This is a genomic window from Pseudonocardia sp. DxW (genome assembly GCF_058448985.1).
Window position 1 is genome coordinate 1 of sequence record NZ_JBZFLK010000007.1, and the last position, 113,381, is coordinate 113,381.

Consider the following 113,381-nt stretch of genomic DNA (forward strand, 5'->3'; position numbering starts at 1 on the left):
AAGATCAAGACTGCACCAGCGAGATGATCACAGTACCGAGCACGCCACCCGAACGTGACGCGCCGTGACACCACCGCATCTGTGCCAGAGCCGGAAAGTTGACAGTCCCAGCGTTCCCGACTCCAGGTCGACGTTCGACCAGCGGAGCGCGCACAGCTCGCCCCGGCGGGCGCCGGTGGTCATGAACAGCCAGACCAGCGCACCCCAGTCCAGGTCCCGCCACGCCTCGTTCAGCAGCCGCGCGGCCTCCGCCGCGGACGGCGGCTGCGGGTCCGGCGGCGGCTTCGCGGGCGGCGAGACGAACTCGACCGGGTTGACCGACACCCAGCGCCACCGCACCCCGCGCGAGTACGCGCCGTTCAGCACGAAGTGGATGTGCCGGATCGTCGCCGGCGCGAGCGGGCGACAGCGGTGCGGACGGCACCGGACGTCGCACTCGTGCTCGCGCGGCGTCCGGTGGTCGACGCGCTTCGCCGATCCGGAACAGTGGTCGCGACAGCGGCGCAGCTCGGCGTAGAGCGAGTCCAGGGCCTCCGCCCCGACGGCGCCGGCCTTCGTCCGCCCCAGGAACGGACGGACGAGCAGCTCCAGGTACCGGGTGTAGGCCCGGTGCGTTGTCGCGCCGACGTCCAGGGTCTCCAGGTACCGGTCGAGCAGCTGATCCGGCGTCGCGCTCGTGCGGGGGCTGCGCTGCTCGTCGACGGCGTTGAGGAGCCGTGTCCGCGCAGCCTCGGCGCGGGCCTCCTGGCGCGGACCGGGCTCGATCACCTCGACGAGGGTGTTCCGCTTCCCCGACACCGGGTCCTGCCCGCCGTACACGCGGACGCGCAGCGCACCGCTCGGCAGTCTGTCGATCGTCCCGCGCTGCCTCCGGCGACCGGCCTTCGCCCGTGTCATGGGCCGAGGATACGAGCCCTTCGTGTCACGAAACGTGTCACGTGAGCTGGTGAGTGATCTTGCCAGGGATGAAACCCCTGGTCAGATGCGTGGGCGCGGCAGGGTTCGAACCTGCGACCGCTCGGGTGTAAACCGAGTGCTCTCCCGCTGAGCTACGCGCCCGGGACGGACACAGTTTCACATGGCCCCGAGCACCCGACGCCACCCGTCCGGGTCCCGCGGCTCCCCCGGCTGGTTCACCTCCGCGAACGACACCCGCCCGTCCGGACGCACCAGGAACGTCCCGCGCAGGGCCATCCCCTTGTCCGCGTTGAACACCCCGTACGAGTCCGCGACGGACCCGTGCGGCCAGAAGTCGGACAGCAGCGGGAAGGTGAATCCCGCCGAGACCGCCCAGGCAGCGAGCGCGAAGGTCGGGTCGCAGGAGACGGCAAGGATCTGCACCCGCTCGTTCTGGAACTCATCCACCGAGTCCTGCACGGCCTGCAGCTCCCCGCCGCAGATCCAGGAGAACGCGAACGGGTAGAACACAACCAGCGCGCTGCGGCCGCCGGCGAGCACCGAGCCGAGCGACACGGGCTGCCGCTGCGCGTCGGGCAGGGTGAACGCGGGCGCCGTCCCGCCGATCTCCGGGGCCATCCCGGCACCGTATCTCCGACGTCCGATCACTGGTCTCCCGGGACGTCCGGTGACGACGCTCCCGGCCATGACGATGACCGGTCTGCCCCACCCGACCGTCGACCGCCCCGGCTGCTCCGCACCGCGGGCGTCGGCGCGCTGCTCGACGGGTTGTCCTACGCCCTGATGCCGCTGCTGGTGTTCACCCTGCTCGCCGAGGAGAACCCGGACGTCGCCGCCGGTAAGCTCGCCGTGCAGTGGATCGGCGCCGTCGAGCCGGCCGCGTTCGCCGGGCCGGCCGCCGGCACCGCGATCCTGGTGCCGGGGGACGCGCGCGGTCGCCGAGCTGCTCGGCCGGGGCCTCATGAACGCGGCGATCACGCCCGGCTCGGCCTCTCCGGCAAGACCGTCGCCCGCTATGTGAGCACGGTGCTCACCCGCCTCGGCGCGGCGGACCGGGCCGAGGCGGTGCGGATCGTGCGGGAGCGCCGCTGAGCCCTAGCGTTTCCCCTTGCCCTGCTTCGGCGGGACCAGCTTCGACCCCACCCAGTCCTCGCCGAGTGTGGCGTTGCTCGTCTGCGACAGCCCCGCCGTGGGGGCCGCCTCCGCGATCTCGGACGGTTGGAGGTGGCCGTCGCGACCGGTCTTGGGCGTCAGCACCCAGACCACCCCGTCGTCGGCCAGCGGGGTGCGGGCGTCGACCAGTGTGTCGACCAGATCGCCGTCCCCGTCGCGGAACCACAGGAGGACGACGTCGATGACCTCCTGGGCGTCCTCGTCCAGCAGTTCCTCACCGATGACTGCCTCGACGGCCTCTCTGACCTGCTCGTCGACGTCGGTGTCGTATCCCAGCTCCTGGACGATCTGGCCCGGCTCGATGCCGAGCCTCCCCGCGATGTCGGACGCACCGGCATCTGCCGCGGTCACCACTCGGTCCCCTTTCACGCTGCTCACGCAGTCCATCGTTCTCGGTTCCGCGCGCAGGCGCCACCGTTGACACGAAATCGGATGCGGCATCCGAACACGCGGGCGGGACCCTGCGCAACCGGCCGTCACCGGTTGGGAACCGAGAGCACGGTGCCGCGCACGTCACCTCACCGTCCGTTCAGTTACGTCGGAGTAGTACCTATCCTCGCCCGGACGTCCCGCAACGCGTCCCCGTCACCGGGGAGCTGAGTTTCGGGCCCGCGCCGGAACAGGCACGATGGACGGTGGACACGCCCGTCGCGCCGGCCGGCAGCACCGCACCTAGCCGCCCCGTCGACCCGGGAACCGGTGCGGTGGGCGGACGTGAGGAATACAGGGCCGGGCGGACCCCGGCCACCGACTGATCAGGCAGGGAGAACCCTTGACCGCGCAGAGCAGCAGGGCGGGCAGCACCGACGGCGAGGAGCCACGCCGCGTCAACGTGATCCGGGGCGGGCTGGCGGCCCACCTGCCGGACATCGACCCGGAGGAGACGGCCGAGTGGCTGGAGTCCTTCGACGCGGTCCTGGACAACGCCGGGCAGCAGCGCGCCCGTTACCTGATGCTGACGATGCTGCAGCGTGCGCGCGAGAAGCACGTCGGTGTCCCGTCGCTGACCACCACCGACTACGTCAACACGATCCCGACCGACCAGGAGCCCTGGTTCCCGGGTGACGAGGACGTCGAGCGGACCTACCGGCGCTGGCTGCGCTGGAACGCCGCGATGACCGTGCACCGCGCGCAGCGGCCCGGCATCGGAGTCGGCGGGCACATCTCGTCCTACGCCTCGTCGGCGACGCTCTACGAGGTCGGGTTCAACCACTTCTTCCGCGGCAAGGACCACCCCGGCGGGGGTGACCAGATCTACATCCAGGGGCACGCCTCCCCCGGCATCTACGCCCGCGCGTTCCTCGAGGGCAGGCTGTCCGAGGACCGGCTCGACGGGTTCCGCCAGGAGCTCAGCCACGCCGGCCCGGGCGGCGGGCTGCCGTCCTATCCGCACCCGCGGCTGATGCCGGACTTCTGGGAGTTCCCCACCGTCTCGATGGGTATCGGCCCGATGAACGCGATCATGCAGGCCCGGTTCAACCGGTACCTGGGCGACCGCGGCTTCTCCGACACCCGCGACCAGCACGTCTGGGCCTTCCTCGGCGACGGCGAGATGGACGAGCCGGAGTCCCGCGGCATGATCCACGTCGCGGCGAACGAGGGCCTCGACAACCTGACGTTCGTGGTGAACTGCAACCTGCAGCGCCTCGACGGCCCGGTCCGCGGCAACGGCAAGATCATCCAGGAGCTGGAGGCGTTCTTCCGGGGCGCCGGCTGGAACGTCATCAAGGTCATCTGGGGCCGCGAGTGGGACTCGCTGCTGCACGCCGACCGCGACGGCGCGCTGATCAACCTGATGAACACCACGCCGGACGGCGACTACCAGACCTACAAGGCCAACGACGGCGCATACGTCCGCGACCACTTCTTCGGCCGCGACCCGCGCACCAAGTCGCTGGTCGAGCCGATGTCGGACGCCGAGATCTGGAAGCTCAAGCGGGGCGGCCACGACTACCGCAAGGTGCACGCCGCCTACGCCGCGGCGACCGCGCACCACGGCCAGCCGACCGTCATCCTGGCGAAGACGATCAAGGGGTACGGCCTGGGCACGCACTTCGCCGGCCGCAACGCCACCCACCAGATGAAGAAGCTGACGCTCGACGACCTCAAGCAGTTCCGCGACGAGCAGCGCATCCCGATCAGCGACGCCCAGCTCGAGGCCGACCCGTACCTGCCGCCGTACTACCACCCCGGCGACGACGACCCGGCCATCCAGTACCTCAAGGAGCGGCGCCGCCAGCTGGGCGGGCCGCTGCCCTCCCGGCGCACCACGTCGAAGCCGCTGGTGCTGCCCGGCGACAAGGTCTACGACTTCATCAAGAAGGGCTCCGGCAAGCAGGAGGTCGCCACCACGATGGCGTTCGTCCGGCTGCTCCGCGAGCTGATCAAGGACAAGGAGATCGGCGACCGCTTCGTCCCGATCATCCCGGACGAGGCCCGTACCTTCGGTATGGACTCGATGTTCCCGACCCAGAAGATCTACAACCCGCACGGGCAGAACTACACCTCGGTCGACGCCGAGCTGATGCTGGCCTACAAGGAGTCCGAGCAGGGCCAGATCCTGCACGAGGGCATCAACGAGGCGGGCTCGGTCGGGTCCTTCACCGCGGCGGGCACCTCGTACGCCACGCACGGCGAGCCGATGATCCCGGTCTACATCTTCTACTCGATGTTCGGCTTCCAGCGGACCGGCGACTCGATCTGGGCCGCCGCCGACCAGATGGCCCGCGGCTTCCTGGTCGGTGCCACCGCCGGGCGCACCACGCTGACCGGGGAGGGCCTGCAGCACAACGACGGCCACTCGCTGCTGCTGGCCGCCACCAACCCGGCCGTGGTCGCCTACGATCCGGCGTTCTCGTTCGAGGTCGCGCACATCGTGCAGGACGGCCTGCGCCGGATGGTCGGCGAGGACCCGGAGAACGTCATCTACTACCTGACGGTATACAACGAGCCCTACGTCCAGCCGGCCCAGCCCGCCGACCTGGACACCGAGGGCGTGCTGCGCGGCATGTACCGCTACGCCGCCGCCCCCGAGGGCAGCGGGCCCGTGGTGCGGCTGCTCGCCTCCGGCGTCTCGGTGCCGTGGGCGGTCACCGCGCAGCAGATGCTGGCCGACGAGTGGGACGTCCGCGCCGAGGTCTGGTCGGTCACCTCCTGGGGTGAGCTGCGCCGCGACGGCGTCGACGCCGAGCGCCGCAACCTGCTCGCCCCCGGGGACGACCCGGTGGTGCCCTACGTGACAACGAAGCTGGGCGAGGGCGACCACGCCGACGCGCCCGTCGTCGCGGTGTCGGACTGGATGCGGTCCGTGCCCGACCAGATCCGGCAGTGGTCCCCGGCGCCGTTCCTGTCGCTGGGCACCGACGGGTTCGGCCTGTCCGACACCCGGCCCGCGGTGCGCAGGCACTTCGCCGTCGACGCCGAGTCCATCGTGGTCGGCGCCCTCTCGGCGCTGGCCGGTCAGGGCCAGATCAAGCGGGAGACCGCGGCCGAGGCCGCGGCCGGCTACAAGATCGACGACCCGCGGGCGGCCGGCCCGCAGACCAGCGACTCCGGCGCCGCCTGAACCACGGCGCCGCAGCGGCGGCCCGTCGCACCCCGGCCCGGGGTGCGGCGGGCCGCCGTCGGCTTTTCGCCCCTCCCCGGGCGGCGCAGATCACGATAAGCTCCGCCCGACGGTGCGTGTGGTGATCACTCGTCGCCCGGCAGCACCGTCCTGACCAGGGCGTGGACCGTGTGCGTCGCTGGCCGGCGGCAACGGGACGAGGTGTCCCGGGCCGATGAACGAGGGAGCAGGAATGGCAGAGGGCACCGTCAAGTGGTTCAACAGCGAGAAGGGCTACGGCTTCCTCGCTCCCGACGGTGGTGGCGCGGACGTGTTCGTGCACTACTCGGCGATCCAGACGAACGGCTACAAGACGCTCGACGAGGGCCAGCGCGTCGCGTTCGACATCGAGCAGGGCCAGAAGGGACCGCAGGCCAGCGCGGTCACGCCGCTCTGAGCGGCGCCCCCGGAGCGGACCGCCGGTAACCGGCGGCCGACCTCCGCACATCCGGTCCGGAGCACGCCAGCCGGACCGCGACATTCGCTGCCCCGCACCCGGCAGGGTGCCGGGGCGGAGCCGGTGCGCGGCGCCCGGATCCGCCCGATGTCGCAGATGCCCCGGGCGTCGCGGTCTGCTCAGCCGTCCAGGCTGGGCCCCGGCCCGAGCGCTCCGTGCATCTCCCACACCAGGATCTCGGCCCCGTCCGGCCCGGCGGTGATCCGCCGGCCGCCGCCGTCGTCGACGATCCTGGCCGCATCGCCGGTCTCCAGCGGGCCGGCGCCGGTCGCGGACGTCGCCGCCTCCAGGTCGGCACTGCCGCGCGCGACGAAGGCGTGCAGGTAGGGCGCCGCGGGCAGCGGCGTGCCGGCCCCCGGCCGCAGCCGCACCACGGTGAGCGCCGCCCGCCGCTGCCGCAGCGCCAGCAGCGAGCTGCCGCGGTGCCGTTCCAGCCCGGACGCCAGCACCACCGGCTCCCCGGTCGCAGGCGCGTCCCGCACCTCGTACTCCGGCGCCCCGCCCGGCCCGTCCGGCACCACCCACATCTGCACGAACCGGACACCGGCCTGCGGGGTCGCGTGCTCGGAGTGCCGCACCCCGGCGCCGGCGCCGAGCCGCTGCACCTGCCCGGGCGCGACCCGCTCGGTGCGGCCGCTGCCGGTGTCCCGGTGCTCCAGCTCCCCCTCCAGCACCCAGGTGAGGATCTCGGTGTCCCGGTGCGGGTGCTCGTCGTAGCCCCGCTCGGGCAGCACCCGGTCCTCGTTGTGCAGCAGGAGCAGCCCGAAGTGGGTGTTCGACGGGTCGTAGTGCGCACCGGCGGAGAAGCTGTGCCGGGAGTCCAGCCAGCCGGTCCGGGTGCGGAATCGTCCGCCCGCGCGGTGCAGGGTGACGCGCGGGCCGTGCTCTGCGGTGCTCATCGTCGTGTCATGCTGCCCGACGTGCGCCACCCTCCGATCGCGAGCGCGACGTTGCGCCGCCTGGAACTGGCCTCGGCGCCGCTCGCGGCGGCCTGTCTGGCCGAGATGGAGCGCACCCGTCCCTGGTTCGCCGAGCTGCCCGCCGACCAGCGGGCCGGGGTCGCGCTGGTCACCCAGACCGGCGTCGCGAACTTCGTGTCCTGGCTGCGCGAGCCGGACCGCACCACCCCGCTCACCGCCGAGGCGTTCCGGATCGCGCCGCGCGACCTGGCCCGGCGGATCAGCCTGCGGCAGACCGTGGAGCTGGTGCGGATCGCCGCCGACGTGTTCGAGGAGCACCTGCCCCCGCTCGCCGGGGACGCCACCGAGCAGCACGAGCTGACCGAGGCGGTGCTGCGCTTCGGCCGGGAGATCGCGTTCGCCGCGGCGACCGTCTACGCCGGCGCCGCCGAGTCCCGCGGCGCCTGGGACGCCCGGCTGGAGGCGCTGGTCGTCGACGCGGTGCTGCGCGGCGACGACGACGGCGCGCTCGTCTCCCGGGCCGCCGCCCTCGGCTGGAACCCGGCGGCGCCGGTGCACTGCCTGGTCGGCCGGGTGCCCGGCAGCGGATCGGAGTCCCCGCAGCTGATCGTGGAGCTGCGCAAGCTCGCCGCGCGGCTGCACCACGACGTCCTCGTCGGCGTCCAGGGCCGCAGGCTGGTCGTGCTGCTGCATCCCACCGGCCGGGTCGCGGCCGGCACGACCGCGCCGGTGCTCGGCGAGATCGCCGCCCGCTTCGGACCGGGGCCGGTCGTCGCGGGCGAGCCGAGCGCCGATCTCGCCGGGGCCGGCGCGTCGGTCGCCGAGGCGATCGCCGGGCTGGCCGCCGCGCCCGGCTACCCGGACGCGCCGCGGCCGGTCGCGACCCGCGACCTGCTCCCCGAGCGCGCGCTGTGCGGCGACCCGACGGCCCGGCGGCGGCTCGCCGAGGAGGTCCTCGCCCCGCTGCACGACGCGGGCGGCGAGCTGCTGCGCACGCTCGCCGCGTACCTGGAGGGCGGCGCGAGCCTGGAGGGCTGCGCGCGGGCGCTCTACGTGCACCCGAACACCGTGCGCTACCGGCTGCGCCGGATCGCCGAGCTGGTCGGCCTGTCCCCGACCGATCCGCGCCAGGCGTTCGTGCTGCGCACCGCGCTCGTGGCGGACCGCACCGGCGGAGTCCGGGAGAGCGGGTCCGGCGCCGAACCGCTGACCCCGCTCGACGACGCCCGGCCGACCGGGATCGGCTCGGGCGCAACAGCCGAGGTGATGTCGTGAACCCTACAAACAGATACCCGTGCGGGAGGGTAACGAGGGCTCGGTCACACTCCCGTATTGGAGGATTCCTCCAACTACGGTGGGCCGAAGTTCGTCGTAACCGATATCCCGCCGCCGACCCCGTGAGGTGTGTGATGTCCCGGTGATCGCCCTGCTCGCGCCCGGCCAGGGGGCCCAGACCCCCGGCATGCTCGCTCCGTGGCTGGCGGACCCCGCCGCCGAGAAGCTCGTCGCCGGCTGGTCCGACGCGGTCGGTCTCGATCTCGTCCGGCTGGGCACCACCGCGGACGCGGCGGAGATCACCGACACCGCGGTCACCCAGCCGCTGATCGTCAGCCTCGGCCTGCTGGCGGCCCGCCGGCTGCGCGAGACGGTGGAGCTGCCCGCGGACACGGTCGTCGCGGGCCACTCGATCGGCGAGCTCACCGCCGCGGCGATCGCCGGGGTGCTCGACGACGACGCCGCGGTCGCACTGGCCGGGGTGCGTGGCCGGGAGATGGCGGCCGCCTGCGCGGTCGCCCCGACCTCGATGGCCGCCGTGCTCGGCGGCGACCCGGACGTGGTGCTGGCCCGGCTCGCCGAGCTCGGCCTGGACCCGGCCAACCGCAACGGCGCGGGCCAGATCGTCGCGGCCGGTGCGAAGGAGGCGGTCACCGAGCTGGTCGCCGGGCCGCCGGAGGGCGCCCGGGTCAAGGAGCTCCCGGTCGCCGGGGCCTTCCACACCGCGCACATGGAGCCCGCCCGGGCCGCGCTGGCCGAGCACGCGTCGTCGGTGACGGTCGCCGATCCCGGACTGACCCTGCTGTCCAACGCCGACGGCGGTGTCGTCGGCTCCGGCACCGAGGCCCTCGAACGGCTGGTCGCCCAGGTGACCCGCCCGGTCCGCTGGGACTCCTGCATGCAGACCCTGGCCGAGCGGTCGGTCGGCGCGACCCTCGAGCTGCCCCCGGGCGCGACGCTGACCGGGTTGGTCAAGCGGGCGGTCAAGGGCACCCCGACGCTCGCCCTGAAGACGCCCGAGCAGCTCGACGCCGCCGCACAACTCATCGAGGAGCACCGGAAGTGACCCGGATCCGCCTGGCCGAGCCGACCGTCGGGGCGCGCGTACTGGGCCTGGGCAGCGCCCAGCCCGAACACGTCGTCACCAACGACGACCTGGCCCGCCGGGTCGAGACCGACGACGCCTGGATCCGCTCGCGGGTCGGCATCGCCGAACGCCGGATCGCCGACGACGCGACCTCGCTGCCGGACCTGGCCGTCGACGCCGGGCTGGCCGCGCTCAAGGACGCCGGGCTCGACGCGGCCGGGCCGGGCGCGGTGATCGTCGCCACCTGCACGATGCCCAACCCGATCCCGAACGCCGCCGCCCAGGTCGCCACCCGGCTCGGCGCGAACGGGGTCCCCGCGTTCGACCTGAACGCGGCCTGCGCCGGCTTCTCCTACGCGCTCGGTGTCGCCGCGGACATGGTCCGCGGCGGCAGCGTGCCGAACGTGCTGGTGATCGGCGCAGAGAAGCTCTCCGACTGGATGGACTGGGACGACCGCTCGACCAGCATCATCTTCGCCGACGGCGCGGGTGCCGCGCTGGTCGGACCGGCGACCGCGCAGGACGGCGTCGGGATCGGGCCGGTCGCCTGGGGCAGCTCCGGGGAGCAGGCGTCGGCGATCCGGATCCTCGGCGAGTCGACGAACAAGCTGCACCAGGAGGGCCAGGCGGTGTTCCGCTGGGCCACCACCGCGGTGGCGCCGGTCGCGCTGGACGCGATCGAGCGGGCCGGGCTGGCCCCCGCCGACATCGACGTGCTGATCCCGCACCAGGCCAACCTGCGGATCGTCGAGGCGATCGCCCGCAAGCTGCGCTCCAAGGGCGCCCGGGACGATCTCGTCGTCGCCGACGACATCGTGCACTCCGGCAACACCTCGTCCGCGTCCATCCCGCTGGCGCTGGACCACATGCGCAGTGCCGGCCGGGTACGGTCCGGCGACGTACTGCTGCTCGTAGGCTTCGGCGCAGGACTGTCCTACGCCGGACAGGTCGTCGTCTGTCCGTGAGACGGTCGGCCCTGGCACACCGCACCACCCCGTACGACCGACCCCCACCCATCGGAGGAGAACCGAACGTGGCTGACAACGCTGAGATCCTGTCCGGGCTTGCCGAGATCGTCGAGGAGGTCGCCGGCATCGACACCGCCGAGGTGACCCCCGAGAAGTCGTTCGTCGACGACCTGGACATCGACTCGCTGTCCATGGTGGAGATCGCCGTGCAGGCCGAGGACAAGTTCGGCGCGAAGATCCCGGACGACCAGCTGGCCGAGCTGAAGACCGTCGGCGACGCCGTCGACTTCATCGCCAAGCACCAGTGAGCCGAACCGGCGAGCGCTGTCGTCTCGTCGGGGAAAAGGAGACGTCATGACCGACGGAGTGGTCGTCACCGGTTTCGGGGCCACCACCCCGCTCGGCGGGGACGCCGCCTCCACCTGGGAGGCACTGCTCGCCGGGAAGTCCGGCGTGAGCACCGTCGAGGCGGAGTGGACCGAACGCTTCGACCTCCCGGTGCAGATCGCGGCTCAGCTCGCGGTCGAGCCCACCGAGGTCATCCCGCGGGTGCAGGCCCGCCGGATGGACCGGTGCGAGCAGGTCGCGATGGTCGCCGCCAAGGAGGCCTGGGCGCACTCCGGTCTCGGCGCGGTCCCCGGCGAGGACGGCGCGTCCGTCGAGGCCGAGCGGCTCGCCGTCGTGATCGGGGCCGGCATCGGCGGGGCGCCGACCCTGCTCGCGCAGGACGACCTGCTCGAGGAGCACGGCCTGCGCAAGGTCTCGCCGCTGACGGTGCCGATGCTGATGCCCAACGGGCCGGCCGCGATGGTCAGCCTGGAGTACAAGGCCAAGGGCGGGGTGCACTCCCCCGCGTCGGCGTGCGCGACCGGCGCCGAGGCGCTCGCCTGGGCCTACCGGCTGCTGCAGGCCGGCGAGGTCGACGTGGTGCTGGCCGGCGGCGCCGAGTCCTGCATCGTGCCGATCACCGTGGCCGGGTTCGTGCAGGCCAGGACCCTGTCCACCCGCAACGACGACCCGGAGCGTGCCTCCCGGCCGTTCGACACCGGGCGCGACGGGTTCGTCCTCGGCGAGGGCGCCGGCGTGCTGGTGCTCGAGCGGGAGGAGTTCGCGCGGGCCCGCGGGGCGACCGTGCACGGCAGGCTCGCCGGGATCGGGATGACCTCGGACGCCTACCACATCACCGGTCCCGACCCGGAGGGCGAGGGCCAGGTCCGCGCCATGCGGAAGGCCGTCGCGAGCGCCGGGCTGGAGGTCTCCGACGTCACCCACGTCAACTGCCACGCCACCTCCACGGTGGTCGGCGACGTCGGCGAGTCGGTGGCCGTGCGCAAGGCGCTCGGCGACCACCCGGTGCTCACCGCGCCCAAGTCGGCGCTCGGGCACCTGGTCGGCGGGGCCGGTGCGGTGGAGGGGATCGTCGCGCTGCTGTCGGTGCGCGACGACGTCATCCCGGCCACCCTGAACCTCGAGGACAAGGACCCGAAGGTCGAGCTCGACGTGGTCGCCGGGGAGCCCCGGAAGGTCACCGTCGACGCGGCCCTGAACAACTCGTTCGGGTTCGGCGGGCACAACGCCTCGCTGCTGTTCACGAAGGTCTGACCCGCGGTCACGTCCACGGCGGCGGTCCCGGACCCCGGGACCGCCGCCGTCGTCGTTGCGGGCGCGCTCAGCAGGGGGCGCCGAGCACGCCGCCCGCGTCACCGACCAGCATCCGCGGCGGCGACCCGGCCATCGGGTACGCGGCCTGCCAGCAGATCCGGCCGACCTGCAGCCCCGGCGGCCCGTCGGACGGGTCCTGGACGCTGACGAAGCGCACCAGCGCGACCACCCCGCCGCCCGGCGCCGGATCGATCCGGTCCACCCGGATGGTGCCGTCGATCGTTGAGCCGACGCCGTCCAGCCACACCTCGCGCGGCTGCTGCTCGGCGCGTTCCGGGCTGACCACCCGCGCCCACGTCTCGTGATCGCGGCCGTTGACCGCGTCGAAGTAGAGCTGGACCCGTTCGAGCACCAGCCGGGCCGCCGGATGGCCCGCCGCGCCGGCGCTGATCGTCACGGTCCCGTCGCCGGCGCCGTCCTGCGGGAGGCGTGGCGGAGCCGCCCCGGGGGCGACGCCGCGCGGCGCGGCACCGGCCGCGGTCCACGCCGTCCCACCGATCGCGACCAGCGCGACCACCATCCCGGCGGCGACCGCCGCCGCCCGGGCGCTCATCCCTGCCTCCTGCACACATCGGACAGTGTGCCGGGGCCGGGTGCGGTCAGCCGACCCGGTGGTTCAGCCAGGTGACCGCGGCGCCGTCGCCGGCGAAGCGGAAGGACTCGAGCTCGTCGTCCCAGGCCGTGCCGAGCAGCTGGTCCAGCCGCCGGGACAGGCCCGGGCCCCCGTTCTCCGCCATCACCGCCCGGAGCTGGTCCTCGGGCAGCACGACGTCGCCGTTCGCGCTGGTGCGCCCGTGCCACATGCCCAGGCCCGGCACGTGCATGAACCGCTCGCCGTCCATGCCCGGGCTCGGTTCCTCGGTCACCTCGAACCGCAGCATCGACCAGGCCCGCAACGCGCTCGCGAGCGCGGACCCGCTCCCGGCGGGACCGCTCCACGAGCACTCGGCCCGCATCTGCCCGGACGCGACCGGCTGCGCGGACCACTCGAGGGAGACCCGCGTTCCGAGAACGCCCGAGAGCGCCCACTCGACGTGCGGACAGACCGCAGTCGGCGACGAGTGGACGAACACCACTCCGCGTGTGCTCACTGCCAACCTCCGCTGTCGTCGACGAGGATCGTCTTCCCCTACGTCCTCGGGACTCTGCGGTGTGTGGCGCGGCGACCGTGCGCTGGTGTCGTGTGCTGGTTCGTGTGCTGCGTGGGGCTCGGGGAGACCTCCGTTGCGGGTGGGGAATCCGGTGGTGTCACTGTGCCGTATTCCGGCTCCGGCGGCCACCCCGACACGTCCACCGAGTGAACGACCACCGGCGTGTCGCGGCCCGCCGCGCGGATCAGGCGGTGTAGGTGGCGAGCGGCGTGCCGGTCCCCGGGTCGTCGGTCTCGGTCCGGGTGAGCTCGCCCAGATCGGCGAGCACGTCGAGGTGCGCCACCGTCTCCAGCACGGCCAGCATCCGGTTGAACAGGTTCATCTCGTCGAACCGGTGCTCGCGGCGGGTCCAGCGCAGCACCCGGGCCACCTCCCAGGCGGTCGGGTTGCCGGCGGCGACCGCGTCCCGGCACTGCGCGAGCCGGACGTCGTGGTGCGCCAGCAGCTCCTCGACGCGGGCGTGCACCCGGCCGCCGACCGGCCCGTGCGCGGGCAGCAGATCAGCGTCCGGCCGGGCCCGGACAAGCCGCAGCGAGTCCAGGAACTGGCCGAGCGGGCTCGCCACCGGCGCCGGCTGCAGCCCGATCGACGGGGTGATCCGGGGCAGCACGTGGTCACCGGCGAACAGCAGCTCGTGCGCGTCGTCGGCGAACACCAGGTGGCCGCGGGTGTGCCCGGGGGTCTCGACGGCGGTGAGCGACCGGACGTCCGCCTGCTCCCCGAGCGTGATCACCGCCCGGTCGGCGATCCACTCGTCCGGCGCCTGCCACTCCTCCGGCTCCGGCCGCGGCCACGGGCCGCTGCGGCCGATCTCCTCGACCAGCGCCGCCGCGCCGCAGCGCAGCAGCCGGGTCCGGTCGGGTTCCCGGGCCGGGCGGGCCGGATCGGCGACGACGTCCAGGTTCGGCTTCTCCCCGGCACCGAGCAGCACCCGGGTGCCGTACTCGCGGCGCAGCACCGACGCCAGCGTGTAGTGGTCGCGATGGGCGTGGGTGATGAGGAACCGGCGGACGTCGCCCAGTCCGGAGCCGAGCGCGGCGAGCGACTTCTCCAGCAGGTCCCGGGCCTCGTCGATGGCCCATCCGGAGTCGACCATGGTCCAGCCGCCGGCGTCGGCGACCGCGTAGACGTTCACCGCCCGCAGGCCGTCGTTGGGCAGCGGCAGCGGGATCCGGTAGACGCCCGGGGCGCTGCGGAACACCCCCGCCGCCGTCCAGTCGCCGCTCGGATCGTCGTCGGTCACGGTCGGGAGGCTCACCCACAGCACGATAGATCGTGTGCAGTGCTATCGGGCTCGCCGGGCTCGCCGGGCTCGCCGGGCCGCCGGGCCGCCGGGTCCGGCGGGCTACCGGGTGAAGGCGTCCCGGCCGGTCGACGGCGTCGCGAACATCGACCCGCCGTAGAGCTCCCGGAAGGTGGCGAGCACGTCGTCCAGCGGGAGATCGTGGAAGGTGCCGCGGTCGTGCTCGTAGCTCATGTAGCGCGCACCGGAGCCGTCGAACTCGTGCATCAGCGCGTCCGCCGTCCCGTCGAACGCGATCGGCTCGACGCCGAACCGGGCGCACAGCTCGGCGTTGAACGCGGGCGTCGCCTTGACCCACCGGCCGTCCAGCCACAGCGCGCTGTAGCCGTGCCAGGCGAACAGGTCGGCGCCGCCCATCCGGGCCCGCAGTCGCGGGGTGTTGAGATGGTTGCGGACATCGGCGAACCCGAGCCGGGCCGGGATCCCGGCCGCGCGGGCGGCGGCGGTGAGCAGTACCGCCTTCGGCACGCACCAGGCCGCCGTCCGCTCGGCGACCCGGCTCGCCCGGTAGTCGGCGGGATCGGTGACCACCCCGAACGGGTCGTACCAGATGCCGTCGCGGACGGCGTCGAACAGCTCCACCGCCCGCTCGACGGGATCGCCGCGGCCCACCGTGACCCGCTCGGCGAACGCGCGCACGGCGGGCGCGTCGGAGTCGGTGAACCAGCCTGGCTCCAGGTCGGACCCGGTCGGTACGGACATGTCGCCCTCCTTCGACGTGACCCCGTCTCGCACGCCCGAGGATCACCATACGTGCACCTTTGGTGACACAGCGCCGATATCGCTCGCCGAGTACACCCGAGGGTGGGACATGCTCGCACCCGGAGGAAGCCGGAATCCGCGCTACCGTCCCTGCGTTCGGTGATCACGATGGTCGGGGCCCTGTGCGGTGCCCGATCCGGGGAGGGGCGCAACGATGGGGGCAGGGATCCCGGAGCAACGGTCCGGGCAGGATGCGCCGTTCCTCACCGTGGCCGAGGTGGCCGAGCGGATGCGGGTGTCGCGGATGACGGTGTACCGGCTGGTGCACTCGGGGGAGCTGCCGGCGGTCCGGTTCGGCCGCTCGTTCCGGGTGCCACCGGAGTCGGTCGAGTCGTTGATCGAGTCCGCCCGCTACACGGGGAGCTGAGGCGGGCCCGATGGTGCCGACCGACGCCGCGAGCGCACGGCGGGTGGCCGGTACCTACGACACGGCGGAGGCGGGCGCCGAGCGCGCCCGGACGCTCGCGCTGCTGGCCGCGCGGCCCGGCGAGCGGGTGCTGGTGATCGGGAGCGGCCCCGGGCAGCTCCTCGCCGAGCTGGCCGACGCGGTCGGGCCCGGTGTGCACGGGATCGACCCGGATCCGGTGATGGTCACCCTGGCCCGGCGCCGCTGCCGCACCCGTGCGGTCGTCGAGCAGCGGGCGCTCGGCGGGCCCGGCTCGCTGCCGGACGGACCGTTCGACGCCGTCGCCTGCCTGCAGGTGCTGGAGTTCCTGCCCGATCCCGGTCCGGCCCCGGCCGAGCTGCACCGGGTGCTGCGCCCGGGCGGGCGGCTGCTCGTGCTCGACACCGACTGGACGTCGCTGCACTGGCCCGGCCCCGGGCAGGACCGGCACCGCCGGATCCGGGACGCGTGGTGCACCACGGTGCCGCGGCCGCGGTTGCCGCACGAGCTGGGGCCGATGCTGCGCGCCGCCGGGTTCACCGGCGAGTGGTCCGAGCGGGCGCCGATGCGCGGACCCGCGTCACACGGCTACGGGCTCGCGCTGCGCGAGATGGTGGCCGCCGCGGCGCCCGGCCGGTGCGGGCTGAACCGGGCCGAGGTGGACGCCTGGGTGTCCGGCGTCGCGGCCTGCGGGGACGAGCCGTTCTCGGTGGACCGGTGGTTCCTCGGCGCGACCAGGCGGTGAACCGGGCACCGGGCCGGGGTGCGTCAGCCGAAGCCGTGGCTGCGGATCGCGGCCGGGCCGCCGTCGCGCAGCGCCTCCAGGACGGCCCGCTCGTGCGGCACCGTCGCCGCCGGGAGCGCGGTCAGCAGGAACCAGTCCAGCCCGGCCGTCTTGCCGGCCTCGGCCCCCCGCGGTTCGCCCGTCCAGCGGCGGCAGGTGAAGAAGAAGTCGACCCGCTCGTCGATCGGCCTGCCGTTGCCGTGGGTGCGGTGGACCGCGGTCAGCGGGACCAGATCGTCCCGGGCGATCGTCAGGCCGAGCTCCTCGCGGGCCTCGCGGACAGCGGCGGCCGGCGGGTCCTCCCCCTGCTCGACGTGCCCGGCCGCGGCGGCCGCCCAGTGGCCGTCCATGTAGCCGGTGTTCGCGCGCAGCTGCAGCAGCACCTCGGTGCGCTCGCCGGTGCCGCGCAGCAGCAGCACGTAGGACGCGGGGACCACCTGGTAACGATCGGTCACCACCCGACCCTAGGCCGTGCCGGGGCGCGGACGGTCGCCCGGTGCGGTGTTCCCGGTGCACACCCGGTGCGCGATCCGTCGGTGCAACACCGGGGTAACGCGGCGGCACTACCGTCGCCGGATGGCGGTCCACACCTCCCGGCGGGTCCGGGTCGACGACCGGCTGGGCGTCGTGCCGCCGCGGGGCTCGGAACTGCGGTTCCGGACCGTGCACGGCTACCGGCGGGCGTTCCGGGTCGCCGGGTCCGGCCCGGCGGTGGTGCTGGTGCACGGCATCGGTGACAGCTCCGCGACCTGGGAGGCCGTGCTGCCCGCGCTCGCGCGCAAGCACCTGGTGATCGCGCCCGACCTGCTCGGGCACGGCAACTCGGAGAAGCCGCGGGCCGACTACTCGGTGGCCGCCTACGCCAACGGCATCCGCGACCTGCTCGGCGTGCTGGGCGTGCAGCGGGCCACCCTGGTCGGGCACTCGCTGGGTGGCGGCGTCGCCATGCAGTTCGCCTACCAGTTCCCGGAGCGGACCGAACGGCTCGTGCTCGTCGGCACCGGCGGGGCCGGTCCGGACGTGACGCCGCTGCTGCGCGCGGTGAGCATGCCCGGCGCGCAGGCCCTGCTCGCCGCGCTGCAGCTGCCGCCGCTGCGCTGGCAGGCCGGCCTGGTGATCGACGCGCTGCGGCTGCTCGGCACCGATCTCGGCCGCGACGCCGACGACCTGATCCGGGTGATCGACGCGCTGCCCGACGCCACCGCCCGGGCGGCGTTCATCCGGACCCTGCGCGCCGTCGTCGACTGGCGCGGCCAGGTCGTGACGATGCTCGACCGCTGCTACCTCACCCGCGGGATGCCGACGCTGCTCGTGTGGGGCGAGCGGGACGCGGTGGTACCCGTCGAGCACGCCTACACCGCGCACCGGGCGATGCCGGGGAGCCGGTTGGAGATCTTCGGCGACACCGGGCACTTCCCGTTCCACTCCGATCCGGCCCGCTTCGTCGGCCTGCTGGAGGAGTTCCTCTCCTCGACCGAACCGGCCCGCTGGAGTGCCGAGCAGTGGCGCCAGCTGCTGCGCTGCCCGCCCGCCGCGACCGGGACCCGGCCGGGGCCGGTCTCGGCGACCTGACCGGCGCGCTCACCCGAGCACGCCGAGCCACTGCGCGGCACAGTCCGGGCAGACGCCGGTCGTCGGGTCGGTGCGGTGCACCTGGCGCAGGCAGACCACGCAGTGCGCGAGCCGGCGGCGGGCCCGGCGGACCAGCCCGTCCCGGATCTCGCGGACCAGCAGCATCGCCTCGCTCTCCGGGTCGGCGCAGTCCTCGATCGCCGCGATCTCCTGCACGTCGGCCGGCTCGAGCGCACCGGTGGGCGGTCCCGGTTCGGGACGGGCGAGCAGCGGCGGTCCGTGCGGCGCGATGCCGAGCATCAGCTGCGCGGGCTCCCCCGCCAGGAACCACTCGACGGGCTCCGGCCCGGCCCCGGGCGGGGTCAGGCCCGCGGTGCGCAGGTCGGTGTCGGTCCAGCCGCCGGCGCGCAGCTCGGCGGGGCTGAGCCCGAAGTGCCGCAGGCCCTCCGCCGGGAGGCCCAGCTCCCCCAGCTCGGACGGGGACGGGACGCCGACGTACATCCGGCCGCGGCCGTCCGTTCCCGGACCGGCCCCGGGACCCGGACCGGTGCCCTGTGCCGGACCGGCGGCCGGACGGGAGTCGCCGCCGGCGTCGGTTCCGGGGGCGGCGGGGCCACGGCCCGGATCGGGGACGGGTACTCCGGTCCCACCATCGGCCGGGCCGCCGCCAGCCCCACCATCGGCCGGGCCGCCGCCGGTCGCGCGGCGCCAGGGGGCGCCGAGGACCAGGGCGAGGATCCTCGGGTCGGTCCGCAGTCGCTCGGCGATCTCCACCGTCCGGTCGGTCAGGTCGGGCACGGCCACCCCCTCCTCACTCGCTCACGTCCGTTCCGGCGACCGGGCTTGCCGGCACCGGGTTCACCGGCGACCGGGCTCACCGGCACCGGGCTCACGGCACCGGGCTCACGGCACCGGGCTCACCGGCACCGCGGGGCCCCCGGGAACGGCAGCCGGGGCCGAGACCGGCGGCCGGGGCCGATGAACGGCCGGGCGCCGGCGGACGTCACCGATGGCGCCGCCCGGACCGGGACGCACCGCGGGGCGGCACCGGAGTCCGGTACCGCCCCGCGGGTGGAACGTCAGCTGCAACCGCTGGTGGAGCCGCAGCCCTCGCAGAGGTAGCAGGATCCGGCGGGCCGCATCTTCGTCCCGCAGGTCATGCACAGCGGGGCGTCGGCGGCCTTGCCCAGCCGCAGCTCGAGCAGCTCGGTCGAGCTGCCGACCTCGACCGGGGCCGGTTCGACGGCCGGGTCCTTCTTCTCGGTGGTGGTGGGCACCGACGAGCGGAACTCGTCGAGGTCCAGGTTCTCCCCCGAGCCGTACTCGTTCTCGACCTGGGCCGACCGCTCGTCCGAGGAGAAGATGCCCAGCTGGGCCCGCTTCTCGTAGGGCAGGTGGTCCAGCGCGAGCCGGCGGAACAGGTAGTCCAGCACCGAGGTGGCGATCCGGACGTCCGGGTCGTCGGTCATGCCGGCCGGCTCGAAGCGCAGGTTGGAGAACTTCGAGACGTAGAACTCCAGCGGGATGCCGTACTGCAGGCCGACCGAGATCGACATGGAGAACGCGTCCATCACGCCGGCCAGGGTGGAGCCCTGCTTGCCGAGCTTGACGAAGATCTCGCCGAGCCCGTCGTCGGGGTAGCTGCCCGCGGTGAGGTAGCCCTCGGCGCCGCCGACGGTGAACGACACCGTCTCGCTCGGGCGCTTCTTGGGGAGCCGCTTGCGGATCGGCCGCTGCTCGACGACGACCGTCGGCGCCGACTCGGCCTCCGCGGACTTCTCGCCCGAGCTGCCCTTGCCCGCCGACAGCGGCTGCCCGACCTTGCAGTTGTCCCGGTAGATGGCGAGGGCCTTGAGGCCGAGCCGCCAGCCCTCGAGGTAGATCCGCTCGACGTCCTCCACGGTGGCCCGCTCGGGCATGTTCACCGTCTTGGAGATCGCGCCGGACAGGAACGGCTGCGCGGCCGCCATCATCCGGACGTGCCCCATCGGGGCGATCGACCGCTCCCCCATGGCGCAGTCGAACACCTCGTAGTGCTCGGGCTTCATGCCCGGGGCGTCGATGACGTGGCCGTGCTCGGCGACGTACTCGACGATGGCCTCGGCTTGCTCGGCCTGGTAGCCGAGGTTGTCCAGGGCCCGGCGCACGGTCTGGTTGACGATCTGCATGGAGCCGCCGCCGACCAGCTTCTTGAACTTGACCAGCGCCAGGTCCGGCTCGATGCCGGTCGTGTCGCAGTCCATCATCAGGCCGATCGTGCCGGTCGGGGCCAGCACGGACGCCTGCGCGTTGCGCCAGCCGTTCGCCTCGCCGATCTCCTGGCACTTCTTCCAGGTCTGCGACGCGAGCTGCTGGACCGGGGTGGACGCCGGGAAGCTGCGGATCCCGTCGTTCGCCGCGGCGTGCTTGCGGATCACCCGCTGGTGGGCCTCGGCGTTGCGGGCGTAGCCCTCGTAGGGACCGACGACCCCGGCGAGCTCGGCGGAGCGCTTGTAGGCGGCGCCGGTCATCAGCGAGGTGATCGCCCCGGCGAGTGCCCGGCCGCCCTCGGAGTCGTAGGCGTGCCCGGTCGCCATGAGCAGCGCGCCCAGGTTCGCGTAGCCGATGCCGAGCTGCCGGAAGCGCCGCGTGGTGTCGGCGATCGGGTCGGTCGGGAAGTCCGCGAAGCAGATGGAGATGTCCATCGCGGTGATGATCAGCTCGACGGCCTTGGCGAAGGTCTCGGCGTCGAACCGGTCGTCGGCGTCGAGGAACTTGAGCAGGTTCAGCGACGCGAGGTTGCAGCTGGAGTTGTCCAGGTGCATGTACTCCGAGCACGGGTTCGACGCGGTGATCCGCCCCGACTCCGGCGTGGTGTGCCAGTCGTTGATCGTGCCGTCGTACTGGATGCCGGGGTCGGCGCAGTTCCAGGCGGCCTCGGCGATGCCGCGGAAGAGCTTCCGCGCGTCGGTGCGGTCGATGATCTCGCCGGTCATCCGGGCGCGGAGGCCGAAGTCGGTGCCCTCCTCGACCGCGCGCATGAACTCGTCGGTCACCCGGACCGAGTTGTTCGCGTTCTGGTACTGCACCGACGTGATGTCGGAGCCGCCCAGGTCCATGTCGAACCCGGCGTCGCGCAGCACCCGGACCTTGGCCTCCTCCTTGGCCTTGGTCTCGACGAACTCCTCGATGTCGGGGTGGTCGACGTCGAGCACGACCATCTTCGCCGCCCGGCGGGTCGCGCCGCCCGACTTGATGGTGCCGGCGGAGGCGTCCGCGCCGCGCATGAAGGAGACCGGGCCGGACGCGGTGCCGCCGGAGGACAGCAGCTCACGCGAGGAGCGGATCCGGGACAGGTTGAGGCCGGCGCCGGAGCCGCCCTTGAAGATCAGGCCCTCCTCCCGGTACCAGTTCAGGATCGACTCCATGGTGTCGTCGACCGAGAGGATGAAGCAGGCGCTGACCTGCTGCGGGCTGGCGGTGCCCACGTTGAACCAGACCGGCGAGTTGAAGCTGAACACCTGGTGCAGCAGCATCCAGGTCAGCTCGTGGTCGAAGATCTCGGCGTCGGCCTCGGTGGCGAAGTAGCCGTGCTCGACGCCGGCCCGCCGGTAGGTGCCGACCACCCGGTCGATGAGCTGGCGCAGGCTCGACTCGCGGGTCTCGCTGCCGACGGCGCCACGGAAGTACTTGCTGGTGACGATGTTGGTGGCGTTCACCGACCAGGCCCGCGGGAACTCGACGCCGCGCTGCTCGAAGTTCACCGTGCCGTCCCGCCAGTTCGTCATGACGACGTCCCGGCGCTCCCACTCGACCTGCTCGTACGGGTGCACACCCTCGGTCGTGAAGACCCGCTGCACGGGCAGCCCGGCGCGCTGCCTGGCGCCCGCCTTCCCGCGGCCGCGCGCCTTCGCGGGCGCGTCGCCGTTCTGGGCCGTGTTCTGGGTCGTGCTCCCGGTCCCTGTCGCCGGGCCCCCGACGGTCTCGGTCATGAACTGCCTCCGCATCCGACGTTCCTCTCCCGCGCGCTGGGGTGCGCGGGCACCCGAGGCGGTGCTGGGACACCGCCCCCGTTCCCGGTCCGGCCGATCAGTGCCGGTCCGCCGCCGGTGGCTGCGCCCCCTGCGCGCCCGCACCGGTACCGCCGGATCGGCGTCAGCCGTCCCGGTTGCCGGCCCCGTCGTCGGCTGCTTCCCCGGCAGCCGCCGAACGGAGGTCGGCGATCTCCTTCTCGAAGTCCTCGATGGAGGAGAAGGATCGGTAGACGCTCGCGAACCGCAGGTACGCGACCTCGTCGAGCTCGCGCAGCGGTCCGAGGATCGCCAGCCCCACCTCGTGGCTGGGAATCTCGGCCGCACCGCGGGCCCGCACCGTCTCCTCGACCCGGTGGGCGAGCTGCTGCAGGTCGTCCTCGTCGACCGGCCGGCCCTGACACGCCCGTCGAACCCCGCCGACAACTTTCTGCCGGCTGAAGGGCTCGCTCACCCCGCTGCGCTTGACGACGGCGAGCACGGTCTCCTCGACCGTGGTGAACCGGCGACCGCAGGCGGTGCAGGACCGGCGGCGGCGGGTGCAGGTCCCGTCGTCGGCGGTCCGGGAGTCGATCACCCGCGAATCCGGGTGGCGGCAGAACGGGCAACGCACGTCGGCACTCCCCTTCTCCCGTGACCCGGCGGGAATTCTCCGCCCCGCACCGCGATGTACCGCGGTGACGGCTCCCCCAACCAGTGGGAGAACGACACCAATGTAACCCCTACATATTGGGGTGCGCCATCCCCGGGTCCGATATGGCGCCGAGCTTCGCCCGATCGAGAACGAGGGTCGCACACGGCCCCCGCGCGGCCGCCGGAGCACACGGATCATGAACCTGCACATCCGCCCTGATCAGTGCGCGTGACGCGATCCCGGGGTCCGTCCGGCGCCCCGGGCGGACCGCGACGGACGGTGTCGCGGGTCGGGGACACGCCATCCCGACGCGCCGGGCGGCAAGGCTCCTGTCACGCGCGGCGACCGTGCCCGATGTGGTCTCCCGGTCGGGCGGGCGACGCCCGGCACGGCTGCCGGTCGGTCGGATCGCATGCGGCGCGGATCCCGCTCGGCCCCGCAGCGCACGGCACGGCCGCCGACCGGTCGCATCGCATACGCCGCGGACCCCGCTCGGCCCGGCGGGTTCCCGGCGCGCCCGGCGTCACGGAGCGGCCGGAGCCGTCGCCGCCGGCCCGGGTGCCGGGGCGACCTCGGCGTTCCATCCGGCCGCCGCATCCCCGAGCAGCCCCAGGACCACGACCACCGTGGCCGAGCAGACCACCGTGGCGACCCCGGCCAGCAGTCGCTCACCCCGTGAGCGACGTCGCACCACCGGACGGTGCCGCCGGGCAGGGGCCACGCAGTGGCGCCCCGGTGGGCGCACCGCGCGGACCCGCGCAGTCGCGTGCCCGGCCGGAGCCGCCCCGGGATTCCGGGTGAAGGCCACGCCAGATCCGGCGACCCGGGACGCCGTGGACGCAGCAGGGAACGCCACGCTCGACGCCACGGCCGGGGCCGCGGCGGACGCCGCTCCCGGGCCGGCGGGCGATGTACGTGGACCGGAGGCCCGCTCGGGGGCACCGGAGGCCCGCTCGGGCACCTCGGATCCGGGGACGGGCATGTCCCACCGGGCGGCGGCCCGGGCCGCCGCGGATCCGCGGGCCGGACGCCGCGCCCCGGCACAGCGCACCGCGTGGGCGGCCCCGGCACGCACCCGCTCGCGCACCCCGGCAGCGCCGGACCACTGCGGCGCATTCGCGGCCGCCGCCCGGCCCGGCCGACCGGTCCGTGGCCGCGGTGCCACCTCACGCACGTCGAGCTCTCGCATGGCTCCTCCTGCTCCTCGAGGACCACCCGCCTGCTGCGGCGGAACGGTCACCGTCGACGCCGGCCACACCCGGCCACGCGTCCCGCCCATCCCGCCCGGCCCTTCCCCGGGGCCGGTCGAACGGGCGTGCGAGCTGTGTAGCACCGGGCACCGACAGGAATCGGATCGCCGCTGCTCAGCCCGCTCCGGCCGGGCTCAGTGGCCGGCCGGCAGCACGCTCTGGACGACCACCGACGGCGGTGTCGACACCGCCGCCACCACCGCTGCCGAGACCTCCGCGAGCAGACCCAGCCCGATCACCGTCGCCGCCGAGGCGAGCCCGATCCCCAGTCCCTGGACGGCCCGCCGCAGCACGCCACCGGGTGCCGCCACACCCCGCGCCCGGGCGACCGACCACCCCGCTCGCGCCGGCCACGCCAACCGCACCGGCCGCACCGACCACGCCGGCCGCACCGGCCGCGCCGACCGCGCCGACCGCGCCGACCGCGCCGGCTGCACCGGCCGCGCCCGTTGCGCCCGTTGCGCTGACCGCGTCGGCTGCATCGGCCGCCTCGACTGCTCAGTTCGCCCCGGGCTCGCCGGCGGCACGGATCGCGCCTGCCGCCCGACCTCCCACGGCCGGACCTCGGTCACCACACCCATGCCGCTCGCCTCCCTGCCCGCACGGGACGCCCGCCCCGGACACCCCGACGCTCGAATCGATGTTCGATCGAACGCCTGTGCGATGTTCTACCACCGGTGCCCGACGGAATCCACGACACGCGGGTGACGAACTTCGAACGCATGTTTGGCGGACCGGCCGAAGGCGGCTAGTGTCCGTGCCGGTACATCCTCGAGGAGGCGAATGCGATGGCAGCGGACGAGTCCGGAGGCGGTGCGTCCCCCGGGCGGGGTTCCGCCGACGTCCGGGAGTTCCCCGAGCCCCCGGCCGACACGCGCGGTCTGACCCCGCGGCAGCGGAAGGTCCTGGCGGTGATCCGGGACTGGGTCGACCGCTACGGCTACCCGCCGAGCGTGCGGGAGATCGGCGACGCGGTGGGGCTGACCTCCACGTCGTCGGTGCACCACCAGCTGCGGACCCTGGAGCGCAAGGGATTCCTGCGCCGGGACCCGAACCGGACCCGTGCGGTCGACGTGCGCAGCCCCGACCAGACCGCCGCGGGCGACGGGACCGACGCCGACACCGAGGCAGGGCGCTCGGAGCGGCCGGCACCCGCGTTCGTGCCGCTGCTCGGCGACATCGCCGCCGGTGGGCCGATCCTGGCCGAGCAGGCCGTGCAGGACGTGTTCCCGCTCCCCCGCGAGATCGTCGGCGAGGGCACCCTGTTCCTGCTGAACGTCAAGGGTGACTCCATGGTGGACGCGGCGATCACCGACGGGGACTGGGTCGTCGTCCGGCAGCAGCCGGTCGCGGAACAGGGCGAGGTGGTCGCGGCGATGATCGACGGCGAGGCGACCGTCAAGACGTTCCGGCGCCGGGACGGTCACATCTGGCTGATGCCGGCCAACGACGCCTACGAGCCGATCCCGGGTGACGAGGCGTCGATCCTGGGCCGGGTCGTCGCGGTGCTGCGCCGGCTCTGAGCCGACCCCCGGGCCGGGGCACGGTGCCGATCCCGAGCCGGGGCACGGTCACCGCCTGCGGCGGCCGTGCAGCGCCATCGCCCCGACCCCGGCGAGCAGCACCGCGACGACGACCGCCATCCCGGCCGCGGCGGGCAGCCACGGCGGGAAGGACCGGACGTCGGGTGCCTCCGCCGGCTGGGCCGCGACCGGTGCGGCCGGTGCCGTCGCGGCGGCAACCGCACCGGCGACCGACCGGATCGCGGCCGGTGACAGGCCCCGCGCCTCGGTGGCGGAGTGCAGCGTCCCGCGGCCGTCCAGAGCCACCGCCTCGCCCTGCGGCTCACCGGGCAGCGGCACCTGCAGCGGGGCCCCGCCCAGCGCCCCGACCAGGACGTCCCCGGTCACCGGGCCGTCGGGCAGCGGGAACAGCCAGGCGTCGGTGTAGGTGCGCAGGGCCGCGGCCCGCCCGCCGTCCGCCGCGACCGGTCCGACGGCGCCGCCGGTGATCGTCCGCGTGCCGACCGCGCCCAGCGGGCCGCCGATGGTCGCCGAGTACGGCAGGACGGCGTCGGCCACCCGTTCCAGCGCCACCGCCGAGTCCTCGGTGAGCGGCTCCGCGGGCCGGTACAGCCCGGCCGCCCCGGTGGTCTTGTCCACGATCAGCGGGGTCCCGTCGTCGGCGAGGAGCACCGCCTCGGCGTCCCGCGGACCGTCCGGGTAGACGAGGTCGTAGCTGCGGGGCGGTCCGTCGACCGGCAGCACGACCAGGCGCACCGACTCGCGGCGCGCCGTGTTGTCGCCGATGTCGGCGAGCCAGAGCCCGCCGTCCGGTGTGCGGCCGAGATCCTCGACGTCGGTGACCCGCACCGGGGCGTCCCGTTGCGCCGTCACCGTGCAACCCACCGGATCGAGGGTGAACACCTCGGCGGTGCCGCCGCCGTCGACGATCGCCTGATAGTGCTGCGGCGGCTCCCCCGGTGCGCCGTCGGTGACGAGCCCGGAGATCTCGGCCAGTCGCGGATCCTCGATCGTGCAGACCGGGCGCGGCTCGTCCACGGACGACGGGTCAGCGTCAGGCGGCGGGACGACCGGGCGCGCGGCCGGCGGCGGCGCCCCAGGCATTCCGGGCGCGCCGGCCGTCCCGACGGCAGGCGGCCCGGCGGCCGCCACTGCGCAGGCCGGCCCGAGTGTCACGAGGAGCAGACCCACGGCGGCCCACCGCAGCGTTCCCGGGGCGGCCCGCCGCAGCGTTCCCGGGGCGGCCCGCCGCAGCGTTCCCGGGGCGGCCCGCCGCAGCGTCCCCAGGGCGGCCCGCCGCCGTGTCACCCGGACGCGGCCGCCCGGCCCGCCCCTCGATCCGGCCCGGACCGCCCGGGTCAGCGCCCCGCCGCCGTCGCCGGCAGGTCGGGATCGGACCCGCTGTCGGTACCGGCCGGGCCGCCCGCCACCGCGAACGGCAGGACCGCGGTGCCCAGCTCCGGCCCGACCCTGGCCCGGACCCGGGTGCCCTCGGGGGTGTGCTCCTCGGCGAGGACCTCGCCCTCGTCGTGCAGGCGGGCGACCAGCGCGCCCTCGGTGTAGGGCAGTAGCAGGTCGACGTCGTACTCCGGGCGGGGCAGCAGGCCGGCGATCCGGTCCCGGAGCAGGTCGATGCCGTCGCCGCGATGCGCGGAGACGAACACCGCGTCGGGCTGGGCGTGCCGGAGCCGGGCGAGCGCCAGGTCGCCGGCGGCGTCGGTCTTGTTGACCACGAGCAGCTCGGTCGGCATGCTGCCGCCCTGCTCCTCGCCGATCTCGACCAGCACCTTCCGGACGGCGGCGATCTGGTCGCCGGGCAGCGGATCGGAGCCGTCGACCACGTGCACCAGCAGGTCCGCGTGGGCGGCCTCCTCCAGCGTCGACCGGAACGCCTCGATCAGCTGGTGCGGTAGGTGCCGGACGAAGCCGACGGTGTCGGTGAGGGTGTAGACCCGCCCGTCCGGCGTCTCGGTCCGGCGGGTGGTCGGGTCGAGGGTGGCGAACAGCGCGTCCTCGACCAGCACGCCGGCGTCGGTGAGCTGGTTGAGCAGGCTGGACTTGCCGGCGTTGGTGTAGCCGACGATCGCGACGGACGGGACCTCGTTGCGCCTGCGGTTGCCGCGCTGGGTCTCCCGGACCTGACGCATCGCGCCGATCTCGCGGCGCAGCTTCGACATGCGCGCACGGATCCGGCGGCGGTCGAGCTCGATCTTCGTCTCACCCGGGCCGCGGCCGCCGATCCCGACGCCGCCCGCGGCACGACCGCCGACCTGGCGGGACAGCGCCTCACCCCAGCCGCGCAGCCGGGGCAGCAGGTAGGACAGCTGGGCCAGCTCGACCTGCGCCTTGCCGTCCCGCGAGCGGGCGTGCTGGGCGAAGATGTCGAGGATCAGCGCGGTCCGGTCGATCACCTTGACCTTGAGCCGCTCCTCGAGCTGACGGAGCTGACCGGGCGACAGCTCGCCGTCGCAGATCACCGTGTCGGCCTCCGCGGCGCGCACGGCGACGCCGAGCTCGTCGACCTTGCCGGAGCCGATGAAGGTCGCCGGATCGGGTGTCGACCGGCGCTGGACCAGGCCGTCGAGCACCTCGGAGCCCGCCGTCTCGGCCAGCCGGGCCAGCTCGGCGAGCGAGGCCTCCGCCTGCTCGGCGGATCCCTCGGTCCAGACGCCGACCAGCACCACCCGCTCCAGGCGCAGGCGGCGGTACTCGACCTCGGTGACGTCGGTGAGCTCGGTCGACAGGCCGCCGATGCGGCGGAGCGACGAGCGCTCCTCGAGTTCGAGTTCCCCGGTGGACGGGCTGGCGGGCGTGTGGGCTTCAGTCATCTTGCCCCCGAGTGTCCCACGTTCCCCGAGCCGCTGTCCGGTCCGTTTCGCCGGGCGGGTCACCCGGGTAGAGCGCCAGGTACACGGCGCGCGGCTCGGCGGCCGGCGCAGCACGCGGCGGGGTCTGCTCCAGCACGGCCGGGCTGCTGCTCTCCCCGCTGCGCCGGCTGCGGGACCTGCCCGGGCAGTGAATCCCGCCGTGATCAACGTATGGCGCGACCCAGGTCTTGCGGCAAGCCCCCGGTCCCGGCGGAGGATCTGCGCCGACCACAGCACGCGGACACGGAACGGGGTCGACCATGACGGGCACAGACGACGGCGCGAACGGGCCGACGCCGTTCGAGGTCTTCCGCCCGGGGACGCTGCTGCACGGCACCCGGGCCGATCTCGCGGTCGGCGACCTGCTGCTGCCCGGCCGGTTCTCCAACTTCGAGCCGGGACGCGTGATGAACCACGTCTACCTGACCGAGACGCTCGACACCGCGGCCTGGGGCGCCGAGCTCGCGGCCGGCGACGGGCCCGGTCGCATCTACCTGGTCGAGCCCACCGGCGACGTCGAGGACGACGACCCGAACGTCACCGACACGAAGTTCCCCGGCAACCCGACCCGGTCCTACCGGACCCGCGAACCCGTCCGCGTCGTCGGCGAGCTCGAGGACTGGACCGGCCACACCGCCGAACAGGTGCAGGCGATGCGGGACGGCCTCGCCGACCTCCGGCGGCGCGGCGTCGCCGTCATCCACGACTGACGCCGGCGACCGGTCAGGCCGGGGACTCCCACCAGCCGCGGTCCAGCTCGCCGGTGGCGAGCAGCACGGCGGGGCCGTGCAGCACGGTGGCGCCGGTGCGATCCGCCGATCCGGCCTCGACGGTGACCCACAGCTCGCCGCCGGGCGTGTCGACCCGCACGTCGCCCGCGGCGTGCCCGGCGGCGCGCAGCGCGGCGACGACGGCGGCGACCGTGCCGGTGCCGCAGGCCCTGGTCTCCCCCACGCCGCGCTCGTGCACCCGCATCCGGATCCGGCCGCCGACGGCGGGACCGTCGAGCGGGGTCAGGAACTCGACGTTGACGCCGTGCGGGAACACGTCCGGATCGTGCGCCGGGGCGCGGGTCAGGTCCAGCGCGTCCGGGTCGGCGGAGACGACGCAGGCCAGGTGCGGATTGCCGACGTCGAGCACCAGCCCGTCGAACCGGGCGGTCCCGCTGGTCGCGACCGACGCCGGACCGATCGTGACCGGCCCCATCTCCACCGACACGCCCTCGCCGGTGACGGTCGCGGTGCGCACCCCGGCCCGGGTGCCGATCGCACCCCCGCCCGGCGACCAGCCGCGCTCGTGCAGGTAGCGGGCGAAGACCCGCACGCCGTTGCCGCACATCTCGGCGATCGAGCCGTCGCCGTTGCGGTAGTCCATGAACCACTCGACGCCGGGGACCGGCTCCGGGACCGTCTCGTCGCCGGCCAGCTTCGCCCAGCGCACCACCCGCAGCACGCCGTCGGCGCCGAGACCGCGATGCCGGTCGCAGAGCGCCGCGACCCGCTCCGGGGTCAGGTCGAGCGCGGCATCCGGGTCGGGCAGCACGACGAAGTCGTTCTGCGTGCCGTGCCCCTTGGTGAACGCGATCCCGCCGGTCATGACACCAGCCTACGAGCCAGCACCGACAGTGCGTCCGCGGCCGGATCGTCGGCGGCCCCGTCGATCCAGTGGATGCGCCGGTCCCGGCGGAACCAGGCCCGCTGGCGGCGGACGAACCGCCGGGTGGCCTGCACCGTCTCCGTGCGGATCCGCTCCCGCTCGTCCGGGCCGGGCTCGGTACCCGCCCGGTCGAACGCGTCGAGCACCTGGCGGTAGCCCAGCGCCCGGGACGCGGTGCGGCCGCGGGCGAGCCCGGCCGGGAGCAGCCGCCGGGTCTCCTCGATCAGGCCGTCGTCGAGCATCCGGTCCACCCGCCGGGCGACCCGCTCGTCGAGCTCGTCGACACCGCGGTCGACGCCGAGCAGGACGGCGCCGTAGCGCGGCGGGCCGGTGGTCGGCAACGTCGCCCGGAACGGGCGCCCGGTCAGCGCGATCACCTCGAGCGCGCGGACGATCCGGCGCCCGTTCGACGGCAGCACCTCGGCCGCGGCCGCCGGGTCCACCTCGGCCAGCCTGCGGTGCAGGGCGGCGGGGCCGAGCCGGTCCAGCTCCTCCTGCAGCCCGGCGCGCAGGTCCGGATCGGTGCCCGGGAACTCCAGCTCGTCGATCACCGCCTGCACGTACAGCCCGGACCCGCCGACCAGCACCGGGGTGCGGCCCGCGGCGCGCAGCCGCTCGATCACCGCGCGGGCCTCCCGCTGGTAGGCGGCGACCGACGCGGACTCGTCGACGTCGAGCACGTCGAGCTGGTGGTGCGGGACGCCGCGGCGCTCGGCCGGGGACAGCTTCGCGGTGCCGATGTCGAGCCCCCGGTAGAGCTGCATCGCGTCGGCGTTGACCACCTCGCCGTCGAGCGCGAGCGCGATCTCCAGCCCCAGGTCGGACTTGCCGGTCGCGGTGGGCCCGACCACGGCCACCAGGTCCGGCGTCACGACGGCGCCCAGAACGCGACGTGGTAGGCGACGCCGTAGGGCGCGCCGGTGTGCCGGTGGGTCGCCGACCAGCTGCGGCCCGCCGCGGCACCGGCCAGCACCTGCCACGGCGCGCGGCCGGCCGCCCACAGCTGCGCGGCCGCCGCCGGGTCGAGCCCGGCCAGCGCGTCCGGGTCGGCCCGGTCCAGCGCGTCGGCGACGACGGCGTCGAACGCCTCGGCCCGCTCGTCGAACCCGCCGGGGGCGGTCGCCGTGTGCTTGGCGGCGCCGTCGCCGACGACCAGCAGCCCGGCGTCGCCCGCGGCGAGCTCCGCGCCCAGGGTGAGGCAGTCGGCGACCGCCGCGTCCGGCGCGACGAGCTCGCCGCGCACCGAGCGCACCCCCGAACCGGCGGCCGCCCATCCGGCGACCAGCAGCGGCAGCGGCAGCTCCGCGCCCTCGTGCGGCCCGTCGTCGCCGGGCAGCGCGACCGGCACGTCCCGGCCGTACCCGGCGAACGTCCCCCGGGCACCGGCGGGCACCGACCGCCGCCCGCCCGGGTCGGCCCCGACCGCGATCCACTCCGGGGCGACGGCGGCCAGCGCGGCGACGACCTCCCGGACCGCGGCCCGGACCGCCTCGGTCCCGGCGGCGGTGTCCCCGCTCAGCTCCGGGACGAGCAGCGGCGGCTGGGGGATGACGGCGATCGCGGCGGGCACGACGTCCGAGCCTAACGACCCGCACGCGGCCACCGGCCCGCGGGCGGTGTCGCCGCCGGTCGTCACCGGGCAGGGGCTCTGCGGTTCCCCCGGAGGCGGTTCACCTGCTTGAATCGCGTTTCCGACTCCCGCCGCGGCGCGGAGTTCGGCGCGCGCACGGCCCCGGCCGGACACGGACGGGGCGCCCGCCGGTGATCCGGTGGGCCGAACGAGGAGGACACACCGGTGCCCGAGACCAACGCCGCCACACCCGGACGACCGGGCCCGCCACCGGCCGGGCCCGCACCGAAGCCGGGCCCCCGGCCCGGACCGCCACCGGGCGCCCGCCCGGGGCCGCCGCCCGCCGCACCCGCCGCGGCCCCCGCCCCGCCCGCCGCGCAGCCCTCCCCCGTCCCGTCCGCCGCGGCGGACCCGGGCCGGTGGGGCCGCGCCGACGACGACGGCACCATCCACCTGATCACCCCGGACGGTGACCGGGTGGTCGGCTCCTACCAGGCCGGTCCGCCGGCCGAGGGCCTGGAGCACTACGCGAAGCGGTTCGACGCCCAGGTCACCGAGACCGAGGTGCTGGCCGCCCGGATCGCCGGCGGCGGGGACCCGAAGGCGTCGCTGACCGCGCTGCAGGCGCTGCGCGACGGGCTGGACGACGCCCCGGTGATCGGCGACGTCGCCGCCCTGCGGTCCCGGCTCGACGAGCTCGTCGCGCGCGCCGAGCAGGGCGTCGCCGCGGCCCGCGAGGAGCGCGACCGGGCCCGCGCGGACGCGGTGGCCCGCAAGGAGGCGCTGGCCGTCGAGGCGGAGAAGCTCGCCGAGGACTCCACCCAGTGGAAGCAGGCCGGCGACCGGTTCAAGACGATCCTCGACGAGTGGCGCACCATCAAGGGCGTCGACCGCCGGACCGACGAGCAGCTGTGGCGCCGCTACTCCAAGGCCCGCGAGGTGTTCAACCGGCGCCGCGGGTCGCACTTCGCCGACCTGGACCGGCAGCGGGTGACCGCCAAGGGCCGCAAGGAGGAGCTGGCGGTCCGGGCCGAGGAGCTCGCCGACTCCGACGAGTGGTCCTCGACCGCCGCCGCCTACCGGGACCTGATGACCGAGTGGAAGGCCGCCGGGCGGGCGCACCGGGAGGCCGACGACGCGCTGTGGGCCCGGTTCCGCGGCGCGCAGGACCGGTTCTTCGCCCGCCGCAACGAGCACTTCGCCGCCCGCGACTCCGAGTTCGCCGCGAACGCCGAGGCGAAGAAGGCGCTGCTCGCCGAGGCCGAGAAGATCGACCTGTCGGACCCGGACACCGCCCGGGCCGCGCTGCGCGGCGTGCAGGAGCGGTGGGAGGAGATCGGCAAGGTCCCGCGCGAGGACATCCGCACCCTGGAGGGCAGGCTGCGCGGGATCGAGGAGAAGGTCGCCGAGGCCGCCGAGGCGAAGTGGCGCCGGACCGACCCGGAGGCCCAGGCCAGGGTCGAGCAGTTCCGGTCCCGGGTCGAGCAGTTCGAGGCGCAGGCGGAGAAGGCCGAGGCGGCGGGCGACCGCAGGCGCGCCGAGCAGGCCCGCGCCCAGGCCACCCAGTGGCGGGAGTGGCTGGACGCGGCCGAGCAGTCGGTCAACGAGCGCTGACCGGCCGGGGCGGGGCCCCGCTCACGTCCGCGAGAGCGCGGCCCCGGCCCACACGAAGGTCAGCACGACGACCGCGAGCACACCCAGCACCAGCCCGATGCCGGGCCCGGGTGCGGCGCCGGTCTGCAGCGACCAGATCGCCCACAGCCCGGTCACCGAGGTGATGCCGCAGCCGAACGCGGCCAGCCAGGCCAGCACCCACAGCCGGGTCAGCAGAGCCGCGACCGAGACGACGATCGCGAACGTCGTCATCGTGTAGGAGAAGAACGTCGGGAACGGCCCGCCCGCGTCGGCGGCCAGGATCTGCCAGCCCGGCGCCCCGGCCACCCACGGCAGCAGCAGCGAGGCGACGGCCGCCACCACGCCGACGGCGACCACCATCGCCCGGGTACCGGGGTCGATCCGGCGCATCGCGGCACGGCCGACCCCGTCGATCTCGGCGCGGGTCTGCGGGGACACGTCGCTCATCGGGAACCTCCGGAGATGGTGGCGGGGACCCCGCAGCCGGTGGCCGGCTCGGGCTCGTCGGCCGGCCTGCCGAACACGGGCAGCCCCAGTGTCGTGGGTGCGGTGGTGGGTGCGCCGGCCGGACGGGTGCCGGCCTCGGCCGCGGCGCCCGCCCGGGTGCGGCGGTGGGTCAGCACTCCGCCGTCGGCGACGAGATGGTGCGGCGCCCCGCGGTCGATCACGACGGTGACCACGTCGCCCGGCCGGATCCCGGTCGTCGTACCGGGGGCGAAGTGCACCAGCCGCCCGTCCCGGGCGCGGCCGGTGAGCCGCCGGGTCGCGCCGTCCTTGCGGCCCTCGCCGCTGGACACCAGCAGCTCCACCTCGCGCCCCTCCTGGGCGCGGTTCTCCTGCCAGGAGATCTCCTCCTGCAGCGCGACCAGCCGCTCGTAGCGCTCCTGGACGACCTCCTTGGGCAGCTGGCCGTCCATCTCGGCGGCGGGCGTGCCGGGCCGGGTCGAGTACTGGAAGGTGAACGCCTGGGCGAACCGGGCCTCACGCACCACGTCGAGGGTGTCGGCGAAGTCCCGCTCGGTCTCGCCGGGGAAGCCGACGATGATGTCGGTGGAGATCGCGGCGTGCGGGATCGACTCGCGCACCTCGGCCAGGATCCGCAGGAACCGCGACGACCGGTAGGAGCGGCGCATCCGGCGCAGCACGTCGTCCGAGCCGGACTGCAGCGGCATGTGCAGCTGCGGGCAGACGTTCGGCGTCTGGGCCATCGCGGCGATCACGTCGGAGGTGAAGTCGCGCGGGTGCGGGCTGGTGAACCGCACCCGTTCCAGGCCCTCGACGTCGCCGCAGGACCGCAGCAGCTTCGCGAACGCGCCGCGCCCCGCCTCGCCGCCGAACTCCGAGCCGTAGGCGTTGACGTTCTGCCCGAGCAGGGTCACCTCCAGCACGCCGTCGGCGGCGAGCGCGGAGACCTCGGCGAGCACGTCGCCGGGGCGCCGGTCGCGCTCCTTGCCGCGCAGCGACGGCACGATGCAGAAGGTGCAGGTGTTGTTGCAGCCGACCGAGATCGAGACCCAGCCGGCGTAGGCGGACTCGCGCCGGGCGGGCAGCGTCGACGGGAACACCTCGAGCGACTCGGCGATCTCGACCTGCGCGGCCTCGTTGTGCCGGGCCCGGTCCAGCAGGGTGGGCAGGGCGTGAACGTTGTGCGTGCCGAACACGACGTCCACCCACGGGGCGCGGCGGGTGATCGTCTCCCGGTCCTTCTGCGCGAGGCAGCCGCCGACCGCGATCTGCATGTCCGGGTTGGCGACCTTGCGCGGCCGCAGGTGCCCGAGGTTGCCGTAGAGCTTGTTGTCGGCGTTCTCCCGGACCGCGCAGGTGTTGAACACGACGACGTCGGCGGTGTCGGGATCCTCGGCCCTGGCGTACCCGGCGCCCTCCAGGAGCCCGGCCATCCGCTCGGAGTCGTGCACGTTCATCTGACACCCGTAGGTGCGCACGGTGTAGCTGCGGCTCACCCCTGCGAGGGTAGGCGCCACCCCGACCCACCTGCTGCGCGGGGTTTCGCCGAAGATGGACGGGTGACTCCCGGTCCCGGCGCGCTCTCCCGGCGTGCGCTGCTGCGCACCGGGCTTGCCGCCGGCATCGTGCTGGGCGCCGGGGGTGCCTGCACCGGCGGGTCGCCGGAGCCGGAGCTGGTCGTCGCCGGCGGGGTACAGCCCGGCGTCTACATCAACCTGGCCCGCGCGCTGGCCGCGATCTGGCAGGAGCGGCTGGGCCTGGACCGGCCGCCACGGGTGCTCAACACCGCGGGCAGCGGGCAGAACATGCGGCTGCTGACCGGCGGCGACGCGACGGTGGCGATCAGCCAGGTCGACGTGGCCGCCGACATCGCGGGCGGCCCCGCCGCGACCGGCCCGGACGAGCCGATGGCGCTGGCCCGGCTCTACGACGACGTCACCCACGTCGTCGCCCGCCGGGACTCCGGCCTGGCCCGGCTGTCCGACCTGCGCGGGCGGCGGGTGTCGATCGGCCCGGACGGCAGCGGCTACCAGGCGATCGCGATCCGGCTGCTGCGGTCCGCCGGGATCGGCCTCGACGAGCTCGGGGAGTCCGCGGAGCTCGGCCTGCCGGACGCGGTCACGGCGCTGCGCGAGGACCGGCTCGACGCGTTCTTCTGGTCCGGCGGGGTGCCCACCGACGGCATCCGGGAGCTCGCCGCCAGCACCCCGATCCGGCTGCTGGAGCTGGGCGACGCGCTCGACCGCACCCGCGAGGAATTCCCGGTGTACTCGGTGGCGACGGTCCCGGCGAACACCTACGGCCTGCCCGGGCCGGTGTCCTGCCTGTCGGTCCGCAACGCGCTGCTGGTCACCGCCGCGATGCCGGACGACCTGGTCGAGGCGCTGATCCGGGCGGCGTTCGACGCGCAGCCGCGGGTCGCCGAGGCCAGCCCGGCCGCGGTGACGATCGACTCCCGGTCGGCGATCGGCACCCAGCCGATCCCGCTGCATCCCGGTGCGGTCCGGTTCTACCGCTCCACCAAGGGCTACTGAGGAACGGCTACTGAGCGGACGGCGCGGGCGGGTCCAGCCAGATCGTCACCCGCAGCCCGCCGCCGCGCGCCGGGTCCAGCACCAGCACCCCGCCGGCGGCCGCCGCGGTGCGCGCGGCGATCGCCAGGCCCAGCCCGCTGCCCTCCAGGTTCACCTGGCCGGGGGCCCGCCAGAACCGATCGGTGGCCCGGGCCCGGTCCTCGGCGGGCATCCCGGGCCCGCCGTCGACGACGCTCACCCCGACCCGACCGGCCGCGCGCAGCGTCGCGACCCGCACCCGTTCCCCGGACGGGGTGTACTTGAGCGCGTTGTCGAGCACCGCGTCGAGCACGGTCTCCAAGCCGGCCGGGTCGATCCGGGCGGTCAGCCCGTGCGGCCCGCTGCGGCGCAGCTCGACGCCGGTGTGCTCGGCCAGCGGCCGCCAGTTCTCCACCCGGTCGTCGACGACGGTGTCGAGCTCGGTGACCGCGTCCGGGTCGCCGGTCTCGGCGGCCCGCTCGGCCCGGGCCAGCGCGAGCAGCCCGTCCAGCACCCGGGACAGCCGCTCGGCCTCCTCCATCGCCGCGACGTGGTCGTCGGTGGCCCCCGGCGCGACCCGGCCGTCCAGGTTGGACAGCCGCAGGCGCAGCGCGGTCAGCGGGTTGCGGAGCTGGTGCGAGGCGTCGGCGACGAACGCGCGCTGCCCGGCGATCGCCTCCCGCACGGTCGTCGACATCCGGTCGAACGACCCGGCCAGCGACCGCAGCTCGGGCGGCCCGGTCCGCCGGGTCGGTTGCTCGGGCGGGCCGCCGGCGAGCACCGCGGTGCCGATCCGGTCCATCGCCTCGTCCAGTCTGCGCACCGGGCGGAGCACCCAGGCGGTGAGCGGCAGGGCCACCAGCGTCCCGGCCAGCAGGGCGAGCACGGCGGCCCCGGCGACCACCGACCAGGTGCGGACCTGACCGGCGCGCAGCGCGTCGGTCGGCGACACCGTCATCACGGCGCCGACCACCTCGCCGTCGACGAGCACCGGCTCGGCGAGCACCAGCGGCGCGTCGTCCCACGGCATGAGCAGCGGATAGGGCGCCGAGCGGCGGCCGGCCAGCGCGACGGTCAGCCGGTCGGCGGGCTCCCCGGCGAGCTCGGGCAGCCGCTCCGACGGCCGGGAGGCGGCGAGCAGCTCGCCGGACCGGTCGAACGCCAGCACGGCGACGCCGTACACCTCGTCGTAGCGGGTGATCTCGGCGGCGAACGCGGTCGTGGCCGACCGGCCCTCCGGCGACTCGATCAGCGGGCGCTGGGCGGCGGAGGCGAACGAGATGGTGTCGGTGAGCCGGTCGGTGAAGACCTCCTCCTGGCTGCGCTGTGAGTCGGTGAGCGCCAGCGGCACCCCGAGCCCGACCGCGAGCAGGCCGACGAGCACCAGGACGACCAGCAGCAACCGGCTCCGCACGGGACGGTCCCCTCAGTCCTCGGTGGCCGCGAACCGGTAGCCGACGCCGCGGACGGTCCGGATCAGCTCCGGGCGGCCGAGCTTGGTGCGCAGGGTCGCGACGTGCACGTCGAGGGTCCGGTTCGCGCCGGCCCAGCCGCGGCCCCACACCTCGGAGACGATCTGGGCGCGGGTGCAGACCGCGCCGTCGGCGCGGGCGAGCAGGGCGAGCACCTGGAACTCCTTGCGGGTGAGCACGACCTCCCGCCCGGCCACGGTGACCTCGTGCCGCTCCGGGTCGAGGTGCACGTCGCCGACCGTCACCGGGGCCGCACCGGCCGGTGTCACGGTGCCGTCGGCGCCGACCTTGCGGCGGCGCTGCACGGCGTGCACCCGGGCCACGAGCTCGCCGATGTCGTACGGCTTGACCAGGTAGTCGTCGGCGCCGGTGTGCAGGCCGGCGATCCGGTCTGACACCTCGCCGCGGGCCGTCACCATCAGCACCGGGACCTCGCTGACCGCGCGGATCGCCCGGCAGACGTCGAGCCCGTCGGAGTCGGGCAGGCCGAGATCGAGCAGCACGACGTCCACCCCGTCGAGGTGGTCGACGACGCCGCGGCCGTGGTCGAGGCGGGTCGTGGTCATGCCGTGCCGGTGCAGCGCCGGGCGCAGCGCGGCGGCGACCCGGTCGTCGTCCTCGATCAGCAGGATGTGCACCCGCGCCGCCCCTTCCGTTACGTGGCCGAGACCCTAAAGCTTCCTCAAGGTGGTGGACTCACCTGTCCGTTCCGTCCAGGCTCTCGCCATGTCCGGAGGCAGCATGAGCAGCACGCCCGCGTCCAGCACCCCCATGGTCCGGATGACCACCGTGCAGAAGCACTTCGGCGACCTCCACGTGCTCCGCGACATCGAGCTGGAGGTCGCGCGGGGCGAGGTCGTGGTCGTGCTCGGTCCCTCCGGTTCCGGCAAGTCGACACTCTGCCGCACGATCAACCGGCTGGAGCCGATCGACACCGGGACGATCGAGATCGACGGCACCGCGCTGCCCGCCGAGGGCAAGGCGCTGGCCGGCCTGCGGGCCGACGTCGGCATGGTGTTCCAGTCGTTCAACCTGTTCGCGCACAAGACGATCCTCGAGAACGTCACGCTCGGCCCGCTGAAGGTCCGGAAGGTGTCGAAGGCGGAGGCGGAGAAGACCGCGCTCGCCCTGCTGGAGCGGGTCGGGATCGCCAACCAGCGCGACAAGTACCCGGCCCAGCTCTCCGGCGGCCAGCAGCAGCGGGCCGCGATCGCCCGCGCGCTGGCGATGAAGCCGAAGGTGATGCTGTTCGACGAGCCGACCTCCGCGCTCGACCCGGAGATGGTCAACGAGGTGCTCGACACGATGACCTCGCTGGCGTCGGAGGGCATGACGATGGTCGTGGTCACCCACGAGATGGGCTTCGCCCGCCGGGCCGCGCACCGGGTCGTGTTCATGAGCGACGGCGAGATCGTCGAGGACTCCACGCCCGACGACTTCTTCTCCAACCCGCGCAGCGACCGCGCGAAGGACTTCCTGGGCAAGATCCTCAGCCACTGAGGTCCGCCCCGCCGCGCCTCGCGCGGCACCCCGATCCGTTCCCGAACGAGTGGAGATCCACCATGAAGAGAACCCGCATGCTGGTGGCGGCCGCACTGGCCACCACCCTGGCGCTGGCCGGCTGCGGCCAGGAGGGCGCCCCCGGCGGGGGCACGGACTCCGGCTTCGAGCCGACGGTCGCGGAGAACGTGACCGTCGAGGGATCCCCGACCTTCGACGCGATCTCCCAGCGTGGCCGGGTCGTCATCGGGGTCCGGGACGACCAGCCCGGCCTCGGCTTCCAGGACGCCACCACCGGTGAGTTCTCCGGATTCGACGTCGACATCGCCCGGATGGTCGCCGGCGGCCTCGGCTTCGGCCCGGACCAGATCGACTACCGGGTCGTGCCGTCCGCGGCGCGCGAGGACGTCATCGAGCGCGGCGAGATCGACTACATGGTCGGCACGTACACGATCAACGACAACCGCAAGCAGCGCGTCGGCTTCGCCGGCCCGTACTACGTCGCCGGCCAGAGCCTGCTGGTGCGCGCCGACGACACCGAGATCACCGGCCCGGAGACGCTGCAGGGCAAGATCGTCTGCTCGGTCACCGGCTCCACCCCGATCCAGCGGGTCCGCGACGAGGGCCTCACCGAGCCGGGCAACATCGTCGAGTTCCAGACCTACTCGCAGTGCGTGGACCAGCTCAACAACAGCCAGGTCGACGCCGTCACCACCGACGACGCGATCCTGCTCGGCTTCGCCTCGCAGAACCCGGAGCAGCTGAAGGTCGTCGGCGAGACGTTCTCCGACGAGCCCTACGGCATCGGCGTCCCGCGGGACGACGACGCGTTCCGCACCAAGGTCAACGACCTGCTGCAGGCCTCGTTCGACGACGGCACCTGGCAGACCATCTACGACGGCACCCTGGGCGCCTCGGGCACCCCGGGCACCCCGCCGGCGATCGACCGGTACTGAGCCGATGAAGCACGGCCCGGTCCCGGCGCAGGACGTGCCGGGGCCGGGCCGGCTCGACTGGAGTAGGGGGTAGCTCGGTGAACGTCCTGCTGGACAACCTGGACGTGTACGTCCGCGGGTTCGGGGGCACGCTCGGGCTGTTCGTGGTGGCCGCGATCGGATCGCTGATCGTCGGCACGCTGATCGCCGCCATGCGGGTCAGCCCGGTACCGGTGCTGCGCGGCTTCGGCGCCGCGTACGTGACGATCCTGCGGAACACACCGCTCACCCTGGTGCTGTTCTTCTTCGCCTTCGCCTACCCGCGGCTCGGTCTCATCGACCTGTCCTTCTTCGCACTCGCCTGCATCGGGTTGACGCTCTATACCGCGGCTTTCGTCTGCGAGGTCGTCCGCTCCGGGATCAACACGGTCCCGGTCGGGCAGTCCGAGGCGTCTCGGGCCCTGGGTTTCACCTTCACCCAGACCCTGGGGCAGGTGGTGCTCCCGCAGGCCTTGCGTGCGACCGTGCCGCCGATGACGAACGTGCAGATCGCGTTGCTGAAGAACACCACGATCGCCGCCGGCTTCGCGGTGTTCAATGCGGGTGGCATCTACCAGACGGTGTCCGAGCGCGGCTACAACGTCCTCGTCGGCCTCCTCTGGGTCGCCCTGTTCTTCGTCATCCTCGTCGCACCCCTCACCTGGTTGCAGCGCAGTCTCGACGCACGTTGGGGGGTTTCCCGATGAGTTCGGTCCTCTACGACGTACCGGGTCCGATTGCGCGGACAAGAAACCGGACGGTCGGTGTGGTCGGCGTCGCAGCGATCGTGGCCGCGCTCGGCCTGCTCCTCTACCGCTTCTACTCGACCGGGCAGTTCGCTCCGCGGATGTGGGAGTGGATCACCTACATCGAGATCCAGTACCGGATACTCGAAGCGCTGTGGAACACCGTCCGGGCGTTCGCGGTCGCGGCTGTCCTGTCCCTCGTTTTCGGCGCCCTGTTCGCCGCCGGGCGGCTGTCCGACCACTCTTGGCTACGAGTGCCGTCGACGGCGGTCGTGGAGTTCTTCCGAGCGGTACCGCTGCTCATCCTGATCTTCATTCTCTACTTCGGCCTCGACCAGGGCCTCGGCATCCAGATCTCCGCGTTCTGGGCCGTCGTACTCGGCCTGATGCTCTACAACGGCTCAGTGCTGGCCGAGGTGTTCCGAGCGGGGGTCAACGCCGTGCCACGCGGTCAGGGTGAGGCCGCCTATGCGCTCGGGATGCGCAAAACCCAGGTCATGACGTCGGTTCTGCTCCCGCAAGGGGTGCGATCGATGCTGCCGACGATCCTGTCCCAGCTCGTCGTCGTGCTGAAGGACACCGCGCTGGGCTTCCTGATCCTCTACGAGGAGCTGCTCCTCGTAGCCCGCCAGCTGGGTAGCCAGGGACAGCTGGGATCACCCATCCTGCAGGTCGCGCTCGTGATCGCGGTGATCTACATCAGCCTCTGCCTCGTCCTCGCCGGCATCTCCCGGCTCGTGGAACGACGGCTGACGCAGGGATCACGCAAGCAGAAGCCTGCGAACCCGGGGCAGGCTGCTCCAGCGGTCTCGCAGGCCTGATTCCGCAAGCCCGTGGCGGGGCGGCGTCCCGCCCCGCCACGGCTCACCCCCCGCCCTCGGCACCCCAGTCGACGAGCGTCTCGTTGATCCCGCACGATGCCGCCGAGGTCATCGGGCCGGGCCCCTTGCACGGCGACGTTGTTCAGCTCGCAGACCGCGAGCACCCGGTGCCTCCCGTGACCGTCGCTGCAGGTGTGGTGGACCTCGGGTGGCACCATCTCCTCGAAGACGTCGAACCGGCAGGCCTGCACGGTCCCCGAGGTCGGTTCGACGACCGGCGCGTCCATCGGGCGCGGATCGGACGAGAGCGTCACCGCCCCGATCGCCAGGTTTCCTACGACGACCGCGATGCTTCGCGCGCTCACCACGACAGCCCGATCGTGGCGCTCTCCAGCGGAGGTCGAGCAGTGTCGAGGCTGAGTGTCCCGGGTGGCAACGAGTCACAGGTCGCAGTCAGCGGACCATCACTCGGGCGGTAGCTCCCCTCGCAGATCGGACCACCGCCCTGGAGATTCACGACCCGCCACTGGATCGGCGTCGGGTGGGAGCCGGTCGCATCGATGTTGACCACCACACGGCCACCAGGGAACCCGGGAGCTTCGAGAAAGCAGTTCCCACCCAGCTCCCCCGAATCCAGACCACAGGGAGCTCCTCGGTCAGGTCATCGGAACGCTACCGGCCATACTTTCGTTGGCGGACAACACAATCGCTCGACCAGGGGCCACGGAGCGGTTCCTGCCCGCAGCAGATGGTGCGACCTGCGATCAGCCGGACGCTCAGCCCAGGTGCCGCAGGAACGCCTGCGGATCGTCCAGGAACGCCCGGGTGAGGCTGACCGGGCCGGCGTCGTCGTAGGAGACCCTCCGGACGCCGTCCCCGGTGAGCTCCAGGATGGTGGCGCCGGGCAGCGCGAGCAGCACCGGCGAGTGGGTGGCGACGACGAACTGGCTGCCCTGCGCGGTCAGCTCCACCATCCGCTGCAGCACCGCGAGCGCGCCGGTCAGCGAGAGCGCCGCCTCCGGCTCGTCGAGCAGGTAGAGCCCGCGCGGGCCGAACCGGTGGGTGAGCAGCGCGAGGAACGACTCGCCGTGCGAGCGCTCGTGCCCGGACCCGCCGTAGGCCGGCAGCAGCGGCTGGATCTTGTCGAGCCGCTCCACCTCGGTGGCGACGTTGTAGTACGACTCGGCGCGCAGGAAGAAGCTGGTCCGCTCGCGGCCCGGCCGGCGCGCCACCCGCAGGTGCGCGCCGAGCTCGGACTCGCTGGCCCGGGTGGCGAACGCGAAGGACTTCGAGCCGCCCTCGGGGTTCAGCCCGATCGCCACCGCGAGCGCCTCGACCAGCGTCGACTTGCCGGAGCCGTTCTCGCCGACCAGGAACGTGACCCCCGGCCGGAACAGGATCGGGTTCCGGCGCAGCCACCGGGTCACCGGCAGGTCGAAGGGGTAGCCCTGCTCCGGTGCCGCCGGATCGAGCCCGACCCGGGCGACGAAGTGTCCCGCCCCCACCGCTCACACGCTAGCGACCGGACCGTCCGCCCGGCCCGCGGACCCGATCAGGCCGATCAGGTCGTTCCGCAGCACCGGCGCGTCCGTCGTATCCGCCCAGTGCCGGGCGGGCCTGCCCTCGGGATCAAGGAGATAGGTGATCGCGGTGTGCGCGACGTCGTACCCCTGCGGAGTGGCGCGTCGCCGGGTGAAGATCCGGAACGAGCTCTTCGCCGCCGCGACCTGCGCGGTGGTCCCGGTGAGCCCGGTGAACCGCGGATGGGATGCCGTCAGGAAGGCCTTCAGCACCTGCGGCGAGTCCCGCTCCGGGTCGACCGTGATGTAGAGCGGGACCAGTGCGTCAGTGCCGGCGACGGCGTCGACCTCGTCGAGCACCCCGCTGAGCTTCGCCAGTGCCCGGGGACAGACCACCCGGCACGCGGTGAACCCGAACTGGACGAGTTGCCACCGGCCGCGGTAGCTGGCCTCGGTGACGGCGCGGTCATCGTGGTCGACCAGTGTGTAGGTGGCCCGGATCGGTGGGGCGTTCACGAGACCACCAGATCGACCGGAGGCCCGTCCGGCACCTCGAGCACGAGGCCCTCGCCGGTCCACCGGCCGGTCGCCTCGGTACCGCCGAGACTCACCCGGGCGCCGGGCGCCACCCTGCCCAGGGTGACCGTCCCGTCCCCGGGGAGCGCACGGTCACGGCGCAATCTGCCGTGCAACACCCCGTCGACCACCTCCGCCCGGCTGACCTCGACGTCGCGCTCCACCTCGACGATCGCGGGCAGCGCGTGCTGCTCGGGGCCCCACGGCTCGTTGTAGAGGCCCCACAGACCGTCCGGCACGTTGAGCCGGGCGTACCCGAGCAGCACGTTGCCGGTCAGCGGCTCCATCCCGGTCCGGTTGCCCTCGGCGTCGGTCGGCTCGTCGTGACGGGGGTAGTACAGTCCGCCGTCACGCCAGGTGGGGTTCATGTGCCGGTCGGTGTAGGTCAGCAGCGCCCGGAGGGTCTCCCGGTCCCCCATCTCGGACGCCCAGACGGTGACCCAGCCGGTGTCACAGGTGTCGGCGACCACCTGCTGTCCCATAACGACCGACGGCGGCGCCGACCGGACCGTGAGCGTGTCGTCGGCCGTCGGGACGACCAGCTCGGCGATCTGGCGTGGATAGTGCTCCCGCACGAAGTCGCGGTTCCAGGTGTTCATCAGCGCCCCGCACCAGGCGTCCACCCAGGGGGCGACGCCCGCGTTCGGTGCGACGACCCGGCTGTCCTCGAAGACCATCGTGTTGTAGTGCCCCGCCTCGTCGAGGCGTCCGAAGTCGGCCCAGGCCCGCTCATAGCCGGCGACCACCTCCTCGGCACGGTCCCCACCGTTGATCAGGTCCTGCATCCGGAACCCGAGGATCGCGGGCTGGTTGCAGATCTGGAAGACACAGTTCGGCTCGCAGGCGACGCCGAGATAGCCGTTCTCCACCATCTGCCAGTAGATGTGGTCGCTCAGCGAGTCCCGGTCGTAGGAGAAGTGCTTCTCCGGGCCGCCCCAGAAGTACGACCAGTGCCGGAACGCGAGCGAGCCGGGTGCGGCGAACCGGTCGTCGGCGAAGAGGTGGTCGTGCAGCAACGCGCTGGACTGCACGTAGGCCGAGTACATGATGTTGTCCCGGACCACCGGATCCCACTGCTCGGCGAGCTGGTCGCCGAGGTGGGCGTTGAACACGGCGCCGCCCCGGGAGACGTCGCGCCAGTACATCCACACCTCGGGCAGCAGGAGCTTGTCGATCAGCCGCTGGATCGTCGGCCGGAACACCCCGGGAGCGGCCGGCAGCCGGTGCCGGTGCGCCAGCGCCAGGCCGTAGATCATGTATGTGAGCTGGAAGCGGAAGCCTCCGAAGTCGTCCTGCCCGACCGCCCGGCCCTGCATCAGCGACCAGTCGTTGGGCAGTTGCCGGGACAGGTTGTCCCAGTGCCGCAGGTGGCCGAGCTGCTCGCGGTCCAGGATCGACACCGTTGTCATCATGGCCGACGACGCTACGCAGACGACGGCGCGCCGCCACACCCGTTCGGGGGTGCCGGGGCACGCCGTCATGAGGTGTGCTCACCGACCACATCGACAGAGAGGTCAGGTGACCGTGAACGGTCCAGGCGACATCCTGCCCGCTGCGGCGGCGCGCTTCGGGGACAAGGCTGCGCTGATCACGGCGACCCGCACGCTCGGCTACGCGGAGCTCGACCACCTCAGCGACCGGGTCGCGGCGTGGCTGGTCGGGCGCGGGGTGCGGCCCGGGCAGCCGGTCTCGCTCTACGCACAGAACCGCTGGGAGTGGGTGGTGACCTACCACGGCGCGCTCAAGGCGGGCGCGGTCGTGAACCCGGTCAACGTGATGCTCACCCCGTCCGAGCTTGCGTTCGTGCTCCGGGACTGCGCCGCCGCGGTGGTGTTCACCGGTGCCGAGCACGCCGCGACGCTCGTCGAGCTGACTCGTGATCTCCCGGACCTGACGAACGTGGTGGCGTTCGGCCCCGCTGCGGGCACCGACGACCCCACGACCGACGGCGTCACCGGCTTCGACGAGGTGATCGGGCACCCGGGTGTCCTACCGGCGGTGACGCCCGATCCCGACTTCCCCTCCACCATCGGCTACACCTCAGGGACCACCGGCCGCCCGAAGGGTGCCGTGCAGAGCCACCGGGCGGTCCTGACGAACTGCGCCGCGACCGCGACCATGCACGGCAGGCGGGACGACGACGTCGTCGTCACCGCGCTCCCCGCACCGCACGTGTACGGCAACGTCGTGATCAACGGGACGTTCCTCGCCGGGGGCACCGTGGTGCTGATGGAGCGGTTCACCCCGCAGGACACCCTGCGGTTGATCACCGAGCACCGAGCGACGCTGTTCGAGGGGGTTCCAGCGATGTACGCGATGCTGCTCGCCGATCCGGCCACCTCCGACGCCGACCTGAGCTCGCTGACCCGCTGCACGGTGGGCGGCCAGACCATCCCGGTCAGCACGATCGAACGCTGGGAGCAGCGCTCCGGGGCCCCGCTGATCGAGCTCTGGGGGATGACCGAGGTCGCCGGGCTCGGCACCACTCACGCCGTGCACGCTCCCCGGGTCCCGGGCTCCATCGGCGTCTCGCTGCCCGGGGTGCAGGTCCGGATCGCCGATCTCGAGGACTCCGGCCGGGACGCCCCGTTCGACGTCCCCGGCGAGCTGATGGTGCGCGGTCCGATCGTGATGCTCGGCTACCACGGCAATCCGGAGGCCACTGCCGAGGCGATCGAACCAGACGGCTGGCTGCACACCGGTGACGTGGCGTCGATGAGCCCGAGCGGTCACGTGTTCATCGTCGACCGCCGCAAGGACATGATCATCACCGGCGGTTACAACGTGTACCCGGCGGAGCTGGAGCGGGTGCTCGCCGGCCACCCGGCGGTGGCCATGGTCGCGGTCGGCCCGGTGCCCGATCCCGTCCGGGGTGAGCTGGCCTGCGCCTATGTGGTCCGGGCGAACGGAGCGGAGCCGACCGAGGACGAGCTGATCACCTGGGCCGGTGAGCGGCTGGCCGCCTACAAGCGGCCGCGGCTCGTCCGGTTCGTCGACGACCTCCCGAAGACCTCGACCGGGAAGATCATGCGCCGGGAGCTGATCACCCGGTTCGACGGTGACTGAGGACGAGGGACAGCGTTCAATGGGCGGCATGGGCATCGTGTCCGCTCTCGGCCCCGTCGCCGATGCGCACGGCGGTCTGGTCGAGCTGCTGGACCGCCGGGCGGCGATGCGTGCGGCGCTGGCGGAGGTCGCCGCGGACGGGGACGTCTCGTGGATCGCCGAGCCGCTGGCCGGGGCTGGGCCCGACGAGGCGTACCTGATCCTCGGGCAGATCCGGGGTGGCCGGACCGATCTGCTACGGGGCCTGCGGGTCCCGCTCGGGCACGGGCTGACCGGCAAGGTCTATGGAACCGGCAATCCGGCGTCGGTCGACGACTACCTACGGGCCAAGGGCATCACGCACACCTTCGACGCGCACATCGAGGCCGAGGCGGTCCGGCGGCTGCTCGCCGTGCCGGTCAGCAGGCACGGGCGCACTCACGGCGTGATCGCCATCGGGGCCCGCTCGGACGGGGCCTTCGGCGACCGCGTCGTCACCAGGGCCCGCGCGGTCGCCGACGAGGCGGCGCTCGCCGTCGCCGTCGCCGAACGCAGCAGGCTCGCCCGTGAGGTCGCGGTGCACGAGGAGCGCAGCAGGCTCGCCGCGGAGCTGCACGACAGCGTCGGGGCGCTGCTGTTCGCGATCGGCTCCGGGGTCGCCGGTCTGGCCGAGAGCGCGGGCGACGATCCCGAGCTGGCGGCCCGGCTGGAACGGCTCCGCCGCCAAGCAGACGAGGCGTCGACGGCGCTGCGCGACTCGCTGCGCACGCTGCGGGCCTCCCCGGCCGCGCTCGCCCTGTCGGTGGCGCTGCGGGCCGACTGCGCCGCCTTCTCCGACCGGACCGGGATCCCGGCGGAGCTCGTCGTTCTCGACGACCCACCGGTGCTGACACCCGACCGGACCGAGGTCGTGGTCACCGCCGTGCGAGAGTCGCTGCTCAACATCGAGAAGCACGCGAGGGCCTCCGCGGTCGTCGTCACCGCCGGGCTGCGGCCGGGCGGCGGGATCGTCGTCGCGGTGACCGACGACGGCGTCGGGCTGCCCCCCGACCACCGTCCGGGACTGGGACTGTCCAGCAGCGCCGACGCCGCGGGGCGGCTGGGCGGCAGCGTCCGGATCACCACCGAGCCCGACGGGGGCGCCACCTGGCGGATCGAGCTGCCGTGCTGAGCAGCACGCCCGGGATCCGGGTACTGATCGTCGACGACCATCCCGTGGTCCGGGACGGGGTAGTCACCCAGCTCGCGCGGCACCCGGACATCCGGGTGGTCGGGCATGCCGGCGACGGTGCCGATGCGGTGCGGTCGGCGGCACGGCTGCGCCCGGACGTGGTGCTGCTGGACCTGAGACTGCCCGACGCCCTGGCGGTCGACGTCGTCCCGCGACTGCGGGGGGCCGCGCCGGCGGCCCGGATCCTGCTGTTCACCGCCTTCCCCGAGCATGCGGCTGTCGGGCCGTCACTGGCGGCGGGTGCCTGCGGGCTGGTCGTGAAGGACGCCTCCGGCACGACGCTGCGGGACGCGCTGCGGGAGGTCGCGCGCACCGGCAGCTACCGCGGCCCCCGGCCCGCGGCCGCCGCACCGGTGACCGCCCGGGAGTACGACGTGCTGCGGCTGGTCGCATCCGGTCACACGAACGCCGAGATCGGCACGGCGCTGCGGCTCTCGCCGAACACGGTCAAGACCTACCTGCAGAACGTGATGCAGAAGCTCGGGGCCCGCAACCGGGCCCAGGTGATCACCAACGCCCGGGCGCACGGCCTGCTCTGAGCGGGCCGCCGGTGCGGCGGCCCGCCCGAAGACCTCAGGAGAAGGTCAGCACGGCCTTGACCGCGGCGCCGTGGTGGGCGGCGTCGATCGCCTCGTTGATCTTCTCGAACGGATAGCTGGTCACGAGCCGCTCGAACGGGAAGGCCCCGGAACGGTTCAGCTCGATCATGCGGGGGATGAACTCGTGCGGATCCGCGTCGCCCTCGATGACACCGACCAAGGAGCGCCCGAAGAGCAGATGTCCCTGGTCGATGTGTACCTCGTTGGACATCCCCTGGAACCCGACGGTGGCACAGACCCCGGGTGACTGCAGGCACTCGATCCCCTGCCGGACGACCCCGGGCAGCGCGATCGCATCGACGGAGTACTGCGCACCACCGCCGGTGATCTCCCGGATCGCCTCGACCGGATCGGTCGCGAACGGATCCAGCCCGTGGGTGGCGCCCAGCCGGCGGGCCAGCTCGACCCGGTCCGGCTGAGGATCGACCGCGACGATCGTGGAGCAGCCCACCGCGCTCGCCGCCATCACCGCACTGAGCCCGACCGATCCCGCACCGAACACCGCGATGCTCGATCCGGCCTCCGGCGCCAGCGAGTTCAGGACCGCGCCCGCCCCGGTCTGGACACCGCAGCCGAGCGGTCCGAGATTCTCCAGCGGCACGGCGGGATCGATCCGAACCGTGTTGCGCCGAGTGGTGATGACGTGCCGGGAGAACGACGACTGGCCGAAGAAGTGCCCGAGCACCGGCCCGTCGGATCCGCTCATCGGCGAGCTGCCGTCGAGCCGTGCGCCGGTCAGGTTCAGTGGGACGAAGGACCGGCAGTGCGCCAGCAGACCGGAGCGGCAGTGGTCGCAGGCGCCGCAGTGGTTGAACGACAGGACGACGTGGTCGCCGGGGTCGAGATCGTGGACGTCCGCACCGACCGCCTCGACGACGCCCGCCCCCTCGTGCCCGAGGACGACGGGCAGCTGCTCCGGGGCGGCCGTGGCGATCACGCCGAGATCGGTGTGGCACACCCCGGAGCTCACGAGCCGGACCACCACCTCCCCGGCCCGGGGCGCCTCGAGCTCGACCTGTTCCAGGGAGAGCGGCGCGCCCGCCTCGCGCAGGACGGCAGCGGTGGTGTGCATCAGGGGACTCCTCGACCTCGACGTCGTGTGGCGACGGCATGATCGGTCGTCCCGGGCGGCACCGGCACACCCGATCGGGGGTGCGGCGGCGCCGCCGGTCAGAGGTTCACGATCTCGACCGGATCGATGCCCTCGGCCTCCGGCAGGTCGAAGCCGAAGATCCGGGCGTAGAACGCCAGCTCCGCGTCGAGCGCCCGGCGGATGTTCTCCGCCTTCCGGAACCCGTGCTGCTCGCCGGGGAACAGCAGGTAGGCCACCGGGACCCCGCGCTCGCGCAGTGCCCGGACGATCATCTCGGACTGATTCGGCGGGACGATCGCGTCCTCGTCGCCCTGCAGCACGATCAGCGGGGTGGAGAACGTCCCGACGTGGGTGAGCGGCGACCGCTCGGTGTAGACGTCGCGGGCCTGCGGGTACGGCCCGACCAGGCCGTCGAGATAGCGGGACTCGAACTTGTGCGTGTCCCGGGCGAGCGCCGCCAGGTCGGCGACGCCGAAGTGGTCGGCCCCCGCGGAGAACGGGGTGTCGTCGCGGGCCAGCGCGGCGAGCGTGGTGAACCCGCCCGCGGACCCGCCGCGGATCGCGAGCCGGGCCGGATCGACCCGGCCGGTGCCGGCGAGGGTGCGGGCCGCGGCCAGGCAGTCGGCGACGTCGACGATCCCCCAGGCGCCCTTCAGCTCCTCCCGGTAGGCGCGGCCGTAGCCGGTGGAGCCGCCGTAGTCGACGTCGACGACGCCGAACCCGCGGCTGGTCCAGTACTGGACGCCGACGTTCAGCACCGGCACCGCCGCGCCGGTGGGGCCGCCGTGGATGACCACCAGCAGCGGGGGCAGCTCCCCCTCGGGGGCGTCGTGCGCGCCGAGCGGCGGGTAGTAGAGCCCGTACCCGGTGCGCGGCGCGCCGTCCCGGTCGGTCGAGGCGAACCGGATCGACTCGGGCACCGAGATCGTCTCCGGGTGCAGGCCCAGATCGCGCGGCGCGCGCAGCACCTGCATCCCGACGGCGCCGGGCTCGCCGGCCGCCGCGGGCGCCGGGACGACCCGGTGCACCCCGGGCTCCGTGGTCGGGCTGCCGGCGACGCAGACGACGGCGTGCGGGCCGTCGGCGCGCACCGAGGCGACCGCCGAGAACGGGGCCTCCAGCTCGGTGATCGTCCCGCTGGTCTCGCGGACGACGAGCGCGTCGAACCCGTTCGACGACCGGGCGAACACGATCCGGCCGTCGTCGAGGAATGTGTAGCGGGAGCCGCCGAGCGTCCAGCCGGGGACGCCGATCTCGGCGTCGATCCGGACCAGCGACTCGATGTCGTTCCCGGGCAGCCAGCGGTAGAGGTTCCACCAGCCGGTGCGGTCGGACAGGAAGGTCAGCGACCCGTCGGGCTGCCACTGCGGCTCGGTGACCGACTCCCCCGGCCCGCCCGCGACGACCGTGTCGGTGCCGGTGGCGAGATCGCGCACGGTCAGCTCGACGTCGTCCCACGGCATCGACGGGTGGTTCCAGGACAGCCAGGCCAGGGTGGTCGCGTCCGGTGAGATCCGTGGCGCCGCGACGAAGTCCGGGCCGGTGACCAGCACCTCGGGCTCCGACGGCGCCCGCGCGTCGAGCCGGACGATCTCGTTGACGACGTCGGTCGCCGGGCAGCCCGGCGACGGGTGGTGCTCGCGGACCGCGACCAGCCAGGTGCCGTCCGCGGCGACGTCACCGTCGGCGTAGCGGTCGCCGCGCGGCACCGCCGGTTCCGGGGTCAGCGGCACCGGGGCGCCGCCGCGGTCGAGCCGGTACAGCCTCTGGTCGGTCCACTCGACGTAGAACACGGTGCCGGGGCTGCCCGGGTCCAGCCACCACGCCCCGCCGCCGTACTCGTGCACGGCGGTGCGAGCGTTGGCGCCGGCCGGCAGCAGGTCGGTGCGGGTGCCGTCGTCGCAGCGGCGCACCAGCTGGATCCGGCCACCCTCGGCGGCCCGGCCCTCGGCCCAGATCACCCCGGTGCCCTCGGTTCCCGGCGCGCCGTCCGGACGGACGTCGCCGAGCCGCACCGCGGCCGTCACCACCAGTTCGGACGTGACCGGTGTCGGCCACGACCCGTACCCCGAGATCGTCACGCCGACCACGCTAGTCGCCGCCCCGGTCAGCGGCGGGCGGTGGCCGCCTCGCGCAGCAGCCGCACCGCCACCGGCAGCGCGCCCGGGCGCAGCACCGGGGCGAGCCCGAGCACCCCGCGCAGCCCGACCCACCAGCGGACCCGCCCGTCGGTGCGGAGCACGCCGACCGCCGGTGCCCGGCAGGCGGCGACCGCGGCGGGCAGGTTCGGGTAGATCTCGGCGAGCCGCGGCTCCCGGCAGGACCGGGCCCGCACCCGCACGGTCACGCAGCCGGGCAGCTCGCGGGCGATCCGCGAGCAGGGCGCGCACGTCGCGTCGTGCACCACCACCAGCTCCCGGATCCGCGTGCGCGCCACCCGGCCATCATCCCGCCGTGAGCACCCCGGCCAGTGCGACGGGGTGCGACAGCATCGGATGGTGCGATCCGGCGATCATCTCCGGGACGACGCCGCGCAGCCGGCGGGCCAGCAAGGTCCGGACGAACGCCGGCGGGAACAGCTTGTCCTCGCGGCACAGCAGGAACCGGGTGCGGACCGGCGGCCAGCCGTCCCGCGGCCAGGGCTGCTCGAACGCGGTCGACGACTGCCCGCGCTCGTGCCGCAGCGCCTCGTTCGCGGTCTCCTCGGCGACGTCGTGGTAGTAGAGCGCCACGACGTCGTCGGGATCGCGGCCGTCGCGGGCCAGCTGCTCGGTGAACGGCGCGCGGTGCCCGGTCGCCGCCCACCAGTCCGAGCCGGACTCCCCCGGCGCCGGCACCATCGCGGTGAGGAGCACCAGCTCGCGGACGGTGATCCGGTCGCAGACCAGGGGCGCGGTGAACCCGCCGAACGAGTGCCCGACGACGACCAGGTCGTCCGGGTCGGGCCCGGCGGCGCGCACCGCCGCGACGACGGCGTCGGCGTAGTCCTCCAGGTACGCGCCGTCGTCGTCGCACGGGAGATCGACCGGCACCGCACGGTGCCCGCGCGCGGTCAGCGCGCGGGCCAGCGGGCCCCAGTACCAGCTGTCGGTCCCGGCACCGGGGACCAGCGCGAACGTCGTCATGCTCCTCCGACCGCCCGGTGCACCGCTTCTCATCGGTGCCGTTCTCATCGGTGCCGCTTCCCGACGGTGCTGCTCGCCATGGGCGCAACTCATCTTGCTGCCGCCCGGAAGTGTCCCCGGTACCGTCGGGACCCCGCCACCGAGGAGGCCGCATGAACGACCCCACACCACCGCCGCCGGTGCCGGAGCCGGGTGGGCAGCAGCCCGCCACCGACTACACCGACGACGGCGTGCCGACGTTCGAGTACGTCCGCGACCGGATCGAGGGCCGGGCGGCGACGGCGGCCGCCGCGGAGGAGCTCGCCGGCGACGACGGGAAGGCGCAGGAGGCGCAGGACGCATTCGCCGACCGGGAGCGGAAGGCCGCGGACCGGCTGGCCGAGATCCGCCGCTCGATGGGCGGCTGAGCCCGGCTCAGCGGTCGTCGCCGACCGGCCGCCAGCGCCGGTCCGCCGGGGCGGGCGCGGCCCGCAGCTCGGCGAGCAGGGTCTCCGGGTCCGGCCCGGAGCGGACCAGCGCGCGGTCCGCGGCCCGCAGGAACCCCTCGGCGACGGCGTGGTCGAAGAACGCCAGCAGGTCCCGGTAGTACCCGGCGGTGTTCAGCAGCCCGACCGGTTTGGCGTGCAGCCCCAGCTGCGACCAGGTCAGCGCCTCGGCGAACTCCTCCAGCGTGCCGATGCCGCCGGGCAGGGTCACGAAGCCGTCGGACAGCTCGGCCATCCTCGCCTTGCGCTCGTGCATCGACCCGACGACGTGCAGCTCGGTCAGGCCGTCGTGGGCGATCTCGTCGGCCACCTGGTGCTCCGGGATCACCCCGACCACCCGGCCGCCGCGCTCCAGCGCGGCGTCGGCGAGCTCGCCCATCGTGCCGACGCTCGCGCCGCCGTAGACCAGCCCGATGCCCGTGTCGGCGAGCAGCGCGCCGAGCCGGCGGGCGGCGGCGACGTAGGCCGGCACCCGGCCGGGATTGGAACCGCAGAAGACGCAGAGCGTGCTGATCGGGCCCATCGGTCCGCCTCCCGGCGTGCGCTCAGAACGGGTGGTTGTTGCCGCCGAAGACCTCGCTGACCGAGTCGTCGGTGAAGATCCGGCGGATCGAGTCGGCGAGCAGCGGCGCGCAGGACACCACGTCGACGTTCGGCGGGGCGCCGGGCCGCAGCGGGATCGTGTCGGTGACCACGATCCGCTCGAACGGCGCACCGGCGAGCCGCTGGTAGGCGGGCCCGGAGAACGGCGCGTGGGTGGCCGCGGCGAACACCCGCCGGGCACCGGCCCGCATCACCGCCTCGCCGGCCGCGCACAGCGTGCCGGCGGTGTCGATGATGTCGTCGACGACGATCGCGGTCCGCCCGGTCACGTCGCCGATCACGTGCCCGATCTCGGCGACCTGCTGCTGCGGGCGTTCCTTGTCCAGGATCGCCAGCTCCGCCCCGATCCGGGTGGCGAACTGCTTGTTCAGCTTCACCCGGCCGGCGTCGGGGGCGACGACGACCAGATCGTCGTCGAGCCCGGCGAAGTGGTCGGCGAGCATCATCAGCGCCGTCATGTGGTCGACCGGCACCCCGAAGAAGCCCTGCAGCTGCCCGGCGTGCAGGTCCATCGTCAGCACCCGGTCCACCCCGACCGCCTCCAGGGTGCGGGCCACCACCCGGGCCGAGATCGGCTCGCGCGGCGCGGACTTCTTGTCCTGCCGGGCGTAGCCGTACCAGGGGGTCACCGCGATCACCCGGTGCGCGCTCGCCCCGACCGCGGCGTCGATCATCACCAGCAGCTCGAGCAGCGCGTCGTTGGCGTTCACCCCCTGCACCGGGTTCGCGCACATCGGCTGCACGAGGAACACGTCGGCGCCGCGGATGGACTCGGTGAACCGGCAGTAGACCTCGCCGTTGGCGAAGGTCCGCAGGGTCACCGGGCCGGGGTCCACGCCGAGCTCGCCGGCGATCCGGGCGCCCAGCACCGGGTTCGCCCGGCCGGTGAACACCATCAGCCGCTTGTCGTAGCCGAGCGGGAGGCTGGTGCCGGTCACAGCCCGCGCCCGATCACTGCCCGCACCCGGTCACTGCCCGCACCCGGTCGCTGCCCGCTCCAGCAGCTGCCTGCCCAGCGCGTAGGCGCCGCGCAGGTCGTCGCCGGTGAAGCAGACCGATGCCCTGGCCCGCACCGCGTCGCTGCAGTTCACGCCGACCGTGTTCGGCAGCCGGTCGAACAGCAGCAGATCGGAGGTGGAGTCGCCGTAGGCGACGCAGTCCCGCTCGCCGAGCCCCAGCTCGTCGAGCAGCGCGGTGGTGATGTCGACCTTCTGCTGCAGGGTGAGCAGGCCGTCCTCGGCGACCGGGACCCCGGGTTCGACGGCGGAGCCGTAGGTCCGGTGCGCACCCCAGCCGGTCAGCCGCTGGACGAAGAAGTGCGGGGACTGCGAGATGACCGCGATCATCTCGCCGCGCTCGCGGATGTCGGCGAACACCTCCGGCACCCCGGCCAGCCAGTCCGAGGAGCGGAACGCCGCGTCGATCCGGTCCTCGGAGACGTCGCGCCAGAGCGGCAGCATCCGCTCCCAGAAGGTCACCGAGCCGATCTCGCCGCGGACCCACTCCTGCTCGATCCGGTCGGCCTCGGCGAACCGGCCGAGATGGCGGGACAGCTCCACCGAGGCCGCGCCGCGCAGCAGGGTGCCGTCCATGTCGAACACGTGCAGCCGCTTCATCGGTGTGGTCGCTCCAGGGTCGGTTCGTCCGTCATGTCCGTCCGTCGTGCTGCTGCGCCCCCGGAGCGCGGCGGGACACCGGCCCGCCGCGCTCCGGCCGGGCCGGTTCAGGCGATGGCGGCGGTCACGGCCGTCTCGTCCGACACCGTCCGCATCGGACCGACGTGCCCGATGTAGTACTCCTCCGGGACCTCCCGCTCGGCGTTCGCGATCACCTCGGTGAAGTCCCACTTCTTGAGCAGCTTGCCGTCCCGGAACACCGGCACCAGCACGTTCTCCGACTCCGGGATCGAACCCTTCGGGACCGTGGTGTAGGTGCCGTCCTCGTACTTCAGGGCCAGCCGGCCGGCCTTCGACGCCTTGAACCCGGCACCGGTCGGCGACTTGGCGATGTCGCGCCACTCGCCGTTCACCCGGACCGCGGAGGCCTTCTGGCCGAAGTTCATCGTGTCCCGGTTCCAGTGCTGCAGCAGGCCGCCGCCCATCCCGAAGACCGCGTTGTCCGCGGCCAGGCCGCGCCGCTCGAGCTCCATGTAGACCTGGGGCAGGCTGTCGAAGTTCACCCCGTCACCCTGCACCACCCGGACGAACGGCGGCAGGATCTTGAAGCCCTTGCTGTTCGTCTCGTAGCCGAAGGACTCCATCAGCCACTCGGTGGTGTCCGCGGTGACCTGCACGATGTCGCCGGAGTCGGGCCGCACGCCGACCAGGCCGGGGAAGTTGCGGATCTCCTCCTTCAGCTCCACGCCGATGATCTTCTTGACGCAGTGCTCGTGGTCGTAGGTGTCCGACAGCAGCAGCGCGCAGCCCTCGGGGGCGAACACCTGGAGCATGTTGCGCAGCGCGTCGGCCTCGTGCTCGCGGCCCCACGCGCAGAACCCGGCGTGCTCGGAGTTCGGGCCGGAGTTGGAGACCTTGCCCGCGTTGTAGAACCGCTTCGCCGCGAGGATCCCGGGGACGGTGTCGCTCTGGTCGAAGTTCACCAGGTGCGCCAGCCCGCCCAGCGCGGCGGACTGCTGCGAGCTGACCCCGCGGGCGCCGTAGTCGTGCAGGGTGTTGCGGAGCAGCTGCGGGTTGTCCGAGGTGCGCGTCAGCGCCTCCTTGATCACCATCTTGGACAGCCAGCTGACGGTGCCGATGGTGGTCGGGTACCAGACCGCGCGCAGCAGCGCCGTCTCGAAGAAGCTGGTCGCCCAGAAGTACTTCGGATCGGTGTTGATCACCTGGACCAGCACGTTGCGGGCCGGCAGCACGGTGCCCTCGGGCACCGCCTCGATCTCCACCGGCAGGTACCCGCCGTGGTCGTTGAGGATCCCCAGCCAGTTGTCCCGGTTGAAGTGCATGCCCTGCTCGCGCACCACGAACTCGGCCTCGTCGATGTCCTCGAGGGTGATCGGTCGCATCAGGTACTCCCGCAGGAACGCCTGCAGGCCGACGAACTGGGTCACCGGCCACGCCCCGCCCCGGGACTCGATGTAGCTCGACACGTACTCGGTGCCCGGCGGGTAGAGCGGGTAGTGGCAGTGCTTGTAGTTGTCGGTGTTGATGATCAGGTTGTCGAGGTAGCCCATCGGGTCCGTCTCACCTTCTACGAGAGTCGTTTCTACCGACTAGCCGCGCCGATGACTCGAATGCGACCGCCTGTCGTACTGAGATCCCTGCTGAGTGCGGTACCGCGCGCGGAGGAACTGCTGTCCTGCGCGGGACTGAAGCCTTGCCCATGCACCTGAGCGACCACCAGATGTTGGGGCCAGAGCACAGACGATTGTAACGATTCTACTGTGACCGTCAACGCATCCTGCACACCCGGACCGGCAGGAAGGTCCCACCGAACGGCCCCCGACCAGCGGCTCCCGGACCCCGATCACCCTGTAAGCACTGGTGGCCGGGCCGCGGCCGCACCTACCCGGGGCCGGCCGGACACCCCTGCGACCGATCCCGCACCGTGCGCGACCCGATCCGCAGGCAAGGAAGGCAGAAACGTTTCTACCCTGGGCTCACGCCGTCCGGTCCGGCGGGCGCTCAGACCTCCGCGCGGAGCCGGTCGGCGGTGGGCATCCCGCCGCGGGCGCCCACCTCGCGCACCGACAGCGACGCCGCGACGTTGGCCTCGGCGACGGCGTCGCGCAGCGGTGTGCCGGCCGCCAGCCGGGCGGCCAGCACGCCGTTGAAGGTGTCGCCGGCGCCGGTGGTGTCGCGGACCTCGGTGGGCCGGGGCGGGACGGCCAGCACCTCGCCGCCGGGCTCGGCCAGCAGGGCGCCCTGCGCACCCAGCGTCACGACGACGGCGGCGCCGGTCCGCGCCGCCAGCGCCGCGGCCCGCTCCCGCGGCCCCTCCCCCGGGACGCCCGCGGCGGCGGCCAGGTCCGCCAGCTCCCCCGCGTTCGGCGTCAGCACCGGGCCCGCGTCGAACAGCTCCACGACGACCGGGACCACCGGGGCCGGGTTCAGCACGCACGGCACCCCGGCGGCGGTCGCCGCGCGCACCGCGGCGGCCACCGCGGGCCCCGGGATCTCGGTGCTGACCAGCACGCAGCCCGCCGCGGGCAGCGCGGCCCGCAGCGCGCCGGCCACCGCGCCCGGCTCCAGCGCGGCGTTGGCGCCGGCGCCCACCGCGATCTGGTTCTCCCCGGCGTCGTCGACGACGATCAGCGCCGCGCCGGTGGACACCCCGGCGGCCACCGTCACCGCGGAGACGTCGACCTGCTCGGTCCCCAGCTCGTCGAGCGCCTCGGTGCCCAGCGCGTCGTCGCCGACCGCGCCGACGTAGCGGACCCGGGCCCCCGCGCGGGCGGCGGCGACGGCGGCGTTCGCCCCCTTGCCGCCGCCGTGCCGCTGCACCGCGGGCCCGACGACGGTCTCGCCGGGCCCGGGCAGCCGTGTCGTGGCGACGACCATGTCGACGTTGACCGCGCCGACCACGACGACGTCCGAACCACTCATCCCGGCCTCACCTCGGCGGTCGCACGCTCTCACGGATCTGGATGGTGACCGGGAGCTGCTCGTCGACGGTCTCGCTCGCGCCGTCGAGCAGCCGGAACAGGGCGGTCGCCGCCCGGTAGCCCATCTCGTGCGCCGGCTGGCGCACGCTGGTCAGCTTCGGGCTGAGCAGCCGGGACACCGGCAGATCGTCGAAGCCGGCCACGCTGATGTCGTGCGGCAAGGACAGGCCGTGCCCGGTCAGCCGCTCCATCGCCCCGATCGCCATCAGGTCGTTCGCGCACAGCAGCGCCGTCGGCCGCTCGGCCTCGGGCAGTGCGAGCAGCGCGTCGACCGCGGCGGCGCCCGAGTCCTCCCGGTAGTCACCGGGATGCACCGGGACCGAGTCCGGATCGAGGCCGGCCCCGGCGAACGCCTCCCGGTACCCGGCGAGGCGCTGCTGCGCCGTCCAGAGCGCGGGCGGGCCGCCGACGACGGCGAGCCGCCGGTGCCCCTGCTCCAGCACGTAGGTCGCGACCTCGCGGGCGCCGCGCCGGGAGTCGCAGGTCACCGCGGGCAGGTCCCGGCCGGGGATCTGCTCGTCGACCAGCACGACCGGGCCGGAGCGGGCCAGGTCGTAGATCGCCGCGGGCATCGATCCGGTGCCGGACAGGTAGATGACGCCGTCGACGCGCTGGCTGCGCAGCAGCTTCGCCTGCTTCTCCTCGGCGGCCTCGGTGCCGTCCGGCACGATCAGCACGACCAGCACGTCCAGCGACGACGCCGCCCGCTGCACGCCCTCGGTGACCAGCGCGAAGAACTGGTTGGTCAGGTCGGGGACGACCATCGCCACGGTGGACGCCGAGCGGCGCTTGAGGCTGCGGGCCGACTGGTTGGGCGAGTAGTCGAGCAGCCGGATCGCGTCCAGCACCCGGTTGCGGCGCTCCTGCGCGACCGGCCCGCTGTCGTTGAGCACGTAGCTCACGGTGCTGACCGAGACGTTCGCGTGTTCGGCGACGTCCTTCATCGTGGGGCGACGGCGCGGCACGACCTGGACCTCCTATGTACGTGCACCGGCCGCCCAGCCGAGCACCGACGCCCACAGATCCTGGTAGTGCGCCCACCCCACGAACTCGGGGGGTGCCCAGTGCGGCGCCAGGTCCGAGGTGAAGGCGACGGACCGGCCCGAACCGGCCGGGCCGACGACCAGGAGCGGATCCTCGCCGGCCCGGGCGACCGTCGTCGCGTCCGGTTTGGCGATCACGCGATTGTAGCCGAGCAGCGGTGGCCAGTCGGGCGGGGTTCCGCCCAGCACCGGATGCGCCGGGGCGTCGAACTCGGCCTTCACGCCCTCCGGTTCCTCGACCCGGTCGTCGTGGTCGAGCAGCCGGACCGGCAGCACGTCGGCCAGCGGCGTCATGCCGAACCGGGCCTTGCCGTCGATCCCGGTGAACGACAGGTAGCCGCCGATCATCACCAGCCCGCCGCCGGCCCGGGTCCAGTCCCGCAGCAGGGCCAGCCGGTTGGGGCTGCGCTCGGAGCGCAGGAACGTCTCGTCCGGCAGCAGGAAGGTGTTGGAGCCGATGTCGGAGAGCACCACGACGTCGTAGTCGGCCAGCTCCTGGGCGGTGCGCGGGAACCGCGCGGACACCTCGTGCCCGCGGACGTAGGTGACCTGGTGGCCGGTCCGGTCGAGCGCGGCCAGGAAGTCGCCCGCGCCCTCCTCGTACTCGGTGCTGTGGAACTGGTCGAAGCCCTTCATGTGGATCGTGTGCTTGATCCACGACTCGCCCACGAACAGCACCCGCGGTGCGGCGCTCACAGGAGCCGGTCCCCGACGTGCTCGGGCAGCACCCTGGCCTCCGGCATCGCGATCACGTTGATCTCCCGCATGTCCCAGCCGACCGTCCGGTCCGGGACCAGCTCGTGGTACGTGCGCCCGGCCACCTCGCCGAACTCGCGGTACCCGTCGGCGTAGGGGTGCCCGACGTGGAAGTACTTGTCGAACACCAGATCGGCCAGGGTGGCGACGAGCCCGGGATCGGTCACCGGCCGCAGGGTGCCGGTGAACCGCACGCCGCTGACGACGGCGAACTCCTCGCCCTGGTCGACCAGCGCGGACAGCGCGCGACCGGCGGCGGCGTTGGCGGCGTGCCGGGAGCCGGCGTCGATCGGGAGGTAGACCTTCTGCTCGTGCACGACCAGCCACAGCGGGGACTGGTAGATCGCGCCGTCCTCGTCGAGCGTCGCCACCCGGATCGTGCGGGCCCGGGCCAGGTAGGCCCAGCGCTTCGCACCGCGCAGCGGCTGCCAGGTACTGGCGGTCACGGCCATCTCAGCTGCCCTCCACGGTGCGCAGCGCGCGGAGCTCGCGGCTGTACTCGGGTGCGTCGGCCACGCCGACCTTCGGCGACGGGCCGGAGGTCCAGAAGAACTTGTAGGCGACGCCGGTGTGCTCCAGCCGGTAGGTGTAGCCGGCCGGCAGGTAGATGTGCTCGCCCTCGCCCGCCTCCAGCACGATCGAGCGGCCCGCGGCGTCCTGCACGACGACGTGGATCCGGCCCTGCAGGACGTAGTGCGTCTCGTCGAAGTCCTGCTGGTCCCACTCGTAGGGCAGGTGGTCGGGCTCGCCGTAGCAGTAGCCGTGCCGGAAGTAGCGCGCGTCGTCGCGCTCCCGGGACAGGAAGATGTTGGTGACGATGCCGGTGTTGAACCTCAGCACCGGCATCTTGTCGATCTCGTCGGGCACGATCACCCGGGGGAACCGGCGGGCGTCGGGCGCGCCGGGGTCGTAGTCCGGCATCTCGGACTCCTCTCGATCGCCGCTGTCGGGACCTCCCGGCGGCGGCACCGGGGGGTGCGCGGCACGGGGTTGAGACGTTTCTATATAGCCAGAGTGTTCGCCGGTCGTCAAGCGCCGGACGGCTGCCCGGTCGTTCTCGGCGGTGCCGCCCGAAGGATCCGGCAGGCACCCGGCTTTCCTGCACGTGACCAGGACTGACGACGATGTTTCCGGCTTCCCGGGGCGCCCGCGGCCGGGCACGGTTGACCGGCCGGGCCGCCGGCAGATCATCGCCGGAGCAGCGATATAAAGCATTCTAGCTGGGCTGTATTGTCCGGCGTCGTCCGGCGTCGTCCGGCGTCGTCCGGCGCTGTTCGTCAGTCGCCGTAGCCGAAGACGGTCTTCACCTCGAGGTACTCGCGCATGCCGAAGTCGCCGTACTCGCGGCCGTTCCCGGACTGCTTGTAGCCGCCGAACGCCCCGGCGAAGTCCAGGCCGGCCCCGTTCACGTGCACCATCCCGGTGCGCAACCGGCGCGCCACCGCCCTGGCCCGCTCCGGATCGGCCGACGAGACGAACCCGGCGAGCCCGTAGTCGGTGTCGTCGGCCAGCCGCACGGCCTCGTCCTCGTCGGCGTAGCCGGTGATCGTGACGACCGGGCCGAAGATTTCCTCGCGGGCGATCCGCATGTCGTTGCGCACGTCGCTGACCACGGTCGGCCGCACGTACCAGCCCACGTCCAGCCCGTCCGGGCGGCCCGGGCCGCCGGCGACGATCCGCGCCCCCTCCTCGACGGCGCTCGCGAGCAGCCGCTGCACCTTGTCGTAGCCGGCCTGCGAGACCAGCGGGCCGAGCGCGACGCCGTCGGACTGCGGCGGCCCGACGACGGTGGCGTCCGCCGCGGCGGCCGCGAGCCGCTCCACCTCGGCGACCTTGTCCCACGGCACCAGCCAGCGGGTGCCCGCGTTGCAGGACTGGCCGGAGTTGGCGAACACCGCGGCCAGGTCCCGCGGCACGGCGGTGACCAGGTCGGCGTCGTCGAGCAGGATGTTGGCGGACTTGCCGCCGAGCTCCTGGGCGACCCGCTTCACGGTGGGCGCTGCGGCGCGGGCGACCTCGATTCCGGCCCGGGTCGATCCGGTGAAGGAGACCATGTCGACGCCGGGATGCGCGCCGAGCGCGGCGCCGACGCCCGGGCCGTCCCCGTGCACCAGGTTGAACACGCCCGCCGGGACGCCGGCCTCGTCCAGGATCTCGGCGAGCAGCGCGGCGTTGCACGGGGCCAGCTCGGAGGGCTTGAGCACCATCGTGGCGCCGACCGCCAGCGCCGGTGCCACCTTCGCCGCGATGAGCAGCAGCGGCCAGTTCCACGGGGTGATCAGCCCGCACACGCCGATCGGCTCGTGGCGGATCAGGGTGGATCCGCGCCGCTGCTCGAACTCGAAGCCGCGCAACGCGTCCAGCGTCGAGGTGAACTGCCCGAGCCCGGCGCCGACCTGGGCGGTCGAGGCCAGCGCGACCGGGGCGCCCATCTCGGCGGTCAGGGTCGCGGCGAGCTCGTCGGAGCGCCGCTGGTAGACCGCGACGATCCGCTCCAGCAGCGCGATCCGCTCGGCCGTCGTCGTCCGGGAGAACGGCCCGAACGCCGCCCGCGCGGCGGCGACCGCACGGTCCACGTCCTGCGCGGTCCCCAGCGCGACCGTCGCGACCGGCCGCTCGGTCGACGGGTCCACGACGTCGGCGGTGGCGGAGCCGGTCGGTTCGACCCAGCTCCCGTCGATGTAGAAACGATCTGCCTTCTGCACGGAAGCTCCCGGTTGTGCAACGACCGGAGGACCGGACGAACCTGCTCACGGTCCCGCGGACGCAGGATCACAGCAGGTCGAACCGGTACTTCGGAGGGATGCGGCGCTCGACCCTGACCAGGGCAGGGCGGGTACACCTGAATTAGAATCGATTCTAACCCTAGGCAGGTCCGGCTCCGGTCGTCAAGCCGGGTGCGGGCACGGGACGGCCCCCGGACGACGTCGTCCGGGGGCCGTGGACCCGGGTGCCGGGCGGCGGGTGCCGATCGGTCACCCGCCGGGCCGGATCAGGAGTCCTTGCGGCGGAAGATCTTGTCCCCCAGCCACACGAGCGGGTCGTACTTGCGGTCGACCGCCCGTTCCTTCATCGGGATCAGCGCGTTGTCGGTGATCTTGATGTGCTCGGGGCAGACCTCGGTGCAGCACTTGGTGATGTTGCAGAAGCCCAGCCCGTGCTCCTCCTGCGCCTCGGCGGCCCGGTTGCCGTGCGCGTCGAGCGGGTGCATGTCCAGCTCGGCCACCCGCATCAGGTACCGCGGCCCGGCGAACGCCTCCTTGTTCTCCTCGTGGTCGCGGACCACGTGGCAGGTGTTCTGGCACAGGTAGCACTCGATGCACTTGCGGAACTCCTGGCTCCGCTCGACGTCGACCTGCTGCATCCGGTACTCCCCCGGTTCCAGCCCCTCCGGCGGGGTGAACGACGGGATCTCCCGGGCCTTGGTGTAGTTGAACGACACGTCGGTCACCAGGTCCCGGATCACCGGGAACGTCCGCAGCGGCGTCACCGTGACGATCTCGTCCTCGGCGAAGGTGTTCATCCGGGTCATGCACAGCAGCCGGGGCCGGCCGTTGATCTCGGCCGAGCAGGAGCCGCACTTGCCGGCCTTGCAGTTCCAGCGCACCGCGAGGTCGTTCGCCTCGGTGGCCTGCAGCCGGTGGATGATGTCGAGGACGACCTCGCCCTCGTTCACCTCGACCGGGTAGTCGACGAGCTCGCCCTTGGTGTCGTCACCGCGCCAGACCCGGAAGTGCTGGAGGTGGGTGCCCTTCTCGGTGCTGGTCATGCCTGGCCCTCCCCGGGACCGGAGCCGGTGCCCGCGCGGTGACCGCCCAGCTCCTCGCCGGTGTAGTACTTCTTCAGCTCGTCGAGCTCGAACAGGTCGAACAGGTCCGGCCGCATCGGGACCTGCTCCTGGCGGGTGAGCTCGATCCCGTCCTCACCCAGTGCGCTGCAGACCAGCAGCACGTGCCGCCAGTCGGAGTCCATCACCGGGTAGTCGTCGCGGGTGTGGCCGCCGCGCGACTCCTGGCGCTCCAGGGCCGCCTTCCCCACGCACAGCGAGACCAGCAGCATGTTCCGCAGGTCCAGCGCGAGGTGCCAGCCCGGGTTGAACCGGCGGTGGCCCTCCACCGAGACGGTGCGGGTCCGGGTGGCGATGTCCTCCAGCTTCTTGAGCGCGAGCTCCATCTCGTCGCCCTTGCGGATGATGCCGACCAGCTCGTGCATCGTCTTCTGCAGCTCCTGCTGCACGACGAACGGGTTCTCGCCGCCCTCGGTGGAGGTGGAGAACGGCAGCAGCGCCCGCTGGAGGGCCTCCGCCACGTCGGGCTCCTGCACCGCGGGCCGGCCGCGGTCGGTGTGCCGGGCGGCGTGCAGCCCGGCCCGGCGGCCGAAGACCAGCAGATCGGACAGCGAGTTGCCGCCGAGCCGGTTGGAACCGTGCATCCCGCCCGCGACCTCACCGGCCGCGAACAGGCCGGGCACCCGCGACATCGCGGTGTCCGGCTCGACCTCGACCCCGCCCATCACGTAGTGGCAGGTCGGGCCGACCTCCATCGGCTCCTTCGTGATGTCGACGTCGGCCAGCTCCTTGAACTGGTGGTGCATCGACGGGAGCCGCTTGAGGATCTCCTCCGGCTTGAGCCGGGTGGAGACGTCGAGGTAGACGCCGCCGTGCGGGGTCCCCCGGCCGGCCTTGACCTCGGAGTTGATCGCGCGGGCCACCTCGTCCCGGGGCAGCAGTTCCGGCGGGCGCCGGTTGTTGTCCGGATCGGTGTACCAGCGGTCGCCCTCCTCCTCCGAGGTCGCGTACTGCTCCTTGAACACGTCCGGGATGTAGTCGAACATGAACCGCACGCCGTCGGAGTTGCGCAGCACGCCGCCGTCGCCGCGGACCGACTCGGTGACCAGGATTCCCTTCACCGACGGTGGCCAGACCATCCCGGTCGGGTGGAACTGAAGGAACTCCATGTTGATCAGGGTCGCGCCGGCCCGCAGGGCCAGCGCGTGACCGTCACCGGTGTACTCCCAGGAGTTCGAGGTGACCGAGTAGCTCTTCCCGACGCCGCCGGTGGCGAGCACGATCGCCGGGGCGTCGAACCGGACGAACCGGCCGTCGTTGCGGAAGTAGCCGAAGCAGCCCGAGATGGCGGGCGGCCCGTCGCCGTCGGCGGTGGTGAACAGCTCGGTGATGGTGCACTCGTGGAACACCCGGATCCGGGACTCGTGGTCGCCGGTCTCGGCGAAGTCCTCCTGCTGCAGCGAGACGACCTTCTGCTGCAGGGTGCGGATCATCTCCAGCCCGGTGCGGTCGCCGACGTGCGCCAGCCGCGGGTAGGTGTGCCCGCCGAAGTTCCGCTGGCTGATCTTGCCGTCCTTCGTGCGGTCGAACAGCGCGCCGTAGGTCTCCAGCTCCCAGACCCGGTCCGGGGCCTCGGTGGCGTGCAGCTCGGCCATCCGCCAGTTGTTGAGGAACTTCCCGCCGCGCATCGTGTCGCGGAAGTGCACCGACCAGTTGTCGTTCGGGTTGGCGTTGCCCATCGACGCCGCGCAGCCGCCCTCGGCCATCACCGTGTGCGCCTTGCCGAACAGCGACTTGGAGATGATCGCGGTGCGCTTGCCCTGCAGCCGGGCCTCGATCGCGGCGCGCAGCCCCGCGCCGCCGGCGCCGATGACGACGACGTCGTAGTCGTGCCGTTCGATCTGCTCGTCGGTCATGTCCGAGCTCACCCCACGATCCGCAGGTCGGTGATCCAGCCGGCGGAGACGGCCATCACGTAGAAGTCGGTCAGCGCCAGGCTCGCCAGGGTCGCCCAGGCGTAGGCCATGTGCCGGGTGTTCAGCTTCGACACCCAACCCCAGAGCCGGTAGCGGACCGGGTGCCTGGAGAAGTGGTTCAACCGCCCGCCGACCACGCTGCGGCAGGAGTGGCAGGACAGCGTGTAGCCGAACAGCAGCACGACGTTGGCGACCAGGATGATGTTGCCCAGCCCGAGCCCGAACCCGCCGCCGGGCTTGCTGAAGGCGGCGACCGCGTCGTAGGCGTTGATCAGGGTGATCAGGCCGGCGATGTAGAAGAAGTAGCGGTGCGCGTTCTGCAGCAGCAGCGGGAACCGGGTCTCGCCGGTGTAGCGGCGGTGCGGCTCGGCGACCGCGCAGGCCGGCGGGGACAGCCAGAACGCCCGGTAGTAGGCCTTGCGGTAGTAGTAGCAGGTCAGCCGGAACAGCAGCAGGAACGGCAGCGAGACCGCCGCGTAGGGCAGCCACCAGACGTCCGGGGTGAACTGGCCGAAGTGCGACGCCTCCGGGATGCAGCCCACCGAGACACACGGCGAGTAGAACGGCGTCAGGTAGCCGTACTCCTCGACGTAGTAGTACTGCTGCATGAACGCCCGGACGGTCGCGTAGGCGACCCACGCCACGAAGGCGACGAACGTCGCGAGCGGTGGCAGCCACCAGCGGTCGGTGCGCAGCGTGCGCGCGGCGATCGTGGCCCGGCCTGCACCGGGGCTGCCGCTGGTGTCAGTGGTGGATGACACGCGCGGGGACTCCTGTCGTCTCGCGGCACCGCGGCCCGATCGGGTCCCGGACACGGCGCCGTGTCCTCTGTCGTCGTCACGCAATGGCGCGACCTGCAAGAGGGTACGACCCAGCTCACATGTGATCTACGTCGACCTCGGGATCAACCCCCGTATCGAGACGCGCCTCACAGTGCCGGGGCGCTCATCGAGTGTGACCGAGTCCGCCCCGCGTTATGTCCTCGTGAATGTTCTGATGGCGACGGGCCGCGGTGGGCGCGGGCCGGGAGGAGCGCAGGGCAAGCCGATGCACGCCACACTGGAGTCGATCCACGAGCGGGTCCTGGACCGCAACCCCGGGGAGTCGGAGTTCCACCAGGCCGTCCGGGAGGTGCTCGAGAGCATCGGTCCGGCGGTGGACAAGCACCCGGAGTACGCGCAGGCGCGGATCGTCGAACGGATCTGCGAGCCCGAGCGGCAGATCATCTTCCGGGTGCCGTGGGAGGACGACGGCGGCGACATCCACATCAACCGCGGCTTCCGGGTCGAGTTCAACAGCGCACTCGGGCCGTTCAAGGGTGGGCTGCGCTTCCACCCGACGGTGCTGCTGGGGACGGTCAAGTTCCTCGGCTTCGAGCAGGTGTTCAAGAACGCGCTGACCGGGCTGCCGATCGGCGGCGCCAAGGGCGGTTCGGACTTCGACCCGCGCGGCCGGTCCGATCGCGAGGTCATGCGCTTCTGCCAGAGCTTCATGACCGAGCTCTACCGGCACCTGGGCGAGCACACCGATGTCCCGGCCGGGGACATGGGCGTCGGCGCCCGCGAGCTCGGCTACCTGTTCGGGCAGTACAAGCGGATCACCAACCGCTACGAGTCCGGCGTGCTCACCGGCAAGGCGCTCGCCTACGGCGGCGCGCAGGTCCGCCGGGAGGCCACCGGCTACGGCTGCACCTACTTCGCGCAGCGGGCGCTGGAGATCCGCGGGGACTCGCTGGAGGGCAAGGACGTCGTCGTCTCCGGCTCCGGGAACGTCGCCGTGTACGCCGTGGAGAAGGTGCACCAGCTCGGTGGCCGGGTGGTGGCGGTGTCCGACTCCGCCGGCGTCGTGCACGACCCGAAGGGGATCGACCTGGAGCTGCTCAAGGACGTCAAGCAGGTCCGCCGGGAGCGGATCAGCGCCTACGCCGACGAGGTCGGGCACGCCGAGTTCTCCGCCGACCGGTCGATCTGGGAGATCCCCTGCCAGGTCGCGCTGCCCTCGGCCACCCAGAACGAGCTGGACGCCGACGGGGCACGGGCGCTGGCCGGGAACGGCTGCCTGCTCGTCGGCGAGGGTGCGAACATGCCGACGACGCCGGACGGCGTGCGCGTCCTGCGGGACGCCGGGGTGATCTTCGCCCCGGGCAAGGCCGCGAACGCCGGCGGCGTCGCCGCGTCCGCGCTGGAGATGCAGCAGAACGCCTCGCGTGACTCCTGGACCTTCGAGTACTCGGAGAACCGGCTGCGCGACATCATGAACGACCTGCACGACCGGTGCCACACCACTGCCGAGGAGTACGGCCGTCCCGGCGACTACGTGGCCGGGGCGAACATCGCCGGCTACGCCCGGGTCGCCGAGGCGATGCTGGCGCTCGGCCTGGTCTGAGCGCGCGGCCCCGCCCGGCGGTCCCCCGCCCGGCGAGCCGCCGTCCGGGCGCGGAACAGCTTGCGCACCCGGACGGACGGTGTCACTTCTTGCGGCCACCCACCGTCGCGGCGAGGTAGTCGCGGTTGAGCTGCGAGATCACGTCGAGCGGGATCTCCTTCGGGCAGGCCACGGCGCAGGCACCGGTGTTGGTGCAGCCGCCGAAACCGGCGTCCTCGTGCATCTCGACCATGTTGACGACGCGGTCGTAGCGCTCCGGCTGGCCCTGCGGCAGCTCCCCCAGGTGGGTCAGCTTGGCGCCCAGGAACAGCGACGCCGACCCGTTCGGGCAGGCCGCCACGCAGGCACCGCAGCCGATGCAGTTCGCCGCGGCGAACGAGCGGTCGGCGTGCGCCTTCGGCACCGCGTTCGCGTTCGCCTCCGGCGCCGACCCGGTGTTCACCGAGACGTAGCCGCCGGCCTGGATGATCTTGTCGAAGGCGCCCCGGTCGACGACCAGGTCCTTGATCACCGGGAACGAACCGGACCGGAACGGCTCGACGACGATCGTGTCGCCGTCGGAGTAGTGCCGCATGTGCAGCTGGCAGGTGGTGGTCGCGCGCTGCGGGCCGTGCGGCTGGCCGTCGATCACCATGCTGCAGGCGCCGCAGATGCCCTCACGGCAGTCGTGGTCGAACGCGACGGGCTCGTCGCCGGCCAGGATCAGCCGCTCGTTGAGCACGTCGAGCATCTCGAGGAACGACATGTCCTCGTCCGCGTCGACCTCGTAGGTGGACAGCCGGCCCTTGTCGACCGCGTCGCGCTGCCGCCAGACCTTCAGAGTCAGTTTCACGTCTGCTCGCCTTACTTGTAGCTGCGCTGGGTCGGGTGCACGTACTCGAAGACGAGCTCCTCCTTGTGCAGGACCGGCGCCTGCCCGCGGCCGGTGTACTCCCAGGCCGAGGTGAAGGAGAAGTTCTCGTCGTCGCGCTGCGCCTCGCCGTCCTCGGTCTGGCTCTCACCACGGAAGTGGCCGCCGCAGGACTCGCGGCGCACCAGCGCGTCCAGGCACATGAGCTCGCCGAGCTCGAGGAAGTCGGCCACCCGGCCGGCCTTCTCCAGGCTCTGGTTGAGCTCCGCGCCGGTGCCGGGCACCTTGACGTTGTTCCAGAACTCGCGGCGCAGCTCGGGGATCCGGTCCAGCGCTTTGCGCAGGCCGTCCTCGGTCCGCTCCATGCCGCAGTAGTCCCACATGATCTGGCCGAGCTCGCGGTGGAACGAGTCGACCGTCCGGGTGCCGTTGATCGACAGGAACTTGTCGATCCGGTCGGTCACCGACTTCACGGCCTCGACGACCTCGGGCGCGTCGTCGGGCACCGGCTCCAGGTTGTGCTTGGCGATGTAGTCGCCGATCGTCACCGGGAGGACGAAGTAGCCGTCGGCGAGGCCCTGCATCAGCGCCGAGGCGCCGAGCCGGTTCGCGCCGTGGTCGGAGAAGTTCGCCTCGCCGCCGACGTAGAGCCCCGGGACGGTGGACTGCAGGTCGTAGTCGACCCACAGGCCGCCCATCGTGTAGTGCACGGCGGGGTAGATGCGCATCGGGACCTCGTACGGGTTCTCCCCGGTGATCCGCTCGTACATCTCGAAGAGGTTGCCGTACTTGGCCTCGACCGCCTTGCGGCCGAGCCGGCTGATGGCGTCGGCGAAGTCGAGGTAGACGCCGAGCCCGCCCGGTCCGACGCCGCGCTTCTCGTCGCAGACCTCCTTGGCGGCCCGGGACGCGATGTCGCGGGGCACCAGGTTGCCGAACGCCGGGTACTTGCGCTCCAGGAAGTAGTCGCGCTCGTCGTCCGGGATCTCGTTCGGGCCGCGGTCGTCGCCGAGCCGCTTCGGCACCCAGACCCGGCCGTCGTTGCGCAGCGACTCCGACATCAGGGTCAGCTTCGACTGGTGGTCACCCGAGACCGGGATGCAGGTGGGGTGGATCTGGGTGAAGCAGGGGTTCGCGAACAGCGCGCCCTTGCGGTGCGCCCGCCAGGACGCGGTCACGTTGCAGCCCTTGGCGTTCGTCGACAGGTAGAAGACGTTGCCGTAGCCGCCGGAGGCGAGCACCACCGCGTCGGCGGTGTGCACCTGGATCTCGCCGGAGATCATGTCCCGGGCGACGATGCCGCGCGCCCGGCCCTCGACGACGATCAGCTCCAGCATCTCGTGCCGGGCGAACATCTCGACGGTGCCGGCCTGGACCTGGCGCTCCAGCGCCTGGTACGCCCCGATCAGGAGCTGCTGGCCGGTCTGCCCGCGGGCGTAGAAGGTGCGGGAGACCTGCACACCGCCGAACGAGCGGGTGTCGAGCAGGCCGCCGTAGTCGCGGGCGAACGGGACGCCCTGCGCGACGCACTGGTCGATGATCTGCCGGCTGATCTCGGCGAGCCGATGCACGTTCGACTCGCGGGCGCGGAAGTCGCCGCCCTTGACGGTGTCGTAGAACAGCCTGTACACGCTGTCGCCGTCGTTGCGGTAGTTCTTCGCCGCGTTGATACCGCCCTGCGCGGCGATCGAGTGGGCACGACGCGGGCTGTCCTGGTAGCAGAACGTCTTGACCTGGTAGCCGGCCTCTCCGAGGGTGGCCGACGCGGCGCCGCCGGCCAGGCCGGACCCGACGACGATGATCTTCTTGGACCGCTTGTTCGCCGGGTTGACCAGCTTCACGCCGAACCGGCGGCGCTCCCAGCGGGTCTCGATCGGGCCGGACGGGACGGCCTTGTCGACGACCTGGTCGCCGACCGTGTAGTCGGCGTAGCTCACGTGGTGGGTGGGGGCGTCAGTCTTGTCAGGCATGGATTCAGACCACTCCGAACGTGACGGCGAGGGGCACCGAGATGAACCCCAGGGTGAGCACGGCGGCGAACACCGTGGCCACCGTCTTGATGGTGCGCTCCCGGGTGTTCGAGGACCATCCGAGCGTCTGCATCCCGGAGAAGATGCCGTGCCGGACGTGCAGTCCGAGCGCGACCACCGCGAGGGCGTAGAACAGCGTGACGTACCAGCGGTCCGGAGCGAACCCGGCGCTGATGTTGTTGTACGCCTCCAGGTGCACGCCGTTCGGGTTGGCGACACCGACCGTGAGGTCCAGGATGTGGTAGACGACGAACAGCACGATGATCACGCCGCCCCAGCGCATGGTGCGGGCCGCGTAGCTGCCCTTCACCTGGTGCGAGCCACCGGCGTACTTGATCGGCCGGGCCCGCCGCGCGCGCAGCGTGAGCACGGTCGCCGCCCAGATGTGCGCGATCACCGAGACCAGCAGCACCACCCGGACGATCCACAGCATCCCGCCGTAGGGCAGGGCCGGCTCGAGCAGGGTGCGCAGCCAGGCCGCGTACTCGTCGATCGACTCGGGACCGAAGAAGATCTTCAGGTTACCGATCATGTGCAGGACGACGTAGAGCAGCAGGAAGACGCCGCTCACCGCCATCACGAATTTCAGGAACGCGCTGGGCGTTCGGGGACGCCGGGGCTCGGCTGCGCCGCCCGCCCGGGACTTGTCGGACATCGTGACCACAGCGTCCAGTGGACCTAGCAACACCCGTGGCCGTCCAATGCATCGAGCGGCCAACTGTCATAGCCGTAGGCTATGCACGTGACACTTCAGCAGCTCATGTACTTCGTCGCCCTGGCGGACGTGCGCAGCTTCACTCGTGCGGCCGACCAGGTCGGGGTGGCACAGCCCACTCTCAGCAGGTCGCTGCGGGCGCTGGAGCAGGAGCTGGGGGCTCCGTTGATCAACCGTGGCTCGGTCGTCACGATCACTCCGGCCGGTGAGGTGGTGCTGCCGCTGGCCCGGCGGATGCTGGCCGACTCGGACATGGTGCGCGCCACGGTGGCCGAGATGGTGGGGCTGCGCAGCGGGCGGGTCCGGGTGGGTGCGACGCCGTCGCTGTGCATCGGGGTGCTGTCGGACGTGCTGCGGGTGTTCCACGCCCGGCACCCGGAGATCCACGTCGAGCTGGCCGAGGACGGCTCGCAGCCGCTGGAGACCTCGCTGGTCCGCAACGAGCTGGACATCGCGCTGGTGATCGTCCCGCCGGACGGGGTCGATCCGGCCCTGCACAGCGCCCCGTTGCTACGCGAACGGCTGTCGGTGGCCTCCCCGCGCGCCCGGCGCCCGCTGACCGCGCGCCGGACGATCTCGGTCCCCGAGCTCGCCAAGCACGACCTGGTGATGGTGCGGAAGGGCTACGACCTGCGGGAGGTGACCCTGCGCGCGTACGCGGTGGCCGGGGTGACGCCGAGGATCGCGGTGGAGGGCGGCCAGATGGACGCGGTGCTCCGGATGGTCGAGGCCGGCACCGGGGTCGCGGTGGTACCGGATCTGGTGTTCATCGGGCGGCCGCGGCTGCGCCGGACCGTGCTGACCCCGGCCCTGCACCGGACCGTGGCGCTGGCCCGGCGTGTGGACATCGCACCGACGCCGGCCGTGACGGCGTTCGCGGACATTCTGCTGGAGCACATGTCGGACACCTCGGCCTCACTGCGGTCGGGGGCGAACGACGTCCAGGTGCTGCACCGGCACCGGACCGGCCGGGAGCTGCTGGGGTGAGGTGGGCCGCGCGGCGCGGCTCGGTGCAACGCGCTGCGGCGCCGGACCGGCCGTGCCGTCAGTCGTCGGGCGGGGCCTCACCGAGCTCGTCGGCGTCCGCGCCGGCGGCGGCGATCTCCTCCTTCACGACGCCGTAGGCGACCCCCGGGCCGTAGCCCTTGCGGGCGAGCATCCCGACGAGCTTGCGCGCGGCGGACTGGCGCTGCTCGCGGGAGCCGACGGGCATGCTGCGCAGCCGGCGCACGACCAGCTCGCGGGCGCGGTCACGCTCGGAGTCGTCGTCGATCTCGGTGAGGGCCTCGTCCGCGGTGTCCCGGTCGATCCCCTTGCGGTGCAGCTCGAGTGCGATCGCGCGCTTGCCGAGTCCGCGATGCCGGTGCCGGGAGCGGACCCACTGGTCGGCGAACGCCTTGTCGTCGACCAGCCCGACCTCGTCGAAGCGCTCCAGCACCTGCCGCGCGACCTCGTCGGGGATCTCCTTGCGGCGCAGTGCATCGCCGAGCTCCTTGACCGAGCGGGCCCGGTCGGTGAGCAGGCGCAGGCAGATCTCCTTCGCCCGGGCCTCCTCGTCGACCGGGGTCCGGGCCCGCTGCGTTCCCCCGGACGACGACCCGCCAGCCGGCCCGCCCGCGCGGCGGCGCCGGGCACCGGAGCGCTCGGCCGGCCGGGAACGATCGAGCTGATCAGCCTGACCGGGCTGACCGGGCTGACCGGGCTGCTCGGACTGATCGGACCGATCGCCACCGCCGGACCGGCGCCGTGCCCCGCGGGGGGCGGCGCGGCGGCCGGGTCCGTCGTCGAACGTGGCGATCCGGGGAGCCTGCGCGCCGGGCGCACCGGCCTCCGCGCTCAGCTCCTCGAACGACACGACCCGCCCGGGCCCGCCGGGTTGCTCCGGACCTCCCGGGGCGCGGTCTGCTGGCTCCCCCGGCCCGGCTGCGGCGGGATCGGGAGCGGCATCGGTGGCCGGGTCCAGGGTCGGGTCGACGAGCCGGACGGCGCGCCAACCGGCGTCGCCCCACGGATCGCCGGCCGAGGGACCGCCGGACGGACCACCACCAGCCGGATCACCGGACGGACCACCGCTCGACGGATCCCCGGGCGGATCGCCGGCCGACAGACGGTCCGCAGCCGCACGCTCCGCCGCCGGGCTCGCACCGAACAGCTCGTCGAGCGAGACGGTGCGGGCCCAGCCGGTCGCCGTGCCGCCGGAGCCGGCCGGGCCGCCGGTCTCCGTGCCATCGGAGCCGGGCGGTCCGTCGCCGGCGGACCCGTTGTGCTCGCCGGGCACGCTCAGAAGTCGACCGGGGCCGGGAGGGGCTCAACCGGCGCGGCCTGCTCGGCGTCGAGAACGGCGCCGATCCCGAGCTTCTCCTTGATCCGCTTCTCGACCTCGGCGGCGACGTCCGGGTTCTCCTTGAGGAACTTCCGGGCGTTCTCCTTGCCCTGCCCCATCTGGTCGCCCTCGTAGGTGTACCAGGCACCGGACTTTCGGATGATCCCCTGCTCGACGCCCACGTCGATCAGCGAACCCTCCTTGCTGATCCCGATGCCGTAGAGCACGTCGAACTCGGCCTGCTTGAAGGGCGGGGCCACCTTGTTCTTGACGACCTTGACCCGGGTCCGGCTGCCGACCATGTCGGTGCCGTCCTTCAGGGTCTCGATCCGGCGGATGTCCATCCGGACCGACGCGTAGAACTTCAGCGCCTTGCCGCCGGTCGTGGTCTCGGGGGACCCGAACATCACGCCGATCTTCTCGCGCAGCTGGTTGATGAAGATCATCGTGGTGCCCGAGCTGTTCAGCGCACCGGTGATCTTCCTCAGCGCCTGGCTCATCAGCCGGGCCTGCAGGCCGACGTGGCTGTCGCCCATCTCGCCCTCGATCTCGGCGCGCGGCACGAGCGCGGCCACCGAGTCGATGACGATGAGGTCCAGCGCGCCGGAGCGGATCAGCATGTCCGCGATCTCCAGCGCCTGCTCGCCGGTGTCCGGCTGGGAGACGAGCAACTCGTCGGTGTTCACCCCGAGCGCCTTGGCGTACTCCGGGTCGAGCGCGTGCTCGGCGTCGATGAACGCCGCCACGCCGCCCGCCGCCTGCGCGTTCGCCACGGCGTGCAACGCGACCGTGGTCTTACCGCTGGACTCCGGGCCGTAGATCTCGATCACGCGGCCGCGCGGGATCCCGCCGACCCCGAGCGCCACGTCGAGCGCGATGGAGCCGGTGGAGATGGCACTGACCGGCGCGCGCGTCTGGTCGCCCAGGCGCATCACCGATCCCTTGCCGTGGTTCTTCTCGATCTGGGCGAGGGCGAGTTCGAGCGCCTTCTCGCGGTCCGGAGCGGACATCTCTTGACTCCTCGCTGATGTGCGATCGGGGCCTGCTGCTGTCTTTCGGGGAGGCACATCGCAACGGTATGGGGTACCCCTGACAGTTTCGGCGGCCGGATCGGCAGCTGTGGACAACTCGCCGGGAACCGCTGCGGTCTCCCACCCGGAACGGTAGCCGAACACGCGTTCGAGCCGACACGGCGACACGCCGACCGGATGCCCCCGGGAGCCGAACGGTCACCCGGCGTCGCGGCCCACCCGGACCGGGCTCAGCGTCGCGCGGCGGGCACGTCGTAGGCGTCGCACACCGCGCGCCACACCCGGCGCAGGTCGATCCCCGACTCGATCGCCTGCTCGACGGTCTGCCCGTCGAGCTCGGCGAACACGTGGTCCCGGGACAGCGACGACGCCCGCACCGCCCCGAACTCGCCTTCCATCAACTCCCGGAAGTGGCTCATCCGCACACCGTCGAGAGTAGGCCCCGGGGCGCGGGCGCGCGGCTCCCGCCCGTCATCGCCCGGCCGTCGGTACGATGGGAGTTATGTCCGAACTGCTTGCCGCCGCGCCCGTCGACGTCGCCGACGAGGTCCTCGCGACGACCGGCATCGGCTCGCCGCTGGCCTGGCAGATCGTCTCGCTGCTGGCCCTGCTCTCCGCGCTGTTCGTGCTGCTGCGCTGGTGGAACCAGCAGCGCAAGCGCTGACCGGCCACCGGACCGCGACACCGGGCCGTGACGCCAGGCCCCGAAACAGGGCCGCGACGCAGGGCCGTGACGCCGGGCCGCTGAGAACCGCACCGCTCAGCCCGCGGCCGGGCGCGGCACCGCGCGCAGCACCACCAGCAGGAACGGCACGGTCAGCAGCGCGGCGAGGATCCCGAGCACCGAGTAGGACGCCACCGTGACCACGGCCCCGGCCACCAGGCCGGCCGCCGCACCGGCCAGGTTCATCGCCACGTCGACCGAGCCCTGCACCCGGGGCCGGTCGGTGACCGGCACCGCGGACGTCAGCAACGCCGACCCGCCGACCAGCGCCGCCGACCAGCCCAAACCGAGCAGCACCAGCCCGGCGGTCAGCACCCCGGTCGCGGTGGGCGCGGCGGACGCGCAGAGCGCCGCCGCGGCGACCAGCGTCACCGTCGCACCGGCCAGGACCGCCGCGGCGCCGAACCGGTCGGCGAGCCACCCGAACACCGGGCTCAGCGCGTACATCCCGGCGATGTGCATGCTGATCACGAAGCCGACCACGCTCAGCGCGGCACCGCCGTGGTCCATGTGCACCGGCGTCATCGACATCAGCCCGACCATCACGGCGTGCCCCACCACGATCCCGGCGGCCCCGGCCAGCGCGGGACGGGAGCCGCGCAGCACGGTCCGGACCGGCGTCGCGGGCCGGTCCCGCCCGTCCTCCGGGACCGGGTCACCGGCCAGCTCGCGGGCCCGGGTGAGCGGATCGGGCCGCAGTCCCGCCCAGCTCACCAGCAGTGCGCAGCCGAACGCCGCGGCGCACAGCAGGTACGGCCCGGCCGCCGGTTCCAGTCCCAGCCCGGCGGCGACGTCCTGCAGCGGGCCGAGCAGGTTCGGCCCGGCGACCGCGCCGACCGTCGTCGCCCAGACGACCAGCGCCAACGCCCGGCCGGCCCGGTCCGGCGCCGCCAGGTCGGTCGCGGCGTAGCGGGCCGCCAGCCCGACGGCCGTCCCGGAACCCATCAGGACCAGCGACACCAGCAACACCGGGGCCGCGCCGGCGGCCGTCCCGATCACCGCACCGATCGCCCCCACGAGCGCGATCAGGTATCCCCCGGTCAGCGCCGGGCGACGACCACGCCGCCGGGCGATCCGGGCGACCACCGCCGCGGCGCCGGCGGCGCCCAGCACGATCGCGGTCGAGGCCAGCCCGCCGACCGTCGGCGAGCCGGTCAGCCGGGCGGCGACCAGCGGGCTGACCGCGATCGACGTCGCCACCGCCGTCCCGCCGAGCACCTGACCGGTGGCGAGCACCACCAGCAGCCGGCGCTGGGCGGGGTCCTGCAGGTGCGGCGTGGCGGTCACGCCGGGATGCTGCCCCGCGCGGTCGTCCGGCGCCAGCCCTATAGGCTCCGCGCCCGACCGGCACGAGTGGGAAGGACGACACCGATGGCACGGACGAAGGACAGGACCGGCATCGAGGACGCGTACCGGCTGGTGTCCGACGTCCTGGAGGGAGCGGTCCGCGAGACCCTCGCCGAGCCGGGGCCGGAGCCCGCGCGGTTCGCCGTCCGGCAGCTGACCTCGGTCGACGACGAGCTGCCCGACGAGGCGACGCCGCCGGGCTGGTCGCTTGCCTTCCTGGTGCTCGCCGACTGGTACGACGCCGCACGCACCGCCCTCGCCGACGACGACGGGCGCGCCGACCATGCGCTGGGCTGGGTCTCCGAGCACCTCGGCCGCCGGTTCGCCGCGCGCGCCCGGTACACCGTCGCCCCGCTGGTCGATCCGGCGAGCGCCCGGGAGACCTCGCTCTACGTCGAGGCGCTCGGCGAGGACTTCCTGCCGACCATGGTCTGGACGGTCGCCGGGCTGGTCGCGGAGTACCCGGGCCGGGCGGCCGGCGACGACCGAATCTGGCCGCGCGCCCTCGCCGACGACGCCCGCACCGCGAGCTGACCCCGCGGCCCAAGACGGGCTCGGCGGGAAACTGTCGGTGCCCGCCCGCATGATGGTCGGGTGAGCGCACTCGACGGCTTCTCCCCCGCCACCCGCCAATGGTTCGAGGGGGCGTTCGCCGCGCCCACCGCCGCCCAGGAGGGCGCCTGGGCGGCCGCCCAGCACGGCCGCAACGCGCTGGTCGTCGCGCCCACCGGTTCCGGGAAGACGCTCGCCGCGTTCCTGTGGGCGCTCGACCGGCTGGCCACCGGGCCGGCGCCGGAGGAGCCCCGGCACCGCTGCCGGGTGCTGTACGTGTCACCGCTCAAGGCGCTCGCGGTGGACGTGCAGCGCAACCTCCGGTCCCCGCTCACCGGGATCCGGCAGGCCGCGCAACGGCTCGGCCATCCGGTGCCCGACGTCACCGTCGGGATGCGCACCGGTGACACCCCGGCCGACGAGCGGCGGCAGTTCGCCCGCACCCCGCCGGACGTGCTGGTCACCACGCCCGAGTCGCTGTTCCTGCTGCTCACCTCGGCCGCCCGGGAGTCGTTGCGCGGGATCACGACGGTGATCCTGGACGAGGTGCACGCGGTGGCCGGCACCAAGCGCGGTGCACACCTGGCGCTGTCCCTGGAGCGGCTGGAGGAGATCACCACGGGCTCCCCGCAGCGGATCGGGCTGTCCGCGACGGTCCGGCCGGTCGACGAGGTGTCGACGTTCCTGTCCGGCACCCGGCCGGTGCAGATGGTGCAGCCGGCCACTCCGAAGACGATCACGGTCGAGGTCCAGGTCCCGGTTCCCGATCTCGCCGCGCTGGACGAGCGGCCGGCACCGGGCAGCACCGACGAAGAGGTCGTCGGCTCCGCGGCGGGCACCGCGCAGCGGCCCTCGATCTGGCCCGCGGTCGAGGAGCGGCTGCTCGGCCTGGTCCGCGCGCACCGCTCGACGATCGTGTTCAGCAATTCCCGCCGGCTGGCCGAGCGGCTGACCTCCCGGCTCAACGAGCTGGCCGCCGAACAGGCCGAACAGGCAGCACAGGCAGGGCAGGACGAACGGGCCGGGCCGGGCGGCCGGGCGGGGGCCGACACGGCGGGCGGGGACCGGCCGGTCTTCCCGGCCGAGGCGGTCGGCCAGTCCGGGGTCGGCGGCGGCGCCGCGCCGACCGTCGCCAAGGCGCACCACGGCTCCATGTCCCGGGACCAGCGCACCTTGGTCGAGGAGGAGCTGAAGTCCGGTCTGCTGCCCTGCGTGGTCGCGACCTCCAGCCTGGAGCTCGGGATCGACATGGGTGCCGTGGACCTGGTCGTGCAGGTCGAGGCGCCGCCGTCGGTGGCGTCCGGGCTGCAGCGGGTCGGCCGGGCCGGCCACCAGGTCGGCGCGGTCTCCGAGGGCGTGGTGTTCCCGAAGTTCCGGGGCGACCTGGTGTCCTGCGCGGTGGTCGCCGAGCGGATGACCACCGGGTCGATCGAGTCGACGCGCTACCCGCGCAACCCGCTCGACGTGCTGGCCCAGCAGATCGTGGCGATGGTGGCGATGGAGCCGTGGTCGCTGTCCGACCTGGCGGCCACGGTCCGCCGGGCCGCCCCGTTCGTGGCGCTGCCGGACTCGGCGCTGCACTCGGTGCTGGACATGCTCGCCGGGCGGTACCCGTCCGAGGAGTTCGGCGAGCTCCGCGCCCGGATCACCTGGGACCGGGTCACCGACGAGCTGCGCGGCCGGCCCGGCGCCCAGCGGCTCGCGGTGACCTCCGGCGGCACCATCCCGGACCGCGGCCTGTTCACCGTGATGACCCCGGGCGCCGCCGACGGGGCCGGCTCCCGGGTCGGCGAACTCGACGAGGAGATGGTCTACGAGTCCCGGGTCGGTGACACGTTCCTGCTGGGCACGTCGTCGTGGCGGGTGGAGGACATCACGCACGACCGGGTGATCGTCACCCCGGCGCCCGGGGTGCCCGCCCGGATGCCGTTCTGGAAGGGCGAGTCGATCGGCAGGCCGCTGGAGCTGGGCCGGGCGGTCGGCGCGTTCGTGCGGGAGATGTCCGGGCTCGCCGAGGGGGCCGCCCGGGAGCGGGCCGCCACCGCCGGCCTGGACGAGTGGGCGCAGGACAACCTGCTCTCCTACCTGCGCGAGCAGCGCGAGGCCACCCGGCACGTGCCGAGCGACCGGACGATCCTGGTCGAGCGGTTCCGCGACGAGCTGGGCGACTGGCGGCTCGTCGTGCACTCCCCGTTCGGCGCCCAGGTCAACGGGCCGTGGGCGCTGGCGATCGCGGCCCGGATGCGCGAGCGGCGGGGGGTGGAGGTGAGCGCGTCCGGGGCCGACGACGGCATCGTGCTCCGGCTGCCGGACGCCGTCGACGACTCCGGTTCCGAGGTCGTCCCGGGCGCCGAGGACGTGCTGCTCGATCCCGGCGAGATCGAGCAGATCGTGGTGGCCGAGCTGGGCGGCTCGGCGCTGTACGCGTCCCGGTTCCGGGAGTGCGCGGCGCGGGCACTGCTGCTCCCCCGGCGGGACCCGCGGCGGCGCAGCCCGCTGTGGCAGCAGCGGCAGCGCTCGGCGCAGCTGCTGTCGGTGGCCGGGAAGTTCGAGCAGTTCCCGATCACCCTCGAGGCGATGCGGGAGTGCGTGCAGGACGTCTACGACCTGCCCGGCCTGCGCGAACTGATGGGCGACATCGGCTCCCGGAAGGTGAAGGTCGCCGAGATCGAGACGGCGCACCCCTCGCCGTTCGCGCGCAGCCTGCTCTTCGGCTACGTCGGGATGTTCCTCTACGAGGCCGACGCCCCGCTGGCCGAGCGGCGGGCCGCGGCGCTGTCGCTGGACTCGACGCTGCTCTCCGAGCTGCTCGGCTCGGAGGCGATCCGCGAGCTGCTCGATCCGGAGGTGCTGGCCGAGGTCGAGGCCGCGCTGCAGCGCACCGCGCCGGACCGGCACGCCCGCGACGTCGAGGGCGCCGCCGATCTGCTCCGCTTCGTCGGGGACCTGTCCGCCGCCGACGGGCGGGCCCGCGGCGTCGATCCGGCGTGGTTCGACGAGCTGGCGGGCGCGCGGCGCGCGCTGCGGGTGCGGATCGCCGGCGAGGAGCGGTTCGTCGCGATCGAGGACGCCGGCCGGATCCGGGACGCGCTCGGCGCGGCGCTGCCGGTCGGGGTGCCGGAGGCGTTCACCGAGCCGGTCGCCGACCCGCTGGGCGATCTCGTGCTGCGCTACGCCCGCACGCACGGCCCCTTCACCGCCGGCGAGTGCGCGGCGCGGTTCGGGCTCGGGGTCGCCGTGGTCGCCGGGGTGCTGGAGCGGCTGACCGGGACCGGGCGGCTGGTGAAGGGCGAGCTGCGGCCACAGGCGTCGGTCCCGGCCGGGGTGCGCAGCGAGACCGAGTTCTGCGACGCCGAGGTGCTGCGCCGGCTGCGGCGGGCGTCCCTGGCGAAGCTCCGGCACGAGGTGGAGCCGGTCGAGCAGCGGGCGCTGGGCCGGTTCCTGCCCGCCTGGCAGGGCGTGCAGGTCCGGTCCGGGTCCGAGCGCCGCGGCCGGGTCCGCCGGGCACCCGGCGCCGAGGACGTGCTCGGCGTCGTCGAGCAGCTGGCCGGCACGCCGCTCCCGGCGAGCGCGGTGGAGTCGCTGATCCTGCCCGCCCGGCTGCCCGGCTACACCCCGGCGCTGCTCGACGAGCTGACCGCGGCCGGCGAGGTCACCTGGGCCGGCTGCGGGGCGCTGGCCGGGCAGGACGGCTGGCTGGCGCTGGCCCCGTCCGACGTCGCGGACCTGCTGCTCCCGGCCCCGGACCTGGACACCGCGGGTACGCCGCTGCACACCGCGGTGCTCGCCGCGCTCGGCCTGTCCGATCCGGCGGCGCTGACCGACCCGGACCGCGCCGCCGAGCAGGCCGGCGGGGCGCTGTTCTTCCGCGAGCTCGCCACCCGGGCCGGCCTGGCGCTCACCGAGCAGGGCGAACCCACCCCGTCCGACGACGACGTGGTCGCCGCCGTGTGGGACCTGGTCTGGGCCGGAGCGCTGACCAACGACACGCTCGGCCCGCTGCGCGCCCGGTTGTCCGGCGGCGGGGACCGGCGCGGCTCGGCCGGGCGGTCCGGCGCGGCACACCGTCCGGCCCGTCGCGCGCCGCGCGGCCGGTACGCGCAGCTGCGGGCCGGGCGGCCGTCGATGCCGAGCCGGGCCGGGCCGCCGTCGGTCGGTGGCCGCTGGTCGGTCGCGGTCGCCCGAGAGGCGGACCCGACCCGGCGGGCGCACGCGGCGGCGGAGGCGTTCCTGGAACGGCACGGTGTGCTGACCCGGGGCGCGCTCGGCACCGAGCGGGTCACCGGCGGGTTCGCCGGGGTGTACAAGGTGCTGCGGGCGATGGAGGAGTCCGGGCGCTGCCGGCGCGGCTACATCGTCGAGGGGCTGGGGGCCGCGCAGTTCGCGGTGCCGGGGGCGATCGACCGGGTGCGGGCGCTCGCCGCGTCCGGCGGCGGCCCCGGCCCGGCCCCCGGCCCGGACCCCGATCCCGGCGACGACGTCCCGGCGGACCTGCTGCGCGGCAGCGCGTTCTCCGGCGCCGGCCGGTACGACGAGTTCGACGGCGCCGCCGCCGGCCGCCCCGCCCCGGTGCAGGACGCCTGGCGCTCGCTGTCCCGGGTGGTGCTCGCCGCGGCCGACCCGGCCCAGCCCTACGGCGCCGCGCTGCCGTGGCCGGACACCACCGGCGACTCCCGGCACCGTCCGGGCCGCAAGGCCGGCGCGCTGGTCGCCCTGGTCGACGGGGTCCCCGCGCTGTACGTGGAGCGCGGCGGCCGCTCGCTGCTGTCGTTCACCGGCGATCGCGACGAGCTGCGCGCCGCCGCCGAGGTGCTGGCCGGAGCGGTGCACGAGGGCTGGCTCGGGTCGCTCGCCGTGGAGCGCGCCGACGGACAGGACTCGCTGGCCTCCGAGCTGTCCGAGGTGCTCACCGAGGCCGGGTTCCGGGTGACGCCGAAGGGGCTGCGGCTGCGGGCCTGACACCCGCCGCCGTCCCGGGCTGCCGGACCGGCCCGCCCCTGCGACGATCACCCGATGACCCGTCGCTCCCCCGACCGCACCGCGTACGCGCTCGCCGGGCTGCTCGGCACCGCCGCCGTCCTGCACGTCGTGCGTCCCGAGCCGTTCGACTCCATCGTCCCGGAGCGGCTGCCCGGCACCCCGCGGTTCTGGACCTACGCCTCCGGCGCCGCCGAGGGCGCGGTGGCGGCGGCCGTTGCGCATCCGCGGACCCGGCGGATCGGCGGGTACGCCGCGGCCGGGCTGTTCGCCGCGGTGTTCCCGGCGAACGTCTCAATGGCGCTGCGCTGGCGCCGCAAGCCGCCGGCGTACCGGGTGGTCGCCTGGGCCCGGCTCCCGCTGCAGATCCCGCTGGTGTGGTGGGCGCTGCGGATCGCCCGGCCCGACCGGGGTCGCTGAGCCCTCGACCAAAGTCGGGCCGAGCACGACGTTCGCCCGGCGGCCGCCGACCGATGCCCGCCGCGCCGGCGTCGTGCCCCGGGGTGGACTGCTCCCGCCGGAGGACCGACGTCCGGCGCGTTCGCGGAGGGGGCACGGCGATGAGGGCAGGAGTCACGACGGCGCTCACGGCGGTGCTGGCGGCGGGGCGGCGGCCCGGACCGGGCACCGGCACGGCGGCGACCGTCCCACGGCTCGCCCGGTGGCCGGTCGGCCTGATCGCGGGTGCGGTCGCCGCGGTGCACCTGGTCGCGGGGTCGCTCGGGCGCGGCTACTGGTTCGACGAGGCGCTGATGCTCGCCCTCGGCCGGCACCATCTCGACTGGGGATCGGCCGACCAGCCGCCCGGGGCACCGCTGCTCGCCCGGCTCGCCGACACCGTCGCCCCCGGATCGATCGCGGTGCTGCGGATCGTGCCGTCGCTGGCGACCGCGGCCGCCGTCGTCGTCGCTGCGCTGATCGCCCGCGAGCTGGGCGGCGACCGGCGCGCGCAGACGCTCACCGCGCTCGCCCAGGCCACCGGGATCTGGGTGACGCTGGCCGGGCACTGGCTGACGCCCTACACCCTGGAACCGCTCGGCTGGCTGGTCCTGGTCTGGCTGGTGGTGCGCTGGATGCGGGTGCGCGACGACCGGCTGCTGCTCGCGCTGGGGCCGGTCCTCGGGCTGTCCGGGCAGGTCAAGTTCCAGGTGCTGCTGTTCGCGGTGGTGCTGCTGCTCGCGGTGCTCGCCGTCGGCCCGCGCGACCTGCTGGGCAGGCCGGCGCTGTGGGTGTCCGCCGCCGTCGCCACCGTGATCGTGGCGCCCACCCTGCTCTGGCAGGCCGCGCACGGCTGGCCGCAGCTGCGGATGGGAGCGGTGGTCACCGCCGAGGCCGAGGCGCTCTACGGCGGCCGGCCGGGTGTCGCGCTGGGCCTGCTGTGGATGGCCGGGGTGACCGGGCTGGTGCTCGTCGTCGCCGGGCTGGTGTTCGCCGTGCGCGATCCCCGGCTGCGCCGCTACGGGTTCCTGGCGCTGACCTTCGGCGCGCTGTGGCTGCTGTTCGTGATCATGGCGGGCCGCCCGTACTACCTGGGCGGGCTGCACGGCGCGCTCGCCGCGCTGGGCGCCGTGGGCTTCCAGCACCGGCGGGAGTCCGGGCACCGGCGCTGGTCCTGGACGGTGTGGCCGGGCGCGGTGCTGTCGGTGCTGGCCGCCGCGGTCACCGTGCCGGTCTCCGCACAGCTCGCCGCACCGGGGATCCAGGACGGCGTGATCGCCGCCGTCCGGCAGGTGTGGACGGAGATGCCCGCCGAGCAGCGGGACCGGACGGTGGTCGTCGCCGAGTCCTACATCTGGGCGGCCTTCCTGGACACCGCGCCGCCGGGAACCGGCCTCCCGCCGGTCGTCAGCGGGAGCCGCAGCTACGGCTACCTCGATCCGCCGCCGGACGACCGGGACAGCGTGATCTTCGTCGGGGAGCACCCGGAGACGATCGCGCCGGCGATCACCGGGCTGCACCGGGCCGGGGTTTCGGACACCGGGGACACGCTGCTGCCGCCGGGCAGCCCGGGCATCCCGGTGTGGACCGGCTCCGGCCTGGCTCGCCCCTGGTCGCAGGTGTGGCCGGAGCTGCGGACGCTGGACGTCGGCTGATCATCGCCTGGTGGTGGACCGGTGCCGGCGGTGGCACCGATCCGCCACGAAGCGGCGAGCACCGGTGCGGCGTAGCGTCGTCCGGGTGCCCGAGGGAGACACCGTGTACCTGGCCGGGAAGCGGATGCACGCGGCGCTGGCCGGGCACGAGCTGGTCCGCGGGGAGCTGCGGCACCCGCGGCTGGTGGAGCACGATCTCGCCGGGCTGACCGTCGCCGGTGTCGTCCCGGTCGGCAAGCACCTGTTCACCCGGCTCGACGACGGCCGCAGCCTGCACAGCCACTTCCGGATGGACGGGTCCTGGCACCTGTACCGGCCGGGGATGCGCTGGCAGCGCGCGGCGCACCAGGCGCGCGCGGTGCTGGAGACCGCGGACCGGGTCGCCGTCGGGTTCGCGCTGCACGACCTGGAACTCCTCCCGACCGCCGACGAGCACACCCTGGTCGGGCATCTCGGCCCGGACCTGCTCGACCCGGACTGGGCCGGCGGGCACGACGCCGAGGCGCTGCGCAGGCTCACCGCCCGCGGGGACCACGAGCTGGGCCTCGCCCTGCTCGAGCAGCGGGTGATGGCCGGGCTGGGGAACCTCTACCGCAACGAGGTCTGCTTCCTGCTGGGCGTGACGCCGTGGGTGCCGGTGCGCGAGGTCCCCGACCTGCCGGGGGTGGTCGCGCTGTCCCGGCGGCTGCTGTCGTCCAACAAGGACCGGCCGGAGCAGACGACCACCGGTTCGCTCGCCGCGGGCGAGGCGCACTGGGTGTTCGAGCGCCCCGGGCGGCCGTGCCGCCGGTGCCGCGCCCGGATCCGCACCGCCGAGCAGGGCCGGCCGCCCTACGCCCGGGTCACCTACTGGTGCCCGCGCTGCCAGCACGGCCCCTCCCCGTACCGCGCCCGCCGCTGACCCCGCGGATCACACCCCTTCGCGTCGGTTCGCACCTGTCGCAGCAGGTGCGGACCGACGCGAACGGGTGCGGTCTCCCCGGACGTGCGAACGCCCCGCCACCCGGGACCGGGGGCGGGGCGTCGGCTGCTGCGGCTCAGGCGGTGCCGGGCTGGTTCTGCTGCTGGGTGGGGTTGGGCTGCTGGGCCGGCGCCGGCGACGACGGCAGCTGCTGCGTGGTGTGCTCGCCCTGACCGACCTGCGGTGCCTGCTCCCCGGCGATCGGCGCCCCGGACATCGACGCCCGGATCTGCTCCAGCCGGGACGCGCCCGCCATGTCGGTGGTCGACTGCTGGACCTCCAGCATCCGGCCCTGCACCGAGTTCTGGGCCAGCTCCGCCGAGCCGAGCGCGTTCGCGTACCGCTTCTCGATCTTGTCGCGGACCTCGTCCAGCGACGGCGCGTTGCGCGGCGCGGACAGCTCGCTCATCTGGCGCAGCGAGTTCGCCGCCTGCTCCTGCATCTTCGCCTGCTCGAGCTGGCTGAGCAGCTTCGTCCGCTCGGCGATCTTCTGCTGCAGCACCATCGAGTTCCGCTCGACGGCCTGCTTGGCCTGCTCGGCGGCACCGATCGACTGGTCGTGCAGGGTCTTGAGGTCCTCGACGCCCTGCTCGGCCGTCACCAGCTGGGTGGCGAACGTCTGCGCCGACTGCTCGTACTGCTGGGCCTTCTGCTCGTCGCCCTGGGACCGCGCCTGGTCGGCCAGGACCAGCGCCTGCTTGGCCGAGGACTGCAGCTTCTCGATCTCCCCGAGCTGCCGGTTCAGCTTCATCTCCAGCTGACGCTGGTTGCCGATCACCGCCGCGGCCTGCTGGGACAGCTGCTGGTGCTGCCGCTGGGCGTCCTCGATGGCCTGCTGGATCTGCACCTTCGGGTCCGCGTACTCGTCGACCTTCGACGAGAACAGGGCCATCAGATAGCTCCAGGCCTTGGTGAATCCGTTGGCCATCTCTCCGCCTACCTCCGGGTGGGGCTCGCTCACGACCGTGCCCGCTCCGCGGCGGGCGCACCGGACCGTGCCGACCCCGCGTTCCCCCCGGCGGTCGGCACTGGCGCTCCGGCCCTCTCCATCCTGGCACCGCTGCCAGTACGCGCGCACCCTACCGTGACGAGCCGGTGGTCACGCGGCGGATCATGCCGCCGAGGCGACCGGCCCCCCGGACGACGCCGGGACTGCCGGGCCCGCACCGGGCCGCCCGGCGAGGCGCAGCTCGGCGTGTCGCTGCCCGATCGGGACCAGCACCTCGTCGGCGGCGCGGGTGCCGGCACGCAGGTCCGTGCTCATCTCGCGGACCACCGACGCCAGCAGATCGGCGACGGTGATCCCGAGGGCCTCGCAGATCGCCGCCAGCAGCTCGCTGGAGGGCTCCTTGCGGCCGCGCTCGACCTCGGAGAGGTAACCGAGGCTGACCCGAGCGCCCCGGGAGATGTCGCGCAGCGTGCGCCTGCGCGCGGTCCGCGCGCGTCGCAGACCACTGCCGATCGCTTCCCGAAGCAGCATGTGCCCTCCTCGACTCGGCCCGGGCGGCACCGCGATGCCGGGGCCCGGTGCGAATCACCGTACCGACTCTCCGGCCCCGGCGGCGCGGCCGAACCCGGGTGTCCGTGTCCGCCCACGGCGAACACCGTCCTCCAGCACAACGCCGGACGGCCCGGCGGTAGTCCCGCCCGGTCAGGCGGGACTACCGCCGGGGGCCCGGACCGTCTTCACCACGTAGTCGACGCCGGTCGCCACGGTGAGCGCGAGCGCCACCACCAGCACCGTCCACTGCACGCCCAGCACGGCGCCCAGCGCGTCCGGGAACAGCAGCGGCAGCGGCAGCAGGAACAGCCCGATCGCGAACGTCTGCGCGACCGTCTTCGCTTTCCCGCCCCGGCTGGCCGGGATGACCCCGCGCCGCCGGATCACCAGGAACCGCAGCACCGTGATGCCGATCTCCCGGCCCAGGATCACGATCGTCACCCACCAGGGGACGATGCCGAGCATCGACAGCCCGACCAGCGCGGCCCCGGTGAGCGCCTTGTCGGCGATCGGATCGGCGAGCGCCCCGAACCAGGTGACCAGGCCGCGGCTGCGGGCCAGCTGGCCGTCCAGCCGGTCGGTCAGCGCCGCCACCACGAACACGGTGAACGCGGTCATCCGCCAGAACGTGTCCTCGCCGCCCTCGACGAGCAGCGCCGCCACGAACACCGGGACCAGCAGCAGGCGCAGGCAGGTCAGGGCGTTCGCGATGTTCAGCAGCGGCGCCTGACCACCGACCGGGACGGTGCCACCGGTCGGCTGCGGGGAGCTCATCCGGTCCCTGCCGCGACCGCCGTGGCCGCGTCGGCGGGGGCGTCGGCGGGGAGCAGCTCCACCGCCTCGACGAGCAGGTCGACGCCCTCGGTGTCGAGCACCCGGCAGCGCACCAGGTCGCCCGGCCGCAGCGAGCCGGGTTCCGGGCCGTCGTCGTCGGCGGCGGCCACCACGTAGGACTCGCCGTCGGCGTCCGGGCCCTGGTGCGCGGCCCGCCCGGCGATCTCCGGCTCGTCGTCGTCCGGGCCGTCGGACCGCTCGATCAGCAGCACGACCTCGGACCCGATCCGCTCCTCCGCCCGCTGCACCATCAGCTCGTCGGCCAGCTCGGAGATCCGGGCGACCCGGGCCTGCACCTGCGCCGGGTCGAGCTTGCCGTCGTAGCCCTCGGCCTCGGTGCCGTCCTCGTCGGAGTAGCCGAACACGCCGACCGCGTCCAGCCGGGCGCCGACCAGGAACGCCTCCAGCTCGGCCAGGTCGTCCTCGGTCTCCCCGGGGAACCCGACGATCACGTTCGACCGGATCCCGGCCTCCGGCGCGAGCGCCCGGATCCGCTCGCACAGGTCCAGGAAGTCGGTGCGCGACCCGAACCGGCGCATCCGGCGCAGCACCGGCGCGCTGGCGTGCTGGAACGAGAGATCGAAGTACGGCGCGATGCCGGGCGTCGTCGCGATCGCGGCTATCAGGTCCGGGCGCATCTCGGCCGGCTGCAGGTAGGACACCCGGACCCGGCTGATCCCCTCGATCGCGCCCAGCCGGGGCAGCAGGTCGACCAGCGCGCGGGTCCCGCCGGGCAGGTCCTTGCCGTAGGACGTCGAGTTCTCGCTGACCAGCACCAGCTCGCGGACGCCGTCGCCGGCCAGCCACGCCGCCTCGCCGAGCACGTCGGCGGGCGGGCGGGACACGAAGCTGCCGCGGAACGACGGGATCGCGCAGAACGCGCAGCGCCGGTCGCAGCCCGACGCCAGCTTCAGCGACGCGACCGGGCCACCGGTGAGCCGGGTGCGGCCGAGGCCGGCGGCGGTGATGTCGGGCAACCAGTCGTGGCCTGGCACCGACACGTCGGTGCTGGCGGCCGGGCGCTCCACCGGCGAGATCGGCAGCAGGGTGCGCCGGTCGACCGGGACGTGCGGGGCGGGCGCGTGCCCGCCGAGCACGTCGGAGAGCCGCTCGGCGAGCTCGGGATAGGCGTCGAACCCGAGGACCGCGTCCGCCTCCGGCAGGTCGGCGGCCAGCTCGGCGCCGTACCGCTCGGCCAGGCAGCCGACCGCGACCACCTTCGCGCCGGCCGGGCGGGCCACGTCGGAGGCCGCGAGCACGGTGTCGATCGAATCCTTCTTCGCCTGCTCGACGAACCCGCAGGTGTTGACGAGGATGACGTCGGGCGATCCGCCCTCGGCGTCCACCAGTTCCCAGCCGGACCCGACCAGCCGGCCGGCGAGCTCCTCGGAGTCGACCTCGTTGCGCGCGCAGCCCAGCGTCAGCAGGGCGGCACGCCGGGGTGCGTTCTCGGGGGAAGCCACGGCCTCCAGGGTAGACGGCGGGGGCGGCGGCCCCCGGCCCGGCGTCCCCGCCGTCTAGGCTCGTCGTCCGTGCCCGACGCACCAGAGCCCCCGCTGCCCGATCCCGGCCCGACCGTGACCGTCCGGCGGGCCCGCACCCCGGACGTCCGGGTGATCCGCGAGCTGGTCGACGAGTACGCCGGCCGGGTGCTGCTGGCCAAGGAGACGGTCACCCTCTACGAGGCGGTCCCCGAGTTCCTGGTCGCCGAGCTGGACGGGAAGGTCGTCGGCTGCGGGGCGCTGCACGTGCTCTGGGAGGACCTCGGCGAGATCCGCACGGTGGCCGTGTCGCCGTCGGTGCTCGGCCGCGGGGTCGGCCACCGGATCGTCGACGCGCTGATCGACGGCGCCCGCGAGCTCGGCCTGCGCCGGCTGTTCGTGCTCACCTTCGAGAAGCAGTTCTTCGCCCGGCACGGGTTCGCCGAGATCGACGGGACCCCGGTGTCGGCGGAGGTGTTCGCCGCGATGCTGCGCTCCTACGACGCCGGCGTCGCCGAGTTCCTCGATCTCGCGCACGTCAAGCCGAACACCCTGGGCAACGTGCGGATGCTGCTGACCTTGTGAGCCCGCGCCGGCTCCGGCGACACTGGGGTGCATGGCGGAACGGGCCGGGGCCGGGCGGTGGCGCACCTCGGCCGCGTTGCGCCCGCTGGTCACGGAGATCTGGGCGTGGCGCACGGCGGCCGGCCCGCCCGGCACCCACCAGGGCGTCGCCGGCGGGCACCTGACCGTGACCCTCTGCGTCGACGGCGCCGTCGAGCTGCTGCGCAAGCCCGATCCCGGACGCGGGCCGGGCCGGTTCACCGCGTCCGCGGCCGGCCTGCACAGCGTGCCCGCGGTGATCGCCACCGGCGCCCCGCAGGCCGGGCTGCAGCTGGCGCTGACCTGGCGTGGCGCCCGCGTCCTGCTCGGCGTGCCCGCCGCGGAGCTGGCCGGCGACGTCGTCGACCTCGCCGACCTCTGGCCGGGCGTCGGGTCGCTGCTCGACCGGCTGCACGCGGTCCCGACCTGGGCCGGCCGGTGCGCCCTGCTCGACGAGCACCTGTGCCGGATCGCCGACCGGCGGGCCGCCGGGTCCGGGCCGCCCGCCGAGATCGGCCGGGCCTGGGACCGGCTGGTCGCCACCGGCGGCACGGCCCGGGTCGCCGAGCTCGCCGCCGACGTCGGCTGGTCGCCCCGGCACCTCGGCGAGCGGCTGCGCCGCGAGACCGGTCTGGGCACCAAGACCGCGGCCCGGGTGATCCGCTTCGAACGGGCCTGCTCGCTGCTGCGCCGGACCGACCGGCCCGCCCTCGCCGACGTCGCGGCCGTCTGCGGGTTCGCCGACCAGCAGCACCTGGCCCGGGAGTTCCGGGCGCTCGCCGGGACGACCGCCGGCGCCTGGCTGGCGGAGCATCCGGACGGGCTCGCGGTCAGCCCTGTCTGATCGCCTGCACGTCGAGCTCGATCTCGATCGTCGAGCCCACCACCGGCAGCCCCTTCGCGATCATCTGCTGCCAGTTCAGGGTGAAGTGCTCGCGGTGCAGCTGGGTGGTCGCCACCGCGCCGACCCGGTCGCCGTTCCACTCGGCCGAGCCGAGGAACGTGGTGTCCAGCGAGACGTCGCTGGTCAGGCCGTGCAGCGTGAGGTCGCCGTCGACGGTCCAACGGTTCCCGCCCCGCTGCACGAACCGCACGCTGGAGAAGCGCAGCTCCGGGAACCGGTCGACGTCGAGGAAGTCCGGCGAGCGCAGGTGGGTGTCCCGGGCCTCGACGTTGGTGTCCACGCTGGCCGCGTCGATGACGACGTCGACCGAGGACTCCTCGAACGGCTCGGCGATCCGGATCTGGCCGTGGAACCGGTTGAACCGGCCGTACACCTTGGACAGCCCGATGTGCCGGGCCACGAACCGGACCGAGCTGTGGTCGCTGTCGATCAGGAACACGCCGGGCGCCGGCGGGCGCAGCGCCGGGTCCTCGCCGAGCACCATCGCGCCCATGTCGGCGTGCGAGCCCCAGGACACCTCGACGACGTCGGCCATCGGCTGGTAGCCGCCCGCCTCGACCCGGACCCGGTACCGGCCCGGCATCAGCGAGGCCGCGTAGCGGCCGAACGGGTCGGTCTCCAGGTGCGCGACCCGGCGGTCGCCGGCGTCGACCACCGAGACCTCGCTGCCGGGCAGCGCGCCGCCCTGGGCGTCCCGGACCTGGCCGGAGAGCACGCCGCCGGTGAGCGGGATCGGGACGAGCGCGTGCCGGTCGGTCGTCCCCCGAGCCGGACGACGACGGTCCTTCTTCCTCCAGAACACCGGAAGACCTCCTCCGCCCGTGCGGGCACCGATGACGTACGGGCCCCGGACGGCGGCCTCGTCAGCCACTTTGACACGTTCGTGACCGTCCCGTTAACCACCCTGCCGCGAAAGAGTGGTTACGCTTGGTATTCGTCACAGCACCGTCCGGCAGAAGATCGCCACGCTGCGTTCAACTCGTCACTCGTCGTCGTCGTTGACCTCGGCACCGTCCGCGGTCCCGCCGCCGCGGATCAGGTACAGCGCGTTCTCCAGCTCGTCCGGCTTGACGAGCACGTCGCGGGCCTTCGAGCCCTCGGAGGGGCCGACGATGTTGCGGGTCTCCAGCAGGTCCATCAGCCGGCCCGCCTTGGCGAACCCGACCCGCAGCTTGCGCTGCAGCATCGACGTCGAGCCGAACTGCGAGGTGACGATCAGCTCGGTGGCCTGCAGCAGCAGGTCGAGATCGTCGCCGATGTCGGCGTCGATCTCCTTCTTCTCGCCGGCCTTCTGTGCGGTGACGCCCTCGGTGTAGCTCGGCTCCGCCTGCTCCTTGGTGAACGCGACGACCTTGGCGATCTCGTCGTCGTCGACGAACGCGCCCTGCATCCGGACCGGCTTCCCGGCGCCCATCGGCAGGTAGAGCGAGTCGCCCATGCCGATCAGCTTCTCGGCGCCCGGCTGGTCCAGGATGACCCGCGAGTCGGTCAGCGACGACGTCGCGAACGCCAGCCGGGACGGCACGTTCGTCTTGATCAGGCCGGTGACCACGTCCACCGACGGCCGCTGGGTCGCCAGGATCAGGTGGATCCCGGCGGCGCGGGCCTTCTGGGTGATCCGGACGATCGCGTCCTCGACGTCGCGCGGCGCCGTCATCATGAGGTCGGCGAGCTCGTCGACGATGCACATGATGTAGGGGTAGGGCCGGTACACCCGCTCCGAGCCGGGCGGCGCGGTGATCTCGCCGGAGCGCACCTTGCGGTTGAAGTCGTCGACGTGCCGGACCCGGTTGGCCTGCATGTCCTGGTAGCGCTGCTCCATCTCCTCGACCAGCCAGGCGAGCGCGGCCGCCGCCTTCTTCGGCTGGGTGATGATGGGCGTGATCAGGTGCGGGATGCCCTCGTAGGGGGTCAGCTCGACCATCTTCGGGTCGATCAGGATCATCCGGACCTCGTCCGGCGTGGCCCGGCTCAGCAGCGACACCAGCATCGAGTTGACGAAGCTGGACTTGCCGGAGCCGGTCGAGCCCGCGACCAGCAGGTGCGGCATCTTCGCCAGGTTCGCCACCAGGTAGTGGCCCTCGATGTCCTTGCCGAGGCCGATGCCCATCGGGTGCTGCTCGTTGCGGGCGCTGGTGGACCGCAGCACGTCGCCGAGCCGGACCATCTCCCGGTCGGTGTTGGGCACCTCGATGCCGACCGCGGACTTGCCGGGGATCGGCGCCAGCAGCCGGACGTTGTCGTTGGCGACCGCGTAGGCCAGGTTGCGCTGCAGCTGGGTGATCTTCTCGACCTTCACCGCCGGGCCGAGCTCGATCTCGTAGCGGGTCACCGTCGGGCCGCGGGTGAAGCCGGTGACCTGGGCGTCGATGTTGAACTGGTCCAGCACGCCGGTGATCGCCTCGATCATGGCGTCGTTCGCGGAGCTGCGGGACTTCGGCGGCGGGCCCGCCTCCAGCACGTCCGCGGGCGGCAGCACGTACTCGGACTCGCCGACCGGCTCGCGGATCGCCATCGAGAGCTGCTCGCCCTCGGTCGGCGGCGCCTCCTCGGCGGGCGGGGTCTCCACGACGGGACGGCGGGGCGCCTTCTTCGCGGCCGGTGCGGGCGGGACGTCGGCGGGCGGGCCGGGCACGTCGGCGTCCACCGGGGCGGGTGCGTGCTCGCCGTCCTCGACCCGGAACGCGTCCGCCTCGCTGGCCTGCTGCCTGCGGCGGGCGGGCCGGCGGCGGGCCGGCTTCGCGCCGTCGAGATCGGCCTCGGCAACGGCGTCGGCGACCGTGCGCGGCCTGGCCGCCCCGCCCTCCGCGGTCTCCCCGTCGGTCTCCTCGTCCTCGGGCGGCAGCTGCCCGGTGAGCCTGCGGAACCGGTCGGGCAGCTCGCGGACCGGGATCCCGGTGACCAGCAGCAGCGCGTACAGGGTGAGCAGGACGAGCACCGGCACCGCCGTCCACACGGTCAGCCCGGCCTCCAGCGGGGTGCCCGCGACGTAGCCGATCGCGCCGCCGGCGCCGCGCCAGGCGTCCGGTTCGGCGGGCCCGCCGCGGGCCAGGTGCACCAGGCCGAGCACGCCGAGCGCGAGCAGCAGGCTCCCGGCGACGATCCGGGGCCGGGCCTCCGGGTGCGCCGGCGTCGTCACGAGGACCACGCCGACCCCCAGCAGGATCAGCGGGAGCAGCACCGACGTGACACCGATGACGGCCTGCACGACGAAGGTGAACCAGTAGCCGACCGAGCCGCCGGCCTGCCACCACAGCCCGGCGGCGGCGATCACCGCGAGCACCAGCATCGCGAACCCGAGACCGTCCCGGCGGTGCGCCGGATCGATGTCGCGGGTGCGGCCGACGGCCCGCCCGGAGGCGCGGAAGGTCTTCGCCACGCCCCGGCCGACCGCGTCGATCGACCGGTCGATCAGGTCGGGGCCCTGGCGCCTGGCCGGGGCCCGGCGGGTGGCCGGCTTGCGGCGGGCGGACGAGCGCGAGCCGGACCGCCCCGAGCCACGGCCCGCAGCCGCTGCCGTGCTGGTCCTGCCCGTGCCGGTACGTCCTGCCATGTCACCCACGGTAGCCCGTCACGATGATCGAACCGGGGACCGACGCGGGGGTCCGGGCGTCCCGGCGACCACGCACCCACTTCCGTGGGCTCCGTCGCCCGGGCGATGCGGCCCGGCTCCCGAGCGGAGCCTCCGGCGTCCGATGCGCGTCCGTGGGACCGGCCGGACGGCCGGCGGGTCGTGGAGCTGTTCCCGGCACCGGCAGCACCGTGGCCGAGGAGCGCACGCCAGGGCCGCCGGTAGCACCGAGCGACCGCACACCGTCCGAACTCCGGACCCTGCCGGCGCGCACCGGTTCCGATCGAGCTCCGCGACGAGGACGAGATGATCGGCGAGGTCGTCTCCGCACGTCACCCACAGGGCGCCGACCAGCGGGGTGTCCGTCACCGTCCCGGTCCCGTCGCCGCCGGGGTGGTGGAATCGCCGTGCATCGCTGCCCCCTCGGTCGGTCCGTCCGGTCCCGATGTCAATCGGAGCAGCCGGCCCTGGTCACTCGACAGGTGGCAACAGACCGGCCGACGTTGTTGCCACCCGCCCGGCGCCATTCGGCTGCGCGGCGCCATGACCGGCCAGGATCCGCCCGCAGCAGGAACGGGATCGCTACGATCCGACGCTCGGCAGCCATATCGAGCGGAGAGCGTGCATGCACGAGCATCCCGAGGACGGGCTCGCTCACGCCATCCGAGCCGCACGCCGCAGCGCACGGATCTCGCAGGCCGAGCTGGCGAACCTCGCCGGGCTCTCCCGTGAGTACGTTTCCCGATCCGAACGCCCTCAGCCGGGCTGGCCTCGCACGAACTCGTGTCCGCGATCGACGTCGCGCTCGGGTGCGGTGGTGATCTCGTCGCCCTCCGGGCACGGCTGCACGCCGACCGGGTGGCACGCCGCCGCGCCCCGGCCGAGGGTACGGAAGGGGTGGCCGCCGATGTGGCGCCCGGAGGTGACCGGATCACCGACCCGGACACGGTCGAGCCCGGTTCGGCCGGCAGCGAGCTCATCGCGATCCAGCACGCTGCCCGGGTGACCCGGCCGGACCCGGCGTTGTCCGCGACGGTCGCCCTGGTCGGGCGCATCGATGCGGCGCTTGCCCGGTACCGATCGGGCGGCGACCGCCACCGGCTGCTCCGCTCCGGCGCGCTCGCCGCCGAGTACGCCGGTTTCGTGTGTCGAGATGCGGGCCTCGCCACCCGATGTCTCTTCTGGCACGACCGGGCGATGGAGTACGCACTGCGTGCCGGCGACGCGCCGAGCCAGGCGTTCGTCCTGCTTCGGAAGTCTCAGGCAGCCTACGACCGGCGCGACGCCCATCGGCTGGCAGACCTCGCCCGTGCGGCAGGACGTGTGGCGGGCGCCGCGACACCGTCGCTGCGGGCCGAGATCGTCCAGCAGCGGGCCCGCGGCGAGGCGATGCTGGGTGCCGACATCGACCGGGTCCGCAGCTGCTCGACCGGGCGGCCCGCCTGCGGACGACCGAGCTGCACGCCCCGGACGTCGCGCCCGGGCAGACGCTGTTCGACATCCAGGTCGCGCTGTGCTGGAGCGAGTCGGGACGGCCACGGCAGGCCGTACAACGCTTCCGCGAGGTCGACACACACGGCATGAGCACTCGGGACAGGGCCTACGTCTCGATCCTGTCGGCGCGGTCCCTGGCCCTGTCCGGAGAGCCCGACGAGGCGGCGGCGATCACGACGGCTGCGCTTCCGCTCGCTGCTGCGGCCGGCTCGCGCCGCAGCGTGCTCGAGGCGTGCGGTGCACTGACGGCGCTGAAGCCGTGGCGCTCACGGCAACCTGTGAGCGAGCTGGCCCGGGCCGTGCGCTCGGCGCAGGAGCTACTCGACCACTGACCAGGCCGCGATGCGCGCAGTGACCTCGGCCTGCCAGGACCGGGTCCTCGGATCCGCGTAGCCGGGGTCGTCGGGCGCGGCGATGCCGTGCTGGGCGCCGTCCAGCTCCACGAGTTCGTGCAGGCAGGTCAGGGTCCGGACCGCCCGGCGGGAGGACTCGATCGGGATGAACGTGTCGGCGGTGCCGTGCACGATCAGGGTCGGCACGGAGACCCTCGGCAGCTCCGCCCGGACGTCCCACCAGAAGACCTCGTTGAGCAGCGCCGGCCCGAGCCGGAAGGTCGGCGAATGCGCCAGGTAGCCGTTCTCCCGCAGCGACCTGGCGCCGACGTCACCGAGACGATCGGCATGCCACTCCGGCTTCTGGTCGACGAACCGGTCCTTGTAGTCGAGCAGCGGGTTGAGCAGGACCAGCCGGTCGACCCGGTCCGGCCGGCGAGCCGCGAACACGGCGCAGACACCGCCGGAGAAGCTCGCCCCCACCACCCCGACCCGGTCGACGGGCAACCGGCCGGCCAGTTCGTCCGCTGCCGCCGACACGTCGTTGCCCACCCCGCCGCCGTGCACGAGGACGACTCCCCGGCGCGCACCCGGCGGAGCCACCAGGTCCCCGACCAGCCGGGTCCCGTCGAGCGAACGGAAGGTGCGGTGCACGCCGTGCCGCCCTCCCCGCTCGCCGGACCCGGCCGGGACCGCTCAGACCGCGATGACCGTCGGCACGATCATCGGCCGGCGCCGGTAGGTGTCGGCCACCCAGCGCCCGACGACCCGGCGCACGCCCTGGGCGATCCGGTGCGGATCGCCGACGCCCTCGTTCTCCAGCCGGGACAGCTCGTCCTCGACCAGCGGCTGGGCGGCGTCGAGTGCCTTGGGGTCGTCGGAGAACCCGCGGCCGGACAGCGTCGGGCGGGACAGCGCGCGCCCGGTCTTCTGGTCGATCGCGACGGTGATCGCGATGAACCCGCCCTCGCCGAGGGTGAGCCGGTCGCCCAGCGTCGTCTCGCCGATGTCGCCGACGGCGAGACCGTCGACGTAGACCTGGCCGACCTCGACCCGCCCGGTGATCGCCGCGCGGCCGTCCACCAGGTCGACGACGACGCCGTTCTCGGCGATCACCACCGACTCCTCGGGCACGCCGGTCTTCACCGCCAGCGCGGCGTTGGCGCGCAGGTGCCGCCACTCGCCGTGCACCGGCATCACGTTCGACGGGCGCACCGCGTTGTAGAGGAACAGCAGCTCGCCGGCCGGGGCGTGCCCGGAGACGTGCACCTTCGCGTTGCCCTGGTGGACGACGGTCGCGCCGAGCCGGGTCAGGCCGTTGATGACGCCGAACACCGCGGTCTCGTTGCCCGGGATCAGCGAGCTGGCCAGGATGATCGTGTCGTCCGGCCGGATCGTGATGCTGCGGTGGTCGCCGCGGGCCATCCGGGACAGCGCCGCGAGCGGCTCGCCCTGCGATCCGGTGGAGACGAGCACCAGCTTCTCGTCGGGCAGCCGCATGGCCTCGTCGGTGTCGACGAGCAGGCCGTCCGGGATGTTGAGCAGCGAGTGCTCGTCGGCCAGCCCCATGTTGCGGACCATCGAGCGGCCGGTCAGGCAGACCTTGCGGCCGTGCGCGTGCGCCGCGTCGAGCACCTGCTGGACGCGGTGCACGTGGCTGGCGAAGCAGGCCAGGATGATCCGGGACGGGGCCCGGCGCACCAGGTCGGCGATCACCGGCCCGATCTCGGCCTCCGGCGTCACGAAGCCCGGCACCTCGGCGTTGGTGGAGTCGACCAGGAACAGGTCGACGCCCTCCTCGCCGAGCCGGGAGAACCCGGCCAGGTCGGTCAGCCGCCCGTCCAGCGGGAGCTGGTCGAGCTTGATGTCGCCGGTGTGCAGCAGCAGCCCGGCGGGCGTCCGGATGGCGACCGCGATGGCGTCCGGGATGGAGTGGTTGACCGCGAAGTACTCGCAGTCCCAGTTGCCGTGCCGGATCCGGTCGCCCTCCTTGACCTCCCGCAGGTGCGGGGTCAGGCGGTGCTCCTTGCACTTGGCGGCGACCAGGGCGAGCGTGAACCGGGAGCCGACGACCGGCAGATCGGGCCGCAGCCGGAGCAGCCACGGGACGGCACCGATGTGGTCCTCGTGGCCGTGCGTCAGCACCAGGGCGTCGATGTCGTCGAGGCGGTCCTCGATGGCCCGGAAGTCGGGCAGGATCAGGTCGACGCCGGGCGAGTCGTCGGACGGGAACAGCACCCCGCAGTCGACGACGAGCAGCCGGCCCTCGTACTCGAAGACGGTCATGTTCCGGCCGACCTCGCCGATGCCGCCGAGGGCGAACGTGCGCAGGCCGCCCTTGGCCAGCGCCGGTGGCGCCGCGACCGGCAGCTCGGGCCGGTCGATCTTCTCGGGCGGGGCGCTCAGGGACCGCCCGGGGCGGTTCCGGCGGTCGTTGCGCTGGGGACTCACAGGGTTTCGTGCCTCACAGGATCGGGTGTGTACTCGGGTGACGTCTCGGGTCGGCGCCCACTCAGCGGTGGTACGCGACCTCGGCGCCGATGTCGGTGGCGGTGCGCCCGCCGAGTGCGCCGTGCCCCGGCTGGTAGGCCGTGCTGCCGGGCCGGGACTGCGGGTCGAGGGCGACGCCGGCGACGGCCAGGTCACCGGCGATCGCGGCGACCTGCTCCTCGGTCGCCGGCGGCAGCGGGAGCCGGGTGTCGCCGACGTCGATGCCGCGCAGCCGCAGCGCCGTCTTGGCGAACACCGCGCCGCCGACCCGGCCCATCGCGCGGATCACCGGGAGCATCGCGTAGTGCAGCGCGCGGGCCCGCTGGTGCTCGCCCGCGTGGTAGGCGTCGATCATCGCGCGGAGCCGGTCGGCGACGACGTGCCCGATCACGCTGACGAACCCGACGCCGCCGACCGACAGCCACGGCAGGTTCACCGGGTCGTCGCCGGAGTAGTACGCCAGCGTGGTCGTGGCGAGCACCTCGGTGCCGACCCGCAGGTCGTTGCGGGCGTCCTTGACGGCCACGATACGCGGGTGCTGGGCGAGCCGCTGGAAGGTCTCGACGTCGATCCCGATCACGCTGCGCGGCGGGATGTCGTAGAGCATCACCGGCAGCTCGGAGGCGTCGGCGACGGCGGTGAAGTGCGCGAGCAGGCCCTCCTGCGGCGGCCGCGAGTAGTACGGCGTCACCACCAGCAGGCCGTGCGCGCCGGCCCGCTCGGCGCCGCGGGCCAGCTCGATCGAGTGCGCGGTGTCGTAGGTGCCCGCCCCGCTGACGATCGTCGCCCGGTCCCCCACCGCCGCGACGACGGCGCGGATCAGCTCGGACTTCTCCTTGTCCGACGTCGTCGGCCCCTCGCCGGTGGTGCCGTTGACGACCAGCCCGTCGTTGCCGAGGTCCACCAGATGGGTGGCCAGCTCCTCGGCCTTCGCCAGGTCGAGCTCCCCGTCGGCGTCGAACGGCGTCACCATCGCGGTGAGGACCTCACCGAACGGGCGACGGGGCGGGTGCTGCCCCGCGGGGGTCGTCTGGGAAGCGGACTCCATGGGGGTTGACGGTACCGGGTTGCGGGCTCACATCCCGCGGGGCGCGGCCCGGTAGCTCTCGACGTCGGCCGGCAGTCCCTCCAGCTCGACCCGGGCGGCGTCCCGGCCGAACGCGTGCAGCACCAGCTCGGCGGGCTCGCCGACCACCGTCACCAGGCCGTACCCGGTGGCGACGACCTGCTGGGCGCCCTCGGGACGGCGCAGCACGACGCCGACCGGGCTGCGCCGGAACAGCAGCCTCGACTGCGCGGCGAGCAGCGTCCACAGCTGGCCGTCCAGCTCGGGAGCGGCCGGGCGCGGCTCCCAGCCGGGCTCGCCGCGGCGCAGGTCCTCGTGGTGCACGAAGAACTCGGCGCCGTTGGCGATCTCGTCGACCTTGCCGACCCGGAACGGCGACCAGGCGGGCGGGCCCTTGCGCAGGTCGTCGATCATGTTCGGCCAGGCCTCGCCCGCGTAGGCGGCCATCGCCCGGTCGGTGACCGAGGACAGAGCGGGCACCACGATGCCCGCGGCGTTCCACGGCTGCCGCTCCCGGACCAGCAGGTGGGTGAGCAGGTCGCGGGCGTTCCAGCCCTCGCAGAGGGTGGGGCGGTCCGGTCCGGATCGCTCGAACTCGGCGCAGATGGCGGCACGTTCGTCGGTCGCGAGGCTCACCGCACCCACCGTAGTCCGCGCCGGCCCCGGCCGCCGTCCGGCCGGGGCCGCGCGCCGAGCGGCGGACCAACGGCCGAACGGTCGACAGATGGATAGTCCGCCGACACGGTTTTGTAGCCAGTGATACAGATCGCACCCGGGCGGGTCCGCATACTCCCCGCAACCCGAACGGCGGACGCCCGGCTCGTCCCGTGTCAGCCGGTCCCCAACGGAGAGGACCCCACCCGTGACACACGCTGCCACCTCGCAGCCACCACCGAAGTCGATGCGCAAGATCGCGCTGGCCAGCATGACCGGCACGGTCATCGAGTTCTACGACTTCTTCATCTACGGCACGGCCGCGGCGCTGGTGTTCAACCAGGTCTTCTTCCCCGAGCTCGGGGCCGCCGCGGGCACCGCGCTGGCGCTCGCGACGTTCGGCGTCGCGTTCGTCGCCCGCCCGTTCGGCTCGATCCTGTTCGGGCACTTCGGCGACCGGCTCGGCCGCAAGGGCACGCTGGTCACGACGCTGCTGCTGATGGGCTTCTCGACGCTGGCCATCGGCCTGCTGCCGACCACCGGGATGATCGGCGTGCTGGCGCCGATCCTGCTGGTCGTGCTGCGCATCCTGCAGGGTCTGGCGGTCGGCGGCGAGTGGGCCGGGGCGACCCTGCTCACCGCCGAGAACGCGCCCACCAAGGCCCGCGGTAAGTACGCGCTCTACCCGCAGCTCGGACCGTCGGTGGCGTTCGCACTGGCGTCGGCCACCTTCCTGATCACCGCGCTGACCATGAGCAACGAGTCCTTCGTCGCCTGGGGCTGGCGGATCCCGTTCATCGGGTCGGTGCTGCTGGTCGGCATCGGGCTCTACGTCCGGCTCGCGCTGGAGGAGACCTCCACCTTCAAGGACTCCAAGTCCGCCACCACCAGCAGGAAGCTGCCGATCACCGAGGTGTTCACCAGCCGTCCGGCCGCGGTGTTCCTCGGCGCCGGCTCGACCACCGCGGTCTTCGCGTTCTTCTACATCGGCGTCACCTACCTGACCAGCTACGGCACCCAGCAGATCGGGCTGGACCGGCCGACCGTGCTGGCCATGGGTATCATCGGCGGCACCGTGTTCGCCCTGACGACGATCACCTCGGCGATCCTGTCCGACCGGGTCGGCAGGCGGAAGATGGTGGTGATCGGCAACGTCGCCTCGGTGGCCGCCGGGCTCATCGTCTTCCCGATCATCGACATCGGGACGGCGTGGTCGTTCGGGGTCGGCATCTCGATCGTGCTGGGCGTGGTCGGCATCGCCTACGGCCCGATCGGCGCCCAGCTGCCGGAGCTGTTCCCGACCCGCTTCCGCTACACCGGCGCCGGGATCGCCTACAACCTCGCCGGGGTACTCGGCGGCGGCGTGGTGCCGCTGGTCGCGGCGGCCGTCGTGCCGCTCTACGGCAGCCTCGCGATCGGCCTGCTGCTGGCCTCGGTGTCGCTGCTGAGCCTGGGCTGCACGCTCGCACTCCCGCACACCGACGCCGACTCCTTCAGCAACCAGGACGCCAGCCTGACCCCGGCCTGACCCGTACCGCCGCACCCGCACGGCCCGTTACCCACTTCGGTGGGTAACGGGCCGTGCCTCGGCTTCCCCCGCACTCGGGCACCCGGCTACCGTCCGGGCGATCGCGCGGGAGCGACAGCCGGTCGCACCCCGTCACGGACGGAGGTGGGGACGCGTGGCCGTGGATGCGGTGAGCAGTGCGGAGCCGCGGGCGCTGCCCGTGGATCCCGGCCCCGACGATCCGCCGGTGTCGCCGTTCCTCAGCGCGCCGATGACCGATCTGACCGAGCGGATCTCCGCCCTGGGCACCGCCCGCCGCTACGCCCGCGGCGAGCACGTCTACCGGCAGGGCGAGCTGTCCACCCGGTTCCATCTCGTGCTGTCCGGCCGGGTGCGGATCTACCTGCACCGGCCGGACGGCACCGAACGCTCGCTGGCCTACGCCGAGACCGGCGCCACCCTCGGCGAGGCTGCCAGCGTCGACGGGCGCCCGCGGCATCTCGCCGCCACCTGCACCCAGCACTCGCAGATCGTCTCGGTGACCCGGGACGCGCTGCTCGCCGCCGCCCGCACCGATCCGGAGCTGCTACTGGAGATCACCCGGCGGATCGCCTACAAGCAGCGGGTGATGCAGCTGCACGTGCTGATCGAGGGCCTGCCCGCCCGGGAGCGGGTGATCCTGCTGCTCGGGCACCTGGTCGAGGCCTACGGCGAGGTCGCGCTGGACACCACCACCCGGCTGTCCATCCGGCCCGCCGTCGACGAGCTGGCCCTGCTGGTCGGGCTGACCAGGGTCACCATGAGCCGGGAGCTGTCCCGGCTGATCGCCGAGGGGCTGGTCGGCAAGGAGGGCCGCGGGATCATCGTGCGGGACCTGCCCGACCTGCGGCGCCGGGTGCACGCGGTGCTGGCGTGACCGGGCCGGTCAGCCCTCGCTGACCAGCGGGCTGGACGCGATCTCGGTGCCGTCCTCGAGCTTCTGGATCTCGAAGTCGGCGAACACGTTGGCCACCTCGCGCTGCAGCTGGCGCAGGCACTCCACGGCGAGCTGACGGATCTCGACATCGGCGTGCTCGGAGGCGCGCATTGCGATGAAGTGCCGCCAGGCGCGGTAGTTGCCGGTGACCACGATCCGGGTCTCGGTCGCGTTCGGCAGCACCGAGCGGGCGGCCTGCCGGGCCTGCTTGCGCCGCAGGGTCCCGTTCGGGACGTCGGCGAAGCGCTTCTCCAGGCCCTCGAGAAGCTTCTCGTAGGACTCCAGGGCGTTCGCCGACGCCTGCAGGAACAGCTCGTGCAGCTCCGGGTCGTCGGCGATGACGTCCGGCTCGACCATCGCAGCGTCCCGCTCCGGGACGTAGCGCTGGGACAGCTGGGAGTAGGAGAAGTGCCGGTGCCGGATCAGCTCGTGGGTGAGCGAACGGGAGATCCCGGTCAGGTAGAAGCTGACCGAGCCGTGCTCTAGCACGGAGAGGTGCCCGACCTCGAGGATGTGCCGGATGTAGCCGGCGTTGGTCGCGGTCCGCGGGTTCGGCTTGCCCCAGGACTGGTAGCAGGCCCGGCCGGCGAACTCGGCGAGGGCCTGGCCGCCGTCGGCGTCGGTGGACCACGGCACGTCCGCCGGCGGGAGGAACTCGGTCTTCGCCACCAGCTGCACGCTGGGCGGGACGGTCTGCGGCGCGGTCTCCGACATGTCCTGGAGGGTAACCACCGCCGCCCCGTGACGTCATCGGTGACAGCAACTCCTCGACACGACATCACCGATGACGCCATAGTGGTGTCATGGACCTCACGCCGTACGTCGCGCAGCTGCGCGACGATCTCGCCGCCGCCGCGGCAGCGGGTGACGAGCAGACCCGCCGCACGGCGGCGCTGCTCGGCTCCGCGATCGAGCCCGCGGCCCGCCTGGCGATCATGAACGCACTCTCCGACCTCGCCTCGGAGGCGACCGTCGCACTCGGCGACCGCTCCGTGGAGGTCCGGCTGCACGGGCGGGAGGTGCGGGTGTCGGTGTCCGGCGCGCCGGACGCTCCGGCCGGGCCGGGTGCGCCGGGCGGGACCGGCCCGGAGGGCCCGGCCTCCTTCCCGTTCGCCGGCGACGCCGGTGACATCAGCCGGGTCACGCTGCGGATCGTCGAGCAGATCAAGGCGCAGGCCGAGCAGGCCGCGCAGTCGCAGGGCGTCTCGCTCAACACCTGGGTCTCCCAGGCGGTGCAGGGCGCGCTCGCCGGCGCCGAGGGCCGGGCCCGCGGGCGCGACCCGCGGGACGGCCGCAATCTCCGAGGATGGGTGCAGGGATGACCGACGAGCAGAACCTGACGGATCCGGACGCCGGCGACACCCGCCGCGAACGCTGGGACAGCGCGGGCCCGGCCGAACTGGAGATCGGCATCGGTGGCGGGCGGGTCCGCGTCGACCTGGTCGAGGACGCGTCCGAGGTCACCGTCGAGGTCACCACGGACCGGGGCGCCGCGCCCTGGTCGGGCGGGCTCGGCGGGTTGCTCGACTGGATCGGCTCGTCGATGGGCGGGAACCCCCCGGCGAGTGGTGCCGGCTGGTCCGGGCGCGGGTTCGACCCGATCGTCGGTGCGCCGTGGGAGCGTTCCGGCGATCCGTCCGCCGACGCGCTCGCCGCCGTGACGATCGAGTGGTCCGACGCGGGCCGCCGGCTGGTGGTGCGTGGGCCGGAGGAGCCGGCGCTGAGCGCGGTCCCGCTGATCGTGACGGTGTCCGCCCCGGCCGCGTCGCGACCCGCCGTGCGCACCGGCGCCGCGGGCGTCGAGATCGACGGGCGGGCGTCCTGGGCGGCGGTGCGCACCGGCTCCGGCTCCGCCCGGGTCGCCGAGGTGACCGGCGACGCCGACATCACCACCGGCGCCGGCGGGATCGATCTCGGCTCGTGCGGCGGGCGGGCGCAGCTGCGCACCGGCAGCGGCGAGATCGAGGCCGGATCGATCGGCGGGCCGTCCCGGGCGCGCACCGGCAGCGGCGACATCCGGATCGGCGAGCTCACCGGGGACCTGGAGGTGCGCAGCGGCTCCGGTGACGTGGTGATCGCCGACGCGGTGTCCGGCGACGTCCGGCTGAGCACCGGTTCGGGCAACGTGCGGGTCGGCGTGCACTCCGGCGTCGCCGCCGAGCTCGACCTGTCCACCGGGTCCGGGCGGGCGCGCAGCGAGCTGGAGGTGCACGACGGCGCGCCGGGCGAGCGGGCGGTCCGGCTCTCCGGGCGCACCGGCAGCGGGGACGTGCTGGTCACCCGGGCCGCGACGATCACCGCCTGATCCGGCGGGCACCTCCGGCACGGCACGATTGCGCGACGACAGCTAGCCTCCCCCACTCGACCGGACGGCCGACCTGGGGGGCCCGTTGAGCGCAACACAGCAGGAGACTCCGACCCGTCTCGCCCGGGCACTGGGCGTGGTGGAACGGGTCGGAAACCGGTTGCCGGACCCGGTCATCCTGTTCGTGGTGCTGTCCGTGCTGCTCGCCGGGCTGTCCGCGGTGCTGTCCGCGGCCGGGCTCAGCGCGCAGGTCCCCGGCCAGGACGAGATCACCCCGGTCCGCAGCCTGCTCACCGGTGAGGGGCTGCGGTTCGCCCTCACCGAGGCGGTGACGAACTTCGTCGAGTTCCCGCCGCTGGGGACGATCATCGCGGTGCTGCTGGGGATCGCCATCGCCGACCGCAGCGGGTTGCTGCCGACGCTGCTGCGGGTGACCGTGCTGCGGGCGCCGCGGCGGCTCATCACGCCGGCCCTGATGTTCGCGGGCGTCTGCGGCTCGATCGCCTCCGACGCCGCCTACATCGTGCTGATCCCGCTGGGCGCCATGGTGTTCCGCACGGTCGGCCGCAGCCCGGCGGTCGGCGCGGTCGCGGCCTTCGTGTCGGTCGGGGCGGGCTACGACGCCAGCATCTTCGTCACCGCCACCGACGTCCTGCTCGCCGGGATCACCAACTCGGCGGCAGCGATCGTCGACCCGTCGATCCAGCTCACGGCGCTGTCGAACTACTGGTTCAACACGGTCAGCGCGGTGCTGGTCGCGCTGGCCGCGGCGGTCGTCGTCGACCGGGTCGTGGAGCCGTCGACGCGGCGCGGCGGGGCCGGCCACACCGGCGGCTCGGACACCAGCGGCACCGCCGGTTCCGACGCCACCGGCTCAGCCGGTTCCGACACCACCGGCACCGCCGGCACCGGCACCGGCACCGGCACCGCAGCGGACCCGGCCCGCCCCCGGACGTCCACCGGGCCGACCGGCGAGCCGGTGCCCGATCCCGATCTCGCCGCGCAGGAGGCCGAGGAGGCCCGCGCCGCCGAGGTGACCGCCGAGCAGCTGCGCGGGCTGCGCGACGCCGGCCTGACCCTGCTCGGGCTGCTCGCGTTCTACGCCGCGATCTGGTTCCCGGCGGGCTCGCCGCTGCGCGAGCCGGAGACCGGCACCCTGGTGCCGTCGCCGTTCCTCGACGGCATCGCGGTCGTGCTGCTGCTGACCTTCCTCGTCGTCGGCATCGTCTACGGGCTCCGGGTCGGGACCATCCGGACACCGGCCGACGTGCCCCGCCTGATGCGCGAGGGACTCACCGACATCGTGCCGATCCTGGTGCTGTTCTTCGTGATCGCCCAGTTCCTCGCCTGGTTCACCTGGAGCGGCATCGGCCAGTGGATCGCCGTGTCCGGGGCCGAGGTGCTCCAGTCGCTGGGCGTGCCGGCGCCGGTGCTGCTGTTCCTGACCGTCGTCATGGTGTTCGTGCTCGGCCTGGTGATCACCTCCGGGTCGGCGCAGTGGTCGCTGCTCGCCCCGGTGCTCGTCCCGATGCTGCTGCTGGTGGGGATCGACGCCGACCAGACGATGGCGGCGTTCCGGATCGGCGACTCGGTGGCGAACTCGCTGACCCCGATGAGCCCGTACTTCGCGGTGGCGCTCGGGTTCCTGCAGCGCTACCGGCGCGACGCGGGCATCGGCACGCTGATCTCGATGACGCTGCCGATCTGCGCGGCGATGTTCGTGGTGTGGACGGCGCTGTTCCTGGTCTGGATCTCGCTCGGCATCCCGCTCGGGGTCTGATCAGCCGGCCCGCACCGCCGACCGGAGCGCGGCGGCGAGGTTGCCCCGCTCCCCCACCTCGACGCCGTCGAGCCCGAGCCAGCAGGCCATCGCCGCCAGCTCGGCGGCGAGCTCGGCCGCGATCCGGGCCTGCGGGACGCCGGCCTCCGGCTCGGCGAACGCACCGGGCACGCGCAGCACCCCGGCGACCCGGTCGGCCTTGAGATCGACCCGGCCGACCAGCGCGCCGTCGAGCAGGAACGGGAAGACGTAGTAGCCGTACTCCCGCTTCGCCTCGGGCACGTAGATCTCGATCCGGTAGCGGAAGCCGAAGATCCGCTCGGCTCGGCCGCGCTCCCACACCAGCGGATCGAACGGGCTCAGCAGCGCCCGGCCGGGCACGGTGCGCGGGACCGTCGCCGACGGGCTCCGGTAGGCCGGCTTCGCCCAGCCCCGGACCGCCACCGGCTCCAGCTCCCCCGCGTCGACCAGCTCCGCGATCGCGGTGCGGGTGCGTTCCGGGCCCAGCCGGTAGTAGTCGCGCAGGTCGGTCTCGGTGCCGACGCCGAGCGCCGCGGCGGACTTCGCGACGAGCCTGCGGGCGGCCTCGGCCGGGTCCGGCGGCGGGGCGGCGATCACCTCCGCCGGGAGCACCCGCTCGGGCAGGTCGTAGCGGCGCTCGAAGTGCCGGCGGGTGCCGACGGCCAGCTCGCCGATCGCGAACAGGTACTCGCACACCTGCTTCACCTCGGACCGCTCCCACCAGGTGGCGCCGGGCGGGCGGGGCCGGACGTCACCGGCCCGCCCCTCCGGCGCGAGCGCCTTCTCGATCGCGCCGGCCCCGATCGGCCCGCACCCGGCGACCACGTCCCGGATGTCCCCGGCCAGCGACGGATACCGCTCCAGCAGCGGCGCGTAGTGCTTCCACCAGCGACGGGGCAGCGTCTCGTGGCCGAGCAGCGGCCAGTCGGCGACCGGGACCAGGCTCGCCTCGTGCGCCCACGTCTCGGTGAGCAGCCGGGGCCTGCGGGCCGACGGGGACCAGGCAGCGTCGTCGAGCAGCGCGGGCGGGTAGTGGCCGAGCCTGCTGAACAGCGGCATGTAGTGCGAGCGCACCGCCACGTTCACCGAGTCCAGCTGCAGCAGCTTGATCCGGTCCAGCACCCGCTGCAGGTGCCGCCGGGTGACCGGCCCGGACGGCCGGGGGTCGGTGAACCCCTGGGCCGCGAGAAAGGTCCGCCGGGCCACGTCCGCCGAGATCGTCCGCACGGCGCCGATGCTGCCACGGCCCCCCGACAGTTCCGGTGCGGCCGCCCGGCAAGCGGTTCCGATGCGGCCGCCCGGCAGGTTCCGATGCGGCCGCCCGGCGACCGATGATCCTCCGTCCGGCACCGAAAGGGTCGCTGGGCGACCGTTCCGGTTCCCGATACGCGATCACCCGCGGGAGGGGCCGGGGTCGGCCGGGGTCGGGCTCGGTCGCCGCACCCCGGGAGCGACGCCGCACCAGCTCGAAGTGGTGCGGCGACCGAGCCAGGGTGCGGCGACGGAGCTGGGGTGCGGCGATCGGGCCGGAGGGAGCGGACGGGTCAGTTCCGGGCCGGCGGCCCGCCCTGCCCGCCACCGGGCGGCGCACCACCCCCGCCCCCGGCCGGAGCCGACCCGCCGGACGGCTCGGTGCGGGTGTCCACCGGCGCGGTCAGCGCGACCGTGAAGCCGGAGGTCACGTCGCCGGTGACGGTCGCGAGCTGGGAGACGCCGCCGTCGTCGCCGAAGACGTTGTCGCTGTCCAGGGTGACCTGGGACAGCGTCCGCACGGACGACTCGTAGCCGGTGGTGGCGTAGACCGCGGTGCAGGTGTCCTCGGGCAGCGCGACCTGCGAGGTCGCGATCGCGTTCGCCGAGTCGGTGATCGACGCCTGGTCCGGGTAGACCTCGAAGTGGATGTGCGGCCAGCGCCCGGAGTAGCAGGCCGGGACGATGCTGGTGAACCGGACGAGCCCGTTCGCGTCGGCGATCTGGACGCCGCGCAGGTAGTTCTCGTCCTCCAGGCCGTCGGCGTACATCGAGTAGTTGCCGTCGCGGTCGCAGTGCCACACGTAGACGGCGGTCCCGGCGAACGGGATCCCGCCGTTCGCGAGGTCGGTGATCGTCAGCTCCAGGGTCATCGGGACGCCCTGCGCGACCGCGCTGCCGGTGCCGAAGCTGGAGCGGATGTCGCTGCGGACCATCCCGCTGTCGGCGAGCGCGTTCGGCCCGTTGGACCCGTCGCCCGGGTACGGGCCCGCGGTCTCGTCCGGGATCTCCCCCTCCGACGTCGTGGCCGCCGCGCTCGACGTCGTGCCGGACGAGCAGGCGGCCAGCCCGACCGTGACGGCGCCGAGGCCGAGCGCGGTGAGCATTCGGCGGCGGGACAGCAGGGTGCCGAGGTCGAAGCCGAGGCCCTGGTCGACCAGCTCGTCGTCGGGGCGGGGCAGCGGGCGGCCCTGGTAGCGGTTGCGTGGTTCGGTCACGGACACCAGGTTCGTCCGCCCGGCTGGGCGGGACCCCGGAACCCGCTGTGCGTCCGCTGTGCGTCCACAGGGTAGGCATGGACCATGGCCACCGCGACCGTCCGCCCCGCCACCGACGACGACGTCGACGCCATCGTGGGCATCCAGGACCGGACCTGGCGCACCGCGTACGCCGGGCTGCTGCCCGAGGAGGCGTTCGCGAGCCTCACCTCGGACGCGGCCCGGCAGCACTGGACGGACGCGGTGCACGCCGACGACGACTTCCACCTGCTGGTCGCGCAGGAGGGCGACGAGATCGTCGGGTTCGCCGCGGCCGCCCGCTATCCGGGCGCCGACGGGCTGTCGATCGCCGAGATCTCGACGTTGCTGGTCGAACCGCGGTGGGGGCGCCGCGGTCACGGCGGGCGGCTGCTGGCCACCGCGGCGGCAGCACTGCGCGCCGCGGGCGAGGAGACCGGCCGGGCCTGGGTGCCGGAGACCGATCCGGCGTCGCGCGGGTTCTACGCCCGCGCCGGCTGGCAGCCCGACGGCGCGGTCCGCACCCTGGACACCGGCAGCGGCACCCTGCGGGAGGTCCGGATGTCGGGCTCCCTGGACCTGCGGCTGATCGGCCTCGACGACGACAGCTGAGGCCGACCGGGCGCGAGCGACCCGGGCCGCTCAGACCAGGCCGAGCAGCGGTTCGAGCCCGATCGTCAACCCGGGCCGCTCCCGCACCGCGCGCACGGCGAGCAACACCCCGGGCATGAACGACGTCCGGTTCATCGAGTCGTGCCGCAGCGTCAGCACCTCGCCGTCGGTGCCCAGGATGACCTCCTGGTGGGCGATCAGCCCGGGCATCCGGACGGCGTGCACGTGCACCCCGTCGACGACGGCGCCACGGGCCCCGCCGGGATCGGTGGTGGTGGCGTCCGGGACCGGGCCGAGCCCGGCGTCGGCGCGCGCGGCGGCGACCACCGACGCGGTGCGCGCGGCGGTGCCGGACGGGGCGTCGACCTTCCCCGGGTGGTGCAGCTCGACGATCTCGGCGGAGTCGAAGAACCGCGCGGCCTGCGCGGCGAAGTGCATCATCAGCACCGCGCCGACGCCGAAGTTCGGGGCGACGAGCACGCTGCCCGAGCCGCGCTCGTCGAGCAGCGCGCGGACCTCGTCGAACCGGGCCTCGTCGAACCCGCTGGTCCCGACGACCGGGGCGACCCCGCGGCCGAGGCACTCGCGGATGTTGTCCAGCGCCGCACCGGGATGGGTGAAGTCGACGGCGACGTCGGCGCCGTCCAGCGCGGACAGGTCGTCGCCGGCGTCGAGGGCGGCCACCAGCTCGGTGTCCGGCGCATGCTCCACCGCCCGGCAGACCTCGCTGCCCATCCGGCCCATCGCACCGAGCACCGCCACCCGGATCGTCCCGCTCACCAGCACACCCCGTTCCGCCGTCGTCGTGACCGGGCGAGTCTAGGCGCCGGACGCACCGGCCGCCCTGATCACCCGACGACCAGGCCGCCGATCCACACCGCGGTCGCGAGCAGACCTGCGGCGAGTTCGATCAGGATGCTCCACCCGACGGCGGCGAGCGCCTCGCGGGCCGACCGCCAGGCCGTCGCCGCGTCCGGCAGCCGGACCAGCTCGGCCAGCCAGACCCCCAGCACGAAGCCGATGAACAGGCCGATCACCGGGATCACGAAGAAGCCGACCACGCCGAGCACCAGACCGGCCAGCAGGGTGCGGGTCGGCACCCCGGACGCCTTGAGCCGGCGGCCCGGCAGCAGGTACTTCGCGACCTGCCCGAGCACCGTCACGACGACCGCGATGCCCAGCACCCACCAGCCGACGGCGTCGCCGCGGGGCACCGCCCACACGGCCACCCCGCCGACGATCAGCAGCGGGCCGGGGAGCACCGGGAGCACGATCCCGGCCAGCCCGACGGCGATCATCAACCCGGCCAGTACCGCGAGCCCCGTCATGGGCACAGCCTGCCAGACCAGCAGATCCCGCTCTCCGTGGTCGGCACGTCACGCAAAGATCATCACGACTGTGTAAAACACTGGAACAGCATCTGGCTGCGGGCCGGGTCGGGGTGTCAGCCTCTGGCTCCCGGCCGACCCACCCCCGTCGTCGTGCCGGGGAGGGGTGCGTCGCCGCACCCCCACTCCCCTGCCCCCACCCGGGGCCCCATGAAGGAGCACGATGTACAGATCCGCCCGCAGCGGGGCACTGACCGTGTCCGCCGCGGCCCTCACCCTGGTCCTCGCCGCCTGTGGGAGCGGTCAGGGCCTCGGGATCGGGACCGGCGCCGAGCTGTCCACCCGGCCGTCGTTCAACGAGCAGCCCTACGAGAACCTGCGCGACGGCGGCACCCTGCGCACCCCGCTCAACGCGTTGAACCCGCAGTTCAACCTCTTCCACACCAGCGCGACGGGCGAGACCCGGGACCTGTGGGAGTGGTACAACCCGCTCCTGGTCACCTTCACCCCGGCCGGTGAGGCCGAGATCAACCCGGACTACCTCACCGACGCGACCGCCGAGCTCGTCGGCGGGGCCACCCGGGTCACCTACACGATCAACCCGCGTGCCGTGTTCAATGACGGCACGCCGATCGACTGGCGGGCGTTCGAGGCCACCTGGCGGGCGAACGACGGTTCCGCCCCGGCCCGGACCTCGCGCTCGGTCGCCACGTTCGGCCGGATCGCCTCGGTCACCCGCGGCGCCGACGACCGGCAGGCCGTCGTCACCTACGACGGCGTGAACGTCTGGTGGCAGGGCACCTTCACCACCCTGCTGCACCCGTCGGCGGCCGCGGTCGACGCGTTCAACACCGGCTACCTGAACAACCCGCGACCGGAGTGGGGGGCCGGCCCCTACACGGTCGCCGCGACCGACCTGCAGACCGGGAGCATCACCTTCGAGCGCAATCCCGCCTGGTGGGGTCGCCCCGGCCGGCTGGACAGCCGCACGTTCACCGTGATGGAGCCGCAGGCCGCGGTGAACGCCTTCCGCAACGGTGAGCTGGACGCCACCCGGGTCGCCGGCGCCGAGCCGCTCACCCAGGCAGGTTCGGTGCCCGACGCCGAGATCCGGATCAGCGGCACGACGGCCGTATCGCTGTTCACCCTGAACAGCACCGCCCCGGCGCTGCGCGATCCCGCCGTGCGGCGCTCGGTGCTGGAAGGCATCGACCGCGAGCAGCTCATCGAGATCGCCTTCCAGGGCATGGGCTACACCGAGGAGCTGCCCGGGTCGCTGGTCCTGCAGCCCAACC

The 113,381-nt window shown here is 73.6% G+C and carries 107 protein-coding genes and 1 tRNA gene (1 of these 108 running past the window's edge); 41 read left to right on the plus strand and 67 right to left on the minus strand.

Going from position 1 to position 113,381, the window contains the following annotated elements:
* Positions 1–27: 27 nt before the first annotated feature.
* The 3 genes from ACVJO7_RS12375 to ACVJO7_RS12385 form a co-directional block, all read right to left on the minus strand.
* On the minus strand, positions 28–897 hold the full coding sequence (locus ACVJO7_RS12375; RefSeq protein ID WP_491672994.1) for a hypothetical protein: 870 nt from the start codon (positions 895–897) through the stop codon (positions 28–30).
* A 90-nt stretch (positions 898–987) separates the two neighbouring features.
* Positions 988–1,059: transfer RNA gene (locus ACVJO7_RS12380), tRNA-Val, on the minus strand.
* 15 nt (positions 1,060–1,074) lie between these two features.
* Positions 1,075–1,536: a redoxin domain-containing protein gene (locus tag ACVJO7_RS12385; RefSeq protein ID WP_491672995.1), complete on the minus strand. Its 462-nt coding sequence runs from the start codon at positions 1,534–1,536 to the stop codon at positions 1,075–1,077.
* A 150-nt stretch (positions 1,537–1,686) separates the two neighbouring features.
* Here ACVJO7_RS12385 and ACVJO7_RS12390 point away from each other — a divergent pair, with 150 nt between their 5' ends.
* A complete protein-coding gene (locus ACVJO7_RS12390) occupies positions 1,687–2,010 on the plus strand; it encodes a hypothetical protein (protein ID WP_491672996.1) in 324 nt (107 codons plus the stop codon).
* 3 nt (positions 2,011–2,013) lie between these two features.
* On the opposite strand, the gene ACVJO7_RS12395 is transcribed toward ACVJO7_RS12390, so the two are convergent.
* Positions 2,014–2,445 (minus strand): DUF3052 domain-containing protein, encoded by a 432-nt coding sequence (locus ACVJO7_RS12395; protein WP_344027656.1) that lies wholly within the window; start codon positions 2,443–2,445, stop codon positions 2,014–2,016.
* Positions 2,446–2,863: 418 nt separating this feature from the next.
* Between ACVJO7_RS12395 and aceE the strand changes: the two genes are divergently transcribed.
* Positions 2,864–5,656, plus strand: a complete 2,793-nt coding sequence (gene aceE, locus ACVJO7_RS12400) for a pyruvate dehydrogenase (acetyl-transferring), homodimeric type (RefSeq protein WP_491672997.1) — start codon at positions 2,864–2,866, stop codon at positions 5,654–5,656.
* Positions 5,657–5,888: 232 nt separating this feature from the next.
* A complete protein-coding gene (locus ACVJO7_RS12405; RefSeq protein WP_085915279.1) occupies positions 5,889–6,092 on the plus strand; it encodes a cold-shock protein in 204 nt (67 codons plus the stop codon).
* A 179-nt stretch (positions 6,093–6,271) separates the two neighbouring features.
* Here the strand turns inward: ACVJO7_RS12405 and ACVJO7_RS12410 are convergent, their stop codons facing one another.
* Positions 6,272–7,051, minus strand: a complete 780-nt coding sequence (locus ACVJO7_RS12410) for a pirin family protein (RefSeq protein ID WP_491672998.1) — start codon at positions 7,049–7,051, stop codon at positions 6,272–6,274.
* Positions 7,052–7,060: 9 nt separating this feature from the next.
* On the opposite strand from ACVJO7_RS12410, the gene ACVJO7_RS12415 reads away from it, so the two are divergent.
* From ACVJO7_RS12415 to ACVJO7_RS12435, 5 genes are all read left to right on the plus strand, one after another.
* Entirely contained in the window at positions 7,061–8,347 is a 1,287-nt protein-coding gene (locus ACVJO7_RS12415) for a PucR family transcriptional regulator (protein ID WP_491672999.1), read from the plus strand.
* A 142-nt stretch (positions 8,348–8,489) separates the two neighbouring features.
* A complete protein-coding gene (locus tag ACVJO7_RS12420; RefSeq protein ID WP_344027570.1) occupies positions 8,490–9,413 on the plus strand; it encodes an ACP S-malonyltransferase in 924 nt (307 codons plus the stop codon).
* Entirely contained in the window at positions 9,410–10,399 is a 990-nt protein-coding gene (locus ACVJO7_RS12425) for a beta-ketoacyl-ACP synthase III (RefSeq protein WP_491673000.1), read from the plus strand. The genes ACVJO7_RS12420 and ACVJO7_RS12425 overlap by 4 nt, the downstream gene beginning before the upstream one ends.
* 68 nt (positions 10,400–10,467) lie before the next feature.
* A complete protein-coding gene (locus tag ACVJO7_RS12430) occupies positions 10,468–10,710 on the plus strand; it encodes an acyl carrier protein (protein WP_010231572.1) in 243 nt (80 codons plus the stop codon).
* A gap of 46 nt (positions 10,711–10,756) precedes the next feature.
* Positions 10,757–12,004, plus strand: a complete 1,248-nt coding sequence (locus tag ACVJO7_RS12435) for a beta-ketoacyl-[acyl-carrier-protein] synthase family protein (protein WP_491673001.1) — start codon at positions 10,757–10,759, stop codon at positions 12,002–12,004.
* A gap of 67 nt (positions 12,005–12,071) precedes the next feature.
* On the opposite strand, the gene ACVJO7_RS12440 is transcribed toward ACVJO7_RS12435, so the two are convergent.
* The 4 genes from ACVJO7_RS12440 to ACVJO7_RS12455 form a co-directional block, all read right to left on the minus strand.
* On the minus strand, positions 12,072–12,617 hold the full coding sequence (locus ACVJO7_RS12440; RefSeq protein ID WP_344027557.1) for a hypothetical protein: 546 nt from the start codon (positions 12,615–12,617) through the stop codon (positions 12,072–12,074).
* Between the two features lie 46 nt (positions 12,618–12,663).
* Positions 12,664–13,155: a DUF3145 domain-containing protein gene (locus tag ACVJO7_RS12445; RefSeq protein WP_491673002.1), complete on the minus strand. Its 492-nt coding sequence runs from the start codon at positions 13,153–13,155 to the stop codon at positions 12,664–12,666.
* Between the two features lie 244 nt (positions 13,156–13,399).
* Positions 13,400–14,473, minus strand: coding sequence for an MBL fold metallo-hydrolase (locus ACVJO7_RS12450; protein WP_491673003.1), 1,074 nt, complete (start codon positions 14,471–14,473; stop codon positions 13,400–13,402).
* Positions 14,474–14,560: 87 nt separating this feature from the next.
* Positions 14,561–15,220 (minus strand): transglutaminase-like domain-containing protein, encoded by a 660-nt coding sequence (locus ACVJO7_RS12455; protein WP_491673004.1) that lies wholly within the window; start codon positions 15,218–15,220, stop codon positions 14,561–14,563.
* A gap of 214 nt (positions 15,221–15,434) precedes the next feature.
* Between ACVJO7_RS12455 and ACVJO7_RS12460 the strand changes: the two genes are divergently transcribed.
* Positions 15,435–15,647 carry a helix-turn-helix domain-containing protein gene (locus ACVJO7_RS12460; RefSeq protein WP_344027551.1) on the plus strand — a complete coding sequence of 71 codons (213 nt, stop codon included), beginning with the start codon at positions 15,435–15,437 and terminating at the stop codon, positions 15,645–15,647.
* Between the two features lie 10 nt (positions 15,648–15,657).
* Positions 15,658–16,410: a methyltransferase domain-containing protein gene (locus ACVJO7_RS12465; protein WP_491673005.1), complete on the plus strand. Its 753-nt coding sequence runs from the start codon at positions 15,658–15,660 to the stop codon at positions 16,408–16,410.
* 23 nt (positions 16,411–16,433) lie between these two features.
* On the opposite strand, the gene ACVJO7_RS12470 is transcribed toward ACVJO7_RS12465, so the two are convergent.
* The gene (locus ACVJO7_RS12470; protein WP_491673006.1) at positions 16,434–16,904 is read right to left on the minus strand and encodes an NUDIX hydrolase; all 471 of its coding nucleotides are present in this window, start codon (positions 16,902–16,904) and stop codon (positions 16,434–16,436) included.
* 121 nt (positions 16,905–17,025) lie between these two features.
* On the opposite strand from ACVJO7_RS12470, the gene ACVJO7_RS12475 reads away from it, so the two are divergent.
* Positions 17,026–18,021, plus strand: coding sequence for an alpha/beta fold hydrolase (locus ACVJO7_RS12475; RefSeq protein ID WP_491673007.1), 996 nt, complete (start codon positions 17,026–17,028; stop codon positions 18,019–18,021).
* 9 nt (positions 18,022–18,030) lie between these two features.
* Here ACVJO7_RS12475 and ACVJO7_RS12480 read toward each other — a convergent pair whose 3' ends face one another.
* From ACVJO7_RS12480 to ACVJO7_RS12500, 5 genes are all read right to left on the minus strand, one after another.
* Positions 18,031–18,819, minus strand: coding sequence for a hypothetical protein (locus ACVJO7_RS12480; RefSeq protein WP_491673008.1), 789 nt, complete (start codon positions 18,817–18,819; stop codon positions 18,031–18,033).
* Positions 18,820–19,100: 281 nt separating this feature from the next.
* Positions 19,101–21,992, minus strand: coding sequence for a vitamin B12-dependent ribonucleotide reductase (locus tag ACVJO7_RS12485; RefSeq protein ID WP_491673009.1), 2,892 nt, complete (start codon positions 21,990–21,992; stop codon positions 19,101–19,103).
* A 163-nt stretch (positions 21,993–22,155) separates the two neighbouring features.
* Positions 22,156–22,644 carry a transcriptional regulator NrdR gene (nrdR, locus tag ACVJO7_RS12490; RefSeq protein WP_344027540.1) on the minus strand — a complete coding sequence of 163 codons (489 nt, stop codon included), beginning with the start codon at positions 22,642–22,644 and terminating at the stop codon, positions 22,156–22,158.
* Between the two features lie 544 nt (positions 22,645–23,188).
* Complete coding sequence (locus tag ACVJO7_RS12495) at positions 23,189–23,356, minus strand: hypothetical protein (RefSeq protein ID WP_344027538.1); 168 nt, start codon at positions 23,354–23,356, stop codon at positions 23,189–23,191.
* 693 nt (positions 23,357–24,049) lie between these two features.
* On the minus strand, positions 24,050–24,226 hold the full coding sequence (locus ACVJO7_RS12500) for a hypothetical protein (protein WP_491673010.1): 177 nt from the start codon (positions 24,224–24,226) through the stop codon (positions 24,050–24,052).
* Positions 24,227–24,703: 477 nt separating this feature from the next.
* On the opposite strand from ACVJO7_RS12500, the gene lexA reads away from it, so the two are divergent.
* Positions 24,704–25,438, plus strand: a complete 735-nt coding sequence (gene lexA, locus ACVJO7_RS12505) for a transcriptional repressor LexA (RefSeq protein ID WP_358482469.1) — start codon at positions 24,704–24,706, stop codon at positions 25,436–25,438.
* A gap of 48 nt (positions 25,439–25,486) precedes the next feature.
* On the opposite strand, the gene ACVJO7_RS12510 is transcribed toward lexA, so the two are convergent.
* Entirely contained in the window at positions 25,487–26,476 is a 990-nt protein-coding gene (locus ACVJO7_RS12510; RefSeq protein WP_491673011.1) for a hypothetical protein, read from the minus strand.
* Positions 26,477–26,796: 320 nt separating this feature from the next.
* Entirely contained in the window at positions 26,797–28,266 is a 1,470-nt protein-coding gene (gene hflX / locus ACVJO7_RS12515; protein ID WP_491673012.1) for a GTPase HflX, read from the minus strand.
* A gap of 299 nt (positions 28,267–28,565) precedes the next feature.
* Here hflX and arr point away from each other — a divergent pair, with 299 nt between their 5' ends.
* Positions 28,566–29,015, plus strand: a complete 450-nt coding sequence (arr, locus tag ACVJO7_RS12520) for an NAD(+)--rifampin ADP-ribosyltransferase (RefSeq protein ID WP_491673013.1) — start codon at positions 28,566–28,568, stop codon at positions 29,013–29,015.
* Between the two features lie 13 nt (positions 29,016–29,028).
* Here the strand turns inward: arr and dapF are convergent, their stop codons facing one another.
* From dapF to ACVJO7_RS12535, 3 genes are read right to left on the minus strand one after another with little or no spacing between them, the layout of a single operon-like run.
* Positions 29,029–29,901: a diaminopimelate epimerase gene (dapF, locus tag ACVJO7_RS12525; RefSeq protein ID WP_491673014.1), complete on the minus strand. Its 873-nt coding sequence runs from the start codon at positions 29,899–29,901 to the stop codon at positions 29,029–29,031.
* Positions 29,898–30,833 carry a tRNA (adenosine(37)-N6)-dimethylallyltransferase MiaA gene (miaA, locus tag ACVJO7_RS12530; RefSeq protein WP_491673015.1) on the minus strand — a complete coding sequence of 312 codons (936 nt, stop codon included), beginning with the start codon at positions 30,831–30,833 and terminating at the stop codon, positions 29,898–29,900. The genes dapF and miaA overlap by 4 nt, the downstream gene beginning before the upstream one ends.
* Entirely contained in the window at positions 30,830–31,531 is a 702-nt protein-coding gene (locus ACVJO7_RS12535) for a class III extradiol ring-cleavage dioxygenase family protein (protein WP_491673016.1), read from the minus strand. The genes miaA and ACVJO7_RS12535 overlap by 4 nt, the downstream gene beginning before the upstream one ends.
* A gap of 225 nt (positions 31,532–31,756) precedes the next feature.
* On the opposite strand from ACVJO7_RS12535, the gene ACVJO7_RS12540 reads away from it, so the two are divergent.
* Positions 31,757–33,145 (plus strand): DUF349 domain-containing protein, encoded by a 1,389-nt coding sequence (locus ACVJO7_RS12540; protein WP_491673017.1) that lies wholly within the window; start codon positions 31,757–31,759, stop codon positions 33,143–33,145.
* A gap of 21 nt (positions 33,146–33,166) precedes the next feature.
* Here ACVJO7_RS12540 and ACVJO7_RS12545 read toward each other — a convergent pair whose 3' ends face one another.
* Together ACVJO7_RS12545 and miaB are read right to left on the minus strand one after the other, a co-directional pair.
* Positions 33,167–33,613: an Rv2732c family membrane protein gene (locus ACVJO7_RS12545; RefSeq protein ID WP_344028081.1), complete on the minus strand. Its 447-nt coding sequence runs from the start codon at positions 33,611–33,613 to the stop codon at positions 33,167–33,169.
* Positions 33,610–35,127 carry a tRNA (N6-isopentenyl adenosine(37)-C2)-methylthiotransferase MiaB gene (gene miaB, locus ACVJO7_RS12550; protein ID WP_491673018.1) on the minus strand — a complete coding sequence of 506 codons (1,518 nt, stop codon included), beginning with the start codon at positions 35,125–35,127 and terminating at the stop codon, positions 33,610–33,612. Before miaB ends, ACVJO7_RS12545 begins: the two co-directional genes overlap by 4 nt.
* Positions 35,128–35,190: 63 nt before the next feature.
* Here miaB and ACVJO7_RS12555 point away from each other — a divergent pair, with 63 nt between their 5' ends.
* Positions 35,191–36,165 (plus strand): TAXI family TRAP transporter solute-binding subunit, encoded by a 975-nt coding sequence (locus ACVJO7_RS12555; protein ID WP_491673019.1) that lies wholly within the window; start codon positions 35,191–35,193, stop codon positions 36,163–36,165.
* Positions 36,166–36,172: 7 nt separating this feature from the next.
* Here ACVJO7_RS12555 and ACVJO7_RS12560 read toward each other — a convergent pair whose 3' ends face one another.
* Together ACVJO7_RS12560 and ACVJO7_RS12565 are read right to left on the minus strand one after the other, a co-directional pair.
* A complete protein-coding gene (locus tag ACVJO7_RS12560) occupies positions 36,173–37,597 on the minus strand; it encodes a sensor histidine kinase (protein WP_491673020.1) in 1,425 nt (474 codons plus the stop codon).
* Positions 37,598–37,609: 12 nt separating this feature from the next.
* Entirely contained in the window at positions 37,610–38,293 is a 684-nt protein-coding gene (locus ACVJO7_RS12565; RefSeq protein WP_344028092.1) for a response regulator transcription factor, read from the minus strand.
* Positions 38,294–38,426: 133 nt separating this feature from the next.
* Here ACVJO7_RS12565 and ACVJO7_RS12570 point away from each other — a divergent pair, with 133 nt between their 5' ends.
* From ACVJO7_RS12570 to ACVJO7_RS12585, 4 genes are all read left to right on the plus strand, one after another.
* Positions 38,427–39,155, plus strand: a complete 729-nt coding sequence (locus ACVJO7_RS12570) for an amino acid ABC transporter ATP-binding protein (RefSeq protein ID WP_344028252.1) — start codon at positions 38,427–38,429, stop codon at positions 39,153–39,155.
* Between the two features lie 62 nt (positions 39,156–39,217).
* The gene (locus ACVJO7_RS12575; protein WP_344028095.1) at positions 39,218–40,111 is read left to right on the plus strand and encodes a glutamate ABC transporter substrate-binding protein; all 894 of its coding nucleotides are present in this window, start codon (positions 39,218–39,220) and stop codon (positions 40,109–40,111) included.
* Positions 40,112–40,188: 77 nt separating this feature from the next.
* Positions 40,189–40,836 (plus strand): amino acid ABC transporter permease, encoded by a 648-nt coding sequence (locus tag ACVJO7_RS12580; protein WP_491673021.1) that lies wholly within the window; start codon positions 40,189–40,191, stop codon positions 40,834–40,836.
* Positions 40,833–41,696 carry an amino acid ABC transporter permease gene (locus ACVJO7_RS12585; RefSeq protein ID WP_491673022.1) on the plus strand — a complete coding sequence of 288 codons (864 nt, stop codon included), beginning with the start codon at positions 40,833–40,835 and terminating at the stop codon, positions 41,694–41,696. Before ACVJO7_RS12580 ends, ACVJO7_RS12585 begins: the two co-directional genes overlap by 4 nt.
* A 776-nt stretch (positions 41,697–42,472) precedes the next feature.
* Here the strand turns inward: ACVJO7_RS12585 and ACVJO7_RS12590 are convergent.
* Genes ACVJO7_RS12590 through ACVJO7_RS12600 form a run of 3 tightly spaced genes read right to left on the minus strand, consistent with a single transcriptional unit; the run spans position 42,473 to position 45,204 of the window.
* Positions 42,473–43,201: an AAA family ATPase gene (locus tag ACVJO7_RS12590; protein ID WP_491673023.1), complete on the minus strand. Its 729-nt coding sequence runs from the start codon at positions 43,199–43,201 to the stop codon at positions 42,473–42,475.
* 3 nt (positions 43,202–43,204) lie between these two features.
* A complete protein-coding gene (locus ACVJO7_RS12595) occupies positions 43,205–43,732 on the minus strand; it encodes an SCO family protein (RefSeq protein WP_491673024.1) in 528 nt (175 codons plus the stop codon).
* Complete coding sequence (locus ACVJO7_RS12600; RefSeq protein ID WP_491673025.1) at positions 43,729–45,204, minus strand: linalool dehydratase/isomerase domain-containing protein; 1,476 nt, start codon at positions 45,202–45,204, stop codon at positions 43,729–43,731. The genes ACVJO7_RS12595 and ACVJO7_RS12600 overlap by 4 nt, the downstream gene beginning before the upstream one ends.
* A gap of 112 nt (positions 45,205–45,316) precedes the next feature.
* On the opposite strand from ACVJO7_RS12600, the gene ACVJO7_RS12605 reads away from it, so the two are divergent.
* Genes ACVJO7_RS12605 through ACVJO7_RS12615 form a run of 3 tightly spaced genes read left to right on the plus strand, consistent with a single transcriptional unit; the run spans position 45,317 to position 48,607 of the window.
* Entirely contained in the window at positions 45,317–46,858 is a 1,542-nt protein-coding gene (locus tag ACVJO7_RS12605) for a class I adenylate-forming enzyme family protein (protein ID WP_491673026.1), read from the plus strand.
* 28 nt (positions 46,859–46,886) lie between these two features.
* Positions 46,887–48,008, plus strand: a complete 1,122-nt coding sequence (locus tag ACVJO7_RS12610; RefSeq protein WP_491673027.1) for a GAF domain-containing sensor histidine kinase — start codon at positions 46,887–46,889, stop codon at positions 48,006–48,008.
* Positions 48,005–48,607 (plus strand): response regulator transcription factor, encoded by a 603-nt coding sequence (locus tag ACVJO7_RS12615; protein WP_491673198.1) that lies wholly within the window; start codon positions 48,005–48,007, stop codon positions 48,605–48,607. Before ACVJO7_RS12610 ends, ACVJO7_RS12615 begins: the two co-directional genes overlap by 4 nt.
* A gap of 34 nt (positions 48,608–48,641) precedes the next feature.
* On the opposite strand, the gene ACVJO7_RS12620 is transcribed toward ACVJO7_RS12615, so the two are convergent.
* The 4 genes from ACVJO7_RS12620 to ACVJO7_RS12635 form a co-directional block, all read right to left on the minus strand.
* Positions 48,642–49,739, minus strand: a complete 1,098-nt coding sequence (locus ACVJO7_RS12620; RefSeq protein WP_491673028.1) for an NAD(P)-dependent alcohol dehydrogenase — start codon at positions 49,737–49,739, stop codon at positions 48,642–48,644.
* 98 nt (positions 49,740–49,837) lie between these two features.
* Entirely contained in the window at positions 49,838–51,841 is a 2,004-nt protein-coding gene (locus ACVJO7_RS12625) for a S9 family peptidase (protein WP_491673029.1), read from the minus strand.
* Between the two features lie 26 nt (positions 51,842–51,867).
* The gene (locus ACVJO7_RS12630) at positions 51,868–52,197 is read right to left on the minus strand and encodes a hypothetical protein (protein WP_344028121.1); all 330 of its coding nucleotides are present in this window, start codon (positions 52,195–52,197) and stop codon (positions 51,868–51,870) included.
* Between the two features lie 7 nt (positions 52,198–52,204).
* Entirely contained in the window at positions 52,205–52,885 is a 681-nt protein-coding gene (locus ACVJO7_RS12635; protein WP_491673030.1) for an alpha/beta fold hydrolase, read from the minus strand.
* 152 nt (positions 52,886–53,037) lie between these two features.
* Here ACVJO7_RS12635 and ACVJO7_RS12640 point away from each other — a divergent pair, with 152 nt between their 5' ends.
* A complete protein-coding gene (locus ACVJO7_RS12640; RefSeq protein ID WP_491673031.1) occupies positions 53,038–53,292 on the plus strand; it encodes a hypothetical protein in 255 nt (84 codons plus the stop codon).
* Between the two features lie 7 nt (positions 53,293–53,299).
* On the opposite strand, the gene ACVJO7_RS12645 is transcribed toward ACVJO7_RS12640, so the two are convergent.
* The 13 genes from ACVJO7_RS12645 to sdhC all read right to left on the minus strand — a co-directional run bounded on the left by ACVJO7_RS12645 (position 53,300) and on the right by sdhC (position 66,914).
* Positions 53,300–53,893 (minus strand): LOG family protein, encoded by a 594-nt coding sequence (locus ACVJO7_RS12645; RefSeq protein WP_491673032.1) that lies wholly within the window; start codon positions 53,891–53,893, stop codon positions 53,300–53,302.
* Between the two features lie 22 nt (positions 53,894–53,915).
* The gene (locus tag ACVJO7_RS12650) at positions 53,916–54,911 is read right to left on the minus strand and encodes a ribose-phosphate diphosphokinase (RefSeq protein WP_344028133.1); all 996 of its coding nucleotides are present in this window, start codon (positions 54,909–54,911) and stop codon (positions 53,916–53,918) included.
* Between the two features lie 30 nt (positions 54,912–54,941).
* Positions 54,942–55,589, minus strand: a complete 648-nt coding sequence (locus tag ACVJO7_RS12655; RefSeq protein ID WP_491673033.1) for an HAD family hydrolase — start codon at positions 55,587–55,589, stop codon at positions 54,942–54,944.
* Positions 55,590–55,696: 107 nt separating this feature from the next.
* A complete protein-coding gene (locus ACVJO7_RS12660; protein WP_491673034.1) occupies positions 55,697–57,160 on the minus strand; it encodes a nicotinate phosphoribosyltransferase in 1,464 nt (487 codons plus the stop codon).
* A 451-nt stretch (positions 57,161–57,611) separates the two neighbouring features.
* The gene (locus tag ACVJO7_RS12665) at positions 57,612–58,532 is read right to left on the minus strand and encodes a PfkB family carbohydrate kinase (protein WP_491673035.1); all 921 of its coding nucleotides are present in this window, start codon (positions 58,530–58,532) and stop codon (positions 57,612–57,614) included.
* Positions 58,533–58,539: 7 nt separating this feature from the next.
* Complete coding sequence (locus ACVJO7_RS12670; RefSeq protein WP_491673036.1) at positions 58,540–59,556, minus strand: LacI family DNA-binding transcriptional regulator; 1,017 nt, start codon at positions 59,554–59,556, stop codon at positions 58,540–58,542.
* A 12-nt stretch (positions 59,557–59,568) separates the two neighbouring features.
* The gene (locus tag ACVJO7_RS12675; RefSeq protein ID WP_344028147.1) at positions 59,569–60,330 is read right to left on the minus strand and encodes a glutamine amidotransferase; all 762 of its coding nucleotides are present in this window, start codon (positions 60,328–60,330) and stop codon (positions 59,569–59,571) included.
* Entirely contained in the window at positions 60,327–60,836 is a 510-nt protein-coding gene (locus ACVJO7_RS12680) for a pyridoxamine 5'-phosphate oxidase family protein (protein WP_491673037.1), read from the minus strand. Before ACVJO7_RS12680 ends, ACVJO7_RS12675 begins: the two co-directional genes overlap by 4 nt.
* A gap of 7 nt (positions 60,837–60,843) precedes the next feature.
* Positions 60,844–61,311: a cupin domain-containing protein gene (locus ACVJO7_RS12685; protein ID WP_344028152.1), complete on the minus strand. Its 468-nt coding sequence runs from the start codon at positions 61,309–61,311 to the stop codon at positions 60,844–60,846.
* Positions 61,312–61,667: 356 nt separating this feature from the next.
* The gene (locus ACVJO7_RS12690) at positions 61,668–63,095 is read right to left on the minus strand and encodes an aldehyde dehydrogenase family protein (protein ID WP_491673038.1); all 1,428 of its coding nucleotides are present in this window, start codon (positions 63,093–63,095) and stop codon (positions 61,668–61,670) included.
* Between the two features lie 287 nt (positions 63,096–63,382).
* The gene (locus ACVJO7_RS12695; RefSeq protein ID WP_344028157.1) at positions 63,383–64,159 is read right to left on the minus strand and encodes a succinate dehydrogenase/fumarate reductase iron-sulfur subunit; all 777 of its coding nucleotides are present in this window, start codon (positions 64,157–64,159) and stop codon (positions 63,383–63,385) included.
* Positions 64,156–66,093: a fumarate reductase/succinate dehydrogenase flavoprotein subunit gene (locus tag ACVJO7_RS12700; RefSeq protein WP_491673039.1), complete on the minus strand. Its 1,938-nt coding sequence runs from the start codon at positions 66,091–66,093 to the stop codon at positions 64,156–64,158. Before ACVJO7_RS12700 ends, ACVJO7_RS12695 begins: the two co-directional genes overlap by 4 nt.
* A gap of 8 nt (positions 66,094–66,101) precedes the next feature.
* Positions 66,102–66,914: a succinate dehydrogenase subunit SdhC gene (gene sdhC / locus ACVJO7_RS12705; RefSeq protein WP_344028163.1), complete on the minus strand. Its 813-nt coding sequence runs from the start codon at positions 66,912–66,914 to the stop codon at positions 66,102–66,104.
* A gap of 286 nt (positions 66,915–67,200) precedes the next feature.
* Here sdhC and gdhA point away from each other — a divergent pair, with 286 nt between their 5' ends.
* Positions 67,201–68,538, plus strand: a complete 1,338-nt coding sequence (gene gdhA / locus ACVJO7_RS12710; RefSeq protein ID WP_491673040.1) for an NADP-specific glutamate dehydrogenase — start codon at positions 67,201–67,203, stop codon at positions 68,536–68,538.
* Between the two features lie 82 nt (positions 68,539–68,620).
* Here gdhA and ACVJO7_RS12715 read toward each other — a convergent pair whose 3' ends face one another.
* Genes ACVJO7_RS12715 through ACVJO7_RS12725 form a run of 3 tightly spaced genes read right to left on the minus strand, consistent with a single transcriptional unit; the run spans position 68,621 to position 72,073 of the window.
* A complete protein-coding gene (locus tag ACVJO7_RS12715; RefSeq protein WP_344028166.1) occupies positions 68,621–69,370 on the minus strand; it encodes a succinate dehydrogenase/fumarate reductase iron-sulfur subunit in 750 nt (249 codons plus the stop codon).
* Between the two features lie 11 nt (positions 69,371–69,381).
* On the minus strand, positions 69,382–71,358 hold the full coding sequence (locus ACVJO7_RS12720) for a fumarate reductase/succinate dehydrogenase flavoprotein subunit (RefSeq protein ID WP_491673041.1): 1,977 nt from the start codon (positions 71,356–71,358) through the stop codon (positions 69,382–69,384).
* A gap of 4 nt (positions 71,359–71,362) precedes the next feature.
* On the minus strand, positions 71,363–72,073 hold the full coding sequence (locus ACVJO7_RS12725; RefSeq protein ID WP_491673042.1) for a succinate dehydrogenase cytochrome b subunit: 711 nt from the start codon (positions 72,071–72,073) through the stop codon (positions 71,363–71,365).
* Positions 72,074–72,160: 87 nt separating this feature from the next.
* Between ACVJO7_RS12725 and ACVJO7_RS12730 the strand changes: the two genes are divergently transcribed.
* On the plus strand, positions 72,161–73,120 hold the full coding sequence (locus ACVJO7_RS12730; protein ID WP_491673043.1) for a LysR family transcriptional regulator: 960 nt from the start codon (positions 72,161–72,163) through the stop codon (positions 73,118–73,120).
* Positions 73,121–73,178: 58 nt separating this feature from the next.
* On the opposite strand, the gene ACVJO7_RS12735 is transcribed toward ACVJO7_RS12730, so the two are convergent.
* From ACVJO7_RS12735 to ACVJO7_RS12745, 3 genes are all read right to left on the minus strand, one after another.
* Positions 73,179–74,411, minus strand: a complete 1,233-nt coding sequence (locus ACVJO7_RS12735; RefSeq protein ID WP_491673044.1) for a regulatory protein RecX — start codon at positions 74,409–74,411, stop codon at positions 73,179–73,181.
* A gap of 2 nt (positions 74,412–74,413) precedes the next feature.
* Positions 74,414–75,466: a recombinase RecA gene (gene recA / locus ACVJO7_RS12740; RefSeq protein WP_344028181.1), complete on the minus strand. Its 1,053-nt coding sequence runs from the start codon at positions 75,464–75,466 to the stop codon at positions 74,414–74,416.
* A gap of 251 nt (positions 75,467–75,717) precedes the next feature.
* Positions 75,718–75,912 (minus strand): DUF3046 domain-containing protein, encoded by a 195-nt coding sequence (locus ACVJO7_RS12745; protein ID WP_344028184.1) that lies wholly within the window; start codon positions 75,910–75,912, stop codon positions 75,718–75,720.
* Positions 75,913–75,989: 77 nt separating this feature from the next.
* On the opposite strand from ACVJO7_RS12745, the gene ACVJO7_RS12750 reads away from it, so the two are divergent.
* Positions 75,990–76,151: a hypothetical protein gene (locus tag ACVJO7_RS12750; protein WP_344028187.1), complete on the plus strand. Its 162-nt coding sequence runs from the start codon at positions 75,990–75,992 to the stop codon at positions 76,149–76,151.
* 96 nt (positions 76,152–76,247) lie between these two features.
* Here the strand turns inward: ACVJO7_RS12750 and ACVJO7_RS12755 are convergent, their stop codons facing one another.
* On the minus strand, positions 76,248–77,540 hold the full coding sequence (locus tag ACVJO7_RS12755; protein WP_491673199.1) for an MFS transporter: 1,293 nt from the start codon (positions 77,538–77,540) through the stop codon (positions 76,248–76,250).
* A 42-nt stretch (positions 77,541–77,582) separates the two neighbouring features.
* On the opposite strand from ACVJO7_RS12755, the gene ACVJO7_RS12760 reads away from it, so the two are divergent.
* The 5 genes from ACVJO7_RS12760 (at position 77,583) to ACVJO7_RS12780 (ending at position 86,081) form a co-directional block, all read left to right on the plus strand.
* On the plus strand, positions 77,583–78,092 hold the full coding sequence (locus ACVJO7_RS12760) for a hypothetical protein (RefSeq protein ID WP_491673211.1): 510 nt from the start codon (positions 77,583–77,585) through the stop codon (positions 78,090–78,092).
* A gap of 60 nt (positions 78,093–78,152) precedes the next feature.
* The gene (locus ACVJO7_RS12765; protein WP_491673045.1) at positions 78,153–83,069 is read left to right on the plus strand and encodes an ATP-dependent helicase; all 4,917 of its coding nucleotides are present in this window, start codon (positions 78,153–78,155) and stop codon (positions 83,067–83,069) included.
* Positions 83,070–83,123: 54 nt separating this feature from the next.
* Positions 83,124–83,507 carry a DoxX family protein gene (locus tag ACVJO7_RS12770; RefSeq protein ID WP_344028198.1) on the plus strand — a complete coding sequence of 128 codons (384 nt, stop codon included), beginning with the start codon at positions 83,124–83,126 and terminating at the stop codon, positions 83,505–83,507.
* Between the two features lie 140 nt (positions 83,508–83,647).
* A complete protein-coding gene (locus tag ACVJO7_RS12775) occupies positions 83,648–85,180 on the plus strand; it encodes a glycosyltransferase family 39 protein (RefSeq protein WP_491673046.1) in 1,533 nt (510 codons plus the stop codon).
* A gap of 85 nt (positions 85,181–85,265) precedes the next feature.
* The gene (locus tag ACVJO7_RS12780) at positions 85,266–86,081 is read left to right on the plus strand and encodes a DNA-formamidopyrimidine glycosylase family protein (RefSeq protein WP_491673047.1); all 816 of its coding nucleotides are present in this window, start codon (positions 85,266–85,268) and stop codon (positions 86,079–86,081) included.
* Positions 86,082–86,217: 136 nt separating this feature from the next.
* Here ACVJO7_RS12780 and ACVJO7_RS12785 read toward each other — a convergent pair whose 3' ends face one another.
* The 4 genes from ACVJO7_RS12785 to ACVJO7_RS12800 form a co-directional block, all read right to left on the minus strand.
* Complete coding sequence (locus ACVJO7_RS12785; protein WP_425563676.1) at positions 86,218–87,069, minus strand: PspA/IM30 family protein; 852 nt, start codon at positions 87,067–87,069, stop codon at positions 86,218–86,220.
* Between the two features lie 183 nt (positions 87,070–87,252).
* Positions 87,253–87,621, minus strand: a complete 369-nt coding sequence (locus ACVJO7_RS12790) for a helix-turn-helix domain-containing protein (protein ID WP_344028208.1) — start codon at positions 87,619–87,621, stop codon at positions 87,253–87,255.
* Between the two features lie 171 nt (positions 87,622–87,792).
* Positions 87,793–88,416 (minus strand): CDP-diacylglycerol--glycerol-3-phosphate 3-phosphatidyltransferase, encoded by a 624-nt coding sequence (gene pgsA, locus ACVJO7_RS12795; protein WP_491673048.1) that lies wholly within the window; start codon positions 88,414–88,416, stop codon positions 87,793–87,795.
* Complete coding sequence (locus tag ACVJO7_RS12800) at positions 88,413–89,939, minus strand: MiaB/RimO family radical SAM methylthiotransferase (protein ID WP_491673049.1); 1,527 nt, start codon at positions 89,937–89,939, stop codon at positions 88,413–88,415. Before ACVJO7_RS12800 ends, pgsA begins: the two co-directional genes overlap by 4 nt.
* Before the next feature lie 69 nt (positions 89,940–90,008).
* Here ACVJO7_RS12800 and ACVJO7_RS12805 point away from each other — a divergent pair, with 69 nt between their 5' ends.
* Together ACVJO7_RS12805 and ACVJO7_RS12810 are read left to right on the plus strand one after the other, a co-directional pair.
* On the plus strand, positions 90,009–90,542 hold the full coding sequence (locus ACVJO7_RS12805) for an amino-acid N-acetyltransferase (protein ID WP_344028217.1): 534 nt from the start codon (positions 90,009–90,011) through the stop codon (positions 90,540–90,542).
* 31 nt (positions 90,543–90,573) lie between these two features.
* Positions 90,574–91,404, plus strand: a complete 831-nt coding sequence (locus ACVJO7_RS12810; RefSeq protein ID WP_491673050.1) for a helix-turn-helix domain-containing protein — start codon at positions 90,574–90,576, stop codon at positions 91,402–91,404.
* On the opposite strand, the gene ACVJO7_RS12815 is transcribed toward ACVJO7_RS12810, so the two are convergent.
* The 3 genes from ACVJO7_RS12815 to ACVJO7_RS12825 form a co-directional block, all read right to left on the minus strand.
* Positions 91,391–92,266 carry a YceI family protein gene (locus ACVJO7_RS12815; protein WP_491673051.1) on the minus strand — a complete coding sequence of 292 codons (876 nt, stop codon included), beginning with the start codon at positions 92,264–92,266 and terminating at the stop codon, positions 91,391–91,393. The genes ACVJO7_RS12810 and ACVJO7_RS12815 overlap by 14 nt on opposite strands.
* Positions 92,267–92,446: 180 nt before the next feature.
* Complete coding sequence (locus ACVJO7_RS12820; protein WP_491673052.1) at positions 92,447–95,017, minus strand: DNA translocase FtsK; 2,571 nt, start codon at positions 95,015–95,017, stop codon at positions 92,447–92,449.
* A gap of 774 nt (positions 95,018–95,791) precedes the next feature.
* A complete protein-coding gene (locus ACVJO7_RS12825; RefSeq protein WP_491673053.1) occupies positions 95,792–96,325 on the minus strand; it encodes a hypothetical protein in 534 nt (177 codons plus the stop codon).
* Positions 96,326–96,615: 290 nt separating this feature from the next.
* Between ACVJO7_RS12825 and ACVJO7_RS12830 the strand changes: the two genes are divergently transcribed.
* On the plus strand, positions 96,616–96,861 hold the full coding sequence (locus ACVJO7_RS12830; RefSeq protein ID WP_491673054.1) for a hypothetical protein: 246 nt from the start codon (positions 96,616–96,618) through the stop codon (positions 96,859–96,861).
* On the opposite strand, the gene ACVJO7_RS12835 is transcribed toward ACVJO7_RS12830, so the two are convergent.
* The 4 genes from ACVJO7_RS12835 to ACVJO7_RS12850 all read right to left on the minus strand — a co-directional run bounded on the left by ACVJO7_RS12835 (position 96,847) and on the right by ACVJO7_RS12850 (position 101,053).
* Complete coding sequence (locus tag ACVJO7_RS12835) at positions 96,847–97,515, minus strand: alpha/beta hydrolase family protein (protein ID WP_491673055.1); 669 nt, start codon at positions 97,513–97,515, stop codon at positions 96,847–96,849. The genes ACVJO7_RS12830 and ACVJO7_RS12835 overlap by 15 nt on opposite strands.
* Positions 97,516–97,557: 42 nt before the next feature.
* Entirely contained in the window at positions 97,558–99,267 is a 1,710-nt protein-coding gene (locus tag ACVJO7_RS12840; RefSeq protein WP_491673200.1) for a ribonuclease J, read from the minus strand.
* 106 nt (positions 99,268–99,373) lie between these two features.
* Complete coding sequence (gene dapA / locus ACVJO7_RS12845; RefSeq protein ID WP_344028229.1) at positions 99,374–100,399, minus strand: 4-hydroxy-tetrahydrodipicolinate synthase; 1,026 nt, start codon at positions 100,397–100,399, stop codon at positions 99,374–99,376.
* Between the two features lie 27 nt (positions 100,400–100,426).
* Positions 100,427–101,053 (minus strand): TIGR03085 family metal-binding protein, encoded by a 627-nt coding sequence (locus tag ACVJO7_RS12850; RefSeq protein ID WP_344028231.1) that lies wholly within the window; start codon positions 101,051–101,053, stop codon positions 100,427–100,429.
* A 226-nt stretch (positions 101,054–101,279) separates the two neighbouring features.
* On the opposite strand from ACVJO7_RS12850, the gene ACVJO7_RS12855 reads away from it, so the two are divergent.
* Together ACVJO7_RS12855 and ACVJO7_RS12860 are read left to right on the plus strand one after the other, a co-directional pair.
* The gene (locus tag ACVJO7_RS12855) at positions 101,280–102,599 is read left to right on the plus strand and encodes an MFS transporter (RefSeq protein ID WP_491673056.1); all 1,320 of its coding nucleotides are present in this window, start codon (positions 101,280–101,282) and stop codon (positions 102,597–102,599) included.
* A gap of 154 nt (positions 102,600–102,753) precedes the next feature.
* Positions 102,754–103,494 carry a Crp/Fnr family transcriptional regulator gene (locus tag ACVJO7_RS12860; RefSeq protein WP_491673057.1) on the plus strand — a complete coding sequence of 247 codons (741 nt, stop codon included), beginning with the start codon at positions 102,754–102,756 and terminating at the stop codon, positions 103,492–103,494.
* A gap of 9 nt (positions 103,495–103,503) precedes the next feature.
* Here ACVJO7_RS12860 and thyX read toward each other — a convergent pair whose 3' ends face one another.
* Positions 103,504–104,268, minus strand: a complete 765-nt coding sequence (gene thyX / locus ACVJO7_RS12865) for an FAD-dependent thymidylate synthase (RefSeq protein WP_491673058.1) — start codon at positions 104,266–104,268, stop codon at positions 103,504–103,506.
* Between the two features lie 89 nt (positions 104,269–104,357).
* Here thyX and ACVJO7_RS12870 point away from each other — a divergent pair, with 89 nt between their 5' ends.
* From ACVJO7_RS12870 to ACVJO7_RS12880, 3 genes are all read left to right on the plus strand, one after another.
* Positions 104,358–104,876: a toxin-antitoxin system HicB family antitoxin gene (locus ACVJO7_RS12870; protein ID WP_491673059.1), complete on the plus strand. Its 519-nt coding sequence runs from the start codon at positions 104,358–104,360 to the stop codon at positions 104,874–104,876.
* Complete coding sequence (locus ACVJO7_RS12875) at positions 104,873–105,859, plus strand: DUF4097 family beta strand repeat-containing protein (protein WP_491673060.1); 987 nt, start codon at positions 104,873–104,875, stop codon at positions 105,857–105,859. Before ACVJO7_RS12870 ends, ACVJO7_RS12875 begins: the two co-directional genes overlap by 4 nt.
* 85 nt (positions 105,860–105,944) lie before the next feature.
* Positions 105,945–107,639: an AbgT family transporter gene (locus tag ACVJO7_RS12880; protein WP_491673061.1), complete on the plus strand. Its 1,695-nt coding sequence runs from the start codon at positions 105,945–105,947 to the stop codon at positions 107,637–107,639.
* On the opposite strand, the gene ACVJO7_RS12885 is transcribed toward ACVJO7_RS12880, so the two are convergent.
* Both ACVJO7_RS12885 and ACVJO7_RS12890 read right to left on the minus strand, forming a co-directional pair.
* A complete protein-coding gene (locus ACVJO7_RS12885; RefSeq protein WP_491673062.1) occupies positions 107,640–108,887 on the minus strand; it encodes a winged helix-turn-helix domain-containing protein in 1,248 nt (415 codons plus the stop codon). It lies immediately after the preceding gene.
* A gap of 317 nt (positions 108,888–109,204) precedes the next feature.
* The gene (locus tag ACVJO7_RS12890) at positions 109,205–110,128 is read right to left on the minus strand and encodes an intradiol ring-cleavage dioxygenase (RefSeq protein WP_491673063.1); all 924 of its coding nucleotides are present in this window, start codon (positions 110,126–110,128) and stop codon (positions 109,205–109,207) included.
* 84 nt (positions 110,129–110,212) lie between these two features.
* Between ACVJO7_RS12890 and ACVJO7_RS12895 the strand changes: the two genes are divergently transcribed.
* The gene (locus ACVJO7_RS12895; RefSeq protein WP_491673064.1) at positions 110,213–110,758 is read left to right on the plus strand and encodes a GNAT family N-acetyltransferase; all 546 of its coding nucleotides are present in this window, start codon (positions 110,213–110,215) and stop codon (positions 110,756–110,758) included.
* 30 nt (positions 110,759–110,788) lie between these two features.
* Here the strand turns inward: ACVJO7_RS12895 and dapB are convergent, their stop codons facing one another.
* Complete coding sequence (gene dapB / locus ACVJO7_RS12900) at positions 110,789–111,538, minus strand: 4-hydroxy-tetrahydrodipicolinate reductase (protein ID WP_491673065.1); 750 nt, start codon at positions 111,536–111,538, stop codon at positions 110,789–110,791.
* A gap of 68 nt (positions 111,539–111,606) precedes the next feature.
* Positions 111,607–112,086: a DUF456 domain-containing protein gene (locus ACVJO7_RS12905; protein WP_491673066.1), complete on the minus strand. Its 480-nt coding sequence runs from the start codon at positions 112,084–112,086 to the stop codon at positions 111,607–111,609.
* Between the two features lie 223 nt (positions 112,087–112,309).
* On the opposite strand from ACVJO7_RS12905, the gene ACVJO7_RS12910 reads away from it, so the two are divergent.
* Positions 112,310–113,381: the 5' portion of an ABC transporter family substrate-binding protein gene (locus ACVJO7_RS12910; RefSeq protein WP_491673067.1), read on the plus strand. 608 nt of this gene lie beyond the right edge of the window; only the first 1,072 of its 1,680 coding nucleotides appear in the window; it begins with the start codon at positions 112,310–112,312; its stop codon lies off the right edge, out of view.

Bases quoted from the DNA above. Each gene is read 5' to 3' on its own strand.
- ACVJO7_RS12375 (WP_491672994.1), bottom strand. From the start codon at position 897: ATGACACGGGCGAAGGCCGGTCGCCGGAGGCAGCGCGGGACGATCGAC.
- ACVJO7_RS12385 (WP_491672995.1), bottom strand. From the start codon at position 1,536: ATGGCCCCGGAGATCGGCGGGACGGCGCCCGCGTTCACCCTGCCCGAC.
- ACVJO7_RS12405 (WP_085915279.1), top strand. From the start codon at position 5,889: ATGGCAGAGGGCACCGTCAAGTGGTTCAACAGCGAGAAGGGCTACGGC.
- ACVJO7_RS12410 (WP_491672998.1), bottom strand. From the start codon at position 7,051: ATGAGCACCGCAGAGCACGGCCCGCGCGTCACCCTGCACCGCGCGGGC.
- ACVJO7_RS12415 (WP_491672999.1), top strand. From the start codon at position 7,061: ATGCTGCCCGACGTGCGCCACCCTCCGATCGCGAGCGCGACGTTGCGC.
- ACVJO7_RS12435 (WP_491673001.1), top strand. From the start codon at position 10,757: ATGACCGACGGAGTGGTCGTCACCGGTTTCGGGGCCACCACCCCGCTC.
- ACVJO7_RS12440 (WP_344027557.1), bottom strand. From the start codon at position 12,617: ATGAGCGCCCGGGCGGCGGCGGTCGCCGCCGGGATGGTGGTCGCGCTG.
- ACVJO7_RS12455 (WP_491673004.1), bottom strand. From the start codon at position 15,220: ATGTCCGTACCGACCGGGTCCGACCTGGAGCCAGGCTGGTTCACCGAC.
- ACVJO7_RS12460 (WP_344027551.1), top strand. From the start codon at position 15,435: ATGGGGGCAGGGATCCCGGAGCAACGGTCCGGGCAGGATGCGCCGTTC.
- ACVJO7_RS12465 (WP_491673005.1), top strand. From the start codon at position 15,658: ATGGTGCCGACCGACGCCGCGAGCGCACGGCGGGTGGCCGGTACCTAC.
- ACVJO7_RS12475 (WP_491673007.1), top strand. From the start codon at position 17,026: ATGGCGGTCCACACCTCCCGGCGGGTCCGGGTCGACGACCGGCTGGGC.
- ACVJO7_RS12485 (WP_491673009.1), bottom strand. From the start codon at position 21,992: ATGACCGAGACCGTCGGGGGCCCGGCGACAGGGACCGGGAGCACGACC.
- lexA (WP_358482469.1), top strand. From the start codon at position 24,704: ATGGCAGCGGACGAGTCCGGAGGCGGTGCGTCCCCCGGGCGGGGTTCC.
- hflX (WP_491673012.1), bottom strand. From the start codon at position 28,266: ATGACTGAAGCCCACACGCCCGCCAGCCCGTCCACCGGGGAACTCGAA.
- arr (WP_491673013.1), top strand. From the start codon at position 28,566: ATGACGGGCACAGACGACGGCGCGAACGGGCCGACGCCGTTCGAGGTC.
- dapF (WP_491673014.1), bottom strand. From the start codon at position 29,901: ATGACCGGCGGGATCGCGTTCACCAAGGGGCACGGCACGCAGAACGAC.
- ACVJO7_RS12545 (WP_344028081.1), bottom strand. From the start codon at position 33,613: ATGAGCGACGTGTCCCCGCAGACCCGCGCCGAGATCGACGGGGTCGGC.
- ACVJO7_RS12570 (WP_344028252.1), top strand. From the start codon at position 38,427: ATGGTCCGGATGACCACCGTGCAGAAGCACTTCGGCGACCTCCACGTG.
- ACVJO7_RS12575 (WP_344028095.1), top strand. From the start codon at position 39,218: ATGAAGAGAACCCGCATGCTGGTGGCGGCCGCACTGGCCACCACCCTG.
- ACVJO7_RS12585 (WP_491673022.1), top strand. From the start codon at position 40,833: ATGAGTTCGGTCCTCTACGACGTACCGGGTCCGATTGCGCGGACAAGA.
- ACVJO7_RS12600 (WP_491673025.1), bottom strand. From the start codon at position 45,204: ATGATGACAACGGTGTCGATCCTGGACCGCGAGCAGCTCGGCCACCTG.
- ACVJO7_RS12610 (WP_491673027.1), top strand. From the start codon at position 46,887: ATGGGCATCGTGTCCGCTCTCGGCCCCGTCGCCGATGCGCACGGCGGT.
- ACVJO7_RS12620 (WP_491673028.1), bottom strand. From the start codon at position 49,739: ATGCACACCACCGCTGCCGTCCTGCGCGAGGCGGGCGCGCCGCTCTCC.
- ACVJO7_RS12635 (WP_491673030.1), bottom strand. From the start codon at position 52,885: ATGACGACGTTCGCGCTGGTCCCCGGTGCCGGGACCGACAGCTGGTAC.
- ACVJO7_RS12640 (WP_491673031.1), top strand. From the start codon at position 53,038: ATGAACGACCCCACACCACCGCCGCCGGTGCCGGAGCCGGGTGGGCAG.
- ACVJO7_RS12645 (WP_491673032.1), bottom strand. From the start codon at position 53,893: ATGGGCCCGATCAGCACGCTCTGCGTCTTCTGCGGTTCCAATCCCGGC.
- ACVJO7_RS12655 (WP_491673033.1), bottom strand. From the start codon at position 55,589: ATGAAGCGGCTGCACGTGTTCGACATGGACGGCACCCTGCTGCGCGGC.
- ACVJO7_RS12660 (WP_491673034.1), bottom strand. From the start codon at position 57,160: ATGGGCTACCTCGACAACCTGATCATCAACACCGACAACTACAAGCAC.
- ACVJO7_RS12665 (WP_491673035.1), bottom strand. From the start codon at position 58,532: ATGAGTGGTTCGGACGTCGTCGTGGTCGGCGCGGTCAACGTCGACATG.
- ACVJO7_RS12685 (WP_344028152.1), bottom strand. From the start codon at position 61,311: ATGCCGGACTACGACCCCGGCGCGCCCGACGCCCGCCGGTTCCCCCGG.
- ACVJO7_RS12695 (WP_344028157.1), bottom strand. From the start codon at position 64,159: ATGACCAGCACCGAGAAGGGCACCCACCTCCAGCACTTCCGGGTCTGG.
- ACVJO7_RS12700 (WP_491673039.1), bottom strand. From the start codon at position 66,093: ATGACCGACGAGCAGATCGAACGGCACGACTACGACGTCGTCGTCATC.
- gdhA (WP_491673040.1), top strand. From the start codon at position 67,201: ATGCACGCCACACTGGAGTCGATCCACGAGCGGGTCCTGGACCGCAAC.
- ACVJO7_RS12720 (WP_491673041.1), bottom strand. From the start codon at position 71,358: ATGCCTGACAAGACTGACGCCCCCACCCACCACGTGAGCTACGCCGAC.
- ACVJO7_RS12725 (WP_491673042.1), bottom strand. From the start codon at position 72,073: ATGTCCGACAAGTCCCGGGCGGGCGGCGCAGCCGAGCCCCGGCGTCCC.
- recA (WP_344028181.1), bottom strand. From the start codon at position 75,466: ATGTCCGCTCCGGACCGCGAGAAGGCGCTCGAACTCGCCCTCGCCCAG.
- ACVJO7_RS12750 (WP_344028187.1), top strand. From the start codon at position 75,990: ATGTCCGAACTGCTTGCCGCCGCGCCCGTCGACGTCGCCGACGAGGTC.
- ACVJO7_RS12760 (WP_491673211.1), top strand. From the start codon at position 77,583: ATGGCACGGACGAAGGACAGGACCGGCATCGAGGACGCGTACCGGCTG.
- ACVJO7_RS12770 (WP_344028198.1), top strand. From the start codon at position 83,124: ATGACCCGTCGCTCCCCCGACCGCACCGCGTACGCGCTCGCCGGGCTG.
- ACVJO7_RS12775 (WP_491673046.1), top strand. From the start codon at position 83,648: ATGAGGGCAGGAGTCACGACGGCGCTCACGGCGGTGCTGGCGGCGGGG.
- ACVJO7_RS12785 (WP_425563676.1), bottom strand. From the start codon at position 87,069: ATGGCCAACGGATTCACCAAGGCCTGGAGCTATCTGATGGCCCTGTTC.
- ACVJO7_RS12790 (WP_344028208.1), bottom strand. From the start codon at position 87,621: ATGCTGCTTCGGGAAGCGATCGGCAGTGGTCTGCGACGCGCGCGGACC.
- pgsA (WP_491673048.1), bottom strand. From the start codon at position 88,416: ATGAGCTCCCCGCAGCCGACCGGTGGCACCGTCCCGGTCGGTGGTCAG.
- ACVJO7_RS12810 (WP_491673050.1), top strand. From the start codon at position 90,574: ATGGCGGAACGGGCCGGGGCCGGGCGGTGGCGCACCTCGGCCGCGTTG.
- ACVJO7_RS12820 (WP_491673052.1), bottom strand. From the start codon at position 95,017: ATGGCAGGACGTACCGGCACGGGCAGGACCAGCACGGCAGCGGCTGCG.
- ACVJO7_RS12825 (WP_491673053.1), bottom strand. From the start codon at position 96,325: ATGGGCGTCGCGCCGGTCGTAGGCTGCCTGAGACTTCCGAAGCAGGAC.
- ACVJO7_RS12830 (WP_491673054.1), top strand. From the start codon at position 96,616: ATGAGCACTCGGGACAGGGCCTACGTCTCGATCCTGTCGGCGCGGTCC.
- dapA (WP_344028229.1), bottom strand. From the start codon at position 100,399: ATGGAGTCCGCTTCCCAGACGACCCCCGCGGGGCAGCACCCGCCCCGT.
- thyX (WP_491673058.1), bottom strand. From the start codon at position 104,268: ATGTCGGAGACCGCGCCGCAGACCGTCCCGCCCAGCGTGCAGCTGGTG.
- ACVJO7_RS12870 (WP_491673059.1), top strand. From the start codon at position 104,358: ATGGACCTCACGCCGTACGTCGCGCAGCTGCGCGACGATCTCGCCGCC.
- ACVJO7_RS12875 (WP_491673060.1), top strand. From the start codon at position 104,873: ATGACCGACGAGCAGAACCTGACGGATCCGGACGCCGGCGACACCCGC.
- ACVJO7_RS12895 (WP_491673064.1), top strand. From the start codon at position 110,213: ATGGCCACCGCGACCGTCCGCCCCGCCACCGACGACGACGTCGACGCC.
- ACVJO7_RS12905 (WP_491673066.1), bottom strand. From the start codon at position 112,086: ATGACGGGGCTCGCGGTACTGGCCGGGTTGATGATCGCCGTCGGGCTG.